This is a genomic window from Parasutterella secunda (assembly GCF_024733725.1).
GTDB lineage: Bacteria > Pseudomonadota > Gammaproteobacteria > Burkholderiales > Burkholderiaceae_F > Aphodousia > Aphodousia faecalis.
On sequence record NZ_JANRHP010000005.1, the window covers coordinates 1 to 115,343 of the forward strand.

Consider the following 115,343-nt stretch of genomic DNA (forward strand, 5'->3'; position numbering starts at 1 on the left):
TAAAAAAAGCCTCGAATCGTTTGATTCCGAGGCTTTTTTTTTAAACTCCGTTAGTTAATCTCTGTCTTTCCGTCTGCGAGGACGCCTTCTGCGGTCATCATCGTCGTCATCATCATCATCGTCGTCATCATCGTCGTCCCAGTCATCGTCATCATCGTCGTCGTCCCAATCATCGTCATCATCCCAGTCGTCATCGTCATCCCTCGCATACAACGGTGCAGAAATACCAGCCGCGGATAGAAACAATAATGCCATTAAAAGATTACGTCTTGAGGTCATAGTAGCTAATCTCCTGTCAAGCGTTGATCTTATTTTGAGTATCTCAAAATTTTTTCTGTTGTCAGAATCGAATTAACGATCTGTAACCTCTATGACAAAGTACACGGATTGAGCGGTTTCCTATTCATATTTGAGGCGATCCAATTTGATTTGATAAATTAAGGGGCGTTGATCACTTCGGCAATGGCCGACATTATCAACACCCCTTTTGTTTTTACCTTTCTCAGTCTCTGCGAAGAAAGCCTGCAATAGAAACTCTTTTCTTTAAAGTCGTTCGATGCTCTTCAATTGCGCAAACAATTGATTAGCACCTCTCACCATTGCCGTCCATGCACTGAAATACTCAAAGGATTCTTCTTTGGCTTTTGTCCATTTCTCAAAGGCTTCGACCAAAAGACTGCGGGCTTTTTGCCCTGCTCTGTCCTGTAAACCCAGAGCTGATGCACTATAAGCCATCGCCACAATATGTTTTAACGTTTGTACTTTTACTTGAGAATTAGCTTCGACAGCACGCTTTTGAATAACGATGTTCATTTCGCTTAATTTATCCAAGAGCTCTTGCCAAATAGGTTCATTCACAAATGCTTCGCTGATGCTGTCCGTGGACTGCTTTTCTTTAATCACGTTTAGTTTTTCACGAATGTTTGTACTGAATTCGTTCCATTCAGCCATCAAATCCAGTGCGTCAGGGCCTTCAATAACGGATTGAATCAAACCGTTTGTGAAAATCTCAGTGTCTCGCATGAGCGCTTGAGGATCGATTCCTTGCATCGTGTCGTCCGTGGTGTGCCAATAAGGACCGTATACACCGGATAAACCGGCCACTTTCATGCTGACGCTGCCACTAGGCGGAACTTCAGAAATATTGGAAAAGATTGAAGGGATGCCCATGCTCATAAACGATTGATCACAGGACCGATTAAAGCGGGTGAAAGCTTCAGTAAAACTTATGCCTTCATGCGCTTTTCTAGCTAGTGCGGCTGTGGAGGCCATGACAGGTGTCTTTCCCAAAATCGTTGAACCCACCGCGCCCAGACAATCACAGTTGAGATTTAGAAAAACTTTCTCATTGAGCCAATTGAAATGCTTATCGTGCCAAGCCGTGCTGCCGGCATAGCGCCCATGACTGTGCCCGGACCAAATGACATAACAGACATCATGTTTGCGGTTTTTGAGCGTGAGAATTTCCTTGGCACTAGCCACCATTGCGGCGATTCCCGAAGCATTATCCAATGCACCGTCTCCCCAACTGTCAATGTGACCGGTGACGATCGCCGTAAACGCTTCGGAATTTTGCTCATTATGACGGACATGGGCCATCAAAACGGGCGATGTCGTCCAACGGCTATTGATTGCCAATTCAAGAGTTATCCTCATTCCATCTTTTAATGTCAACGCGTCTGAATGCTTTATAGAAGCGTTGGGCATCGTGACATAACGACTTTCGCAGCCCGGTGTCGGACTGCCCCAGACGTCACTAACAATCATGCGATGGATGCGATCCCCAGTATCAAAAAGCACCGCTTTTAATCCCAGCGCTTGGGCTTTTCTCAAATCATTCAAATTGGCCAAACCGTTAAGAAGAACAATCTCGTCAGAATTGCCCTTTTCATAGCTTTGCCAATCCGAGGCAGAAAGAATACGCAAATGCCCTTGAACAGAAACCGTTCCTTGTCGGGGATTGTTTCCATCAAGAGGTAATGTCATAGCGTTGCCCAGAGCCTTAATGCGTTGACCATCCGCCGTCATGCGAACGTTGTCGACCGTCGAAACAAAAAGCGGAACGCGTTCTATGTTCACTTCTGCTCCGACATTTTTAAAGGCCTCAGCAATGACAATAAAGGCGTTTTCTTCCGATGGATTTGATAATCTCTCACCGGTATTAGCGATGTCTTGCAGTGTTTGCATTAAAAGCGTTTGGTCAAGCATTTAAAGACTCCTTATTTAAGGATTACTTATCAAGCGGCAAGCGACGAAATTCTTCGGTGAATGCCACAAAGTAATCGACAACCGCTTGCATCATGTCCTTGCCCCATTCGGCATTGGCTTTTTGACTGTCAATGCCACCGAAGCCACCCATGGGAATGCCTTTTTTGATGTCACGGACAAGCTTGATATGAGCGTCACCAAACTTCACAGAGCTTAAGTGTGTGAAGTGCAGCTTGTCGCTTAAATCATTCACTGTCGTTTCCGGGCAAGAAGCAATATCAATGAGTTCGGGTTTGATATGCATAACGGCCGATACTTCCTGAGCATCGCCGTGACCAGTTGTCCAAATTTTGTTTAATTCCGGAGCGATGCCCCACCAATCGAGCAATGTAATTAACGCGCCGGTTTCTCTGGCTAATTCAAGACCAGCCTTTTCAATGGCTGGGTCGTTGCCGCCGTGGCCATTGACGACAATAAAACGTCTGGCGCCGTGTTTGGCTAAATTTTGGAAAACACCTCGCATGATATTGATCATGGTTTCAAGTCCCATGTCAATGGTGCCCGCAAACGAGGTGTGGTGTGTGGCAACCCCAAAAGGAATCACAGGTGTGACCAAAATGTCGGTGCGCTTTTCCATTTCGGCGGTGATCCATTGCGGAATCAGCCAGTCGGTGCCGAGCGGGCCAATGGGGCCGTGCTGTTCTGTACTGCCGACGGGAATAACAACAACGGTGTTGGGATCCGCGAGTTTTTCCTGGGCTTGACGCCAATTCAAATGAGCTAATTGCATACTGTGCCTCATAACAAAAAGCCCGATGCGACGATCGGGCTTTTATCAAAATTAACCTTTAACGTGTTCCAAGTCAGCGAAGTGACGATCAAGCGTTTCTTGAGAAACAGGCTTGGTCACAAGGCTTACCAAGATGATCACGATCATGGCAAAGAGCCAAGCAACGATCAAGGGGTTAAAGCCAAAGGACCAGCTCGTAAACTTCAGGGTGATGAGCACGTAGAGGATTTCAGCCGAGATAACACCGACATAAACACCGGCGGTCGTCGTACGCTTCCAGTACATGCCGAGCAAAATAGGAGCCGCCCAAATACCCAAACCGCCGAAAGCAAACAAAACGATTTGGAAAATGGAACCCGGTTTCATCACACCGATGCCGATGGCGATGATACCCAGAACAACGGTGATGACCTTAGACAACTTCCAGGTTTCTTCGTCTGTTGCATTGCGGTTGAGAATCTTTTGATAGATATCACGCGAAGCGGCAGAGGTGGCCGTGAGCAACAAAGATGAAATGGTGGACATACCGGCAGAGAAAATACCGGCCACCATTAACGAAGAAATGATTGGAGGCAAACCGCCTTGCAAAATCAAAGGTACAACGAAGTCAGAGTTCTTGCCTTCCAAGCCGGGGAAGGAGATGATACTGGTGACGCCGCACCATTCAATGAAGGAAGCCGAGAACCACATGCCCAAGGTACCTAAAATGACGGCCTTAAACATCGTCTTGTGGTCCTTCATCGTGAAGAACTTCGTAAAGAGGTGAGGCTGACCGATGGCAAAGAAGGACCACATCACAATCATGGAAACATAGTTTTGCCACGGGTATGCATTGTTGTGCCCCGGGAAACTCACATAATTGGTGTCCATAGCGGCCAATTTTTCATTGATCACTTCAAGGCCGCCGCCCAATTTAAGGGAAACGAAGAAGGTCACTACGGCGGTAACAACCATCAAAATACCTTGGATCAAGTCCGTGAGCATCACGGAGCGGATGCCGCCAGCCATGCAGTACAGGATAACGGTAATACCCATCACCACGATACCGACCCATTCATCGCAGCCCGTGTAGGTGGAGAAAATCACACCGCCGCCAATGGTCTGAGCGCCCATCATGGAGACAAGGAAAATCAACATGAGCACAGCCAATAAGCCACGGATACCGGTCGAGTCAAAGCGGTCGGCTAGATAATCGGCCATTGTCAGCATCTTGTAGCGATGACCCAATGTGATTAAGCGACGGCCGACAAGCAAAGCCGGAATCAACATGGAAAAGGCAATGCCCGGGACTGACACGGACATGCCGGCATACCCCACGTGATAAATGGAACCCGGCACACCCATGAAGGTCGACATAGAGTACTGAGTAGAAAAATAGGCGACACCAGTGAGGATGGCGCCTGCTTTACCAGACATCGTAAAGAAGTCGGCAAGGTTTTTATTTTGTCTGGAACCATACCAGCCTAAACCGGTCAAAACGACGCAGTATGTAACGATCACGCACAGAAACGGAATCGTCATGCTGGTTGTATCAATAGAAAAATGCATGATGATTATTCCTCTTCATCGAATTCGTGATATTCGGGACGCTTCAGACATGAAGAGGCCCAAAGGGCAATACACACAATGGTCAGAAGACCGTATACCAACCAGCCCCAGATGAAGACGGGAACGCCGAAAAAGCCGGGATTGTATTCGGTATCGTAGAAACATGGCAGTGGCAACATGATAAATCCCCAAAGGGCCATGAAAAACCAGAACCATTTTTTCTCGAATTTGTTAGTAAAAGGATGCATAAAAACACTCCTTCAAGAAGAATAACAACCTCAGTTTACTTAAGAATTTTTCAAGGTTGATAGTTTTGTTTAGGTGTTAATCTCTATTAAATTCTCCATAGATCAAATGTTGAGATTTTTTTTTTTCATAAAAAACGCGTCCGAATTTTTGTAATCGGACGCGTTGGTTAAGGTGGTGATGGAAGTTATTCGTTTACAATCGCTTTAACTTCAACACCATAGCTGTCATGAGTTGTGGTCTTGATATTCAAGAGCACGGACCAACGACGCAGTGTACCGATGATCACAAAGAGCATCAGCAACATCACGATGACAGAAAGCGAAGCAAGTAGATACTGACCGGCAGGAATGTATTGGTTAATCACCAACCAGCAGCCAGCCCAGATCGTGATGATGGTCATCAAAATACCGGGGACACCCGTGATCGGGGCATATTTGGTCTTGTTCAAACGAAGAATAACCGTTGTGCCGATCAAAAGCGTCACCGAGGCGAGCAATTGGTTGCAAATACCAAAGAGCGGCCAGATGGAGCTGATATCGCCCGAGTAAACGAGGTAGCCCCAAGAACCCGTAAAGATCACCGAAGTGATGATAATGCCGGGCCACCATTGTTTGTCAGAGAACTTCGGCCAAACCTTGCCCATCATTTCCTGCAGGAAGAAACGACCAACACGGGTGCCGGCGTCCACAGCCGTCAAGATGAACACCGCTTCAAACATAATGGCGAAGTGGTACCAATAGGCCATCAGATTTTCCATGAAGGGAATCTGAGAGAAGATGTGAGCCATGCCGACAGCCAAAGAAACGGAGCCGCCCGGGCGAGCCATCAGGCTTTCTTGGACTTGAGCTTCCAAGTGCGGCAGTTCTTGCACGGCCATGCCGAGCGCGGCGAATTTATCGGCCGGCGCATTAATGGCGAAGTAGTCGGCAGGAACCAACACGCAGGCGGCAACCAAAGCCATTACAGCCACAAAGCCTTCCATCAACATGGCGCCGTAACCGACAAAGAGCACGTCACGTTCGTTGGAGATCATCTTCGGCGTGGTACCGGTACCGATCGTAGCGTGGAAACCGGACAAAGCGCCGCAGGCAATCGTGATGAAGATGAAAGGAATAACCGGACCGCCGACGATCGGGCCACCGCCTTTGACGAATTCCGTGAAAGCGGGCATTTGGAAATGCGGCATCACGAAAACGATACCGATTGCCAAAGCAGCGATGGTACCGATCTTCAAGAACGTGGACAGATAGTCACGCGGCAAGAGCAAAAGCCATACCGGAAGCACAGAAGCCAAGAAACCGTAAATCGGGATCAAAAGGCTCATAGTCGGTTTGTCGATATCCAGCCAGCCGAAATATTCCGGATGAGAGGCAACCCACGGACCGGACAGAATGCACAAAAAGAGCAAAACAACGCCGATTAACGTCGCACCCTTGACATCACCCTTGCGCCAAACCTGCATGTAAAGACCCATGATGATGGCGATAGGAATGGTTGCCGCGACCGTGTACGTGGACCAAAGCGAATTGTGCATGGCGTTGACCACGGCGATGGAAAGACCGGCTAAGGTCAAAATCAAAATGGCGAGCACAGCCCAAGCGGCCACCAATCCGGTGGTTTTATCAATTTCGGTGGTTGCGATGTGAGCTAAGGAGCGGCCACGGTGGCGCACCGAGCAAAAGAGCACAACCATATCGTGGACGCCGCCTGCGAGCACGCAGCCGATCAAAATCCACAACAGCCCCGGCATATAACCGAATTGCGCGGCAAGCACTGGTCCAAGCAGAGGACCGGCCGCAGCGATGGCGGCAAAGTGGTGCCCGAAGAGCACGTACTTATTTGTGGGGACATAGTCTTGTCCGTCAGAATAACGCATAGCAGGCGTTTGACGGGCTTCATTGACATTGAGAACTTTCTGAGCGATGAACAAACCATAGAAGCGGTATGCGATCGCAAAAACGCAGAGAGCGGCGAAAACAATCGTTACAGCGTTCACGCCGGTTGACGTATCCATAGGAGCCTCCGTAAAAATGAGTCCGATCTTAGTCTATCAAGATTGAAGGCTCTCACAAACTTTTTCTGTGTTGATTAAAAAGGAAAAATAACAATCTTTGCTTAAAGTCATAAACCTTTGTGACTAAAACAAAAGGCTCTCGGGATGGTCCCTAGAGCCTTCGGATTAGCCTGTAATTATTTAGGCTGTTTTTGTCTCTTCAGCAGAATCGGACTCAACGTTGATTGTTTCACCACTGCCCGGATCTTGATTCTTCGGTCGCTTCAGATAGAGCATGATCACCAAAAGAATCATGACAAAGCCGTGCGCCATCACCACAATGGAGTTGCTCCAGTAGGTGGCCATCAGACCGCCTAAAATTGGGCCGGCGACCGAGCCAATTTGCTGGGCAGCATAACTTAAACCATAAATTCGTCCGCGCTCACTCGGCAGGGTATTTTCGGCAAAAAGCGCGTTAATAGCCGGGAAGATACCCGCAAAGAAAATACCACCGACAAAACGCCAAATGACAAAGGGAGTGATTTCACCGGGGATTGCCTGTACGACACCGAAAATGCCGCCGCCCAACAGCGCCACATAAAGCGCCCAACGGTAACCGATATTGGTGCCCAATCGTCCCCACATCGGGGCGGCGAAAACGCCCGAGATGCCGACTACGGAGAAGACGATACCGGAAACCATCACGATGTTGTCCATCGAGCCTTGCAATTCAGCAATGTAAAGGGGCAAAACCGGCTGAACCAACATGACGGCAAGCTGAACGACCGCCGCGGCAAAAAGCATGCGCTGAATGACCGGAACCTTGAGAAGCTTCATGGAGCCGCCGCTCTTTTTCTTTTCCACCGTCTTGACCACTTTCTTTTGCTCGCCGCCCTTAATGAAGACGATCAAACCCAAAGCGATCAGACCCAAAGCGGCGCCGGCAAAATAAAACGATGCGCGCATACCGAACACTTCAGCCAGAACACCCCCGATCAACGGCCCAAAGACGCCGCCCGCGGTCGAGCCGCCTTGCATGAGCCCCAGGCACCACCCCATTTTTTCTCTCGGGGCCGTCGACGTCATGATGGCTAAGCAAGCTGGCCACAGTCCCGCGGAAAAGCCCTGGAAGCTTCGCATGGCAAAAAGCTCCCACGGGGTTTGCACAAAACCGCCCCAAACGTACGAGATGGCTAAACAGGCGGCCGCGCGTACGGCCATCGCTTTGTGGCTTTTCTTATCGGAAAGCGCCCCCCAGATTGGGGCCATGATGGCACTGATCAAAAACGAAATAGAAAAAATCAGACCCGACCAAATATTGACGTCGCTTTGCGCGACGCCCAATTCGTCAATCAAGTACATCGGCAGGAAAGGCACGAGCATCGTGTAGCTCGCCGACATAAAAACAGAAGTGATGGTCAAAAACCAGACCAGTGCTTTCCAATAGGGCATTTGATTCCCCAATCCAAAATCTAAAAGCGCATACAAAATAAATTCTCAGCATTTATCTTATGCTGAAAAAAATCAAAAAGTACGGCCTTGAATCAAAGTTAAAGCCCTTTTTAATCAAGCGTTTTCCCTAATTCCAAACAAAAACTCCGACGCTAGGGTCGGAGTTGAAAGGCTTGAAAAACCGCTATCAGGCTTGCGTAGTCTCTTGTTGAGAAGCTGCGCCATGGGCCCGAATAAATTCGGCGATATCGGCCACTTCATCAGGACAAATTTCATGGACCATAGGGTAGTCGAAAAATTCAACCGAAGCGCCTGCCTTATTGAGCACTTCCAGTCCCTTTTTTGCTTGGACAAGAGAGATGACCGGATCTAAAGTGCCGTGAGCCATAAAAACGGGTGTCTGTTTGGCCACATCGCTTAATTCATCGAAACGGGGATGTTTGGGAACATAACCCGATAAAGCAATGACACCGGCCAAGGGTGTAATTTGCGACAAACCCACCAGAATGGCCATCGCAGCCCCTTGTGAAAAGCCGCCTAACCAAATCGGCGAGTCGGGATACTTTTGACGTTCTTCTTCAATTAGGGCGGTAATTGTTTCGGCCGCTTGATTCATGCCATCGATGTCTTCCTTTGTCTCTTCTTCGAATGTCTCATCGAAAAGGTCGTACCAGCCGTTCATTTTCATGTTGTAGGCCGTAATATCGCGCAAAGGGGCAGAGGGCAGAACCATCCGAACGTTATTGAGTTCGCCGAATTGAGAAAGTTCCTTTTGAAAAGATTCAAAATCAGAGCCGTCCACACCCAAGCCGTGCAGCCAAATCAAAGTGATCGGCTTTTGAGTTTGGTCGAGCGGTTCCTGAAAAATGGTATCCATGCTTAAGGTCAAACAATTAGTGATGGGCCGCTATTGTATGAGAAATTCAAAAAAACTTCACAAAAATAGCCTGTTTGAAGTGTAAATTTAAATTCTGAAAAAGGGAAAAAAATTTAAAGGGAGCTAATGGATTATGCTTAAAGTTCTTTTTGTCTGCGCGGGCAACATTTGCCGATCCCCCACGGCGGAGGCTGTCTTTAGAAAGTTGGTGGATCGGGCGGGCCTGACTGAAAAATTTGAAATCGACTCGGCTGGCACTGAAAGTTTTCATGTGGGCGAAGGCGCCGATCGCCGAGCTATTGAATGCGCCACGGCCAGAGGCTATGACTTGTCCAAACACACTGCCCGTCAAATTTCTGCTTCTGACTTTGAGCGCTATGACCGGATATTGGCCATGGACTGGAACAATATCAATGAACTTAAACGAATGGCGCCTGCGGCCTATAGTCAAAAACCCGAACTTTTGATGCGCTACAGCACAAGCTATGACGTCTCCATTGTGCCTGATCCTTACTACGGGAATTCAGACGGATTTAAAAAAGTACTCCTTTATTGTGAGGATGCCTGTCACGGACTTTTGTCCACATTGGTTAATCAAAACGGACTTCATGCGAAAACCTTGTAATCAATACAATCTTTAGTCTGTAATGATTACAGACATTTTTCGCTTTGAAACAGTTTTTGAATTGACTCATTTATCCTTTTATTAACAATAGGATAAGTGAGTTTTTTTATGCTGATTTTTGAGAATTTTCTCATAATTTATCTTGCGTTTAAAAAGTGAAGTCAGTAATATCTACTTTCGTTTGAAAAAGCAGGGGTTATCCCTAGCTTGAAGAGGTCTGTTTTCAGACTTGTCTATATATAGATAGGCGTTGATTCGTTAAGGAGCTCAAATTGAGAAAACCTGTTTACTTGGACTACGGTGCCACGACTCCGGTTGATCCCCGTGTTGTAGAAAAGATGATTCCCTGGCTCTACGAGCGCTTCGGCAATGCGGCCAGCAACTCTCATCCGTACGGACTGGAAGCCCGCGAGGCTGTCGAAGAAGCCCGTTCACAGGTCGCTCAGATGATCAACGCCGATCCGCGCGAAATTGTTTGGACATCCGGGGCTACCGAATCGGACAACCTGGCGCTTAAAGGTATTGCCCATTTTTATAAAGACCGCGGCAAGCACCTCATTACAGTGAAGACTGAACATAAGGCCGTATTGGATAGCATGCGCCATTTGGAAACGGAAGGCTTTGACGTGACCTACATGGACGTTTTGCCCAATGGTCTTTTGGATTTGGATGCGTTGAAAGCGGCCATGCGTGATGACACCATTTTGGTTTCCGTCATGGCTGTCAACAATGAAATCGGTGTTATCCAAGATATCAATGCCATCGGTCAAATGTGCCGTGAACGTGGCATTTTCTTCCACGTTGATGCCACTCAGGCCATTGGTAAACTGCACTTTGATATGACCAAGGATCCGATTGATCTGATGAGTATGTCGGGTCACAAGGTCTATGGTCCTAAGGGAATCGGCGCGCTTTATGTCCGACGCAAACCTCGCGTTCGTCTTGAAGCACAAATTCACGGCGGCGGTCATGAACGCGGAATGCGTTCCGGTACCTTGGCCACGCACCAAATCGTGGGTATGGGTGAAGCTTATCGTTTGGCCCGCCTTGAAATGGATGAAGAAAACGCTCGCTTTAAGAAGTTGCGTGACAAGCTTTGGGCCGGTATTCAAGAAATTCCGGATGTATATTTGAATGGTGACTGGGAACATCGTGTCTCCACTAACCTCAATGTGAGTTTTGCCTTTATCGAAGGCGAAAGCCTCATGTTGGCACTCAAAGATGTGGCGGTGTCTTCGGGCTCGGCCTGCACGTCAGCCAGTCTTGAACCGTCTTTTGTTTTGCGTGCCTTGGGCCGCGATGATGAGCTCGCTCACAGCTCCATTCGCTTCACTTTGGGTCGCTTTACCACGGAAGAAGAAATCGACTTTGTGGTGGCGCAATTAAAGGAAAAAGTGGCCAAGCTTCGTGAAATGTCCCCGTTGTGGGAAATGCACCAAGAGGGTGTGGATCTCAACCAAGTGAAGTGGTCTGAACACTAAAAATCAGAAAGAGGATAGGACAGATGCAATACAGTGACAAAGTGATGGATCACTACGAGCATCCCCGCAATGTGGGCACGCTCGATAAGAACGAAAAGGATGTCGGCACCGGCATGGTGGGGGCTCCCGCCTGCGGCGATGTGATGCGCTTGCAGATCAAAGTCAATCCTGAAGGCATTATCGAAGACGCTAAATTTAAAACCTATGGCTGCGGTTCAGCCATCGCTTCGAGCTCTTTGGTGACCGAGTGGGTTAAGGGCAAGTCTCTTGATGAAGCCATGCAGTTATCCAACGAGCAGATTGCCGAAGAATTGGCTTTGCCGCCGGTAAAGATTCACTGCTCGATTTTGGCTGAAGATGCGATCAAGGCCGCGATTGCCGATTACCGTCAAAAACAAGGAAAGTAAGATGGCTGTGACATTGACAGAAAACGCCGCTCGCCACGTCAACGCTTATTTAACAAAGCGCGGCAAGGGCATCGGTTTGCGCCTTGGGGTGAAGACATCGGGCTGCTCCGGCATGGCCTATAAGCTCGAATTCGCAGACGCGATCGAAGAAGACGACCAAGTGTGGGAATCTTTCGGAGTGAAGGTTGTGGTCGATGCCAAGAGTTTGCCCTACATTGATGGCACCGAACTTGACTATACCCGCGAAGGCCTCAATGAAGGGTTCAAATTCCACAATCCCAACGAGAAAAGTCACTGTGGCTGCGGTGAGTCTTTTCAGGTGTGATTGAGCGCCTCATGAGTCAAAAAGATTATTTTTCCCTTTTAAATCAACCGCAGACTTTTGCGGTTGATTTGTCGTCTTTGGAGGCGGTGAAAAACGCTTTGCTTCAGCGCCTGCATCCTGATCGTTTTGTGACGGCCAGCGCGCTTGAAAAGCGCATCGCCCAACAGATGAGCGTACAGGTTAACGAAGCGTACCGCACACTTGCCGATGATCTTTTGCGCGCGCAGTATCTGTGTAAACTCAAGGGCTTTGATGTCAATGAGCATCGTCCGATGCCCGCTGATTTTCTGATGCTTCAGATGCAGTGGCACGAGGCGCTGGAAGCGTGTGAGCAAACGGGCGATGAGGGCGCGCGTCAAAGGCTTTTTGAAGAGGTTAAAGAGCACCAGCGTCTACTGATCGCTTCTCTGGCTAAGGCTTTTGATACCGATCATGACGATAAGGCCGCTTTTGAAGCGACGCGTGAGTTGATGTTTGTTAATAAACTCATCACACAAATTCAACACTAGGATTTTTTCATGGCTTTATTGCAAATTGCCGAGCCGGGCATGTCGGCTGATCCGCATCAGCATCGTTTGGCTGTCGGCATTGATTTGGGAACAACCAATTCGTTGGTGGCGACGGTGAAAAGCGCCGAGACAGTGGTGCTTGCCGATCATGAAGGCAGAAAGTTATTACCGTCTGTTGTCAGGTACTTATCAGACGGTACAACCGTCGTCGGACATGAGGCGCGTTTAGCGATCAGCGAAGATTCCCAAAATACGATAGCCAGCGTCAAGCGTTTTATGGGACGCTCGAGCGCAGAAATTAAGGAAGCTTCAAGCCTTCCGTACCGTTTTGCCGAGTCCGATGGCATGCTGCGTGTTCAGACCGTGGCAGGCGAGAAAAGTCCGGTGGAAATTTCCGCAGAAATTTTAAAAGTCTTAAAGGATCGCGCCGAAGAGGCGTTGGGTGGAGAATTGGTCGGCGCGGTGATCACGGTTCCTGCCTATTTTGATGATGCCCAGCGTCAGGCCACAAAGGATGCGGCAAGACTTGCCGGTCTTAATGTGTTGCGGCTTCTCAATGAACCGACTTCGGCGGCTTTGGCCTATGGGCTCGATGAAGGAGCCGAGGGTCTTTATGTCATCTATGACTTGGGCGGAGGCACCTTCGATGTGTCTGTGCTTCGTTTGACTAAAGGCGTTTTTGAGGTCCTTGCCACGGGCGGCGATTCCGCTTTAGGCGGCGATGATTTTGATCACAGAATTTTCTGCTGGGTGCTGCAAGAAGCCGAAGTCACCGAAATTCTTTCCCCGGAAGACAAAAGCTTGATTATGATGGCAGCCCGAGCAGCCAAGGAAGCTTTAAGTCGCAGTGATAAGGCTGCTGTCAACGTCACGCTTTCTTCTGGTAAAAAAATTGATCTCACGATCACGCGCGAGATTTTTAAAGGCCTAACCTGCCGCTTGGTTAAAAAGACAATTGATACGCTTGATGCGGTAATGCGTGATGCCAAGCTTGATCGAAAAGACATCCAGGGGCTCGTTTTGGTGGGCGGCTCCACCCGTATGCCGGTGATTCGTGAAGCGGTTAAGGATTATTTGGGTTTTGAGCCGCTCGATAACATCAATCCGGATGAAGTGGTCGCGGTGGGTGCGGCTAAACAGGCTAACCTTTTAGCCGGTAATACGGCCGGAGACGATTGGCTTTTACTCGATGTCACACCGCTGTCTTTGGGGTTGGAAACCATGGGTGGCTTGGTTGAAAAGATCATTCCGAGAAACACGCCTATTCCGGTTGCGATGGCTCAGGATTTCACCACCTTTAAAGATGGTCAGACAGCCATGGCCATCCACGTGGTGCAAGGTGAACGTGAAATTGTGGATGCATGCCGCAGCTTGGCTCGTTTTGAACTTCGAGGACTGCCGGCTTTGGTGGCGGGGGCCGCCAGAATTCGTGTGACCTTCAGCGTTGATGCCGATGGTCTTTTGTCGGTTTCTGCCCGAGAAACGCAAACGGGTGTTGAAGCCCATGTGACCGTCAAGCCCTCTTACGGTCTAAGCGATGAAGAAATCATGCGCATGCTCAAAGACGGCACGGGTAACGCCGAAGAGGATATGCGTGAAAGAGCGTTGCGCGAAGAGGAAGTGGAATCTCGCCGCTTGATTGAATCCACGGTGGGCGCTTTGGCATCGGACGCGGATCTTTTAACCAAGGAAGAAGAAAACCATATCCGAGATCTGATCACGCGTTTATTGAAAGCGGTTGAAGCTCACGAATTGGAAACCATTAAGACGCTTGAAAAGGAACTGACGCAGGCGACGGAAAGCTTTGCTGAACGCCGTATGGACCGAGCGATTGCTCAGGCGCTTTCCGGCAAGAGCGTTGAAGATATTGAAGGAAAATAGACTATGCCCAAGATTACCGTTTTGCCTCACGCAAGCGTTTGTCCCGAAGGAAAGACTTTTGAAGTCAAGTCCGGCGTTAAATTAGCGCGAGCTTTACTTGCCAATGGCGTGGGCATTGAGCATGCCTGTGAATTTTCCGGAGCCTGTTCAACGTGTCATGTTATTGTCCGAGAAGGCTTTGATTCCTTAAATGAACCCGAAGATGAAGAGTTGGACATGCTCGATCAAGCATGGGGCGTGACGGATTTATCCCGATTGTCTTGCCAGGCCGTGGTGGGTGATGAGGATCTTGTGATTGAAATTCCCAAGTACAGCCGCAATCACGCCAAGGAGCACTAATTATGCGCTGGACTGATACTCAACAGATTGCCGAAGCGCTCTATGATGAGCATCCCGATGTCAATCCGTTGAAGCTGCGGTTTACGGAGTTGCACGCTATGGTGCTTGAGCTGGATGGTTTTGACGATGATCCTGAGAAAAGCAACGAGGCAATTTTGGAAGCGATTTTGCAAGCTTGGCTCGATGAGCTCTAAAGAGATTGACCATGCGCTTTGACGTCATCACGCTGTTTGAACCGATGTTTGATGCTGTAACTCAAAATGGCATCACGTCTCGGGCTATGCAAAGAGGACTTTGGTCGCTCAACACTTGGAATCCACGAGAAGAGACCGAAGACAATCACCGAACGATTGATGATCGGCCTTTTGGCGGCGGACCGGGCATGGTGATGATGGCTGAGCCTTTGGCTAGAACGCTTAAACGAATCAGACGTTCAGGTAACCGCGGTCGGGTGATCAGTTTTGCTCCCAACGGTACGAGGCTTACCGATGAGACGGTGAGGCGTTGGGTGGCCGATAACGAAGACATGGTTTTGATCTGCGGTCGATATGAAGGCATCGATCAGCGCTTTTTGGATCATTATGTTGATGAAACGGTGAGTGTGGGCGATTTTGTTCTCTCAGGCGGAGAACTGGCTGCAATGATTTTGATTGATGCGGTGGTTCGTCAGTTGCCGGGGGCCATCAAAGAACTCTCGACTTTGGATGAATCCTTTTCAACCGGTCTTTTGGATGCGCCGCACTACACAAGACCCGAGGTTTGGGAAGGGGAGACGGTGCCGGAAGTGCTTTTAACAGGGCACCATGCCAATATTGCCAAATGGACTCGAGAAAAAGCGCTGGAAATCACCTTGAGGAGCCGCCCGGATTTAATTGAGAAAGCCAGGTCTTGCGGGAAACTTACCAAGGCCGATTTGCTTTGGCTCAAAAAGAACGCCTAGTTGGTTTGATACAGGGGCGGACAATCGCAGAGAATCTATCCCAATGATTGAATCAACTTCTTGATGCAAAAAGGAAAAGATTGCTATACAATAGCGATCTTTCTGTTCGGTTGAACAGGAAGTATTTTGTTTAATTAAAACCCATCCTATCGGTGACGACGATGCGCGGACATTGGATCCGATCGCAGGTCACATGATGATGGTTTTGGAGAAAAAAATGAATCTTATCCAAACGTTGGAACAAGAAGAAATCGCCCGCGTGACCGCTGGCAAGACCTATCCTGAATTCGCTGCCGGTGACACGGTTGTCGTGAACGTGAACGTTGTTGAAGGTTCCCGCAAGCGCGTCCAAGCTTACGAAGGTGTTGTGATCGCTCGCCGCAACCGCGGTTTGAACTCCTCCTTTATCGTTCGTAAGATCTCCAGCGGTGAAGGTGTTGAACGTACGTTCCAACTCTACGCTCCGACGATCGCCAGCATCGAAGTGAAGCGTCGCGGTGATGTTCGCCGTGCCAAGCTCTACTACTTGCGTGATCGCGCCGGTAAGGCTGCCCGTATTAAGGAAAAGCTCTCGAAGTAATTCGAGTCTGATCCGAAAATACAGCACCTGCTGTTTAGACTTCGCAAACGGTTGGCAAAAGCCAACCGTTTTTGTTTTAGCAAGAACAAAAAAAGGCACTCAATTTTGCGAGTGCCTTTTTGAAAATGACGTATTTTTTATTCTTGTCCCTGCAGTTTGCCTTTAACTTCAAGAGACTTTGCAGCGTAGCCATAAAGCCAAATACCGACAAAGGTGGCTAATGCACCCCACATCATGGCCTTGGGGCCGCAGGCATAAAGTGCGTAAAGCGAATAAGCTGAAGCGAAAGAAGCGATGATTGTGGTGCGCTTAACGATAGACGGATCAACCGGTTCTCGATGCAAGATTACGTTCACGGCAGCAAAGGCCAACAGGTACGGAACCAGATTGGTGACCACAGCTAAATCTTTAAGAATGTAGAACTGTTGTTCCAATCTCGGGTCAATGGTGAGCAAAGCAGCAAGAGACTGCAAAAGCAAAATAATCACAATCCCTGCAATCGGAACGTTCAAAGCGCTGACTTTGGCAAAAATTTTCGGGAAATAACCCTCTCTTGCCGAGACACGGAATACTTCAGCAATCGTAAATTGCCAACTGGTCAAACACCCGGCACAGGCCAGTGCCATCAAAGCCATGACAAATTTGCCGACTTCAGGCGAAAACATGGTTGCAAACACCAAACCGAACGGGGCGGTGGAGCGAGACAGCACAGCGTTGTCAACGATGCCGAAACTGATGTTATTGGCCAGAATATAAACAACACCGGCGCCGATCGTGGCAAGCACCATGGCACGGGGAACCGATTTTTCAGGATTTTCCACCGCTTCGGAATTCGCGCAGGCGGTCTCTAATCCCAAAAAACCCCATAGCGTCATGGAAATGGCCGCCGACAGTCCTTCAAAAGGTGTGAGGTTTTGCGGATTCCAGGCTTCAACATAGCGGTCAACCGAGAACCAATTCCAGCCGATGACGGTCAGCACCAAAATGGGAATCAAAATTCCATAGTTGGAAAAATGAGAAAGTCTTCCGATAAAACGGGCGCCACCAATGTTAGGCAGGCTGCAAAGCCAAATGACAAAAATACTGGCTAGGCCCATTTCCAAAGGAGTCAGTGCCCAATCGAAAAGCACCATGACGTAGCCAACGATGGAAATGGCAATCGTCAAATTGGCGATGATCAACGATACGCCGTAGCTGAAATTGGCGATGAAGCTGCCGGACTTGCCGAAGGCGTAAGACGCATAGCCGCCTAAGCCGCCGCTTTTTCTGCTGAACATGCCGCATTTGGCAAACGTGTAGGCGATGGCGGTGGCACCGCTGATGGTCACTAACCAGGCCAAAATGGACTGAGTTCCAACTTCGGCAAGTTTAGTGGGCATCAAAATGATGGATGATCCCAGCATGTTGAGCATGACGGCCATCGTCAATTGCAGGCACGTCATTTTCGGCTTTTCAATGGTGGCCATAGTTCTTTTGTCAGTTATCTTTCAGTAGGTTGAAAAAAGTCCTGGGATTGTACCGAAATTAACTAAAGAATCAAAGAGATAGAAAACAGAAAAATGAAGTCTTTACCACGTGTTGGATTTTTCCAATTGAGTGGCGATCGCGCAGTAAAAGTCATAGCGCTCTTGCGTAATGGCTCCTTCTTTGAGTGCTTCTTTAACTGAGCAACCCGGCTCTTTGAGATGTTTGCAGTTGGCAAAGCGGCAGCCGCCGGTGTGAGAGGCAATATCCGGCATCGCCCCGATGACATCATTGAGGGTAAGGTGAGCAAGTCCGAACTCTTGAAAGCCCGGCGAATCAATGACAAAGCCCTGAGCTCTGTCTAAATCGTAGAGCGTTGTGACCGTCGTGGTTTGGCGCCCTAAATTGAGTGCTTGAGAATACTCTTGGGTTTTAGCGTTGGCGTCTTTGACCAAAAGATTTAAGATCGTGGATTTCCCCATCCCGGATTGACCGACCAAAAGTGAGCGTCGTCCATTGAATATGTCATCCAATTCTTCAATGGTTTTTTCAGAGGCTATTTCAGCGCTGATGGCATGCGTTTCATAACCCAAGGTTGAAAGGGATGTCAGAAAATTTTCAGCCTCAGAAGAACCTTCGGTTAGGTCTGTTTTATTTCGTATGACGATAGGGTGTACGCCCGCAACGTGTGAAGCTAAAAGAGCCTTCCAGACAAACCAGGGATTAAAACGAGGATGGGAGGCGTAGACGATGACAAGCGTATCGATATTGGCGGCCAGTGTTTTGGTTCGCCATTCATCTTGTCTGAATAAAAGACTGAAGCGTTTGGCGACCGATTCAATAGCAACAGTATTGTCAACGGCAGCTGAGCAGAGAACCTCATCGCCTACAACCACATCGGCCTTTTTACCCCTTCGATGAGCTTCATAAAGATTGCCTTGATCGTCCCGCACAAAGTGGTGCCGCCCGTGGCAGGAGACCACTTGAGCATGAAAGCAATTTGTGCGGCGTTGATCTTTAGGCGGCATTGGAATGAGTTTTCTCAAAAAGTTCTCGCTGACGCTGAGTCATGATTCTCAGAGCAGTCGCTCGGCGTGAGGCTTTCCCGAAAAGGGGAACATCATTGGTTTGAGTTGGTTCAGCTTCACTTTCAATTGCAGGAGCAGTCGTTTCTTCGTTTGAAACACTCGATTGCGGCACTTCTGGCACAGCAATTTCAGCGCTTTCCTCTTGAATGGAATTCTCAGCGGTTTGCTCAAGAGGTTTTTCTTGGCTCTCGTCCAAAGTCTCTTCGGTCGGCTGTGAAGATTGGGGCTCTTCGCTCACAGGCGGTGTTTCCACCTGAACGGCTACCGAGGGGGCTTCCTGTTTTTTTACCTCTTCGAGAGGCAATGCAACCTTCTCGTCATTTGAAACGATTGGTGTTTGTAAAGCAGGCTCAGCGGGTTCTGAGGATTGCGTCGATTCTTCAACAATTTCAGAAGCCGGGGCAACAACCTTTTCATCGGGCTTTTCTGAAGCGTTTTTAGATTTTCTGGCTTCGCGTAATTTTTGGACAATATCACGCAGACCATCCAACAAGCTCTTGCCATACATCGGATGAGTGATGTTGGATGCGGCTAGATCTTGCATCGCCTCTTCATAGTGAGGATCTCGGTAGGCTTCAAGCGGCAAAGCCGGGCGTACACCCATTTCACCCTCGGCTTTTTGTTTGAGGGCTTTTTCAAATTGACGACTTAACTTGTGTAGTCTCTTTTCTCTGGCTTCCGCATCCAAGACTTTTTGTTCCTGTTTGGAAATAAGAGCCGAGGAGACATTTTCGAGTTGATGCAATACCGTCAGGTTGTCGTTGCGTAAAGCCTCTTCTTGACGACGAGCTTCGAGAATTTCAGATTTGCGCTGCACGTGGCAGATACGAGCCATCAGGCTCGGTTCATGGGAAAAGAGCAAATCGAAAAAGCCAAGCGTTACGCTGGAGTGGCGCATCGGCGTGGGGAAAAGCTCAATTAACGAATTAACCGTGACTTTCAGCCCCGTATGCTTCATGGCAAAAGTGTCGGAAGCAAAAATCAGATGGCGCAGGAACGCGTCCATCGGGAGTCTGAAAGGAAAGAGCAACACCGGCAGTGCCACAATGGCAAAAGTGAGCACAGAACCGTAGTAAGGGCCCGGGCCATAAACTCGGAAGCCGATTTCGTCTAAAAACCATGACTGCGGAGCAAACCAAGCGAGGAAAGCAAAGACGAAAAAGCCTGCGAGTGCGCACAAAAACCATGCCTGAAAATACATATGGCTGAGGTTGCGGGACAGGGCATGGGCGGCGACGGCTTGCAGGTCAGACAGTGTCATGCGGTTATAGATGTCGTGACGGAAAAAGAGTTTGACACCATGTCTGTGGCCGAAAGCAAATGCCGGCGGCAATTCCTCATTGTCTTTTGCTTTAGCCACACGAATTTCAGCCACACTTAATCCCGCTTTTTCACCCAAGGCATCAATGACGCGCTTGAGTTCATCGTTATGAGCCAGTTGGGCACGATCGGGCTTAAAAAGATAAACCAAACGTCTGGCGAGATTTAGGGAAAAGACCAGATAAACGGCAAAAATAGCCCAACCGAGAATCCACCACATGGGGCCGCTGTTTTGCCACAAAAATAAACCGATCCAAAGAAGAGGCAAAACGGTGAGCCATCCCAAAAGGGTGGTTAACCAGTAATTTTTAAACCAAGACGAGGGGTCTTGTTTTGTGTAGCCGAATGCTTCACGCAAATGAAATTCTTTGTACCAGCAAAACGGCAAGTCACAAAGAACGAAAATAAAACCGATGCTTGCCGGCAGCATCCAATGGAAGGCGAACTGGTCTCCGACCGTATTCATCAGCCAATCGGAAATCGTGTTGATGCCGTTGCCGGCCGTAAGATAAATAATCAAAAGGGTGGTCACCGTGACTTCAAGCCAATTGAGCTTAGTACGGGCAATATCGTAATGGGCAGCCTTTTTGTGTTGCGGTAGAGTGATCTTTTCGCGCAAGGGTTCAGGCACCTCATGGATCGTGCGCTTGAGGTGTATGATCTCGGCCAGACAAGTAACGCTGTGTACCAAAAAATAAAAGCACAGCGCGGCCAAGAAGACTTGAGCAAAAGTAAAAGTCATCGGTAAATTATGAGACAATATCGTTTCCAAACGGTTCATTTTAAAGGATTTAGGCTACAAAATGGCGACTGAGTTGCAAAAAGATCCCCTCTTTAGCGCGGACAATTTAATTTGGGTGGATATGGAAATGACCGGGCTGCAGCCTGAAGTCAATCGCGTGATTGAAGTGGCAGCCGTGATCACGGACGCGCAGCTAAATGTTATTCATGAGTGCCCCGTCATAGCGATTCATCAATCGGCTCGAACGATGGGGTCAATGGATGCATGGAATACGGAAACACACGGTCGTTCAGGTCTCATTGACCGAGTGCTTGCCTCCAATATCGATGAAGAACGCGCAAGCGACATTCTTTTGGCTGAATTTGCCCGCTTTGTGCCCTGCGGTAAAAGTCCGATGTGCGGCAATTCGATCGGTCAGGACCGTCGTTTTATGGCTCGTTGGATGCCGAGACTTGAAAGCTATTTCCATTACAGAAATATCGATGTCTCGACTTTTAAGGAATTGGCCAAGCGTTGGGCACCGTCTGTTCCCAACAGTTTTAAAAAGAGTACGCGCCATGAAGCGCTTTCCGATATTTTGGAAAGCATTGACGAGCTCAAACACTATCGCAAGCACTTGATGAATTGCTGAGTAAGCGTTTGGTTGGAAAAAGCTTGAAAATTTCGCAAGATAGCACTCGAAAAAGTTTTTATTTTCGGGTACAATTGCGGTCTTTCCACGACGTGGCCTAACTTCCACGTTCGCATGTTTAATTTTTTTAAAGGTTAGAAAATGTCTGTTCAAGATATCAAAAAGTCTGAAATCGTTGCCAAGTTCCAACGCAAGGAAGGTGACACGGGTTCTCCCGAAGTTCAAGTGGCTTTGTTGACGGCCCGCATTAACGAATTGACCCCGCACTTCAAGGAACACGCCAAGGACCATCACTCCCGCCGCGGTTTGTTGAAGATGGTGTCCCGTCGCCGCAAGATGTTGGACTACCTCAAGCGCACCGATTTGGACGCTTACCGCAAGTTGATCACGGATTTGAACTTGCGTAAGTAATTCGAGACGGCTTTCTCAAAAGCGACCTGCATTGACAGGTCGCTTTTGGTAAGTTTTGAAGGTTTTGGGAAAAGACGAGGTTTTTGTTTTCGGTTTGTGCGTTGCGATGTGAGGGTTTTTAAGTCAGAGCGTTCACACCGCAGCGTATCGAAAACACGTCTTTTTCCCTTTTTTAAGGAAGAAACGAAATGACGATGTTTAATAAAGTGAGCAAGTCTTTCCGCTTCGGTGACCACGACGTCACTTTCACCACCGGTGAAATTGCCCGTCAGGCTTCCGGTGCTGTGATTTGCCAAATGGACGATACGGTGGTTTTGGCTACGGTTGTGGCTAAGAAAGAAACCAAGCCCGGTCAAGACTTTTTCCCGTTGACGGTCGACTACATTGAAAAGACCTACGCAGCCGGCAAGATCCCCGGCGGCTTTTTCAAGCGTGAAGGTCGTCCGAGCGAAAAGGAAACGTTGACGAGCCGTTTGATCGACCGTCCGATCCGTCCGCTTTTCCCGGAAGGCTTCTTCAATGAAGTTCAAGTGATTATTCACGTGTTGTCCGTGGATCCGGAAGTGGATCCGGATATTCCTTCCATGTTGGGTGCTTCGGCTGCTTTGTCCATCTCCGGTATCCCGTTTAACGGCCCGATCGGCGCTTGCCGCGTGGGTTACATCAACGGTGAATTCGTCTGCAACCCGAAGTTGTCTCAGATGAAAGACAGCCGTTTGGATTTGGTCGTGAGCGGCACGGAACGCGCAGTGCTCATGGTTGAATCCGAAGCCGATTGCTTGCCTGAAGACGTGATGCTCAACGCCGTGATGTTTGGTCATGAACAGCAACAAGTGGCCATCAACGCGATTAACGAATTGGTTGAAGAAGCAGGCAAACCCGCTTGGGATTGGCAGCCCGCTCCGAAGAACGAAGCCTTGATCGCTCGCATCGCTGAATTGGCAACCGAAGAATTGAAGGTGGCCTATGGCATCCGCAGCAAGCAAGCCCGTACGGAAAAATTGCGTGAAATCTACGCCATGGTCGATGAAGAATTGGCCAAGGATGAACGCTTCTCTGGCGACAACGAAGTTGATCCCAACGAAGTGGCCGGCATCCTCTTTGAAATGGAAGCCAAGCTCGTTCGCTCCAACATTTTGAATGGCGAACCGCGTATCGACGGCCGTGACACCAAGACTGTCCGCCCGATCGAAATCCGCCAAGGCGTATTGCCCCGCACGCACGGTTCTGCCTTGTTCACCCGCGGTGAAACCCAAGCATTGGTTATCACCACGTTGGGTACCAAGCAGGATGAACAAATCGTTGACGGTCTTTTGGGTGAAACGCATGAACGTTTCATGCTTCACTACAACATGCCCCCGTTTGCCACGGGTGAAACCGGTCGTGTCGGCAGCCCCAAGCGCCGCGAAATCGGTCACGGCCGTTTGGCTAAGCGCGCATTGACCGCTGTGTTGCCCTCTGAAGAAGATTTCCAATACACAATCCGCGTGGTTTCCGAAATCTGTGAGTCCAATGGTTCTTCTTCCATGGCCAGCGTCTGCGGTGGATGCTTGTCCTTGATGGATGCCGGTGTGCCCCTGAAGGATTATGTGGCCGGCGTTGCTATGGGCTTAATCAAGGAAGGCAACAAGTTTGCCGTCTTGACCGACATTTTGGGTGATGAAGATCACTTGGGTGATATGGATTTCAAGGTGGCCGGTACTGAAAACGGTGTCACCGCCCTTCAAATGGATATCAAGATTGAAGGTATCAATAAAGAAATCATGCAGGTGGCTTTGGCTCAAGCCCATGAAGGCCGTCAGCACATTTTGAATGAAATGCGCACACAGGCTGCGGGCGGCGCCAAGGAATTGTCCCGCTTTGCTCCTCGCATGATCACGATGAAGATCAATCCTGAAAAGATCCGTGACGTGATCGGTAAGGGTGGTGCTGTGATTCGCGGTATCACTGAAGAAACCGGTGCCACGATCAATATCGAGGATGATGGCAGCGTGACGATCGCTTCTGTGGATCCGCAAGCCGGTCTTGCCGCCCAGAAGAAGATTCTTGAAATCACGGCTGAAATTGAAAAGGGCCAAATCTACGAAGGCACGGTAACGCGCTTGTTGGATTTCGGCGCTATCGTTCAGTTGTTGCCGGGCAAAGACGGCTTGTTGCACATCAGCCAAATCGCCAACCAACGCGTTAACGCTGTCTCCGACTACTTGAAGGAAGGTCAAGTGGTTCGCGTGAAGGTGATCGAGGCCGATGAAAAGGGTCGTGTCCGCTTGTCAATGAAGGCTCTCTTGGAAGAAAAGAAAGAAGAAGAGAAAAAGCCTGAAGAAGCTCCCGCGGCCGAACAACAACCGGCTCAAGACGCTCAATAAGCTTGATCGCTTAGTTTTGTAAAAAGACTCCCACTTCGGCAAAAGAGGTGGGAGTTTTTTATGGTATATAATTTAAATTGAAATTTAAATTTAAAAAAATTCTTATGCCTTTTCCTTCCTTATCTCAGAAAAAAGTGGCCATTGTGGCTCTTTTAGCCGCCGCTGCAGTCGGTGGTGTCGGTTATTGGCACTGGAGTCAGCCCCAGGCTCAACTGAAACTCTACGGCAGCATTGATATGCGCACAGTCGATTTGGCTTTTGAAGAGTCCGGTCGATTGCAGACGGTTTTATTTGAAGAAGGTGGCTCGGTAAAAGCGGGTGAAGTGATCGCCAAGCTCGATGACAGCCGATACAAAATTGCTCGCGATCAGGCCGCTTCGCAAGTGGGAGTGGCGCAGGCGCAGCTCGCGCTTTTACTGGCAGGGACTCGAGCCGAAGAAATTGATGTCGCTCGAGCGCGGCTTAAGGCAACGGAAGCAAATTTGGTGCTCTCTGAGCGGACCTGTAAGCGGCACAAGGATATGGGGAAGGCTTCCAGCGCTCTGGCTCGTGATCAGGCATGCTACAAAGCCAGTGCCGACAGGGCAGCAAGGGATGAAGCAAAACGGACCCTGGAAATGCTCTTAGCAGGTACGCGTGCCGAAGAAATTGAAGTTGCGCGTGCAACGCTTAAACAAACGCAAACGCAGCTTGCTGATGCCGAGCGGGCTCTGAATAACTGCCTGCTTTATGCGCCCGCAGACGGCGTGATTCGATCTCGTCTTAAAGAGCCAGGCGATATGGTCGGTGCAAGCACCCCCATTTATGAAATGGCGTTAATGAATCCGCTTTGGGCGCGGGTTTACATAGATGAACCCAATTTAGGCCGTATCACAATGGGGCAAAAGGTTGCCGTCAGTGTGGACAGTTTCCCCGATAAAACCTTTGATGCTACGGTCGGCTTTATTTCTTCAGTGGCCGAATTTACCCCCAAGACTGTTCAGACTGAAGCCATTCGCACCAATTTGGTTTATGAGGTGCGTTTAACGGTAGACGATCCTCAAGGATTGCTTCGTTTAGGGATGCCTGTGACAGCTCGACTGTTGAAGTAAGTCATCATGTCAGAACTTTCATCCATCACTTTGGAGTCAGTGTCACGCTTTGAAAAGGGTGTAACTTCGCCTCTTTTGAAATCCATTAAGGCGGATTTGAAAAAAGGACAATTGATTGCAGTGGTCGGTGCCGATGGTGCCGGTAAAACGACGTTGATGCGTGTGATGGCTGGCTTACTGAAACCCCAAGAGGGGGCTGTCAAACTATTTGGCGAGAAGCTTTATTCAAAAGAGTTGTCGCGCCTGCAAACGTTATGCGGCTACATGCCCCAGCAGTTTGGTCTTTATACTGATTTAAGCGTTAAAGAAAATCTCACGCTTTACGCTGAACTATTTGGCTTAAGTGAGGTGGAAAGAAAAAAACGATTCACTGAACTTTTGTCCATAACGGGACTGACAGACTTTACCGCTAGGCCTGCCGGTAAATTATCCGGAGGAATGAAGCAAAAGTTAGGTTTAGCCTGTGCACTCTTAAACCATCCGAAAATTCTCCTTTTGGATGAACCGAGCGTAGGCGTGGATCCGTTATCCAGACGTGAGCTTTGGTCAATTTTGAAGAAAAATGTTCACACTGAGGCGATGACCGTTGTCGTGGCGACGACCTATATGGACGAAGCCGCGCTTTGCGATGATGTGTTGATTCTTGAAAACGGTGAAATTATCCTGCACGATAGCCCTCAAGCCATTGCCGCTCTGGCAGACGGTTTAGCCTTTAATGTCAAAGTGCCTTCTGGCACAAGAGTAAGGGATCTGCAGGCACAATTGCTTGACGATACGGACTATATTTTGGACGCTGTGCCCCGATCGGGTTATGTGCGGGTGCTGCTTCGTGACTATGCAGACAGAGAGTCCCTCCAAGAAAAATATGGACTCCAATTTGAGCCTGTGGCAGGAGGTTTGGAAGAGGGCTATTTAGTCAACCGCGCCAAAACAGTGCCCCGTCATCCGTATTCAGTCATTGCACAAAGTTCTGCGCAACTTCCGAACACTTCAAACGAATCTGTTGTTATCGCCAAAGATCTGGTCAGGCGTTTTGGCTCTTTTACCGCGGTTGATCGAACATCTTTTGATGTCAAAGCCGGTGAAATATTTGGATTGTTGGGACCCAATGGCGCCGGTAAAACGACCACTTTTAAGATGCTGTGCGGTCTTTTAAAGGTGACCTCCGGAGAGCTTGAGGTGGCGGGCGTCAATGTTTTAGATAGCCGCGAAGAGGCCCGAGAGCAGCTCGGTTACATGTCTCAGAAATTTGCGCTTTACGGTGACTTGAGTGTGAGCGAAAATCTGGACTTTTTTGCGAGCGCCTATGGTTTAGCCGGGCAGGAGAAAGCGCAGCGGATAGACTTTTTGTTGAATGAATTTGAATTGATGTCATTTTCAGCTGCGCAGGCAAAAACCTTGCCTGGTGGCATCAAACAGCGCTTGGCCATGGCTGTCGCGTTGATTCACAATCCTAAACTTTTATTTTTAGACGAGCCGACAAGCGGAGCGGATGTGCCGACTCGCAGACAATTTTGGCGCTGGATGACAGCTCTGAGCCAAACAGGCACAACCATTATCGTGACGACCCATTTTATGGAGGAGGCTCTTTACTGTGACAGGCTTCTTATCCAAGATGGCGGATTGCCGCTTATTATGGGCTCTCCTGCCGAGGTGCGCGGGCAAAGTCTGAGTATGGACGAGGCGTTTATCAGGGTTGTCAAAGAGTTTCGTGCTCAAAGGAGTCAATCATGACGCAAAGGATGGATTTCTGGCGTCATGTTTACGCCTTAAGCTTAAAAGAGAGTCGCCAAATTATTCGGGATAAAAGCGCTATTTTGGTTGGCGTCGTCTTACCGCTCATTTTGCTGATTTTATTTGGTTACGGTATCTCTTTTGATGTGAAGGATATTCGTTTGGCTGTGGTCAGCGATCAAAACAGTTCTCAGACAACGCTCTACACGCAGGCTCTGGTCAATAATGATTCATTTGATGTCACGGTGGTTCCTACCCGCAAAGAGGCGCTCGAAGCTTTGGATCGCTTTGACGTGGAGGCTGTTATTGTTTTTGAAAAGCGTCCCGTAGCCCATGAAACGCAGTTGTTGATTGACGGCATTGATGCGCCGCGCGCCACCATGATTGCCAATGCGGTGATGTTCACTGTTCAGACGGCGGGCTCCGCAGCGACAGAGCCTTCCGGTATCACGGTCATTCCTCGTATCTGGTTTAACGAATCGGCCGAAAGCCACTGGTATTTAGTGCCCGGTCTCATAGTCATCATTTTGACCATGATCGGGACGATGTTAACCGGCTTGGTGATTGCTCGAGAGTGGGAGCGGGGAACAATGGAAGCCTTGCTTGCCACGCCGATTTCGCCCTGGGCATTGTTGCTGTCGAAAGTTATTCCCTATTTTGTTTTAGGGGCTTTCGGCTGGGCGCTTTGTATGTTGGCCGCGGTCTTTGTCTACCATATTCCGATTCGAGGTGGTTTGGGACTGATTACTCTTTCGTCTGCGATTTATCTTTTGGTGAGTCTTTGCATCGGATTGGTGATATCGGGAGCAACACGCTCGCAGTTTTTGTCTTCACAAATTGCGCTCTTGGCAAGTTTTTTGCCGGCTGTGATTTTGTCGGGTTTTATCTTTGATTTAAGAAGTGCTCCGGATTGGGCCAATGTCATCGCTTACGCCATGCCTCCGGTTTATTTTCTGGAACTTTTGAAAGTAGGTTTTCTTACGGGAGGCATGCACGCACTGGTGGTTAAAAATCTTTTAGTGCTCACCGCTTTTGCCGCGGTGCTCGTGTTGCTTGCACGTCATTTTTGTCAAAAGAGGGTGCGGGTATGAGTAAGCGGATGATACGTTTTCGGGCACTGGTTCGAAAAGAGCTTTTGGCGACACTAAAAGAGAAGACGAGCCGAATGATTTTGGTCGGTCCCTTGCTTTTGTACATCATTTTGTTTGGCTACATTGCTAGTTTCAATTTGAATCACATTCCGTACGCGCTGTGTGATTTGTCGGGCTCCGAGGCTTCCTCTCAGTTTGTTCGTGCAGTAGATAACAACAAAATTTTCGAACGTGTGGCCACTGTCCAGAGTGTCTCTCAAATCAAAGCGCTCATGGATGAAGGCGAGGCTCTTTTAACCGTGGTGATTGAGCCGCAATTTGCTCAGCATCTCAAAGAAGGCAAAAGCGCGCAAGTTCAGGTCGTCATCGATGGGCGCAATTCAACGACCGCTCAATTGGCCGCCGGTTATTTGACGCAGATCGCTCAGACGATGAACGCCACGCTCACGGGTGTGCCCGAACTGATAAAAACGCGATTTTTATTTAATCCCAATGTCATCACTCAATGGTTCATCATGCCGGGCTTGATTGTCATGCTCTCCATGTTGCAGGTGGTTGTGCTGTCAGCCTTGTCGGTGGCGCGGGAAAGGGAGCAGGGGACGTTTGAGCAGCTATTGGTTTCGCCTTACACAACGGCTGAACTGCTTGCCGCCAAATCCATTGTTCCCATATTAATCGGGCTTTTTCAAAGTACGTTGATCTTTTTGGTGGATCTATTTTGGTTTGAGATCCCCATGGGTGGCAGTGTGCTAGCCATGTATTTTGTTCTTTTGTTATTCATCCTCTCGGTCGTTGGATTGGGTTTGGCGGTTTCTGCCTACAGCCAAACGATGCAGCAGGGGTTATTGATTGTTTTTGTCTTTTTGGTGCCGATGGTGCTTTTATCGGGCTTGTTCGCTCCGGTGGCCAATATGCCGCAATGGATTCAGCTTCTCACTTACGCCGATCCGCTGCGCTTTACATTGTCAGCCGTCAGGCGAATTTATCTCGCGGGAGCGCCATTGTCTGCGGTGCTTGTGTCAATGTGGCCGGTCGTTGTGATGGCCGCGGTGACTTTGCCTGCAGCTTATTACTTTTTTAAGAAACGACTATGAGAAAACAAACAGCAAGAATTCGCGGTGACGGCGAAAAAACACGTGAAGCGCTCATTGAGGCTGCGGGCACTTTGGCAGCAGAGCGAGGCTGGGCCAATGTGGCGGCTAAGGACGTCTGCGACATGGCTGGCGTCAATTGCGCGAGTGTTAACTATTGGTTTGGCGGACGCGATGAACTGTATGAAGCGGTTTTATCAAGAATTCCTGATACGATTTTCAGTCAAGAGTTGGAAATTGAGATGGTTCAGTATGAAACGGCCCAGGAAGCCCTGCAGTACTTTTTCACCCACCATCTGGAACGCGTGGATGATAAACGCAGCTGGCCCATGCGCGTTTGGGCTCGCGAAGTAACTGGAACGCCCTCGGAAAATATTCTGAGTTTAGCTAGAAAAGTTGGCGTGATGCGCATTAAGGCGCTTCAGCAGTTTTTTGCTGATTACCTGGGAGTCGATGACTATCGGGATCCGAGAGTCGGGGCCGCTTTTATGACGGCCATGTCAGCGGTGCTGATTCATATGTTGGTTGCGCCCGAATTAAGAAACATTGTGGTGCCGGGATTTGTTCACGAACGCAGTCGGATGAATAATCTCATTGTTCGCCAGGTGATGGCGGGACTTGCGTTTATGAAAGACAATATCGCCAAAGAAAAGGCGCAAGACCGATAGGTCTTGCGCTATGGAAGAGTTCTTTAAATCACTCGATTGGGAGCGGTGCCGGTGGCAAGGAATGCCTGAATATTTCCAAGCGCTTGCAGCCCGGTACTCTCTCGAGCTTCAAAGGTGCCGCTTGCGATGTGCGGCGTGATAAGAAGATTATCGAATTGAGCTAAACGTTGATCAATGGCGGGTTCGCCCTCAAAAACGTCAAGCGCGGCACCGGCGATGTTTTTCTTCTCCAATGCCTCAATTAACTGGTCGGTATCCACCAACTCTCCTCTTCCGATATTGATGAGGAAACCTTGGGGCCCCAGGGCTTCGAACACTTCGCGGTTGGCAATATGGTGTGTCGAGGCACCCCCCGGCATAGCTAGGACCAGAAAGTCAGACCATGCAGCCAATTCTTTGAGATTTTCAAAGCGTTGATACGGCACATCGCAGGCACTTAAATTTGTGTAGCCGATCTGCATCTTAAAACCTTCGCCGCGGCGAGCGATTTCCCGGCCGATATGACCAAGACCTGCGACTCCCAAGCGTTTACCACTGATGCGAGTGGTGAGGGGAAAGCCCGAGAAAGTCAAAAGTTTTTCTCTGGCATGAGTGAGCGCCTGAGGAGTTTGGCGGGCAAGCGCTGTAAGAAGCGCCCAGGCAAAATCGGCCACATCATCGCTTGTTGCAGTCGGAGCATTGGTCAGAACAATTTTGCGTCGCTTCATTTCCTCAAGGTCAAATTTATCAAAGCCCACACCAAGGCTGGCGATCATTTTGAGATTAGGAAAAGATGATAGAAGCTCTTGCTGCATCGATACCGGAGGATTACTGATGACGATTTCGACATCATCGAGTTCAGAGCGTTCTTCCTCACTTAAGTCCTGCCAGTACTGAATCTCTGCGATATCTTTGAGCCCATTTAATAGGCTATCAGGGAGAGGTTTTTTAAAAAAGCTCACAATTCGCACGATGCCACTCCTTATTCGTTTTCCTGATTGTCTTCTTTTTCAAGCGTTACTTCAGGGCTGACCATCGGATGGATGAGTCGGTAAAGTTCACGGGCGCTCTTTGGGGGTTTATCCATTTGGGCTTCTTTGCGTGCCGAACGAATGAGTTGACGCAAACTTTGAACATTGACGTCCGGGAAATCTTTGATAAAGTCCGTGAGGGCGGCATCGTCAGCAATAAGCTTATCGCGCAGACGCTCGGCTCTGTGGTGCGCGGCCACAGCGGCACGGCTCTCACCCGTGGCCATATCAATAGCGGCCCGAACTTTTTCAGGATCCAACCCATTCATGCGTTTGCCGATTAGCTGCAGCTGTCTGCGCTGAGCCCCGAAGGACTTCATTTTGGCGTATTCATCGATCGCTTCACGCACATCGTCGGGAAGCGGAATGCGGTTTAAAGTGTCCGCGCCGAGCTTGGTCATTTCTTTGCCCAAATCCTGCAGGGCTTGTAATTCTCGTTTAATTTGAGATTTACTCGGACGGTCATAGCCGTCTTCTTCGTCTTCAAAATCGTCGCGGTTGTCTCGGTATTGAGCCATGATCAAGTTATTCCTAAAGATAATAGACGGATTGTAACGGGAAATTTTCTTTTTCAGCATTATTATTGATGGGTTAAGACTATCTCGAGAAAGTTTGTGAGCGATATCGTTAAAACATTTCCCCATTCGCCATTTGAACTGCATGCTCCCTATGAGCCCTCCGGTGATCAGCCTCAGGCCATTGAAGAATTAAACGAGGGGCTCGAGAGCGGTTTGGCGTTTCAAACACTGTTGGGGGTAACCGGGTCGGGTAAAACATTTACGATGGCTAACGTCATCGCCCGTCAGGGCGTGCCGGCCTTGATCATGGCTCCGAATAAAACGCTGGCCGCGCAGCTGTATTCGGAAATGCGGGAATTTTTTCCCAATAACGCGGTGGAATACTTCGTTTCGTATTACGACTACTATCAGCCGGAAGCCTATGTTCCCAGTCGGGATCTTTTCATAGAAAAAGATTCGGCAATCAATGAGCACATCGAGCAGATGCGCTTGGCTGCCACCAAAAGCATTCTTGAGCGCCGTGACACCATTATTGTGGCCACTGTCTCGGCAATCTACGGTATCGGTAAGCCGGAAAGTTACACGCAGATGCGTTTGATTATGCGAACAGGCGATGTCAAAAGTCGTTCGGATTTTATTTCCCAGCTCGTTCGCATGCAGTACAAGCGCAGTGAAATGGATTTCGCTCGTGGCACCTTCCGCGTCCGGGGAGACACTATTGATGTTTTCCCGGCCGAACACGCCGAGATGGCGGTTCGATTTGAGCTTTTTGATGATGAATTGGAATCTATCGCGCTCTTTGATCCGCTTACCGGAAAAATTGTTCAAAAAGTCACACGTTTTGTGATTTATCCGGCAAGCCACTACGTCACTCCTCGTGATGAAATTCTTCGGGCGATAGAAACTATTAAAGAAGAATTACGGGAGCGAAAGAAGTTTTTCTTGGATGAGGGCAAATTCGTCGAAGCCCAACGCCTTGAACAGCGCACGCTTTTTGACTTGGAAATGCTCGATCAGGTGGGCTTTTGCAAAGGAATTGAAAATTACTCACGCCATCTGACCGGTTTGGCTCCGGGGGTTGCGCCCCCGTGTTTAATTGATTACCTGCCCTCGGACTGCCTGATGTTTTTCGATGAATCCCATGTGATGATCGGTCAGTTAGGCGGAATGTACAGGGGAGACCGTTCCAGAAAAGAAACGCTTGTGCTCTATGGATTCAGATTGCCTTCTGCGTTGGATAACCGGCCGTTGCGCTTTGATGAATTCGAACGCAAGATGCGACGCAGCATCTTTGTTTCGGCAACGCCCGCGGACTATGAGTTGGAGCATTCCTCCCAAGTGGTTGAGCAAGTGGTCAGACCGACAGGGTTGGTTGATCCGGAAGTGATTGTACGGCCGGCCAGCACTCAGGTCGATGATGTTCTTTCAGAAATTAATGAGCGGGTGAAAAAGGGCGAACGGGTTTTAGTGACAACGCTCACAAAACGAATGGCCGAAGATTTAACGGACTTTTTAAGTGACAACGGTGTCAAAGTACGCTATCTGCATTCCGACATCGATACGGTTGAGCGTGTGGAGATCATTCGCGATCTTCGCGCAGGTGTTTTTGATGTGTTGGTTGGCATTAACCTGTTGCGTGAAGGGTTGGATATTCCGGAAGTCTCACTTGTGGCTATTTTGGATGCCGACAAAGAAGGCTTTTTGCGAAGCGAGCGTTCATTAATCCAAACGATTGGCCGCGCGGCCAGAAATGTGGCGGGTACCGCTATTTTGTATGCCGATAAAATGACCGACTCGATGAAGCGGGCAATCGGAGAAACGGAGCGCCGCCGGGCTAAGCAGAAGGCTTATAACGAAGCGCATGGCATTACGCCTAAGAGTGTTAAAAAGGAAGTTCGCGACATTATTGACGGTGTTTATAGGCCTGACGCGCCCAGTCGGGAAGATATCGCGGAAAATGTGGGTTCGATGACCGAAAAAGAACTCTCAGCCCGAATTAAAAAACTCGAAAAAGAAATGTTCGAATACGCTAAAAATCTTGATTTTGAAAAAGCGGCTGCTGTACGCGACAAGTTGGCTGAATTAAAGAGCCGAGTGCTGGGAGCGGGCGTGCCGACAGAAACCTGACAAGGTGGACCGATTGCGCGTACGTCTAAATCAGTCGGTTTTCTTGAATAGACTAAAATAACAAAACTGTCGAATGAGCAAAAAGGGGCTTAAAAATGTCGATTACCACAACGATTCATACTGAAATGCGCCGCCAAGATCGGGCGGTGGATGATCCCACCATCATCAAAGCGTTCTTGCATCGCTGCAAGATGGTGACGTTGGCTATTCACGATGAGCCTTTCCCGTACATTGTTCCGTTGAGCTATGGCTACGAAGTCAACAATGACGGCTTGATTTTTTATTTCCATGGGGCGGCGGAAGGCCACAAGATAGAGCTTTATAACAAAAATCCGCATGTCAGTTTCTGCGTGGCTGAGCCGGCAGCAACCATTATTGAAGATAACCCCGCGTGCCGATCCGGTCAGAATTATTTTTCCGTGGTGGGCCGTGGTGTCATGGAACGTTTAACGGGAGATGATCGCGTTAAGGCCATGGATGCCATCATGCATCACTACATGGGAGATAACGGAGAGTTTTCTTGGACCTATCCTCAGGAGATGCTTGACAATATGGCTTTCTGGGCTCTTCGTGTACACGAATTGTCCGCAAAGACTCGTCAGGAAATGGCTTTCAGAAAGTAGTCTGATATGCAAAATTTTCACGATTTAATAGGAGGCTTTCACCATTTTCGAGCCAACTATTTTCTCAAAGAAAAAGAATTCTTTGAGGCATTGGCTCATTCGCAAAGTCCCAAGACAATGGTGATTGCCTGCTGCGACTCCAGAACGGATCCGGCCATCGTTTTGGGATGCAAGCCCGGAGACTTGTTTGTTGTCAGAAGCGTGGCGGCGATTGTGCCGCCTCCGGAAAAAGCCGGCGAGTATGACGCGGTCATGGCCGCGGTGGAGTACGGCGTTAAACACCTCAACGTTGAAAATATCGTTGTTATGGGCCACTCAAATTGTGGAGGCATTGCCGGACTTTTTAATCCGCAAACCTTAAAAGATGAGCGATATATCAATCGTTGGGTCTCTTTGGCGTGTCCTGCTGTTCATAAAATCGATGAAGAAAATCCGGATGAGTCTAAGGCAGAAAAGGCGCGCCTGTGTGAAGAAGCCACGGTTTTGTTATCAATAGAAAATTTGCTCTCGTACCACTGGGTGGAGGAAGCTGTTCAAGCGGGAACGTTAACCTTGCACGCTCTTTATTACGATATGCACAAAGGCTTATTAAGCGTGTGGAATGGTGACTCGGAAAATTTTGAGCCTATTGCCAAGTAGATTGGATACTCTAACTCAGGCAGAGATTGCGCAGCGTTGCCTATGGAGTCAGAAGGTGATTTAAGCGTTTGAAAATGCAAAACCCAATGCTACGGTTAGTGCGCTTTTCCTTTATTAAAGGCAACGTAGCTCAACATCGATTGGGTGGAATGCAAACCCAACAATCTTGGAGATGAACGAAAACTGAAAAGTTCGTTTCCATTTTGATGTCTCAAAATAGAGTCGGAAGTCCGGTCACCCGACTCTATGAATTATCTAGCGCAAAAATTCGATCACACGTTTTCTCGGAAGGCGAGATTTGGGCCGACTGGCATTAGAGTCGTTTTCTGCACGGTAACCCAGGGCAATGCCGACAACGGAACGTTCATTTTTAGCTTTAAAGCCGAGGATCTCATCGAGCTTATCAAAATCAAACCCGCCCAATATCGTTGAGTCAACACCAATCGCTGCAGCCGCTACGGTCACGCATCCTAAAGCGATAAAGGCTTGGTTGCTGGCATACCGAAAGAGTCCTTCAGGATCATCATCGAATTTGTGCGAGTAAGTCAGGCGGATCACATCCGGTCGTTCAGGACTTTTCCATCCTTTATATCGACCATCAGCCTCTTCTTGGCGGTAGAGCTCATCGAAAAATTCTTCGCTAAAGCAAGTCGGAACTGTGAAGATAATCAGCTGAGGGGCTTGCATGCGTTCTATGTTGAAGTCCTTGACTGCCGGCATGATTCTTTCTTTCATTTCGGGCGTGTCGATGACGTAGAACTTCCACGGCTGAATATTTGTCGAAGAGGGTGACAGTCGCAGTACTTCCAGAAGCGTATCCATGTCCTGATCGCTTACTCGGCGATTCGGATCGTAGTGTTTAGTGGTGTGGCGAGTACGCATTAATTCAAGAATATCCATCGCGAACTCCTAAAACTTTTTAGCAATCAAAACACGCAGTGCACCGGATCCGCCTTCCTCAATCGGAGCTTGAACAAATGCCTGAACCTCGCGCATTTGTCGAAGCCATCGTCTGACAAGACCTTTGAGAACCGGTCCTTCTTCCCCGCTGTTGATGCCTTTACCTGTGACAATGCGAACACAGCGGATATGAGCTTCGCGAGCCTGAAGGATAAAGTCCACAAGGGCACGTCTGGCTTCTTCGGTGCGGTAGCCGTGCAAATCAAGGTGCGCACCAACGGGCCAAAGTCCTCGAGACAATTTTTGCGCAAGATCGATGCCGCAACCCACGGCAATGTACTCACGGTCTCCCCAATCGTCAGCACTGGCTCCATCATAGCTGTCCGAAAGACCCACTTCGGCTCGCAATTTCAAAGGGGTTTGTTGAACCTTAGGGCGGGGAGGCTTTTTTGTCGGCATCGCCCGCACATTTTTGTTTTCCAGCTTGGTGACGCCTAAGCGCTGCATTTCCTTTTCAAAAAGATCGATTTCGGAGGCATCCCGTTCGGTCGGTGTAACGCCGATGCGCTTCATTTCAGCGGCAAAAAGGGCGCGATCATCGTCTTCTTTTTCACGCCTTTGAAGTCGGGCGGCGGCTTCCTTTTCCCGGATGATCGATTCTTCCGAAAGTTTTGTTTTAATGCCTTTTAAAGCTTCAAAACCTTTTGCCCGCATGGCTTTTACTCCAGGCTTTCCAAGTAGCGTTGGGCGTCCAAGGCGGCCATGCAGCCGGTGGCGGCACTGGTTACTGCTTGACGGTAAACAGGGTCTTGGCAGTCACCTGCGGCAAATACGCCTTCAATGTTGGTGGCCGTAGCCGCGTGATGACCGGTTCCTTGGGTAACAATGTAGCCGCCCTCAAGAATCAACTCATCGGCGAAAATCTTCGTGTTGGGGGAGTGGCCGATGGCGACAAAAAGGCCATCTACAGAGATGCTTTCATCGGGCTTTCCGTCGGTGCTCTTTAACAGAACGCCGGTAACGCCCTGATCGTCACCGAGCACTTCTTTGACTTCGGCAAACAGATGCAGCACGATCTTGCCTTCCTTGACGGCATGCATCAGTTTGGTGACCATAATCGGCTCGGCTTTGAAAGTGTCGCGGCGGTGGATGAGGTGCACGATGCTTGCGATATTGGACAGATAAAGCGCTTCTTCAAGAGCGGCATTGCCTCCGCCCACCACCGCAACGGGTTTCTTACGATAGAAAAAGCCGTCGCAAGTGGCGCAAGCCGAAACGCCACGTCCCTTGTAGCGGGTTTCTGATTCCAAACCAAGGTATTTGGCACTTGCGCCGGTGGCGATGATGAGCGCGTCACACGTAAAAGTCTTGCCGGAATCGGCTTCCAAGCGAATCGGCTTTTCTTTTAAGTGCGCGGCTGTGATGACATCAAATTCAATTCGCGTGCCGAAACGTTCCGCATGATCCATGAAGCGTTGCATGAGATCGGGACCTTGAGCACCGTTGACGTCTGCCGGCCAGTTTTCTATTTCAGAGGTTGTCATCAGTTGTCCGCCCTGCTCCATGCCGGTGATTAAAAGGGGATTTAAATTGGCGCGGGCAGCGTAAATGGCTGCCGTGTAGCCTGCGGGACCGGAACCGATGATAATAAGCTTTTCATGTTGAATGTTTTCTGACATTTTTAAACCTCTTTACTCAGTAGATCAGTTCATTGTATCCGAGTGCCATTGTGAAAAGCACAGAAAAATTGAAAACAATAGTCAAGAAGCGTTCAAAATGAAAACAAACCCCGTAAAATGGTAGGGTTGATTTCAGACGATAGATTGATGAAAAAACCAGCTCTCATAAAAGAAAAAGCTAAGAAAAACATATTGCAACCGTCAGCCCGCAAATCTTCACGTACGAAGGCCGCAACCGCTCCTGTCACGGTGAGCGCCGTTGTTAACGATCCTGTTCCCGTTGAGGATAAACGCAGAAAAATCAGGCTCGGATCGGTGGCAGGCGTCTGCCTGCTTGTTTTCTCGGTTCTATACCTTTTAATGCTGATCTCCTATAACCAGGCAGATCCGTCTTTTACCCACGCGGCTCCCAATGTTGCTCCTAAAAATTGGATCGGTCTACTGGGAGCTTGGGTGTCCGATATTGCCTTGTTTGCATTAGGGTGGTCGGCTTACTGGCTTTTCCCCGTAGCCTTGATGAGCGCCTGGCGTTGTCTGAGTCCTCATTACAGAAAGCTTTCTTTCGGCAGAATTTGGCACCTTTTCGGTTTACTGATTCTGTTGTGCGCGAGCACGTCTCTTGAGGCGCTCAGGTTGTATTACTTGGCCGAGCCCTTGCCCGGACAGGCGGGCGGTGTTCTGGGCCAATCCGTCATGACCGCTTGCGTCCCGGTGGTCGGTGCTTTGGGCTTAACGCTTTTGATGGTGGTGCTTGCCATGAGCGGCGCGGCCATCTTTTTCGATTTTTCATGGCTGGATGTGACCGAAAAAATCGGCACGCGCCTGGACCGCATTTGGCATTTCTTTACTGATCGACATGAGGCTAAGGTTGATCAGCAGCAGAGAAAAACCGCTCAGGAAGAATTGGCTCAGCAGTTTAAGCAAGACATCCCGGCGTTGAAAAATTCCGATGATGTCATTGATGTGCAGCCCGAACCCGTGCTTCCAGCCGTGAGCCGCCCTGTGATTAATCCGCAGGCAAAAGTGAAAAAGTCGGAAGTGGCGCTAGAGGCTCAGCAAGATACTTTGTTTGAAGACGCTTCTCAGCCGATTCGTCCTTCGCTGCGTCTATTTGATCCGGCGGGCAATACGGAGCCTTCTATTGATAAGGCTTCGCTTGCTGTTATGAGCGGCTTGATTGAAAGTAAGTTGGCCAGTTACGGCGTGACGGTGAAGGTGAAGGCAGCCAACCCGGGTCCTGTTGTTACTCGTTACGAAATTGAATTGGCCGAAGGGGTGAAAAGCTCAAGCGTTAAGAGTCTTGAGTCTGATTTGGCTCGTGTTTTGTCTGTTCAGTCAGTGCGCGTGCTCGATACCGTGCCCAATACGCCCTACATGGGCATTGAAGTGCCTAATCCGCGCCGGCAACTCGTGCGTATTTCAGAACTTTTAGGCTCGCAGGACTTTGCTAAATCCAAGGCGCTTTTACCCTTGTGTTTAGGCAAACGCATTACCGGTGAGCCGTTTGTTGTTGACTTAGCCAAGATGCCCCACTTGCTTGTGGCCGGTACCACGGGTTCGGGTAAATCGGTTGGCGTCAACAGCATGATTTTGTCCCTTCTTTATAAGTTTGAACCTTCCAAACTGCGCCTGATTCTGATTGACCCGAAGAAGGTGGAATTTGCCTACTATGAAGACATCCCGCATCTCCTCTGTCCGGTTGTCGATCAAATGAATGAAGCCAAGCACGGCTTGCAGTGGTGCGTCAAGGAGATGGAACGCCGCTATAAATTGGCCCATAGCATCAAGGTGAGAAACCTTGAAAGCTATAACGCGAAGGTCAAAGAAGCGCGCGAAGCGGGGACGCCGCTTATGAATCCGCTTGCAAAGAATGTCGGTGAAGAGGTCGAACTTGAAGAGTTGCCCTACATCGTCGTGGTGGTTGATGAATTGGCTGACCTTTTGATGATTGATAAAAAGGGCGTGGAAGAGTCGCTTATTCGTCTGGCTCAAAAGGCTCGTGCGGCCGGCATTCATTTGATTTTGGCCACGCAACGCCCCAGTGCCGACGTCATCTCCGGGCTTTTGCGCACTAATATTCCGTCTCGCGCGGCGTTTCAGGTGGCCACGGGTTCCGACAGCCGCATCATTTTGGATCAGACCGGCGCTGAAAATCTTTTAGGTAACGGGGACTTTCTCTTTAAGATGCCGAGCCTTCAGGTGCTTGAACGCATTCAGGGGGCCTTTGTTACGGATGAAGAGTTGGAGCGCGTTACCCAAGCCCTGCGTCAGATGGCTAAACCCAACTATGTTGACGATGTTCTCGTCTCCGAAGAAGAGGAAGCGGCAGAATCCGACGAACCGCGCGGCACAAACGGCGGCAGAAAAGATCCGCTATTTGATAAAGCCGTTCAGATTGTGGTGGAAAGCAACAAGTGTTCGGTTACCTATTTGCAAAGACGTCTTGGAGTGGGTTATCCGAGAGCGGCCAACATTGTCGAAGACATGGAAGCCGAAGGGATTGTTAGTCCGGCTGACTCCAGCGGTCGCCGAACCATTAACGCCAGAAATAATGAGGGCTTGTGATGAAGTGCTTTGTGAGTGCGGCCGTTTTGACAGCGCTTGGTTGTTTCAGCGTGGCTTCTTTTGCCGCTGCGACCGATGATTTGAGTCGTTTTTTAAAGAATGTGACGAGTGCACAAGGCTCCTTTGAGCAAAAGGTTTTTACTCGTGAAGGCGAAAATAAAGACGCGGCCGGTACCGGTGACTTTGCATTTCTTCGCCCGGGTAAATTTAAGTGGCACTACAACGCGCCTTTTGAAGAGCTCATTGTGACCGATGGGAAAACGCTTTGGCTCTATGACACGGAACTTGCGCAGGTCACACAAAAACAATTGTCAGGAGCGATTCCTGCTTCTCCTGCTTCGCTTTTATTTGGAGCACAGGATTTTCGTAAAGATTTCAATGTCGAAAATTTAGCTTCAAAAGACGGGTTGGATTGGCTAAAAGCAACACCGAAAGACGACAGTAATGCCTTTTCTGAAGTGCGAATTGGCTTTAAAAACGGTTTGCCGCAGGAAATGACACTTAAAGATAATTTCGGGCAGGAAACACGCTTGTCTTTTGAAAATTTCAAAACCAACGTTAAATTGCAGGCTTCAGACTTTGTTTTCAAGATTCCCAAGGGTGTGGAAGTGCTTAAAGACAGTAGTTCTTTTTAGTAGTTCAGATTCTTCAACGTTAATAACCAGAGCTCTACACGAAATAGAAACTCCCGCTTAAACCATATTCTCAAAGCGGGAGTTTTTTGCGTGCTAAGACCTGAAGTTTTATCCAAGTCTACAGAAGCGCTTTAGACGAAGCGGCAAACGTGATCAACGGCGATATCGGAAAAACCGTAAGCTTCAGCCTTTGTCAGTTTGCCGTTGGCGATAGCGACGATCTCGTCAAAAAGTTCCGCTCCCATCGCTTGGTAGCTTTTTTCGCCGCGCACGATAGGCGAGAGATCGTAGTCCATGTTGTCTTCCATGCACCGATAAGTCCGCTCATTAGCAGTCACTTTCATCACCGGAGCAATGGCGTTACCCGTGGGAGTGCCTCGTCCTGTCGTGAAAATTACCACTTGACAGCCGGCCGCAACCATTGATGTGACCGATGAGATGTCATAGCCTGCGGTGTCCATGACAATGGCGCCTTGGCGAGTGGGGCGTTCGGCTTGCTGAAGCACTTCAACGATGGGACGCGTGCCGCCTTTTCGAATGCAGCCTAAGCTCTTTTCATCCAAAGTCGAGAGGCCTCCGGCTTTGTTGCCTGGAGTGGGCTGGCCGGCTCGGCAGTCTTGACCGACAGCTTTGAGATGGTCTTCGTAGTCGCGGCAGATTTTGATAACTTCGTTGTGCAATTTGGTGGTCGCGGCGCGTCGGGCAAGCACATGTTCACCCCCAATCCATTCAATGGATTCGCTTAAAAGCGTACTGGCTCCATGATCAACCAAAAGATCGCTTAATTCACCCACGGCCGGATTGCTGCCGATACCGGAAGTCGCATCCGATCCTCCGCATTCAATACCTAAAAAGAGTTCGCTCAGATCAAAAAGCTCTTTTTGTTGCATGCCGGCTTGGGCGGCCATTTCGCGTGCGGCTCGTACCGCTTTTTCAATCGTCTTGAGCGTGCCGCCTTCTTCCTGAATGCCAAAGGAGACAACCGGTTTTGAGGTCATGGCGCAGATCTTTTCGCGCAATTGTTTGTGTCCGACCGTCTCGCAACCAAGACCAATGATGACAACACCGTAGACATTGGGATTGCAGGCAAACCCAGTGAGAATTTTCTGAGACATGGCCGTATTGGCGGCCACGTCCGAGCACCCAGTGTTGAAAATGATGTTGACAGCGCCGCGTACTTGGCTGGCTACGATGCGAGCGGTTTCGCTGCCGCATGCGCAGCCCGGCAAAATAAGCACGTGGTTGCGGATGCCGGGACGGCCTTCTGCGCGACGATAGCCCCAGAATTTAACGCCGCTCTTTGTTGGTACAAACTGAGGAACTTCTTCGTCAGTTTCTTCAATGAGTTCGCTCTCGTAATCACGCGGAACGCTGTAAATATTATTGTGATCAACCAATTGACCGACTTCAATGGCGCAGGTGCTGCGGCCGATACGTTCACCGTACTTTAAAACATCCGCCCCTTTTTCAATCGGTTTGATAGCGACTTTATGACAGGCTGGAATGTTATCTTTGGCGATAAGAGTGCAGTGTTGACCGTCTTGCGAATAAATAACCTCAGAACCTAAAGCAACATCTTTAACACAAACGACGATGTTGTCGTTAGCGTTCATTAACAACGCGTTAATTTCCATGAAGCGATCTCCAAAAAGTTGAAAATTTTTCGCTCCATAGCATAACGCTGATTTTTACCGACGCATGGAAAAATTAGTTATCTTTAGACAAAACTCAAACTCCCGTTAGACGAATGCTAAACGGGAGGTTGAGTTTTTAGAGGAAAGGCAAAGAGCAATCAGCCGGCAATGGCTCGTGTTTGATTGCCTTGACTCTTTTGAGACAAATTGCCTTTTTTGACTTTTTGTGTGAGGTGGTAAATCACGTAGCACAGAACCGTGAAGGGCACGCCGCAGTAAAGGGCGATGCGTTGTGCCGGATCGATCCCCATACCCACCATGACAATGACGCACATGGCCCCGCCCACAATCGGCACCCACGGGAACCACGGGCTCTTGTACTTGAGTTCAGACAAGCTGTGGCCGGAGGCAATAAATTGCTTTCTGAAGCGGTAGTGGGCCACGCAGATACTGAGCCACACGGCCACGGTGGAAAAGCCCACAATCGAGGTGAGAATCACAAAGACCGTGTCAGCCGCCATGACGCTTGAAGCCAGAGCCAAGAGACCGCCCAGCATGCTAAAGGCAAGAGCGTTGACCGGCACGCCGCGCTTATTGAGCTTGGCAAGACCGGCGGGCATCATACCGTCGTGTCCCAAGGACCAAACCATACGGCCGGAAGCAAACAAGCCCGTGTTGGCCGAAGACAAAATCGCCGTGATAATCACGAAATTGAAGATGTCGGCGGCATAGGGGATGCCCATTTGTTCAAAGACCGTGATAAAGGGGCTCTTGGAGACTGTGGCCGCTTCTGAGGGCAGAAGCGTTGCGACAATCAAAACCGTACCCACGAAAAAGACCACCAGGCGCAAAAGCGAAGCGCGCACGGCCATCGGAATAACCTTTTCGGGGTTATTGGTTTCGCCGGCGGCCACGCCGATCAATTCCGTGCCGGAGTAGGCAAAGCAGACTGTCACCATGGTAAACAGAAGCGGTGTGATGCCATTAGGCAGCAAACCTCCTTCGCCCACCAAGTGCGTCAGACCCGGAGAGCCGGATTCACCGAAGGGAATCACGTCAAAGAACGCGCATGCGCCCAAGACGATGAAAACCTGAATCGTCACGACTTTGATAATGGAGAGGAAAAATTCGCTTTCAGCAAAAAAGCGCGTATCCACCACATTAAGTAAGAAAATAATCGTGCCGAAAATCAAGCACCAGGACCACACCGGCACCTGCGGGAACCAGTATTGCATGGCAAAGCCCACAGCGGTAAAAGCCGTGCCGAGGGTGACGGTCCAGTTGAGCCAATACAGCCATGCCACGGCATAACCCGAAGCAGGGGAGATGTATTTGCTTGCATAAAGATGGAAAGAACCGGGATCAGGGTGAGCGACGGAAAGTTCGCCTAAGCTCAACATGATCAGGTACACCATAAATGCACCGATCAAGTACGCAAGCACGGTACCGAAAGCACCGACGTTTGCGATGATATGACCCGTTCCAAAAAAGAGTCCGCTGCCGATCACGCCGCCAAGACTCAACATAATCAAATGGCGCAATTGCATCGAGCGTTGAAATTGGGACTCGTTGTTCGCCGTAATGTTTTGGGAGTTCATAATGCCTTTCCCCCAAAGTGCTGCTATTGCGTTCTAGCGCCGAGGGTACACAGGCTATTACCCAAGGACTCAGGATCTTGTCTTCGACGAGTAGATTCTCGCTTCGAAGCTAGTCCGACAATAACAACTTGTTTTAAAAAGATGTCCGTCGTCCAAACGTTCATCTCGCGTTTTCTCGGAGGTTGTCTCCCCCGATACGGTGGTCAACACATTTAACAGTTTTTGGTTGTTTGACACCGCGATATTAGGGATAAATGACCGCGATATCAAGAGCAGGACGAAATATTTTTTCTAACTGTCAAACTACACACAATATATACCATGAATAGCGATCAAAAGGGCATATTTTCCAATCTATGGTGTGTGTTTTTAGGGACAGAAATAAGACGCTTGTAGGCAAAATCGACTACAAAGTTCGGATTTAAGGCGATTAAAATAGTGGATGTTTTTGTGTTAAGCGGAGAGAGAAATGTCCGATGCTATGTGGGGCGGGCGATTTGACCTGCCGATGGATCATTTGGTTCAGGAATTCAATGCGACGATTTTGATTGAAAAGCGCGTGACGCCTTTTTCTATCATAGGCAGCACGGCGCATGTGCATATGCTTGCTGCGCAAAACATTCTGACGCAGTCAGAAGCCGATACGATTCTTCAGGGTTTACAAGCCGTCCGTCAAGAAGTTGAGGACGGCAAATTTGTATTTGATGTGGCTGATGAAGATATTCAGATGGCTATCGAACGACGGGTGACCGAACTCGTCGGCGCGGTGGGAGGCAAGATGCACACGGCGCGTTCCCGCAACGATCAGGCGCAATTGGATGTCAGACTTTACACGAGACACGCAATCGAAGAAATTATTAAAGCGATCCGTGATTTGCAGCGAACGATTATCGCCAAAGCTGAGCAATACATGGGGGTGATGTTTCCGGGCTATACCCATTTTCAAACCGGGCAACCCATTTTGTTTTCCCATTGGATGATGGCTTATTTTTGGATGCTTGAGCGCGATATCGGGCGTTTTGAAGACGCCTACAAGCGCTTGAATGTCTGCCCATTGGGGGCGGCTGCCATGGCGGGAACCACTTTCCCGATTGATCGTGAAATGACCGCTAAAGAAATGGGCTTTGAGGGACCGAGTGAAAATTCAGTCGATACGATCGGCGATCGTGATCATTTGATTGAAACAGACTCCGCTGCCGCTATTTGTATGATGCATTTAAGTCGTTTGTGCGAAGAAATTGTGCTCTTTACCAGTCAAGACATTCACTTTTTTGAATTGTCTGATGATTTCTGCACGGGTTCTTCCATCATGCCTAATAAGAAAAATCCGGATATCGCCGAAAAGATTCGCGGCAAAGCCGGCCGAGTGTTCGGCAACCTTCAGGCGATGCTTGCGATGATGAAAGGGTTGCCCCTGGCCTTCAATACCGATATGAGTGAGGATAAAGAGCCGACGTTTGATTCTGTGGATACGCTTCACATGAGTCTTCGTATATTGAAACCCATGCTTGAGAAGATGACGGTTAACGCAGAGCAGGCTAGAGTGGGAGCGGGCAGGGGATACTCCAATGCCACGGACTTGGCGGACTACCTCGCCCGCAAAGGCATTCCTTTCCGTCAGGCTCACCACATCGTCGGTCACATCGTCAATTACTGCATTAAGCACAATACGGATCTTGAACGCATGACGCTGCAAGAGTACAAACAGTTTTCCGATGCGATTGAAGACGATATTCATCAATTCATCACGCTTGAAGCCTGTGTGGCCGCTCGCCGTTCATTCGGTGGTACTGCACCGGAACGGGTCAAAGAACAAATTGAGCGCGCTCGCGCCCGCCTAGCTCTTACTCATTGCGGAGTTTAAAAAATGTCAGTTTTAACGTTGACGCAAGATGATGTTCTCGGTGTTTTACCAAAAGTGGATGTTTTTTCAACGGTTGAATCCATGTTTGCCGCCTTGGGGCGGGGAGAGGCTGTTCAGCCTAAACAGGTTCAAACGCTTTTCCCTCAAGGTAAAGGTGACTTCATCAACTACAGTGGCGTTTGGATGAGTGCCGGCGTGTACGGTTTAAAAACATCACCCTTTATTGTTCAGGAGAAGGGCTATACAGTCACCGCCTGGACTCTTTTAATGTCCACGCAAACGGGCAATCCTTTGCTTTTAGTTGATAGCTCCAGACTTACGCTCGAGAGAACCGCGGCAACGACAGCCGTTGCCGTGAAATATTTGGCTTGCGCTAAAGCTCGCCGTCTGGCCGTAATCGGTACAGGCCCTCAAGCGTTGGCGCATATTCGCTACGTACAGGGTCTTCGCGATTGGGACAGTATTCGAGTGTGGTCCCTGAACAGTCATGAGTTATCCGAAGACAAGCGGGAAGAATTCTTTAAAGCCGGTCAAGGCAAGTTGCAATTTGTGCAGACGAAAGCTCAGGCGATAGAAAAGGCCGATGTGATCATGCTTTGCACTAGCGCGGCCGCCTCCGTTCTTGAAGCCAAAGATATTGACGGCGCTCCCTTAATTACGTCAATCTCCACCAATGCGCCGGGCGCCCATGAAATTGATCCTGCCCTGTTGCCCGTGATGGACGTTTATTGCGACTGCTCGGCTACGACCGCTACGGTGGCCGGCGAAATGAAACAGGCTATTGAAGCCGGAATATGGAGCGCAGAGCAAGTTAAAGGCGATTTAGGAGCCCTTGTAAATCACACCTGTGATTGTCCCGTCTATGACAAACCGGTCTTTTTCCGCTCAATCGGTCAAGGTCTGGAAGATATTGCCGTGGCTTTGGCAGTGTTCAAAGAAGTTCAAAAGAAGGATAAATAAAAATGAAAATTGAAGCGTTCGGTGTAGAACAATGGATGAATGAGTGGGAAACGAAGTGCGCCTACAACGTTGCGGAAACCTGCGTGGAGTCCATTACGGTTAAAGAACTTCTTGAATTAGCAGGAGTCAGCGAGCAAAAGATGACTGCTGACCTTCTGGATAAAAAATTAACCTACGGTTGGATCGAAGGCAGCACGAAAGTCCGTGAGTTAATTGCTGGGCTGTATCAAAAGCAAACGCCAGAAAACATTCTCACAACGCATGGCTGCATCGGTGCGAACATGTTGGTGCATGAAACGTTGGTGGAACCCGGTGATCATGTGATTTCCGTGATTCCAACCTATCAGCAGCACTATTCCATTCCGGAAAGTTTCGGCGCACATATTGAAACCTTGAGGTTAAAACCGGAAAACGGTTTTTTGCCGGACTTAAATGAATTGCGTGCCATGGTCAAGCCGCACACCAAACTCATTTGTATCAACAATCCGAATAATCCCACGGGCGCTTTGATGGATGAAAAACTGCTTCGTGATATTTGCGAGATTGCCCGCTCGGTTGGTGCTTGGGTTCTTTGTGATGAGGTCTATCGTGGTTTAACCCAAGACGATGTATATAGCCCCTCTGTGGCTGATCTCTACGAAAAGGGAATCAGCACAGGCAGTATGTCCAAGGTGTTTAGTTTGGCCGGTTTGCGTTTCGGTTGGATCGCAGCGCCCAGAACACTCATTGAGGCGGTTTTGCATCATCGTGACTACAACACCATCAGTGTTGGCATGCTCGATGAATACTTTACGGAAATCGCCCTTGGCGCTAAAGACAAAATTTTGGCCCGCAATCGTCAAATCATTCGTGAGAACCTTCAGATTTTGGACGAATGGGTTAAAAGTGAGCCTCGAGCCTCTTATGTCAAACCCAAAGCCGGTACAACCGCGTTCGTCAAAATCGATACGGTCTTGTCTTCACATGAATTCTGCGAGCGTTTAGTCAAGGAAAAAGGCGTGATGTTTACGCCGGGTTCTGCCTTGCATACCGAAGGTTATGTCAGAATCGGCTACGCTAATAACAAAGAGGTCTTGAAGAAGGGACTTGCTTTGACGAGTGAATTCTTGAAAGAAATCCCGTAGTACGGTACCAGAGATGCCGAATTCTGAATAAAGTGTTGGAATTCGGCATAGCTCTTTGAATAGGTGCTGAAAAAACAAAACCTGCACTTCGCGAAAAAGTGCAGGTTTTTCAATATGGCTCCCCGAGTTGGGTTCGAACCAACGACCTGCGGATTAACAGTCCGTCGCTCTACCGACTGAGCTATCGGGGAATGAAGAAGTCCGAAAATCGAACTCAATCATATGAATTGTTTGGCTCCCCGAGTTGGGTTCGAACCAACGACCTGCGGATTAACAGTCCGTCGCTCTACCGACTGAGCTATCGGGGAATCGAGACTGACAATTCTACGCATTCTTTTAAAAAAAGCAAGGTTCTTTCTGAAAAATTTTGGATCTGTAAATGCAACTCGTAGAATTTAGAACAGTAAATCTTCTGATTCATCCGATTCAAGCTTTGCTTATCTAGTCGGTTTTTAGTCAATTTCATCAAGGCTAGTTTTTTGTTGTTCATCAATTCTTCGAAGCTTATTCATCCGTTCGACTATGTGACGTGTTGAGGTTTGGGAAACCGCTGGACGTGGGGTAAATTTTTCGTTGTTGTTTGCATTGGAGTTTCAAAAGGCATCTCAGGCTTCTTGTTGAGGTGAGTATTTATTGACTCGGTAGTGAAACTGATTATGCCAAATCAGATAATTAGGAAAGTGTTTACTGCCTCTTACAAAAAAGGGGATAAGAAAGCTCATCAGAGAACTGTACATCTGATTGACGTTTTGAATATGATAGATCCCTTTTTATTTGCCCTCAGTAACTGAACACCTTGTAAATAATGTTTTTTTGATTAAATAGCAAGAAATATTGGGAAACACCTCCACATACGTGGAGAAAATTTCCCAGTCCCGGGATGCCGCTCCCATGACCCGGAAACACCCCCACATACGTGGAGAAAATGAAATCATCCGGGTATTTGGATACCATACCGGGGAAACACCTCCACATACGTGGAGAAAATACTTTTCAACCATCAACGAAACTCCTTGGCATAGAAACACCTCCACATACGTGGAGAAAATTCTTCTAGGGGCTTCTTGTCTAACCCATAGCAAGAAACACCTCCACATACGTGGAGAAAATCATGTAGAGCATTTTCAAAATTTCATGAAGCGAGAAACACCTCCACATACGTGGAGAAAATCAGATCGATAAGTTTCTGAATCGCCTCGTCAAGGAAACACCTCCACATACGTGGAGAAAATCTAGTCGAAAAACGGGAGTCCCTATAACATCTAGAAACACCTCCACATACGTGGAGAAAATCCCGAAAATCTCGTAGTGCTGGCAGTAGTACCAGAAACACCTCCACATACGTGGAGAAAATCTACAAGACCGTTTAGCTGTGCTAAATAACTGGGAAACACCTCCACATACGTGGAGAAAATAAATCATATCGATCAGAACGAGACCACATACGAGAAACACCTCCACATACGTGGAGAAAATGACCAGAATAACGGGTACGAATTTCCATCAAGAGAAACACCTCCACATACGTGGAGAAAATCTTATTCAAAGACTTTCCGGGTGGCAAATGTTCGGAAACACCTCCACATACGTGGAGAAAATAGATGACTGCGATATTCATACGATTATTGATCGGAAACACCTCCACATACGTGGAGAAAATTTAAATTCTGCGTCGGCATTGGGATCATCACGAGAAACACCTCCACATACGTGGAGAAAATTATATGCTTGGCTTGTTCGGTGAAGCAGGTGAAGGAAACACCTCCACATACGTGGAGAAAATTAAAGTACATTATTACCTAATGCAATATATGTAGAAACACCTCCACATACGTGGAGAAAATCCAGCAAAAATGTTTTCGGCATGCCCAGAAATGGAAACACCTCCACATACGTGGAGAAAATAGCAATATATTGAAATTCTCGTTTCGGTTAACGCATATATTGTTATAAATCTAATTTAAGTATTTTATTGTTCGCCACAATGAGTTGTAAATTGGTTACTCTGATCAATTGTTTGTCCGATTGACCGAATGTGTGGATTTTATATCCTGGAGATGAAGTTGAGGATTCAATTAGAAGGCTACCAGCTCCCAATTTTTGCTTTAATAAAAAATGAGTGATCTTTTTGGAAAGGTATCCACTTACTCCTGTGACAAATACCCCTGGTTTTATTTCGACAAACCATAGTTTCATTCTGCCGCGTACTGCAGGATGCAAGTCATTCGTGATTAGAACTATCATTTTTGAGCTCTAATATACTGGAGATGTCTTTAGGGATTCTTTCTAAAAGTCTTTTATCGATAATTCGCTGTACAAAAGCAGTTCGAAGTCTTTCGGCCAGATATACCCCAGCCATTTCTTTTGTAATCGAAAATGCCAGATCAAAGGAAAATTCTGCTTTGTATAAATCAGCAATGTCATATACGAATGGCAGTGGGCTGCCAGAATGAATAAAGCCGATTTTAGGAGATAGTCCCATAGAGTTAACGCAAGCGGTGATTAGGCTATAAAGCGCAGTATTGCAGACAGTGATACATTTATTGGTCAAATCGCTGACTTGAAACTCACCTGGCTTATAGTTTCTTCCTCTCCATAAGACATCGTATTTGGCGGCCAACTCATAGTAAAGATTTTTTACTCTGATCCCTTCCAAGCCCATTAATTCTTTTATTGTCTTATTGTTGACAACGTCACTCGGAAAACGGAAAGAAAACATTTTTTGCGCAATCTTTTGTCTTTTTTTTAGGGTCTGAATATAGTGATAGTTGTTTGATCAAATTGCGAGTGTTTTGTGTCGGAGTTTGACCAACCGCGTAATAAAGAAGACTATCCTCTCCAACCCACGAAACCATACAGTTAACCATAGCTAACACTTTGATGGCCTCGTGAGTTATAGAAGTGCCGGGGCCCAACAGTATTGATTCAATGGTAGCTATTGGCAAGGGGATAACTCTACCATCGGAGTCAATCCACTTGACACTACTATCATCAACTTCTAACCGGCCTCTTTCCAGATAAAGAAATGGGTATCTGTCTTTAATTTGAGGCAAAAATTCTTTATCTACTTTAATCAGTAATCGATTGGTCCTCATTGTCATTGTCGATAATGGTAACAAAACGATCGGAGTACTCTTTAAATTCGCCAAATCTTTTTGCAATATCATGCAAAACAAGAATTTCTCCTTGTTCTGGGAAGCGACCTTCAATGATCATTTTTGAGCATTGCCGCTGTTTATTTTGAGCGATGCTTTTAGCCGCAGAAAAAGCCTCATTTTCAGTATTAAATGTTCCCTGATAAATCCATTCTGACGGTACACAGTTCTTTCTACCCAAACTAACAAAATAAACAGGATTGATTAGGCTTTGAGCAATCTTTTGGCACAATTCTGTATCCAATTCCCAAATTACTGCATAAGTGGCATCCTGTAAATAGTAACGATGAGTGATTTTTGATCCTGGACCGTTCGGCGCCTTGCCAGCAGAAGTTTTAGGAATTAATAGTGATTCAAAAGGATCTTTATTATCGTAACCATTTCCAACTGTTTGAAAATCACGAAGCAGAGAGTGCTCAATGTTCTTTTTCGTAAAAGTCAGGACGCTTACTTTCGTCTGAGAAAGCTCACAGAGAAGCTCCTTTTGTTCTCCACGGGCCCCCATGGAAGCGCAGACCATTCCGCATAGAGCAGATTTAGTCGGGAATTTGAGTGACTCCCGTCTTCCAAAGCGGGAGTCATCACCCCATGACTGAAAAGGCCCTTCCAACCATAGTAGTAAATATGTCTTACTCATAGCAGATAGCTTTTTGAAGAACTTGGATTAATTCATCTATAGTGCCTTGTTGGGCTGATAACTCATATTCACAGAGTTTGCCAAATAGGCTTCCGCTCATTCTTTCTTTGCAGGAGAGGAATTCATTCAACGCAGCAATACTTGGTTGCAAATATCCACCGCCTTTCCTGGAGTCATACCGAACAGGTTCATCACAAGAGTACTGTAACGGTTGACCTTTTCTAATATAAACTTTTGCGTAATCCCAACCACACTCTCCAGCTAATGTGTGTTGACGAGCCTGAGGAACTGCGAGATAAAGTGCTTTAACGAAAGCTTCAATCGCTTTTTGTATTTCAGTTGATTGTCGATTTTCAATTCCCAATGTCTCTGCAAGTTGTCCTAGATCCAAACAGACATAGCGGTAATAAGTAGCGGAATTGAATTCTAGAGATCCCATATGAGCAGACCCCTCTTGTCCCTCTATGGTAAAGTCGTCCAGAGCTGTAAAAAAGTCAACATCAGTATTAACTTTATGAGTTGATATTGAGTGAGAGAAAGTACTAGCAGCTTCGATATTGAGTTCGGGAGCTTTGGCGACCATCCTCCCAAAAAGAGCAAGATCCAATCCATCAAGAGCAGAAATATGAGTCTTTTTCGAAATTTTAATAATGTCTTTTAACAAGTCTTTGTCTTGAGGTAGATCAAAAGAATGTTCTTGGGCATATTGAGCATATGCTTCGACTTCTCGTTCAGATATGAAATACAAAGTATCTTTTGCTAGAGCATCACCGATTTTAGTTGCACAGGTTTTTGCTTTTTCTGCGTCTGCCTGTCGTTGTAAGCAAGCACGCTCAATCATGTCGGCGATATGTTTGGTCCGAACAGCAAGTTTTACGTTTAAATCTCGAAGAGTCAGTCGAACCTGTCTTTTCCAACATTGAGAACTGACACGAGCGCGAGTAATTCCACCGACAATGGCTGTTTTAGGCGAGCCTAAATCATCCCGGTTTAGGCAGGTGACTGGAAAACTCTGAAGAATATGGAATTCAATTCTTGTTTTTGCAAAAGGATTTGTCATGTTATGTCTCACAAAAGTTATTGTTGAAATGGAACAAGTTGCAGTAAACCGCAACCAAATGCGTGTGCTCTGCCGATGCCGTGACGGAACGAATCAGAAAATCGACCGAAATCAGTGACTACAAGGCAGCCGCTGATTTCTGCCCTGGCAATAGTCAGTGATCTTCCATTTTTTCCTTTAAACTGAGAGACCTCAACAGAATCTACACTTAGATTGACAACAGAAAAGCCCCAGGATCGTAAGGATTTTTCTGAAAACCATTGTGCGATATTAGTTTTTCCGATGATGGGACGTAATTTTCCGCTGAATTTATCTCGAACGGTTGGATTTACAATAACTCGAAAACGGTATTGTGGAAATGTCAGAAAACTATCAGGGACATTTTTGGTGATAATGTGACCATCTTTAAAAGTTAAATTGGTAGGTGCTCTGTCTGAAAGAATCAGGAATTGTCTTCCAACAGTGTTTCTTTTCTGTTCAGCAAATAAAAATCCGCTTCCGACTGAGGCAGTTTTCTCATCTGAACTTCTATAATCTTTAAACAAGGAATAGATAACCCTATGAACACTGTATTCATCTGAGATTTTGAGGAATTGTAGATCCTTAAATCCGAGGGTTAATTGTGATAAGAAAAACACTTACAGCTCCTCTGAAGAATAAAATTCTTTCATCCATTTAATACGTAAATTGTCCCTTTGATTTTCATATCGAAATAGCATTAAGTCTTTTAAAAGTGATACGTAATCTACATTGATATTTTTACTTGAAATCAATGCTATTAATCGTCTCAAACTCGATGCTAATTCTTGAACATTTTCACAAGAACAGATTTTTTTGATTCTCAAGACTGCAGCATCACTGTTGCTTTTGTCTGTATAGCAAAGAGCTAAAGCACTGGCAAAGTTAATTGAACCGTTCTTGTTGACGTTGGAGCGTGCAATTAAAGCCATGATGGTGAGTGCCGCTGTACGCTCAAAAACATCGTCTGCTCTAACACCGTGTTTAAGTAAAAATTCAATACAGCGGAAATTTAATCGAGAGGAGTCGGCTCTACGAAAGGCAGCTCTAAGCCCTTTATCTTCTATCGAAGAGAAGATAGTTGAGACGAATTTTTCTTCATTCATAACTTTCTTTTCCCGGCAGGTGAAAAATTGGGGTGAAACTTAGTCCAACTCATCAGTTGTCTGCTGGTGTTGTACGGACATAAGTCAGAATAAATATTGGCTAATATTTCAGAAACTTTTAAGTGTATTTTCTTTATCGCTCGCTGCTGCTCAAAATGATTTTTTTCTGCACAGGCGTCAATAATATTTTGACAAAGTGTTTCAACTTTGGTCCAAAATAAGTTTTCACCTAATTTCGTAATGGCTGTATCAAGTTTCATGTCTTCGCAATATGAATGAATACACCTTTCGAGTTTCTTAGCCTTGACATTCAACCAATGTATTTCTTCACAAAAAAGACTATACCAAGCACTCTCGCAGAGTTCTTGCAATGATAGTTTGAAAGAGGACGCAACATAATCATCCGAACCGGATACAAACTGTTCTCCAGCTTTGTTACTGACTCGAATTCCTCCAGACCAAAAGCGTACGTCCTTAAATAAATGTTGATGGTTTGAGTTCAATAAGGTCCGACAGTGATGGTTGAAGATAGAAAGCTGCGCACAATATAAAGTTGGTTGTGTTTGGACGGTGCTGAGAATTGCGGTTAACTCTCTCCACGGCCTTTTCATAGGGTTAACAATTAAAACTTTGGGCTTATCTCCTAATGTGATAGAAACTGTTGTATCGAAAACATGATCTTTGGAACTCGGATATTGAATGCCCTCAGTTAAATGAATATCTTGATTTTCAATCAAACAAAAGCGACAAAGCGGTACGAGTCGTCCTAGTAGACTACTGCGTAATAATTTTGCGGTAGAGCAATCTTCACCCGTCGGCATTTTTTCCCAGGCGGCACGACCTTTCCCTGAAGGGAAAAGAGCTCGTGCTTTTTCTGTTTGAAGCTGATTTTCAGTCCAAAGATTAAGCCAAAGTGTTTCCCAAATATCTTGACCTTGCACATAGGTGTGTAGTAGACCGGACTGTTCAAGTGAGCAAGCCGGTTTCCCCGATTTTGATTTTCCGTTATATCCCTTTGTCAGAATTAATGAGTTATCTGTCTTCTTACCACCAAAGGCGAAATTTTGCATTGTTACTAAATACAATGCCAATTCCGCATCAGTGTAATTTCTAATTGTTTGCGTCTGTGTAAGGACTGTCGTATTTCCAGACGCTATTTCTGAGATGACAACAGCAAAAGGCTTAGGTGGAATAGATGCCACTTGTGGCATCTGTAAAAAGGGGGTAGTGCCGTACAAGTCGAAGTTATTTTCATGATCGTGAAGGTACTCCAAAGTCTTTGCAGCAAGACCTTCAGCAGTCAAAGACAACCAGTCTTTTTCATCTTTCGGAGTTATCGCACTTTGAGCGATCGCCAAAAGTAACTTAAAAATGGAGATTTGCTCAATTGGATTGCCGCCGATTGATGGAAAGGGTGTAGAAAAAATTTCACGTAAACTCTTTTTATCAAATCCGGTTACGGGTATCCAAGGTTGTGAAATTAAAGAAAATGACTTTGTCATCAATATGTCCTTTTTAAATATTCAAGTCCTAAATTGCCAACTGACATACCGAAACGATAAGAATATTCGGATGGGTAGTCTTCCCCTAGCGATTTAAGTGTTCCCTCATTGTCGGCAATGGCAATCCAAAGTGGAGTTCCCTCTAAATAGAGGTATTGATCCAAATGGAACTTTTCTTTTAAAAGGTTGATATCAGTTGTAGGGGTGAAGTGATTTTTCCGAATGGACATAAGTAATAGATCCATTGTTTGACACAATTTTCTGCGTAAATGGAGATCAGTACATTTCCACGGTAATGTGATAACTTCACCGTCAAATGTTCGGATTATAGTTTCTTTATTTCTATCATCAGACACAATAGATCGAACAATAAGAACATCAACATTTGGGTCTGACAACCTAGTTTGTTGACAATTTTCAGTAACCTCTGCATGTCTTGCTAAATTTTGCATTTGCAAAATGCCTTTTCGTTTGCCATCGCCATGTAACATAGTATGTAAAGGGACGGAAAAATAAGGATCCGACTCTTCTCTTTCTTTGTACACACTTTCGATTAAAGTTCGTATTTCAGTAGGAATACAGAATTTTGAATATTTGCGAAGAACTTCAATTGTTCTTCTTAAAATATAAGGGTAGTACACTTTGTAAGTAGCCCAGAAGTCTTCGTTTAAGGCTTCATCCTCATTCGCATTTGGGACAATAATCCATGCTTGTCTTTTAGCTGTTCGAGGTCTCTGAATAAAATCGTGTCGCCATAAACGACCAATTCTCTGTAGCAAAAGGTCAATAGGAGCGAGACGAGTAACAAGACAATCCGCGTCAATATCTAAAGATTGTTCAAGCACCTGGGTGCCTACTAAGATGCGTCCTTGTTTATTGCGGATAGAGCTACCGTTCTTCCCAAAACAAGAAACCCAATAATCTTCCAATTGTCGTCGATGTGTAGGTAAAAACTTGGAATGAATAAGTCCTAACTCTATGTCGGAAGTATCATATTTAGCTAAAATTTCACGATAAATTTTCTGTGCGTCAGAGACGGAATTTTCGATCCAGAGAATTTGTTCGCCTGACCTGGCTTGCTTTAAGATTGTTTCTAGAACTGTTGTTGTGTCGTTTTCTAAATGAAGACTAACCATTCGTTGGGAGTTAATGGGTAGAGGACGCTGAATAATTGTTTCCTTGCCTGTACACGAGGTGGTAAGAGGATATGACTCATTGAATTTAATAGGCTGAGTTCGTGGGTAAAATCTCAGCAACGATTCTTTGACAATGCTCGATAGGGTGGCACTTAAAATTAAAACGGTTGATCCTAAAGAGTAAAGTTTCTTAACCAAAGTTTCCAGAAATACGCGAGTAAAGAAGTCATAAGAGTGCACTTCATCAAGAATGACCACTTTCCCTGCTAAACCAGCTAGTGTCACAAAACTTCTTTTATTTATCATTGAAGCGAAAAGAGCCTGATCTAAAGTGCCAACCCCAAAGGTATCTAAAATTCTTCGATTTTTTTGTGAGAACCAGGATTTTGCAGGTGCAAATTCCCCCGAGTTGAATCGTGAGCCAACAATAATTTGAGAATTTAAAGTTGAATCTGGTTGAATTTTTGAAATAAATTCATCAACACGTTCTTTAATCTTTAAAGAGGTTAAACAAGTGGGTAGGGCGAAATAAATTCCTCTAGCTTGTTTTTGATTCAAAACTTTGTAAGCGGCATACAAAGCAGCTTCTGTTTTACCAGAACCCATAGGAGCTTCTAAAATAAAAACACCGGGACCATTAACTGAATCAATAAATTTTTGCTGTGTTTTTTTGGGAGTGAAGCCGAAAATCTGCTCAAACGATAAGTTTTTTTTGATTTTTGGAACAAAAAATCCATTCTCTTTCAACACTTCTGTTTTAAATTGTTCCCATTGAACGTTAGGATTCTCAAACAATGCAGACGAGCCAAGCCAGTCTGCCTGTTGAGTGATACCAGCGATAGTTTCGATTTGAGGACTATTAAAATTAGGGATCTGTTTAACCTGAAAGTAATCTTTTAATTCATTGAAAAGATTCCTTCGTTCTTTTTCCCATGAACTTCCACCCAAGAGTGCATTATTTGAGGTGAAAAGAGCTAAATTATCTTTGATCAGAATTTGATGATGCGATCCTAAGGCCCAAGCTAGTTTGTCTGTTATTCCAAAATCTCTTAATGCGATATAAGAGACTCCGCCATGGAACTGATATCTCTCTTCTATTGCCCGATCACGTATGTCAGGCTGCTCTTGTTTTATGGTTTTTTCTAGTTTGCTTTGGAACTTCGGTGAAATTTTACCTAGATCATGTAAGGAAGCTAAGAAGCCGATAGTATTTTTATCAGTAAGTTTAAAAGAGTCCTTTGGTAAAAACTCGGCCAATTGTTGAGCAATGCTTCCAACTATCTGACAGTGTTCTAAGACACTTCGACCAGGTGATACGACACCTTCAGCATTAACCCATGTTTTTGCTAAACAATCTCGGAACGAAGGAGCCGTATAAGTTGTATTACTTTCTACTTTAGGTCGTCTCATATTTACGCGAGAAGCTCAGTGCTCAATTTGAGCTCTTAGTCTTTAAATTATTACTGATTTCTATACACTAACTTAACAAACTTCAGATTAAGATGCAATGAGTTTTAATTTGTACAAGCTCATCATTTGTTAGTGAAATCATTTAAAATTAGCCGATTCTAAGATGTGTGACCCCGTGGTGAAACAGGATATCACGATAGCCTCCTAAGCTGTAATTCTGGGTTCGAGTCCCGGCGGGGCCACCATTGTCGACATTAGAAAAATTTAAAGCACATCTCCATGCGCCTGAGATTAAGCTGTCTCAGGCGATCTCGGTTTTGGTATACGGATTATTTTTCAATGGCTACTAGCAAACGTTCTGATTACGGCGAATCCAGTATTAAGGTCTTAAAAGGGTTGGAACCGGTTAAACAACGCCCCGGCATGTATACCCTTACGGACAATCCTTTGCACATCATTCAAGAAGTCATCGATAACTCCAGTGACGAAGTGTTGGCAGGGGGAGCTTCGCGCATTGAAGTGACGCTTCACACTGACGGCTCCGTCACGGTAACCGATGATGGCCGTGGTATTCCGGTTGGATTGCATAAAGAAGAGGGAGTGCCGGCGGTTCAGCTTGTGTTTACTCAACTTCACGCAGGCGGCAAATTTGAAAAAGAATCAGGCGGGGCCTATTCCTTTGCCGGTGGCTTGCACGGCGTTGGTGTTTCCGTGACCAATGCCTTATCGACAAGATTGGAAGTGACTGTTTGGCGCGAAGGCAAAGAACACCGTATTGTGTTTGCCGATGGCAACGTTATCGAACCGTTGACTAGCCAAAAAAGTCCTCGTCCAAAATCGGCTACCGGCACGCAAGTTCGTGTGTGGCCTGATCCTAAATATTTTGACAGCCCCAATATCCCTGTGGAGCAACTTACGCGCTTATTGCGCTCTAAAGCCGTGCTCATGCCCGGCTGTGAAGTGGTCTTGAATAACGAGAAAAACGGCACCACACAGACCTGGAAGTTTGAAGGCGGACTTCGTGAGTATTTGCTCTCTGAGATGACGGCTGAACCCTTGATCGCTCCTTTTGAATCGAGCGGCTATGCGACCGATGAGTCCATGGGCTTTGCCGTTGGCGAAGGCGCAAGCTGGGTGGTGGCCTGGCAAGAAGAAGGGGTGCCGGTTCGTGAAAGTTACGTCAACCTCATTCCGACCCCCGCGGGCGGCACGCATGAATCCGGTTTGCGTGAAGGTCTTTACCTTGCAATGAAGGCTTTCATTGAGGCGCATGGACTGATGCAAAAGAACGTGAAGCTTTTAACCGAAGACGTTTTTGCCCGTGCGAGCGCCATTTTAAGTGCCAAGGTACTCGATCCTCAATTCCAAGGTCAAACGAAAGAGCGTTTGAATAACCGTGATGCGTTGCGTTTGGTGAGTAATTTTGTGCGTGCTCAATTTGAGTTCTGGCTCAATGGTCACGTGGAAGAGGGTAAAAAATTAGCCGAACTCGTCATTAAGCAAGCTCAGGCCCGACAAAATTCAGCCAAAAAGGTCACAAAACGCAAAGGCTCAAGCGTAGCCGTTTTGCCCGGTAAGCTCACTGATTGCGAAAGTGAAGATATCAGTAAAAATGAACTTTTCTTAGTCGAAGGTGACTCCGCCGGTGGTTCTGCTAAAAAAGGCCGCAACAAAGACTTTCAAGCGATTTTGCCGCTACGAGGCAAGGTTTTAAATACTTGGGAAGTGGATCGTGACCGTATTTTTGCCAATAATGAAATTCACGATATTTCGGTGGCGATCGGCGTCGACCCGCATGGCCCTGATGAAGAGCCTGATTTGTCCGAACTTCGTTACGGCAAGATCTGCATTATGGCCGATGCCGATGTGGACGGCTCTCACATTCAAGTGTTGCTTTTGACGCTCTTTTTCCGTCACTTCCCGGCGTTGATCAAAAAAGGTCTCATTTTTGTGGCCAGACCGCCGCTATTCCGTATGGATGTTCCGAAAACGGGAAGAAAGCCCGCCAGAACCATTTACTGTCTGGACGAAAGAGAACTTGCCGTTGAGCGTAAAAAACTCGAAAAAGAGAAAGTCAACATGGAAAAAGTGTCCGTGTCACGCTTTAAGGGTTTGGGGGAAATGAGCGATAAACAGCTCTGGGAAACGACCTTAAATCCCGAAACCCGCCGATTAATGCCGGTGACGTTTGGAGACATGACATTGTCGGAAAGCCGGGAAATGTTTGATATGTTGATGGGCCGTTCGGAAGCCGCGATGCGCCGAGCATGGATGGAAAACAACGGTGATCAGGTTGAAGTGGATATTTAAGGAGATCGGACGTGAGCAATAAGCATACCGATGATTTGTTTTCGGCTGATCTTTTCGGCGAAGAAAACGTTGAGCAAAACGAAGAACAAAAAGCGCAGGAGTCAGTCACAGAGGAACCCGCCGAAGACGTTGTTGTGACTGAGGAAAAGGACGAGGGTGTGAGCGGCGAAGAATTGTCTTCGGAAAAATCTTCAGTTGAATCTCTTCAAGCAGAAAAAGCCGAGGATCTCGAAGACAAAGAGCAAGAAAACGAGCCCGAGGAAACGCCAGTACCCCTTGAAGCCCGCCCGGTGCTCTCAGGTGACGATGGTGAGCAGTTGACGCTTGCCCACTTTGCAAGCCACGCCTATCTCGAGTACGCCATGTCGGTGGTGAAGGGCCGTGCGTTGCCTGCCATCGGTGACGGTCAAAAGCCCGTGCAGCGCCGCATTCTTTATGCCATGCATGAGATGGGGTTGGGGCGTGCGGAAGCCAAAACGGTAAAGAGCGCCCGTGTGGTGGGTGATGTGTTAGGTAAATTCCACCCGCACGGCGATACCGCTGCTTATGACGCCATGGTTCGCATGGCGCAGGACTTTAATATGCGCTATCCCTTGGTGTTGGGCCAGGGTAATTTCGGCAGCCGAGATGGAGACGGCGCGGCGGCTATGCGTTACACCGAAGCTCGTCTGACCAAGATTTCCCGTCTGCTTCTCGACGAAATTGACGAGGGCACGGTGGACTTTATGCCCAACTACGATGGTGCCTTCCAAGAGCCGCAAATGCTGCCTGCGCGCTTGCCTTTTGTGCTTTTGAATGGATCAAGCGGTATTGCCGTCGGTATGGCCACGGAAATTCCGCCGCACAATATCAAGGAAGTGGCCGCAGCCTGTCTGATGCTTTTGGATAAGCCCGAGGCAACGCTCGATGATGTCATGACGGTATTGCCCGCACCAGACTTTCCGATGGGCGGACAAATTATCAGCAAAAAGGACGATATTCGAGATGCGTACCGGACCGGACGCGGCACACTGAAGGTTCGCGCACGTTACACGTTTGAAGAAATGCAACGCGGTCACTGGCGTTTAATTGTGACGGAGTTGCCGCCCAATACATCTGCTCAACGCGTGTTAAATGAAGTGGGCGAAATCACCAATCCGAAGGTCAGGCCCGGTAAAAAGACTTTGTCTGCCGAACAGCAGCAGGCTAAAGCCGCCATGTTGGCGCTTTTGGATACTGTTCGTGATGAAAGTGACAAGGAAACCCCCACGCGACTTGTGTTTGAACCGAAAACCAAGAACGTGGACCGCGATGAGTTTGTGAACGCCCTTTTGGCTCAGACAAGTCTTGAGAGCAACGTTTCCATCAATCTTGTCATGGTGGGCTCAGACGGTAAGCCGCGTCAGAAGGCTCTTATTGACATTCTTAACGAATGGTTGGCTTTCCGCGTGCAAACGGTCCGTCGGCGCACGCAGTTTAGACTCACGAAGACCGTTGAACGCATCCATATTTTAGAAGGCCGTCATTTGGTGTACCTGAATTTGGATGAAGTGATTGCAATTATTCGTGAAGCCGATGATCCCAAAGAAGCCTTGATGGCGCGTTTCCCGTTAAGCGAAATTCAAGTCGAAGACATTTTGGAAATTCGCCTGCGCCAATTGGCTCGGTTGGTGGGTATCAAGATTGAAGCCGAATTGGCAGAACTCAATAAGACTAAGAGTTCACTTGAAAGACTGCTTGGTTCCGAAAAACTCATGAATAACCTCATTGCCAAGGAAATCGCTCAGGATGCCGCTGAATATGGCGATGAGCGTCGTACCTTGGTCGAAGAGGCCGCTCGTGCGGAAATGGGCCAGACGGTGTTGGATGAACCTGTGACAGTGGTCATCAGTCAAAAGGGCTTTGTCCGCTCGCGCACCGGTCATGGCCATGACGCGACGGTGATGACTTATAAGATGGGTGACGCTTTTGGAGTGGCGTTCGAGTGCCGCACAACCGATCAAATGGTGGCGGTGGCCGACAACGGCCGCGTTTACACCATAGCGGTTTCAGATTTGCCGAGCGCCAGGGGTGACGGTCTGCCGGTTAACAGTTTCATTGATCTTGAAAAAGGAACAAACATCATCGGTTACTGCGTGGCTAAACCTGACGATCGTGTGGTGATGGCTACCAGTGAAGGGATGGGCTTTATTTGTCAGTTTAAAGACCTCTTTGCTCGAGTTCGTGCCGGTAAGAACTTCATCAAGGCACCCGAAAAAGGCGTGAAGATCCTGCCGCCTCAGGTGGTTGCCAACGGTCAAACACTCCTGGCTTGCTTGTCTGAAGAAGGCCGACTGCTCATTTATGACATGAATGAAGTAAGAACGCTTCCGGGCGGCGGCAAGGGCGTTGTTCTCATGGATCTTAATCTGACAGAAACGCTTCTTTTGGCTAAACCCATTGATGCAGAGGGTGTGCTCGTCACCGGAATCGGCCGCGGGGGCAAGGAAAGAGAATACGCGGTGAAAAAGGTCGTGCTTGAGTACCACATGGGTCACCGAGCCAGAAAGGGTAAACAGTTGGATATCCGCTGGAAAGCCACGGATTTGAAACCTTTACCAAAGAAAGAAGTTCAGACTGAGGATAGTCAGGATACTCCGCAAGAGCCATCCGAAACACTCTTTTAACGAAACTATAGGGGGCTTCGGCCCCCTGAATTGTCTCTAGAACAGGTAACTGCCGTTAATTCCGATTTCGTACTTTGGTTTGACTACCTTTGAAGCAAACGCTAAAGCCTGTGCGCCGATGGCGAACTGTCGGTCTATTTGCCATTGACCGGAAAGTTTCAGATACCCCCAGGACTCCTGCAGATTCTCCGTCTTGAAGGTTTCAGCATTTCCATTTTCTTGTCCTTTAAGGGTCATGGATTGACCGAAGCGGTGAACCCAAGCAGCTTGGGCGTAAAGCGAAAGGGGAGCGCTGCCTGTTATCCGGTGGCCGGCCGTGACACCAATCTTCGTGATGGATTGATGCTCCTTTTCTGTTTGAAAAGAGACACCTTCAAATGTGTTGGTGGGGTCTCGTTTTATCCAATAGGTGTAGCCGCTTACAAACGGCTCGAAAAACCATTCACTGGAGAGTTCCGGATGAACGAATCCGAAATAAAGTCCAACGCCATAGGTTTGGGCATCCTCTTTAAAGTGGGAGCGTTTTCGGATTAGATCCGTGCCAAAAACACCGTCGGACGTGATCGAATGATCACCAACCCCATAATGCCCCAGAAGGATTAATCGGTAATTGTCCTCTGTAATACCGTGAAGATAAAAACCGAAAGCGGTTTCATTGATTTCTCCACTTGCCGCCTCTAAATCGGAATCGGTTTGGCTGTGTGAGAGCCAAAGACCGGCGATTCCATCGTTCATAACCGGCAGTTTGACATTTCGGTCATAGCCAAGGGTTAAGGCCTTTGTGTCAATGCGATGAGAGCGAGAGCGGTGGTCAAGATTAAGTTCGGTCTCCTGAATTCTGACATCTGTCCAGAGACCTCGATTTTGGCTTTGTGAGAGACGATCGCTGACGGCGGAGAAAACCCGATCGGCGTTTTGCTCATGGGTAACGGTTGCGCCTGAGGTGAAATCCAGAATATTTTTTACGAGGCCGGATGCGCCAATGCGGTCTGTCACCATGGAGGTGATCACAAAACCGTCACGACCGTCTGTGCCGATCGCTCCTTGAGTTTTAAAGGAGCCGAGCGCCGTTTCGTAATAAGAAGGCAAAGCTTCGGCAAAAAACTTACTGTGACTGTCATCGACATTTTCAACTGAAATCAGCCCCACATTGATTTCATCGGTCGTTTTATCGGTTCGTGAATCAATGATTTCGACGAAAACGCGAGAACCGTCCGAAGTGATGGGGGAGACTTCGCCTAACTCGAGTTTATAGTGATTGGAGCCAATGTCGGAATCTCGGATATTCACACGCAAAATAGCACCGTTCTCAATCCGAGTGGTTGAGGTGCAGTCGCTATTGAGGTTATGGTTATTGATCCGAACAGTATCTTGCGCATGGGTTAAGTCAAGAATGCCGTCTTTTTTCCAGTCAAACCGGTTAAGAGCGTTATCACCATGCGTGATCCATTTAGCCGATGAAGAAAGCACAATATGAGACTGAGCACTTTCGTAAGCGGAGTTGACGATGCGTCCTTCAAAAAGATCGCTCGCATGAGATAGGTTAAGGTAAAGTTTTGAGTTTTGGTTTAGTCGTACATCGCCTTTGATGACAGAGTTTCCCAGACTTTCAAAATGAAATTGGCTGCCATAAAGTCTTAACGCATAGACACGGTCATTTTGATCGAGATCTTGGGCGGATAATCGCAACGTTCCTTTGTAGTTTACGGTTGACTCTGACACTTGCAGGGCATTGGCGATCGCATCATCAGCCAGTCCCTGAGTTTGCAGTTTGATGTCAATGACTTCAGGCAATTGCTCATTTGTCAAAACACTGTCGTTGATAGCCCAAGTCACGGCATTTTCCAGTGTTTGTGTTGTCGAGGAAGCGTTAAGGGAGAGGTTTAAATGGTGGGAATTTTGGGCAATAAAGCCGTCAATAAAATTACTTTCCATGCCAACGGCTGATTGAACATTTTGAGCTTTAAGCTCAATGGATAATGGATTCGCCGCATTGAGTCTTCCACCGCTTTGACGAAAAAAGACGGTTTCAAGCCATTCATCTTCCTGAACATCGTTTATCGCCGAATAGTTTTCAAATTCAAGCCTGACGATTCCATCGGTTGCAAGGGTTGCATCGCCTTCAATGTCTTTATAGACAAAAACGCCGTCGTAGTCGGTGAAGTCGTGGATTGTCAGTTGTTTGGAAGAAAGATTGAAGTGCGTGTGAGCAAGACTCGCCGGTAGGTGAGCATTGAGAAGAGCCAGCACGCTAAAAGAGAGGAGGTGGTTTTGAACAGCGGCCACTTCTTATCCTTTCATTTAGTGGGAGGTTAAACAAAAGGCATTGATTTTATCGGGGCAAGTCGGTGAGAATTGATGAGAAAAATCAAAATTATTTTTTTATCGTTCTGCTATGAACTGCCTGTAAATTAGGCGTTTGGAGCTAAAATAATGCAAAAATTTTTATCCGATTTATCATGAAAAAACACCGCCACGACACCGATCCCTGTCCCAACCTGTTTTTCTCCGAAGAGGATGGTTTTCGTTACCTGCATTTCGGATCGCCTTGGATTCAGGGTGCGATGAAAGTCGGCCGGCCGTTTGAATTAGTGTTGGAATATCCGAGACAAATGATGGCCTGTGGGCTTTTCTATCCCGATCCCTGTCAGATTGTTCAGCTGGGATTGGGGGCGGCGTCGCTGACTAAATTTTGTTGGAAATACACGAAGGCTCGGATTGATGTGGCTGAGATTTCACCCAATGTCGTGATGAGCGCTCAGCAATGGTTTAAATGTCCGACGCCCGATGAGCGTTTTGATATTCATTTGGCCGATGCGAAAGAATTCATCGCGGCCCGCAAGGACTTCAATCCTTGTGACTGGCTGCAGGTGGACATTTATGATGAACAAGCGCGTGGCCCGGTTTACGATGATGTGGACTTTTATCGCTTGTGCCGCCGTGCAATGAACAAAAAGGGATCGGTTGCCAGTTTTAATCTTTTTGGTAGTCGTTTTGATAAAAGTTATCAAGCCATTAACGAAGCTTTCCCCGCTCGTACACTCGTTATGCCCGAAATTGATGAGGGCAATCGTGTGGTATTGGCTTTCGCAGGCGAAAAGCTTGAGATGACAGTTGATGAACTCTACGAGCGCGCTCAAATGCTTCGATCCCGTTGGAAGCTTGGGTGCATTCGTTGGGTTAATGGGCTCAAAGCGCTTAATCCTACGTTCAAAGAACCTGTAATTTCTTTATAATCAAACATTTCAACACTTTTATTTCTTCAAGGGAAATATGGACGCTGAGCGTATAAACCAAATTGAGGCCAAGATCTCTGACCTCACAGCTCGATTGGTTGAGCTGAGGGGGTATCTTTGACATCGACCGACAGGAACGCCGGTTAGAAGAAGTCAATCGCGAAATGGAAAATCCCGCGCTTTGGGACAATCCGGAAAACGCGCAAAAAGTCAGTAAAGAAAAAAAACGTCTCGATGACACGGTGGGCGCTTTCAAAACGCTTACAGCCGGTGTCAATGACGCGGCCGAACTCTTCGAGTTATCCATGGCCGAAGAAGATTATCCGACCGTTGAAGCGGTGGGCGGAGACGTTTTCGAGTTAGAAAAATCTGTTGAAAAATTGGAATTCCAGCGGATGTTTAATCAGCCGATGGATTCTGCCAACTGCTATTTGGAAATTCAGGCGGGCGCCGGCGGCACCGAAGCTCAAGATTGGGCGAGCATGCTCGAGCGCATGTACCTGCACTACGGTGAGCGAAAAGGCTTTACGGTTGAATTGCAGGAAGAAACCGAAGGTGAAGTGGCTGGTATCAAGGGCTGCACGATTTATATTCAGGGTGATTACGCTTACGGGATGCTTCGCACGGAAACGGGCGTGCACCGTTTGGTGAGAAAAAGCCCCTTCGATGCCAATGCTCGTCGTCATACCTCTTTTGCGAGCGTCTACGTTTATCCTGAAATCGACGATAGTTTTGAAGTGGAAATCAATCCGGCCGATTTGCGCGTGGACGTTTTCCGCGCCTCCGGCGCCGGCGGTCAGCATATTCAAAAGACCGAATCGGCTGTTCGCATCACGCATATACCGACAGGCATTGTGACGGTGTGTCAAAATGACCGAAGCCAACACCGCAACAAAGAGCAGGCCATGAGTCAATTGAAGGCAAAGCTCTATGAAGCGGAAATGCGCAAGCGTCGTGAGGTGCAGCAGCAGACCGAAGATGCCAAGAGCGATATCGCCTGGGGACACCAGATTCGCTCCTATGTGCTCGATCAGTCACGAGTGAAAGATTTAAGAACCAATGTGGAAACCGGCAACACGCAGGCTGTGTTGGACGGCGATCTTGATCAATTTATTGAGGCTAGCCTCAAGCAAGGCGTCTAAGCTAGGCGCGAAAGTAAAAAGGACAAAAAAATGGCAGAAAACAAGGTTCAGGAAGCCGCTGTTGCGGCCGAAGATGAAAACCATATCATCGCAGAGCGCCGCGCTAAGGTCGCCAAGTGGCGTGAAACGGGGCACGCTTATCCCAATGACTTTGTCAGAAAGGATTTGTTCGGTGATATCCGTGCGGCTTACGGCGAAAAGAGCGCCGAAGAACTCGAAGCCGAAGCCCATCAAGTGGCGGTTTCCGGCCGTATGATGCTCAAGCGTGTGATGGGTAAGGCCGCCTTTGCTACGGTTCGTGATTGCACGGGTACGATGCAGTACTTCCTTTCGCCCTCTGAAGTAGGCCAAGAAGCCTATGACGAATTCAAGACCATGGATATCGGTGATATCGTGGCTGCTGAAGGCACGGTCTTTAAGACTAAGCGCGGTGAACTCTCCGTTCGAGTCCATAAGGTTCGTTTGATGAGCAAAGCCGTTCGTCCGCTAGCTGAAAAGTTCCGTGGTTTGTCTGACCAGGAAATCTGCTACCGTCAGCGCTATCTTGATCTCATCATGAATGAAGATAGCCGCGCTCGCTTTATCAAGCGCAGCAAGATCATTGCCTGCATCCGCAACTATATGTTGGCTAACCGCTTCATGGAAGTGGAAACGCCGATGTTGCACCCGATTCCGGGCGGCGCCAATGCCAAGCCTTTCATCACGCACCACAACGCGCTCGATATGGACATGTACTTGCGTATTGCGCCGGAACTTTATTTGAAGCGTCTCGTGGTCGGCGGCTTTGAACGCGTCTTTGAATTAAACCGCAACTTCCGCAACGAAGGTTTGTCCATTCGTCACAATCCTGAATTCACGATGATGGAATTCTATGCGACGTATTGGACGTACAAGGATCAGATGGATTTCACGGAATCGATCTTGCGTCATGTCGCTCAGGAAGTCAATGGTTCGACGATGGTTCACTATCAAGGCCACGATATTGATTTGGGCAAGCCCTTTGACCGCTTGACCCCGCGTCAGGCAATTCAAAAGTATGCTCCCCAATACACCGATGACAAGATTGACGATGAAGCATTCCTGCGCAGTGAATTGAAGCGTTTGGGCGAACCGCAACCCGATTACGTGGGCCGCGGAGCCCTGGAAATGGCTTTGTTTGAAGCCGTGGCTGAATCCAAGCTCATCGATCCGACCTTTATCGTTGACTACCCGGTCGAAATTTCGCCCTTGGCTCGTGCATCGGATACCAATCCTGAACTCACGGAACGCTTTGAGCTTTATATCGCCGGTCGTGAAACCGCTAACGGCTTCTCTGAATTGAATGACCCGGAAGACCAAGCCGCCCGCTTTAAGGCTCAGGCCGATGCTAAGGCTCACGGCGATGATGAAGCCATGTATTACGACGCCGACTACATCCGCGCGTTGGAATTCGGTCTTCCCCCGACTGGCGGCTGCGGTATCGGTATTGACCGCTTTGTGATGCTTTTGACGGATGCTGCCAGTATCCGTGACGTGTTGCTCTTCCCGCATATGCGTCCTGAAGCCTAAGAGTGAGCAAAAATAGGAGGCTTGAAAATGAGTGAAGTCACAGCCCAATCGGTTTATGCGACCTATGAGGTATTGAAGGCGAGGGTAACGCAGCCTGTTCCGTCGGACTATGTGCGTTTCCGTGCCGGTAAGGAAATTATCGGTTGCGTGAAAAAAACGCTTGCGATGAAGCTAGCCGGAGCAACAAGTGACTTTCGTTTGATGGATAGCCTCTATTTGACCGATGAAAATTGCTCATCGGTTACGGCACGCACGGCGGCCATGCAAAAAGCGGCCAGAATTTTGGCTGAATTGGGTGAGCTGCCTGAAGATGTCGGTGAACTCGTCGATGTTCGCGCAACGGTTTACGACGGCGTGTTTTGCCAAGCGCCTCGCCTTCTTTGTAGAAAGTTGGGGTTGATGACAACGTCTATCCGCCTTACGGCCTACGATAAAGAGGGTCGTACGGTATTGGCTCGCCGCCGTCCGGGCAAAGTGATCGGCGGTGGTCTTTGGGACAGTTTGGCTGCGGGCCTCGTTAAGGCAAGCGAAGAACCCGAACATGCCCTTTACCGTGAGCTTTTTGAGGAAGCGGGATTAAGCGCCGATGATCTTACGGTTGTTGAATCGGCCCGCTTTGTGCAGGAAATGCCGGTACCGGAAGGTTACTTAAGAGAAGTGGTTCGAAATTACGAGGGCCGTCTTAAAGAAGGTGTGAGATTCGAAAACCGTGACGGAGAAGTGTCGGAATTTGCCGCTTTTGACTGTCAGGAAGCCCTGCGTATGGCTGAACAAGAAAAGGTGATGTACGCAGCAGGTATCGGTATTGCGGAGACCACCATGACGCACATGGGGCAGCGTATCGAAGAAAAATGGCTGCACTATAAAGGTCAAGTCATCATCTGATTGAAGGATTAGCCAAAAAAATCGCTCAAGGAGTTGCATTCCGAGAGCGATTTTTTTGTATCTAAAGAAAAGGGGCAGCGAACTGCCCCTTAATCAACCGTAGTTTGGTTATGAACTAGACGATGATCATAGCCAAGATGATGACGCCGATAAAGCACGGAACGATCGTGCGCTTGGCGACTTCAATCGGGTTAGCCATAGCGATGCCGGCCACAACCATCATGGCACCGGCGATCGGAGAAGACGTACGACCCAAGGTGCCGGACAAGAAGGCCAAGGAACCCAAATGCGGGATATCCATGCCGAAAGAGGCGGCATGTGGCGTAACGGCTTCGTTGAAGGCGAACGTGGCGGCGTCACCGGAACCGGTAATCGTGCCCAAGAACCACGGACCCAAGGAACCACCCCAACGGGCGATGTCATTGGATTCACGCAACAAGGCAATGAACGTGTCGATCAAACCGGCAGCGCGCAAACCGGCTGCGAACACACCGGCGGCGATGATGATACCCAAGATGTTGCCGTAGCCCTTACCCAAGCCGTTAAAGAACGTCTTGGAGAAATCTTGCGGATTGGCGCGGGTGATGAGCAAGCAGAAGATGGCGCCCAAGACCATGGCCTGAGCCACGCCCATCTTGATTTGCGGAACAACCGTGTTACCCAAGACCAAAATGACGATCGGGAGCAACGGAACCAAAGCGAAGATGACGTTCGGGCGAACGATTTCTTCTTGCTTGTGCTCAATGTTCACTTGGATGTTGTCAGTGGCTTCGCCCTTATCTTTAAAGATAATAGCCATCACAAAGATACCGACAATACCGACAACCCAGAGCACGAGGCTATACGGGGTGTGTAACGCGATCAAGTCCATGATTTCCATATTGGAGATCTTGGCAATGTAGGCGTTGTGGGCAGAACCCGGAGAGAACACACCACCGGCTGTTCCCATCATCACAGAGGCGGCAGCCATGGCGGGACGGATACCGGCGCGAAGCATCACAGGGATTAACGTGGAACCCACGGCGGCGGCGCAACCGGAAGCCGACGGAATGGCGATGTTAATAACCATCGTCACGAATGTGCAGATCGGAACCAAGAAAATGCCCAATCCACGAATCGGCTTGGAGAGCAAGTGCACCAAGTGTTGGTCGCAACGAGTGTAGGACGACACATAGGCAAAGCCCATCGAGGCGCAAATAGCCATGATCAAACCGCCGTTGGTCATGGATTTTGCGAACGCATTGAAAGCGGTCATCGGCTGCAAGGATACGCAGCAAAGAATCAAGCCGGCTGTAAAGAGGACCAAGCGCGTTTCATAACGCTTGATCAGGGCGGCGATTGTCAAAATCACGACAATAACCGCAACCCAGTTCAACAAAGTCATTGTTTATCTCCTGAGGATTGTTTTTATTCGCGCGCAATTTTATAGAAAGCTCACATTACTTGCCCTCAGGCTTTCCCTGAGAATTTCCATTGCTTTGATTTGCGTTATGAAATGTTATCTATCTGAACAAATCTCAAAAAAGTAATTCTTCTGTGACATCAGAATGAATAAACAGGCTTGAAGAGCAGAAAAATTCATAGTTTTGAGAAATCGTTGTCATCGAACGCTCACAGAGCCTTCCTATACTGGGGGCAATTCATCAAACCACTCACTACAGTGAGATTTTTCTAAAGGGACTTAACGATGAAATCCAAAAAGATTGTTGCCTCTGTGGCTTGCGCTCTGGCAGGTATGTGTGCCATGAACGCACAAGCCATCGAAATCTACCCGGTTGATCACGCGCGTTTTATGACAAACGCGCGTTTTGATTTTAAGGTTGAACTAGATGACGTGACAGCCCGCGATAAAGTCACCGTTGAAATCAATGGCAAGAACTTCAATCAAACGCTTTCCGGAAAAGAAGTTTGGATGGAAAAAGAGGAGGGGGTTGAAGCCTCAGCTTTGATTGTGCGTGGCGTGGAAATTAAAAATCCTGGTCAGTATACCGTGACAGTTAAGACTCCCAACAGCTCCAAAACTGTGAATTGGGATGTGTACACAACAGGCGACAAGCCTAAGGCTAAAAATGTGATTTTGCTGTTGGCCGATGGTTTGTCCGTGGGCCATCGCACGGCTGCCCGCATCCTTTCTAAAGGGGTGACAAACGGTATGTATAACGCTCCGCTAGCCATGGACAATATGCCGCATATGGCCCTACTTGGCACGAGCTCGGTTGACACCATCGCCGCCGATAGTGCGAATACGGCTTCCGCTTACATGACTGGCCACAAGTCAAGCGTCAACGCTTTGGGTGTTTATGCCGACCGCACCAAGGCAAGTCAAGACGATCCGAAACAAGAAACAATCGCCGAATTGATTCGCCGCAAGACGAAGATGGCCGTCGGTGTTGTGAGCGACGCTGAAATTGAAGACGCAACGCCCGCCTCTGTTGTTGCTCATACCCGCAAACGTTCCGATAAGGCTGATATTGTCGGTATGTTCTATAACGTTAAACCTGAAGTGATCTTGGGTGGCGGCTCGGCCTATTTCCTGCCTAAATCGACGGCGGGTTCCAAGCGCAAAGATGATATCAACTATATTGAAAAATTCACGCAGGCAGGCTACACACTTGTTACTGACCGTACAGCCTTGGTTGAAAAAGCTGGAGCCAGCGATAAGCTCCTCGGCCTTTTCCATACCGGCAATATGGACGGTTGGGTGGATCGTCATCAATGGAAGGGTAACACGGTGAAGAAGTTCCCCAATCAACCGGATTTGACCGATTCCTTCCACGCCGCGGTTAAAGTGCTCGAAAAGAACAAGGACGGTTTCTTCCTCATGCTCGAAGCTGGTCTCGTTGACAAATATTCACATCCCTTGGATTGGGCTCGCTCTGTCGGTGACACAATCGCTTTCGACAAGGTCGTTGAAGCCGCTCAAAAGTATTGCGATGAGCATCCCGACACCCTTTTGATCGTCACCGGTGATCATACCCACTCCATTTCCGTGGCCGGTACGGTTGATGACAATAAGCCCGGCAATGATTGGCGCGAAAAGGTTGGCGTCTACGCCAATGCTGGTTATCCCAACTACGAGGATAAGGATAAGGACGGTTTCCCGGATGACTTCAATCCTAGTAAGCGTTTAGCCGTCTTCTTCGGCGCTCATCCCGATTACTATGAAACGTACCGCTCTTTCCCGGATGCAACCTTTAACCCGGCCGTTCAAAACGAAAAGGGACAGTATGTGGCTGACGCACGATACAAGGACGTTCCCAGCGCTCACTTTGTTGAAGGCAACCTGCCGCGCAGCGAAAGCCAAGGTGTTCACACGGTTGATGATTTGGTTGTTACCGCCCGAGGTCCTAACGCCGATCAAATCCGTGGTTTCATGAATTCAACGGAAATTTTCCGTGTGATGGCCGAGGCACTTGCATTGGGCCGTTAATGATCCCAAGGTTGTGATTGAAAAAGTGCGCCGGCGGTTTCGGGGGAAATCGGCGGCGTCTTTTCAATAAAGGAGAATTCATGAAACGACGCTGTTTTCTGACGGCATGTCTGTTTGCGCTAACTTCTATGCCGACATTGGCTTTAGCCGACGCGACCGCTTCAATCGGATTTGAGGAGATGTACGAGGGTAATCCGATTTTGGGCCTGCAATTTAGCTCGAAATTGAAATCTTTGGCGAACAAAACGGTGTCTGTTCAAGGTTTTATGGCTCCGCCGTTAAAACCCGAGGCGGATTTTTTAGTCATGACGCGTGAACCGGTGAGCCTCTGCCCGTTCTGTAACAGTGACCAAGATTGGCCCGACAACATCATTGTGGTGTATTTAAGTGCCAAGCAAGAATTTGTCCAACCAAATCGACCGATTGTGGTGACCGGTAAGTTGGAACTGGGATCCAAAACTGATCAGGAAACGGGATTCGTGAGTTTGGTTCGATTGGTGGACGCGACCTTTGAGGTTATGAAATGAGCAACGTAAGGCCTTTTGATCTCCGAGTTAAAGGGCTTAAGTATCACGTAAAAGACGGCGTATCGATCAGAACGATTTTAGATATTGAGCATTTGGAAATCGCCAGCGGTGAAGTTTTGGGCATAAGGGGCACTTCCGGCAGCGGTAAATCCACATTTTTAAAACTCATCAGCGGCATTGTGACGCCTCAACGGGGGACTGTTTCTTGGGGTAATGAGTTGCTGAGTCACTGTTCAGAAGCCCGTCGCGATGACTGGAGAGGCAGAAATTGCGGATTTCTTTTTCAGGATTTTCGCCTGTTCGGTGGTTTAAGTGCCTTGGATAACGCGCTGTTGCCGCTTACTTTCAGAGGAAAAATAACGGAAGCCGACCGTGATAGGGCCGAAAAACTTTTGCGTCAGTATGGAGTGCCCGCTGAAACGCAAGCCTCTCTTCTTTCGCGGGGTGAAATGCAGCGCACGGCATTGGTTCGTGTTTTAATCAGTTCGCCCAAAGTAATATTGGCCGATGAGCCCACAGCGAGTTTGGACTACAGCAATGCTTTTCGTGTGATGGAGGCATTGATTAACGCCGCCTTTGATTTAAAAGCAACGTTACTCGTTGTAACGCATGACTCACAGATGCTTAAGCGTTTTAATCGAGTGTTGACCATTGAAAACGGAACCATTCGGGGGCCCGGACTATGAGAGTATTGCTCTTTTTGAAAAACGAGTGCCGTCAGTCCTTCAAAATCCTGTGTTCACTCGCTTTTATATTGGCCTTGGCGTTAGCCATCGCAACGGCCATCGGTCAAACAGAACGGATGATTAAATCATCAAGTGCGAAAGCAGCCGAACAGTTTGATATCTTGGTGGGAGCTAAAGGAAGCAGGACCTCCTTGCTACTGTCAACGGTCTATTTAAGGGATGAAATGGTGTCCTTGACGCCGGCTTCTGCACTGACGCTGCTAAACGGTTATAAGGGTGTGAAGTGGAGTGCGCCTTTGGCTTTCGGTGACCGTGTGGACGATAGCCCTTTGGTGGGAACGACTCGCTCTTTTATCACTTTGGGAGAAAGCCGACAACTTAAGCAAGGGCGTGTATTTGCGACGCGGCATGAAGCCGTGGCGGGGGTGCATAGCGGTTTGGAAATCGGTCAGACGGTTTTCCCTCACCATGGGCGAATTGCCAGTGTTGGTCACAAACACGATAGCGGTTTTAAAGTAGTTGGCCTTTTACCGGAAACGGGGACCCCTTGGGATCGGGCGGTTTTAGTGCCGATTGAAGCCATCTGGGCAATGCATGAAAAGGATGGCGGTCTTCAAGAGCCAAAACTTGAGTCCTGGCTCACTCAGGGACAATTCGAAAAACTTCCGGGTTTTTCAGCCATTGCTGTCAAGCCGGTTTCGATTTCGGATGCCTATAAAATCCGACAGCTTTTATCGTCAGCCTCCGCTCAAGATGCACGGGGTCAGTCCGTTAATTTAATGGCGATATTCACCGGAGAGGTGTTAGTAGAACTTTATGCCACGCTGGATTCCGCGATGGTAGCTTTTGAGTGGTTTGCCGCCAGTTCGGTCATGATCTCCCTTCTGGCGGTCCTCATCACCGGTTTTATTCTCGGTGAGTTAAGAAAACCTCAATTTTTGCAATTAAGAACAATGGGGGCGCCCAGAAGCTATGTCATGCAGGTTGTTTGGCTTTTGATCATGTCCGTGGTGGCTTCTGGTGTCATCATCGGCATGGTGGGTGGTTATGGGTTGGCTCAGATAGCGGCTATTGTGATCGGGCAAGACACCGGAATCGCCATGACGCCGTCTGTTGGTTTGGATGAAGTAAAAGTGGGAATGGTGACGTTGGGATTAGGGGCGGTTTTTGCACTTTTCCCGGCTATCAAAATCGGTCGTTCACAATTGAGGTGATCTGTCACTTCAAATTCATTGAATTGATACGCCTAAGTCATTCTGGCTTTGCACAATAAGGTTGCCATCCAAGGCAACCTTGTTACTTTAAAGAGCAGAGGACATTATGAACACCTTGTCTCGTCGAAATTTTCTTCACGGCAGCGCATTGATTGGCGTTTCCGTTGCGGCTGCTGCTATGACGCCTATGGCAGCGGTTGCAGCCGGCCCCAAAAACTGTCGTAGTGTTAAAGAAGTGTTTTCCATGTCAGATGTAGACATGGCAAAAAATAGCGAAGTGGTTCAGTCAGCGTATGACACGATTGTGAGTGTAGCAAAAAAGATTAACAATTCTTCTTTGCGTTCTTCTATTTTGAGTATTCTTGAGAACCCGGCGCCGAGTATTGCAGAAGGTAATGAAGCAGGCATTTTGTCTTCTTTGAAAAAAGAAAAATTAATTGCCTCCGACGCCAAAGCCATTTTCCCTCGCATTCAAAATAAAAAACAGTCGCCTCAGCCTTTTTGGAGCGCTCCGGGTTCTGGTTATGGTTCCCATCATGCCTATCCGGGAGGATTAGCCACTCATACTGCTTTAAATGTGGTCTCCGCTCAGGCACTTTATGAAAATTATCGCCATATCAACAATCTCGATTTGGACTGGGACGATGCGGTTGGCGGCGAAATTTTGCATGATCTGCACAAACCTTGGGTCTTCCAATGGGAAAAAAATCATGCTTGTCGGGTTGAACAAACATTGGCAGGCACCGGTGAACATCACGTACTGAGCGTGGCTGAGTCCATCAAGCGCGGTATTAAACCAAGCCTGGTCGTGGCCCAAGCTTGCGCTCATGAGCATCCTTCTTCTAAACAAGGCGAAGCTTTGGTGGTTGGCTGGCTTAAGGCCGCAAGTATTATCGCAGGAGTGGATCCTGTAAAGAGCGGATTGCTGGCTGCCGATCAGAAGACTCTTCCGCTGCCGCGCCGCATGGAAGGCTATGTGGTGCACTTGGCCGATCACGATTGGGTCATTTCTTCATCTGCTTGCCAATGGTCTGTTCAAGCGCTCAAAGACTTGGCTAAAGAGCAGTACGGGATCACGGATGAAACACAGTTCAATGCTTTTAGAAACTACGTTTTGGCGAATTTGACAGCCATGCGCTTGTATGGAATTTTGAGTTCTCAAGGTCGCAAGGCTTTTGCAGCTGACGTTGCTCGAGTTATTAAGCTCTAATTACTCGTAATCAAAGCCCGGAATATGAAAAATCCGGGCTTTGTTGTCTAAAAATCTTCTTTTTTCCAATCAAATTTCTCGATTGTTTTCTTTTTGTTCTTAAACGTTCTGGTCTTAAAGCGTGTATCAGTACAAAGAACACGAGCAATCGGATTTCTGGGTTTAGGCGTGATGCCTTTGATTAACATTTTTTTCTTTTTTCTCATAATGACTAGTGGTTCAAAATTTTTATTAAAAACAAAATAACCCATCATTCATCATTTTATGAAGTATGGGAAAATCATGAAAACCTTGTCTTACGTGTATCGTTAACTGAAGCACTGAACTGTATTTTTTCAGTACTGTAACGAAATTAAGGATAGGAAAATGCCGATTGCCCAGACGCTAACGGAAAATTCTTCAGTGCCTGTGAAAATTTGGACCCGCGACATTGATCTGAAGTCCATCGATCAATTGAAAAATGTTGCCAGGCTTCCCTTTGTTTTCCATCATGTGGCTGCGATGCCTGACGTACACGCCGGGATGGGAGCGACAATTGGCAGCGTTATTGCGACAAAAGGAGCGGTGATTCCAGCCGCTGTGGGCGTTGACATTGGTTGTGGGATGTTGGCTGTGCGCACGAATCTCACGAAACATACGTTCAATGAACGTAAGCTTCAGCATTTGATGCAAGAAATTCTCTCCAGAGTCCCTGTCGGTTTTGCGCAGCGGTCAAAAGAAAACACTCGATGGGAAGCTTGTGAGCCTTTTGAAGAACCTCTAAAAGAAATTCTGTCTCATGAACCCACGATGCTTGATCCGATGGTTAAATCAGAGTGGCATGCGCAGCTTGGAACATTGGGTGGTGGCAACCACTTTATTGAACTGACGGCTGACGAAGAAGAGCGTTTGTGGATTATGCTGCACTTGGGCTCACGAGGCATCGGCAATATCATGGCGTCGTTTTTTATTGCGCGTGCAAAGACATTGGCTAAAGAAAACGGGGAGGAACTGCCGGATATCAATTTGGCTTCTTTAAAAGAAGGCACGGAGGATTTCGATTGGTACATGAAAGCTGCGCATTGGGCCCAGGACTATGCGATGGCTAATCGCCAGATCATTCTTGAAGATGTTCTAGAGGCTTTGCGTGTGTTAAAACCTAGTACAGAATTAGAGGGTGAAATTGTCAATTGCCACCATAACTATGTTGCAAAAGAAGAACATTTTGGCGAGACGATTTGGGTGACGCGAAAAGGCGCGATTCGCGCGGGGCTTGGCGAAAGAGGGATTATCCCAGGCAGCATGGGAGCGTGTAGCTATATTGTGGAAGGTTTGGGCAATGAAGAGTCATTTTGTAGCTCTTCGCACGGTGCCGGCCGTAAGATGAGTCGAACTGAAGCTAAAAAACGATTTTCGGTTAATGATTTGAAAGCCCAGACAAAAGGTGTGGTGTGTCGAAAAGATGCCGGCGTTTTGGATGAGATTCCGAAAGCGTACAAATCTATTGAAGCCGTGATGGCTCAGCAATCGGATTTGACAAAAACGATTCACGAGCTCAAACAAATACTGTGCATTAAAGGCTAAAAACAACAAGAGGAAGTAAATCACTTCCCCAACTTTTGAGCTTATGGTATCTCCAACGAGATTTGAACTCGTATTTTGACCTTGAGAGGGTCACGTCCTAACCGTTAGACGATGGAGATAACGGCACTACTTCTCTTGACGAGAGGCCTCCATTCTACGACTTTTTAGAGAAAAAAACTTAGCTTCAAGACACGAACTGACAAAAAATTAATGATAGATTCGTTGGATGCGACAAGCTCATATTCTTTTATATAACTGAAAAAGAATGTGTTAGTTGAATCCAATCGGACGCTTATGATGATGCCCCTCTTTTGTTTCGCATTCTTTCTCAAGTCCCTTCAGTAACGCCTCAGGCGTTCTAAGGGGATTAAACCGAGACTGGTGCATAAGCGTTGCAAAATCACCGGGCGTCAAAGAACGCAAATTGCCCACCGCTTCTAAAATACGGTCGTCAATAAAGCTTTCTGGGCAAATCTTTTCACAGTACCGTTTAAAAAGAATTTTGGATTTCTTTGCATCCAGATAATCAAACTTCACCTTTAAATCAAAGCGACGCAAGCAGGCGTCATCCATGGCATCCAAGGCATTGGTGGTTGCCACGAAAATACCTTCAAAGTTTTCAATTTGCGTGAGCATTTCATTGACTTGAGTGATTTCCCAGCTATAGTTTGCTCCGGAGCGTTTTTGCAAAAAACTGTCAGCTTCGTCCATGACCAGAATGGCATTTTCTGTTTTAGCTTCTTCAAAAGCAGCGGCAATTTTCTTCTCGGTCATACCCACAAAACAATCCAAAAGATCGCTGCAGCGCTTCACGATCACTCGCTTGCCAAGAACACGTCCGAGATAGTGTGCCCAAGCCGTTTTTCCAGTACCGGGAACGCCGTAAAGGCAAAGACGGGCACTGAGTGACTCCGAAATCCCCTGAGCCACTTGTGCTAAGTCATAGTCCGCTGTACTCAGTGCGGGATCATACAGCTCCTCGTCATCCGGTCGGCTACTCAATTGCACGGGGCGAATACCCATGGAGATAAGACTGGCATTTAAGTGTGTGAAGAAATGCTTTTGCATTTCCTCTTTTGAAGTCGAGATAGTCGAGATTACCTTGGCCGTGCGGTCAATCACGGCCGGAGCAATGTCGTTTCTTTGAGCAATGCAATGAATTCCAGCAGGTAACAGGAAGGCGCCTGCTTTGTTTTCAATGATTTTTTGACGTTGCTTTTCAGGTGGCACCGGGACTTCAAGGCAAAAATCAAAACGGCGAATATAGGCCGGATCCATCGCCTGGATGGAATTGGTAATCCAGATAACGGGCGTTTGATTGTTTTCCAAGACTTTATTGGTCAAGCCCTTATTTTGTTTTTCATTACCTTTGGCCGATAAGGTGGCCAAGAAGGGGGTGGCTCCGAAGTTTTTAAATAAATCCTGCGCCTCGTCAAAAACCAAAATCGCCGAGGGGTTGTTTTTGAGTTGAGAAAGATTGAACATTAAGCAACTCATGCGGTCGTTAACGGCGTCTCCCTCCTCATCAACGACAGGCACTTCAAAAAGGTCAGCACCAATGTCTTGAGCGATGGCCCGACTCAGTTCACTTTTTCCGGTTCCCGGCGGACCGTAAAGAAGGATATTGATTCCGCTTTTTTGAGTCTCTCGAGCCTTGCGCAAATATTGCACTAAAAGCGGCAGATTGGGCGAGAGGTACGAAAAGTCTTCGAGCGTGAGTTGACTTTCTTTTCCCTTGACCAGTGACATCGCCAGCAGATCATGCAATTTTTGATGAGGGTAGACCAGTTTGGCGGCCAAATCCGGATCAAGGATGAGGTAGTACTCAAAATCGCGGGGATCCTCATCGATGCGAACCAGACGATTTTGCATGAGAGCGCCGCTCTTAGATAAGGCTTTATAGAGTGTTTCGTAACCGCAATCGCAGATGGTAGATAAAAAGTCGCTGATGAGTTCTCGATAGGTAATAAGGTCAGCTTTCTTGTTTTTTAAGATATTGAATAGATCGAGACAGTTGAATTGATTGAGTTTAATGACCGCAAGAAAAATCAAAATACTTTTTTCGGCCTCATTTAAGCCAAACGTTTTTGCCAAAAGCTCGACATTGGCTTTTAGATTGTCAGGGACAAGGGGAGGGTTTTCTTCAAACGCTTGGTATTTTTTCATTAAAAGCGAATAAATCTTGGCCTGATTGTCCGCTACTTTTTTCGTCTTTTTGATTTCATCCGGTGTTAATTGTTCAAGTTCAGGCAACCCCAGGATTTTGCTCCACTTCACTTGTTCAAAGTTGTATTCAACTTTATCGTTGTAGCCGCAGGTGACATTTTTCCAAAGGTCACGATACAGAAGAATAGACAGGAAAAAGAACTGGTAGAGACGAAACACGGTTTCGTCAAACGTTTGATGGCTGGCGTTGAGATTGCACTTAAACATATTCTTCCTCTTTTTCTTGAAAGGAAGTGTATGGACTTAAACATCATTTAATGATGTATACAAAAAGGTTTGCTGCAAAAAAAGCCGCCCGAAAAATCGGGCGGAAAAGCCTTGCTTGAAAGGAAACTTCGGTTGGATCAGACCAAGGTGCAAGACATGATGTAAATAACCACAAAAGCGGTCAGCATTGGAAGGGCCGAGCGGCGAACAATTTCAAACGGAGAAATGTCCGCAAGACCCGCGGCGGCAATAACACAGCCGGCGATGGGGCTCATGGAGCGGATGCAGCCGGAAGACAATTGCATACCGGTGAGCATCCACTGAGCGTTGCCGCCCACTGTTTGACAAATGCCGGGGATCATCGGCGCAAAACTAAAGAACGCGGCGTTACCGGAACCCATCACAAAAGTGCATAGGCCAACGATCAAGAACATGATCGTATAGACGATGAGGTAGCCGCTGCCTAAGTTACTGGCCGCTTCAATTAACGTCTGGATACCACCTGAGCGTGTTAAACCGGCCGCAAATGTTTCGGCGCAGACAATCAAAACGACGGTTGAGGAAAAGATCTTTCCCATGCCTTCGAAGAAGGTTTTAATGTAGGCAAAAGACGTTTTGATATCCTGGCGAACGGCGCAGTCAATGACAAAAGTGATAACCATTGAAGCCATGACGGCATTGATGATGTCAAGCTTGATGCCTTTGTAGACCAGCGGAGAAAAAATAAACAGAAAAACCAATGGCACCAATGGGAAAATTGCGTAAAAGCCTGGAGCTTTTTCACTTTTATCTGCATCGGACAAATCTTTGGCAATGAAGTCAGCTTGTGTAATACGGCCGCTCGCTAAATCTTTCTTATCCAGATACTGCTGCACAAAGTAGTGCACGATACAGACAATAATCAAAGTAACCGGTGCGATGACAAGTTGGTAATCCACGAAAATGTTCATTACGTGAATGCCGGTCAATTTACTGGCTACTAAGTTGTTGGCACCAAGAGGACTGATGCCGAAACCACCGGTCATCACAACGGAAGCACAGGCGGCTTGGCGGCTGACACCGGCGCTTAGCATAAGCGGGTAGACCGTGACCATCATTAAAATGGCCAAACCCACGGCTGATCCCAGCACCACATTTAAGCATTGACCGACAACGTAGCCCAACACCATGATGATATAGGGGGAATTGATGAGAGACATGGGGCGAGTGCAAACATGAACCAGTGCGCTCGTGGCTCCGATCTTATTCATGTAGTAGCCGAAGCCGCCAATGATCATGATGTTCATGCCAAGGCCGCCGGCGCGGGATTGCAAAAGGCCTCCGAAAATTCCCAGAATGTCGAAACCGATAAAGCCGGTGACTTTTTTACCGGTTGCCACCGGATCTCCGGAGATCGCCGCCACGATGGCGATCGTCACGATGCCCACCACGAACAAAGACCATGCTGGATAGAATTTTTTGACGATCAACCAGCAGATGACCGCGACCGAAATGAGTACGATAAAAACACCAGTCATGGTTGTCTCCGAAAGCATTAATGGTGGTGCTTCACTCCTTACGATTATTCCCGCTTAGGCAAAAGGGGTTTAAATCCCTCGCAACCGACAAGTCCCAAGGCTGTCAGGATAAGTAGTTGGGGCCCCAAATGAATATCCACTTTGTCGAAGTATTCGTGGATCGTGTGGCATTTGTGTTGTATGCCGCCCGATGAGAGACAGGTAGCCGGAATGCCCATGCTGACCGGAGCGTTGGCATCGGTTGAAGAGACGCCGTAGTTTGTCAGTTCTTGTCCTAAAGCTTTCAAAGAAGAACGGGCCACTTGCAATACGGGGCAGTCATCGGGGCGCATGCCGGCTGGACGATTACCAACATTTTCTTTTTTCCAATGAACCTGTTTAGCAGGATCTGTGATAGACCAAAGGGCATTTTCTTCGGCGACCGCTTTATCAAAACAGGCCAAAATTTCAGACTCGACCTGAAGGAGTGCTTCATTGTTGACACTTCTCATGTCGATTTCCACAGAGCAGGAAGGGGCGATGGAGTTGACACTGGTGCCGCCTTGAATTGTGCCGATCGTGAAAGTTGTTTTCGGATTGGTGGGTGTTTTGATATGAGCGATCATGTTGCCGGCAATGCACATGGCGTGAATGGCACTGGCGACCTCACCGAAGTTGGCGTAGGAATGACCGCCGGGACCTTCGATGGTGATACGGTAGCGGTGAGAACCAACGGCACCCTTCAATATGCGCCCAATTTCGGTGTTATCAATAGCGATAAAGCCGTCAATTTTGTGAGTGGCAACAAAGTATTTCGAGCCCCGAATATCGCCTAAGCCTTCTTCTCCAACGGTGGCGACGAAATAAATATCCCCTTCGGTGTGTTTATCCGCTTCATTCAAAGAGCGGATGATTTGCAAAAGTGCTCGAAGTCCTGAGCAATTGTCACCGATTCCGGGCGCGAAGTAGCGGTTTCCTTCTTGTCTGACGGTCACGTCCGTGGTGGCCGGGAAAACGGTATCCATGTGTGCGCCGATGGCAAGAACCGGTCCATTGCCTTTCCCGGGACGAAAGCCGATAACGTTGCCGATGTCATCGGTTGTGACGTCTGATAGTCCGTAAGCCTTCATTCGGCGGACAATCTCTTCGGCGCGCAGCGCTTCTTGAAAAGTCGGCGCGGGGATTCCACATAACTCAACCTGCTCCTTCATTCCGAGCTCGGCTTCGTCAAACGCGATCTGAAGAGCCCGTGTCACTTTGGCTGAGTCTTTGAGAGTTTTAACTGATAAGTAAGTCTCTTGGTCTAGTTGTGGAATCCCCGTTTGCACGACAGCTCCCCTTAGGATTTTGTTGTGTGGCATCAGTCTAGTTTCCACCAATAGCGCAAGGCAATACAAAAGATCTATCATTAATCATATATATGAATTTAACGAGGATCGTTATGCAAACCCTCTCTCGCGTTAACCGTCAGCCGCTTTACCAACAAGTTCGACAAATTTTGTTAAAAACCATTCAATCCGGGGAATGGAAGCCCGGTGAAAAAATTCCGATTGAGCCCGTTTTGGCGCAACAGGTGGGTGTGTCCATTGGAACATTGAGACGAGCGGTTGAGACACTTGTCAATGATGGAATTTTGCTCAGACGTGAAGGGGCCGGAACATTTGTAAGGACTTATCGCGATCAAGGTTATTGGAATGCTTTTCAAATTTTTAGAAATTTAGATGGACAAAAAAGGGGAAGTCGTGGTCGCTTGGTGACATTTGAAGTCACGAGCGACGTTGATGAGAAAATTCTTTCAGCCCTGCATTTGTCAAAAGGACAAGAAGTTATTCATATTGTTCGGCACTGGATCAGCATGAAAACGGGGACCGAGGAGATCGTATCCATTGATGAAAGTTTTTTAGTTAAAGAAAAATTCAGCAAATTCACCTTGGACTACTTTTTAACGCATTTCCGAACCGGTGAATCTTTCTACGAGTTTTTTGATAGGGAATTTAATGTGGTTATTCTCAGTCAGAAATGCGCCGTGCATTATGAATGTTTGGACCAGGAAAGGGCGGCAAAGTTACAAGTTCCGGAGCATTTTGAAGCCTTATGTACGGAAAGACTGTCATTGACCTTCGGTCATGAGCCGGTTGAGTATCGAATTAACCGTGGTCGAGTGGATGTGACAAAGGTATTTTTCGATCTCAGTTAATGGCAAAAAATTTCCGTTCAAAAAGGCTTGACGGTATTAAGCTTAATAACAGGATAGGAAAATCCAGAATAAGGAGCACAACATGCCGCAAATGAGAAGTTTAGTTTTTAAAAATGGTGCGCTCTATGACGGTATTGTTTCTTCAAGCCGCATGCTTTGCCACATCGATGGCGACAAACTCTACGAGGGAACTATTACCTCATCGTCCAAAGCGTTATGCACCATTAGGAATGGAAAAATCTATCAAGGAACGATTGTTTCATCTTCAAGGCAGCTGGGATTAATTGATGATGGGAAAGCTTATAAAGGAACCATCAAATCTTCTTCAAGAGTGGTGCTGAGCTTTAAGAACGGGACGGTATACAGAGGCGGAATTGTTTCTTCAAGCAAAGCCATGGGCAGCATCAAAGGGGCTGAATACCTGGATGAGGCTTACTTGGCCGCCATGATCCACTTTTTCGTTGAGCCGATTTTTGCGTAGCTTTCCCATCTTAAACTGAAACATATCCTGCTAGTTTCTCAGAAAAAGAGTAGGAGTAAGTCTTGTGCTTGGAGCCATCGTCGGTGATGTGGTGGGCTCTCGCTTAGAATTAGCGAGTCTTCAATCGAAAGAGTTTTCGTTTTTTACGCCGGATTGTCATATTTCTGACGACACGATTTTAACGTTGGCTATTTGTCAGGCTTTTCTTGACTGTCGTGGAGACTACAGCCGGTTGTCTTTGCATGCGGCTGCTCAACTTAAAGCTTTTGCTCTTAGATACCCAAGAGCGGGCTATGGCTCCAAATTTTTAGTCTGGATGTTAGCTGATGTCAGTGAGCCTTATGGCAGTTTGGGAAACGGCTCGGCTATGCGGGTGAGCTCCTGTGCGATGGTTGCCAGAAGTTTGGAAGAAGTTAAAAAGTTTTCCTATGCGGTAACCGCCGTGACGCATAATCATCCCGAAGGCTTAAAGGGAGCCGAAGCCGTCGCGGTTGCAGCCTTCTTGGCAAAAGAAAAATGGTCTAAAGCGGAAATTCGACAATATGTCCAAGATCATTATTATCCGATGGATTTTTTGATCGATGAAATTCGCCCTCACTATCATTTCGGCAATACCTGCCCTCGGACGGTTCCATTTGCCATAAAAGCCTTTTTGGAGTCGTCTTCTTTTGAAGACACTATCCGCACGGCGATTAGCTTAGGAGGCGATACCGATACGCTTGCGGCCATGGCTGGCAGTATTGCCGGTCTTTACTATGGTATTCCAGACGCCATCGCTCAGAAAACGCAAACGTATCTAGATCCTTATTTGTCAGGCGTTCTCAGACAGTTCGAAGAAACGTATACGGTCATTTAAAACATGCATAAAATGAAGCATGGTCGGTCATAATTTTCTCATCGAAAAGGAGATCGCCATGCGCAGAAAATTAGTGGATCAACGCTACAAGTTGCCTTATTTTGTTGCTAATCCGATCAGTCGGATTGGCGAACCGCAAGCCAACGAAGATGATGTGGATACGGCCGCTGAAATCATCACGAATTATCTTCAAACGGATCACGATGGTTATGTCCGTCCGCTCCATATCCTGGTGTGCGGTGCGAATCCGCGAGCGGTCAAGGCGGTTGTTGAAAGAATGACCTATTGGCAAGACGACTTAATTTACCGCGCAGATGCCTCTTGTGTTGACGACGACTTGGGCGATGTGTTGCAGCAGCACAAAATTATTGTGTTGGATCTGATGGACAATGCCTTCGGTTGCGAGTGTCCGTACATGTTGGGTAAACGCGGTGTTCTTATTTGGATGATGCCGCCGGGGGAAGAGGCTGATAAATTGGAGGCGGACTATCGGATTGATGTTAAAGATTTGTCCGCAGGGGAAAAACGTCAATGTCTTAAAGTTGCAACCGGTTTGCCGTTTTTTGTCATCGATCAACTTCTCGACAGCGACAAAGACGTTTGGCAAATAGAAGAAATGCTGCAATTAATCAAGACAGGTCCTTATGAACCTAAAGATTTGGACTTTATCGGACGTCTTTTCCGGGTCTCTTTATCCGCCTATGATTGGCTCGAAGACCATGAAGATGAAGAGTTCGATGATGAAGATGATTTGGATGATGAAGATGATTTAGACGGTGAGATGAAAGAGAGGGTAGATCAAAACGAAAAAGAAACGTCAGAAGTTAAGCCAGAGTGATACTCCAATTTGTTAATAAAGGAATCGTTAGGGGCAAAAATCTGCCCCTAACATTATTTTTAGCAAAATAATTTTTCAAAATTCTTCAAAAGTTGCTTTTGGTACGGATCCAGATATTCTTCGGCTTTTTTAGCGATCCAATCATCAATTCCATAAAAAATACCCGCGACACCGCCGGTAATTGCCGCGATCGTGTCGCTGTCGCCTCCGATACTGACCGCATTTCGAATGGCGTCCTCGAAAGACACCGATTCAAAGAAAGCTTTAAGAGCAACGGGAACGGTGCCCTGGCAGCTGACTTCGTATTGGTATTGAGGACGGATGTTGCCCAAGGAAAAATCCATCGGATAATAGTGTTCGTTGATGTATTGTTCGATGGCTTTTTTAGTAAGACCATTTTTGGCTAAAAAGCCTGCGACAGCGGCTGCTTCGGCGCCTTTGAGTCCTTCCGGATGGTTGTGAGTGACAGAGGTCACCGAGTAACTCATCGCTTTTGATTCTTCGAGTGTTTTTGCGGCTATTGAGCATGGACTGACACGCATAGCGGCACCATTACCAAAGCTATTGTAGGGGGTTGGATTTTCCTGCTGCATCCAACGACGAAAACCTCCGCCGTAATCTTTGTCAGCGTATCGCCAGGCGATCTCCATCAAGGATTTCTCGGCGGCCTTTTGAAGGTTTGTGCTTTGCTGACATAACGCATGGCAGACGGCAAGCGTTAAAACGGAATCATCGGTGACGAAACCATTTGGGCTAAAAAATTCGAAATCCTTTCTTTTGAGGTTGTTGTATTCATAAGGTGAACCAACAATGTCGCCGACAATGGCTCCCAACATGTTATTTCTCCATTAAATTTTCAGATACGGGCACTCTAACGAGTCATCTATCAGTTTTTGAAGTGCTCAGCAAAATCGGATGTTGCATAAAGTGAAGTCCTAAAAGTCATACTTATCCTGTCAGAAAAATAGAGAGAACAGACATGCGAACGGAAAATAAAACGTTTAAGACCGCTTTTAATCCTGATGACTTTCTTCAAGGTAAGGCGTACCGAGCCGTTTTAAGTGACAGCTATTTTGTCCTTTTGGAAGAAATCAGAAGCCGAGTTTGCCATGATGATTTTATGTTTGCTCAGGCGGTTGGCACTTATTTATACAGAGCGATCGCGTCCGAAAGTGAAATCATGAGTGCCATGATCGCTGCAAGCCGCATGGGCGAATCTCAAACTGTGGATACCTTTGTCAATGACAACGCCAAAGAAGCTTTGAATCTTCTAAACGGCATCGACGGTCTAAGGCAGTTGTCGGCTTCTGTCAAAGATATTGCCTGCGCAATTGCGGTGGTCTACTTTCAAATGCTTTTTGACTACCAATTTCGAACCGACAGTGATTTTCATCAGTGGGACTATCGGAAAATAGACTGCTACGGCACCGGTTGGCATGAATTTTATGAACGAGTCAAAACCTCACGCTTTGCTCAGCAACTGGAAAGTCTTTTAAATCAGCTCTACACATCGATGGGGTTTGAGAAGCCGTGGCGAGACAATGATCGGGACTTCTATGAGTTATCCATTCCTAAACGGGCCGATGTCGAGGAGATTTATCAAATTATTCGATTAGCCGGCTTTTTTACGGGCACAAAAGAAAAGTGGCACTACCCGGACTATCCAAGCACTTTTCGTGTAAAGAGCTTTACCTGGAAAAAATGGGCACTTTTACGGATGATGCAACTCATCGCTTCACATTATCCCGAGGTGAAAATTTGTGCAGTCTCGCCTGATGCCGATGACATGAAGGATTTTGAGTGGAGCCGTTATGAACTCTCATTTGATGTTCGACGGGATATGTACGCTCGCAGTGCCATGCATCAACTTTTGAGTCGAAAAAATCTGACCGATCCGTGGCCTGAATTTCAACGCATGGTCAGTTGGAAGTTGCATAAATAATGGGGGTCTTTGTATGTTGTCGACAATGATTAAAAAGTGGCGCGGAGAGCGTCCAAGTATTTTTATTCTCTCGGGTGCCGGCCTATCAGTAGAAAGCGGAATCCCGACCTACCGTGGAGAAGGCAGTGATCCTAAAAACGACAGCGCCAGTCTTTCAAGAGGTTATATGAGGTCGTTGCCTGAAAGAGTCTATGAAGCATCCAATCAGCGAATCCGTGATTTTGACGCTTGTGAACCAAACGCTGCTCACAAAGCCATTGCTCAGTTTATAAAGAAGTATCGTTTACAGGCCGACATTGTGCATGTCACGCAAAACATCGACTCTCTTTGCGAGGAAGCGGGAGATACAGCTGTTTTTCATTTGCATGGGTCCTTAAATCGCAGTCTCTGCCAGAAATGCGGTACGGTTTTCCCGAGAAAAGGCTTCTACAAAATGGGAAATATCTGCCCTAAATGCCGCGCTCAATTTTCAGCCGTCAGACCCGATGTCGTTCTTTTTGGAGAAACGCCGCATGGTTTGGATTGGATCATGCCGTACTTAAAAGAAGTGGATATTTTCATCGCCATCGGCACCTCAGGAACGGTTTATCCGGCTGCGGATTTTGTCACGATTGCGGCCTCAGCCGGCGCCTCTATTCGTATGCTCTTAAATAAGGAAGCCCCGCGGGAGATGCAATTTAATTGCTCGATGATGGACGAAGGCTATGGTCCTTTCAATTACATCAGGTTGGGCAAGGCGACAGGAATTGTTCCGATGGTTTTGAAAGAGGTGGGACAATTAATTGAAAATATTTAGTCGGATGTTATAAGGTTTTGAGAAAAATAAAGTTTGGCTAAAATTAATGCTCTCATCAAGAGTCCGATTTTCAGGATAGAAAAATTATGTTAGAGACCAAATTTGATTGTTTAAATGGTATGCATTGGTCAATGGGTACGGTCGACTTTGAAATTCCCTATATTGGAGACACTGAGAAAGCAACATACATATTTAATCAGAATTTGGTTGACATAACCTGGAACTGCATGAGAACTCTTGAGCAAAATCCTTCCACATTGCCACAAACGAGGACCATCTTGAATGGTAAATCGGTGGATGGATTAGATGTGACTGATTTGCTACAGGTTAAAAATTATGGGGACGGCGCGCGTGAAATGGTTCGTCTTTTGCGCAGTGGAGAGTTCAAGGTCAATATTGAAACTGCCAGCAGCCTTCACCGTTTCGTCGGTTATAAAGATGCCCTGGAATGGGGAACTTTGAGAAATCTTAATACGGCTATCCATGATGTGGAGTACATTCCCCCTACCTATGAAAAATTACCGATATTAGCTGAACGCGGATTTGACTTTCTTAATACTGAAGTTAAGGACCCTAAAGAACGAGCGATAGCAGTTTTTTTATTCATGTCCAGAACTCAGTTTTTCTTTGATGCTAATAAAAGGACTGCGTCTTTGATGATGAATGGATGCTTGATGCTCAACGGTTATTGGCCCATAACTGTTTTAAATCGGGAAAGTGTTGAGTTTCATGAAAAATTGGGGCGCTTCTACGAGACCGGCGATGCTGATGAAATGATGAGATTTTTCGCTCATATCATTAAAAAACAATACCCGACAAAAGGTTTCTAGGTTATATCAAACAGGCTAACACCGGATCGGTTAGCCTGTTTGCATTTGGACTACTCCATTTCAAAGTGAACGCGATTGATATGTTCGGGGATGGCGGCATTCTTTGAGGTAATCACCCAAAGTGTGGGAACACTTTCTTCATCGGCTTGAGGGTAAGGTGTATAGCCGTCAGTAAAGATGACGCATGCATCAGCCTCAGGGGTGTTTTTATTCACCCAGTTGACAATCTCACACATATTGGTGCCTCCGCGTCCCGGAGCGGACAATTTAAAAGGCACATCCTCCCATTGATGCTGTTCTATTTTCTGTATTTTGTAATCGCACCACAAGACAAAAATCTCTTCGGGTTTGCACTCTTCAATAACGTCAAAAAGGTGTTTGCCAAAAGCAGCCAGCATTTCATCTGAAATGGATCCTGATGTGTCAATGCCTACAACCATTGAGCCCATTTGCGCTTCTTTGTCGACAGAAGGTAGATAGACGTCGGAGAAACGTTTATTAGGGCGGCGCCATGTTTCGTTTTGTGAAACAAATTTGGTCATAAAGCGTCCCAACAGCTCGTACCAGGGAAGCTTTTCAACCAACACGTATTCCTCTAAAAGGGTGATGAGATGACCCATCGCGGAGCCCATACGAGTCTGCATCATTTTCTGTTTGGTGATTGCTTCCGCAATGGCCATTTTTACGCAATTTTCAATGTCCCGTAACTCAGCGTCTTCCACCGATTCACCAAAGATTTTTCTTGCTTCGGCAAGGGGATCATTTTTGAGCTCGCCAGCGCTTTGGTCACCTGAATAAATGATGTCGCAAAGTAGCTTGGCCGCCGGAATCTTTTCGTAGATTTCGTCATAAATATCTTCGGCGGTTCTGGATTGAGCGCCCCTCAGTCGTACCCCGCTATCAATAAATTTCCCGATTTCCAGTTCAATGAGCGTTTCGTTAATGACGGCATCGCTTGCGATATTAAAAAGGAAATGATCACGCTCGCCTCGTCTAAGACTGTGAGAAAACGCTATATGCAGCACTTCATGGCAGAGTAAGAAAACGACCTCTTCCACCGAAAGTTTCTCAATTGTTTCAGGGTTATAAAGAATTCTCCCACGAGGGGTTACGGCAGCATAAGGCACCGTGTCAGTTGCTTCCATGGGAAAGCGAAAGAGAATACTGCTGAAAAAGGGTTCTCGCAGTGACAGGCGAGTTTTAGCCTGAAGAAGTTTGTTAATGGTTTCACTCATCCGATCACCTTAGTGAGTCTTGAAGCTAATTTCTTAAAAACGGGGCTTGCGATTAAACGCTTTTTGGATTCGCCTTTATATAGTTCCCGAACAGCCATGGCCTGCATATCGGGTGGCACCCGACTGATAAAAGTCAGTGCGGCGTTGGCCGTATCCTGTTTGCAATTCTCGGACGCAATGAGGTCAACGAGCTTCATGACGGTTGCCCAGCGGATGCTTAAATCTTCCGGAACCGAATATTGTTCGGGGCGGGCTAAAAGTTCTGAAAAGTCCGGCAGGTTTAGGTACATCTTCCGGAAAGCGCAGTAAGCGGCCGCGGCTCCTTCACCGACGTCACCCGCGACCAAGGCATGAAAAAACTTTTCACCGTCTCGTCCGGTGAATGATGGAACAAGGCTCACAGCTTCCCACGCTCTGGGAGTCGGATTAGTTTTCCGAGTGGGGTCAAAATCAGAAAGCATCTTAGGCTGAAATTGCAAAAATTTAATCAGCACGTCGCAAATGTTGTGAGCTTTGGCCCATGTGATCCAATCGTCAAGATTTTCATCAAAAGACAAACAACGCAGGCGGTTGCCTAGTTTTGTACTCATGCGATTGGCTCCGGACTTATCTTCAACGCGATTGCCGGTTGCAATGATGAAAAGCTGATCACTAAGTTTTACCGATCCGGCCCACCGATCCAAAATGATGCGGCACATCGGGTTTTGCATGGACATGGGAGCATCGGTCAGCTCCTCAATGATTAAAGCGCAGGGACCGACCCCTTGACGCAAGTTATAAAACTCTTCGGGCGGCAGCCACACATTGTGTGTGCCTGATTCATGCTTAAACGGCACTCCTAGGACATCCACCGGGTCTCGAAGCGAGGGATTGAATTCCACGATTTGTTCATCGGCGATGTGATATTTTTTCTTCAATTCATTGACAATTTCTCGTGCACAAGCTGATTTTCCACCACCGGGCTTGCCCTCGATAAAAGGGACGATGCGGTTGCCACCCGCCACTTCAAATTGAGCCAGAATGCTTTTCTTTAAATCCGAGAATTTCATTTTTTAAACCTTTTGATAAAACGTTTTTAGTGCATTGACATCGGGCATAGGACAGTATTGAATGCCACCCTCAGAGGATTCCCCTTGAAATTCCCTCGCTTTTAAGGCGCAGGCTGCCGCAAAGACAACGGGATCAACCTCAAAAGCCGAGTGTTTACCCTGGGTGGTGGATTCAATCGCTTGAAGTACCTCCGCAAGGTCTTTGTTCTCAAGAAAGAGTTGGAAAAGAGGCGAGTTCACGACCAAAGGTTTCTCGTCCGGGTGATCGATTTCCAAAAGCAGCATGCAAACATCTTCAAGTTCTTTGTTCGTTAATCCGGGATCTTGTGACCAGGCTAAAGTGTTTAATGTATCGTCCAACATTTCGGTACAAAGATTGGATGAAGAAGTCGCCGGAAGAAGTTTTTCCATCTCTTTGGCTGTCAAAAATTGCTTTTGTTCCGGTTCATACATGAACCATTTCCAAAGCCGTTTAGGCAAAAACCATACTTTTTTGATTTCACCATCACTCTCAACTTTGCGCACACACAAGCCCATCAGATTTTCACGATGTTGATCATCGACCTTGACTTTGACTAAAAGATCCGCGTTTGTGATAACCGGGACATAACCGTTATCGATCGGGACCAAACGTCGAGCTTCGCGAGTAGGAAGATAGGGGGCTTTCGGTGATCGAATGTGGTTTGACCAAAGACCGCTCATGATATAAATCGGGTAGTGGCTTTTTTGAAAACTATCGAGCACATCCGCTTCGGTAGCAGACAGCTTATCGGCTAGTGGATAGTCGTGTGTCGGATCATCGGGATTGGAAAGAGCAGAAGCTAAATCCGATTTACCGTGATGCCAGCCGTAGAGCCGTTGGAGAGCTTTTTTGACATAGTCTGAACGCTTGGGATCCGTTGATAGTCCAAAGTAGCGGCTTGCCCACTCGGCGATGAGAGCCAAGGTGAAACGGGGACAGAGTCTGCTTATTGAGTAATGCAATTCAATAAAACCGTTAAAAGTTGCCGAGTAGTATGGACGGCGACTCAGTTCTTCAAAGGGTAAAAGTAGCAGCACCGAAAGGTTGCTTTTCACAAAAGCAACGGGAAATCCATTGAATCGAATAAAGCCTTCATGCGTGAGGAGGCTTTCCTCGGAAAGCATGTGTGAGATCGAAGGTTGTTTTCCGTTCATCATTGTCAGCTTTGGGATTGGGTTAAGTTATGGGGCTCATGAACAAATATTGTTCGATAGAGTCCTTTTGATGATGAAAGAATACAAACCGATGCATCAAATTATGATGTATTAATGTATCGGGAAAATAGCATTTATGCATTGGGTCTTAGGGCGAAAAATGGGCTCAATGGCAAGTTGTTATTGGTCCCGTTTAGTTCAACGGCTCGGGCAGTGCAAGCCTCTGAAAAAAGCTTTGGATTGATGTTTTTAGAATAGGGAGAGTCGCCGGAGGCTTCCATTTTGTCAAGAATTTCCGTTAAAGGCTTTGTATCGACAAGAAGATCATAGAGAACGTGTCGTTTGTACTGCAGGCTTTGGTTAGGTGTTTCTATTGAAGTCATGACCATGGCGATTTTTTCTAACTCTTCAAAATTAAGTGTCGGATCTTTACTCCAAGCGATTTCATCGAGTTTTTGATCAACTTCTCGGGCCTTGACTTGACCCTCTTCACGATTAGACAGTTTCTGACTCATTTCGCAGTCCACCTGGTAATGAGTGGCTTGGCTTGTGAAAGAGTCGTATCCGAGTTTGTAGGGGGCGATAAACCAGTAGTCCAAAATTTCACCCGATAAGCTGAGTTTTCTAACGCAAAAACCTAAAAGCGTGGAGGGAGCGGCGCACTCAACGAGCCCTTCACTTAAAACCAAATCGAGACTGGTTTGAACAGGGATCAGTTTTTTAGGTTTGTAAAGAACCTTTAAATTTGCTGAACGTTTCTTTTCTTCATTTTTGATCGGGGTGACATGGTTGGACCACAAGGGGATCAACTCATAGAGGCAAGGAAAAAGTCCTTTAGTTGAAAGCGCTATTTCTCTGAAAGAATCAAGAAGCGGTTGTCGGGCCGGTTGGATTTTTTCTTGTGATGTTGCTGCGTTATGAATCTTTTTGTGCAGATCCGGGTATCCTGTATGAAAAGCAAAAAGTGTTCGTAGACTTTGTTGAACTTTTTCAAAAGCGCTTTGCTCAAACGGCGCGCCAAAGAATCTATACCCCCAAGCCCGAACGATTTCCGCAACAAATTTAGGGGCAAACCAAACAAAGCCGGCGGGTATTTCAATAAAGCCGTTGTAAGAGGCGGAATAGTGGGGATATTGACGCAAAAGTTCAGCGGGAAGTAGCAACTGAACCGTATAGTGTTCTTTGACGAAAGCGACTGCTTCGTCTCTGTACCAAATAAAACCCGGTTTGAAGAACTCTTGGTATTTGAATGAAAATGCCTTGCTCGATAGATCTTTTGAACTCATAAATAGTCTCCTATGAATGAGAAAAGGGTATCGGCAGGCGTTTCAATTTATGAGGTATTGATAATTAAAACTAGCCGGATACCTGATTTATCAGATATCCGGCGCAATGATGAACTAAAGTTAGGTTGGATTATTTTTAAATTTTTTGAACTCTTGAGATTAAAGTTCAAGACAACTGCGACTAGGGAGCCCGAACGGATTGTTTCGTTCAATAAACTCATCCCACCAATTGGCTTGAGCGATAGTAATCAGCATTTTGGCTAAACCAACGAGAGTTTCATCGTCTCCACCTTCTTCAATGGAAAGCAATTCGATTTCTTCGATAATTTTATCGACCGCGTCCTGCCGGGACCAAGCGATGTCACAGTAATTGTCTTCAACCAGTTCCGTGATTCGATCTTCATCACTTTTGTAGTCTTCGGGATCAAGCGCCTCCGCTTCATAGGCGGCAATAAACTCCTCTTCGTCGTAGAGATCTACTTTAAAGTTCTCAATATCGATAGCGATGAAGTTCATCATGTTTTTCTGCTCCTTATGAGGGCGTTTGTTAACTTTTTATCTATTGAAAGAATACTCACAATAGCTTCACTTTATGAAGCATTTATTGTCTCAATAGCCTCTGATCTTTGATTGCTTAATGAGAAATTCTTTGTTGGATTCTTCTTTACCAAAAAGGTCAACAACATAATCACCAACAACCCTACGCATGGTTGACTCCTAGTTGAGTTTCTATCTTTATTCTGAAATTAGGATAATGCTTAAGGCTTCATTTTATGAAGGTTTAATATCCAAAAAAATGATGTTCCCAATCATGAATATCTGTCTTTATTTTTAAAAACTCGCTAGGAAAATGTTAGATATCCCGAAAAACTCGCTGGGAAAATGTAAAACTTTTGGAAAAAGTCGCTAGGAAAACGTAATTTTTCGTGTTAAAGTGACTAAAAAATGTAATTAGAGCGACGAAATCTATGCTTAAGCGAAAAATTGAAAAAACACTCTTGAATTGGCTCAATACGGAAAATCGGAATCCGTTGATTTTGAAAGGCTGTAGGCAATGCGGAAAAACATTTTCTGTGTTGCGATTCGCTCAACAACACTACAAACAGGTTGTGTATTTGAATTTCTTCGAAAATCCGGATTACAGAACGATTTTTGAAGGATCGCTTAAAGTTGACGATGTCGTCTTAATGATGAGTGCGTTTGTCGGTGCAAACGTTCGCTTTATCCCTCACGAGACAGTCATTGTCTTAGATGAAATTCAAGAATGCCCCAGAGCTCGTGCGGCTTTGAAATTTTTCAAGCTGGATGGTCGTTTTGACGTTTTAGCAACGGGTTCGTTATTGGGTATCAGTGGCTATCGTTCGGAAGACTATTCTGTACCGGTAGGTTATGAAACAATCATTGATATGTTTCCGTTGGATTTTGAGGAATTCCTTTGGGCCAATGGGATTGAGGATGCTTTGATAGCTCTTCTAAAGCAGTGTCTGGAAGAGGAAAGGCCCGTTCCTGAAGCGTTGCACCAACGGATGAGAGACTTATTGCTGCAATATGTTGTTGTGGGCGGAATGCCTCATATTGTTGATCAGTTCATTAAAGAAAAGAATGTCGCCTTCGTTCGTGAAGAGCAAAAGCTTTTGATCCGCTCCTTTGAGGACGATATGGTCAAATATGCACAAGGTGCAGATAAATCACGAATTCGTGAGTGTTTTGAATCGATTCCGAAGCAGCTTGCTCGAGACAACAAGAAATTCCAATTTTCTTTGATTAAAAAGACAGCGCGTTCTAACCAGTATGTTGGAAGTCTTCAATGGCTGGAAGATACCGGGTTAATCCGCCGCTGCTACAACCTGACGCTGCCGGAATTGCCGCTTGAAGGCAATGCTTGTCAGGATAAGTTCAAAGTCTATATGTCTGACACCGGTCTTTTTGTCGGGATGTTGGAAGACGGTACGGAGCGTGATATTTTGCAAGGCGATCTTTTTGGGTATAAAGGAGCGATTTTTGAAAATTTAGTGGCGGATTTCTTCATCAAAATGAAAAGGCCTTTGTATTATTTTCGAAAGGATTCGGGATTAGAGATTGATTTTATTATGTGCTACAAAGGTGAGGCGGTTTTGCTGGAAGTGAAGGCCAAATCCGGTAATGCGAAAAACACGCGCACCATTTTGAAGCATCCGGAGAAGTATCACGTGCATTCGGCCATAAAACTCGGGGACTACAACGTTGGTCGTCGTGAACAGCTTTTGACTTTGCCTTTATATATGGGATTTTTGCTTACTGAGCGGTGAGGTCAAGAGGATCGAAACAATCTCTTTAAGACAAAGAGCGTCTGAATTAATGGCACATAGAGGTATTCATATGGAAGAACAAAAGGCCAGACAGGGTGAGTTTGCTGAATTAATTGTGAAGAAAAAATTGGAAGATTTACCATCGGGATATTCTGTAATCGCTAACGTGGATATTGCGGCAGAAGGTAAAAGTTCTGAACTGGATACCGTTGTGGTTACACCGACCGGCGTTATTGTTGTCTTAGAGGTTAAAGCGGGTGATCTAATAGCGGATGAATCCGGACACGTGGTGCGTGATTATGGCGCCGGAGGTCAAAAGGATATTGTTAAACAGTTAAATAGGCAGGGAGGAATTGCCAGAAATCGTTTGGCAGCTCTTGCGAAGAATCTAACTATTCGCTCGTTTCTCGTTTTACCAACCGGGAAACTGGATGGATACGGAATAGGGATTGATTCGACCAGAGTCATTGATGCGGATCGAATGGATGAACTCTGCAATATCATTTTGGACTGCGACCGATTGCCGCATAGTCACGACATCTCTAAAGATACGATCGTTGAGTTTTTAGAAAATCACTGTGTTGTCAAACAAAGTTTAAGCTCCATTTCTGAAACGCTGGATATCCGGTGTCGGGAATTGTCTTCCGGATTGGCTACTTGGATTCCCAGAATTGACTCGCCCCTGGCTGTTGTAGAGGTTAATGCACCGGCCGGTGCCGGTAAAACGCAGCTTGCGTTGTCGCTTTTACAAAAAGCCCATCAAGAAAAAAGAAGTGCCTGGTACATCAACACGACCCGCAATATTGCTCAGAAACTTCAAGATCATCCCATTAATCAGCATGTTGAATTCATTGGTACATGGCATGAATTGGCGATTGAGAAAACCCGAGCTGAAGATCCTGCAGATATTGATTCATTGAAATTAAGCCAGTATTTCAATGACGTGTCAGAGACGTTTGTTCAGAAATTAGAAGAAGGTAACTATTCCATTGATTTCATCGTGTTGGATGGTGCTCAAGATTTGAAATCCGATTGGGTGGTGGCGTTAACGCAGGCTCTATCATCCGATGGAACACTCTACGTCTTATCAGATCCCAATTTCAAAACTGGTGAAACCGTTGAATTTACCGAATCTGTCCGAGTGAATTCCGCAGAAACCGCTCGCATACCGCAGAGGGTAACGCAGGTTATCAATGAACTGGCGCTTACTTCTAGCCCTTTGGTCTCTACGAGTCCCTATCAAGGGGATGTTCCTGCTTTTTTCACCTATAGTGGTCCCGCGCAACTTTTAAGAGAAACAAGACGGGCAGTTGATGAAGCTCGAAAAGAGGGCTTTTCTGATGATCAAATCGCCATCTTGACGATGAAGGGACGTCATTCGTCAGAGATTTTATGTTCACCAACACTGGGATCAGACAAATATTCGCTTAAACAACCGTTGGATGAGTTTAAAAACGGTCGTCAGCTCTTTAGTGACGGAACGCTTTTTAACGATACGGTGAGACGTTTTAAAGGACTTCAGGCGCCGTGCATTATCTTGACAGAAGTGGATTTTGATCAATTAGACGACCAAACCAAGTCTTTGCTTTATTTGGGCATGACTCGGGCTTCCATGAGTTTGAAAATCGTTTTAACGGACCCTTTTGCTCAAAAATTAGCCACTTGTCTCTGAGTGATCCAAGCGGCGATAGTCCATAATGTTTCGGACTCTTAGAGTTTGAGCTTCTCTACTCGAACGATTTGTGCTTCTTGTTCCCACATCTTGATCCAACCGTCTAGCAAAATGCTGTCAACCAGATCGGCTTCCAAGCGGTATAAACCCTTCTCCGGTTCTGTGATCTTTTGGGAGCGGTTAAAAGGAGACTCTTCCAAATAGGTTTTCGTTTGAGGATTTTTAAAGTCCAAAATCAGGTGGATTAGTCTGGTCTTATCACCTGTGTAATTAAAGTGACGACTCTTAATGTAATCCTTAACTTTAAAGCCTGAGACGCCCTGAGCGTTGTCTTTTAGTTGCTTGACAGAATCAATGCGGTGAAGGGCTAAATGACGGTAGTTATCGTAGCCGTCAAATTGGCAAACCAAATACAAACGACCGTCCTGCTGAACTAAGCCCAATGGACTCAAAATGGCTTCTTTCTTTTCGCCTTCTGCGTTGCGATATTTCACCTGAATTTTCTTTTCTTCGTAAAGAGCATTGGTGACATCATCGAAAATTCTGGGTAGCACCTGAGGCGGAATGCGGGGAAGTGTGTCCGATACAACCGCGATCTTATCTAACCAATGACGCTCTTTTGTGACGTGGCCAAGTGGTGTGTCGAGTTTATCCATCGCAGCGTTAAAGAACGGGTCAAGAGTTTTAGCAAGCTTTCCGGGTAATTGATATTTCAAATATTCTTGAATCAGTTTCAACAATAAGGATTCTTGCGGCGATGGAGACAAGAAAGAAAAGGTATTGCTGAAAGAGGCGAGACGATAACCGTATGGACGAGAGCGAGTATCACGCTCAACCGGAATTTCATCGGATTCTGCCAGTTCTTTTAGATAACGCTGTAGAGTTAGAGTCTCAATCTCAATGCCGGCAGATTTCAAGCTTTGCATGATTTCTGTCGAAGTTACCCAGTGGCGTGGTAAGCGCTTGATGATTTCAAGGTAGATTAAAGCTTGTGAAAAACCGGATGAGGTACGAGCCATGATTACTACTTCTCGAAATGAATTTCATAATTAGAATCAGAATTATCTAAACGATCAAAATTAGATCGTAATATGAGTCGTTTTTTTAGCTCATTTTCTATCATTTGAAGCCGTTTGTTAATAAAAAGCTCGTAATTATCACTTTGTATTCCAAACTCTGTTACGTCTCCAATTAAATGGGTTTCAAGAGCTTCCCTAAGTTTCTCGTTATGTTTGGCAAATTCGCTGACATAAGTGCTGGGAGCTTGTGCACGAATGACTCGCTTGTTGAGATAATCATCAACCAATGTAATATTGGCAACGTGGTTAATTGGCCAATCATTAAATCCTTGTTTTTTCAGAAAGGCCTGTGGAAAGAAATGGTGATAATTAACGCTATTTCTTTTTGCAAGCCAGTCATTTCTTAAATTAACGTCAGAGTTATTTGCGAAAGATAAAGGATTTTGTGCTGCATATATGCACAGAATACCCTTAATAAAAGCGTTTCCAGCATTGAACCAGGAGTTATTGTTGAGAAATTCTTTCGTAATATCAACAGGTTCCTTGTACGAAATGTTGTTAGTATCGTTAACAATAGGGAGAATAACGTCTTTAAGATCTGAATTTATTTTTGTTTCCTGGGCACTAGAAAAACGTCTTGTTAGAATGACTCTCCAAAAATAGTCTTGTAACTGACGCTCTTGAAAATGACTAGGACGATCAGGGTGTAAGTAAAAGAAATAAGTAAACGGGATCAGTAATCCAGGATAAGGTAAAAGTCTAGAAGCTTTTATCCTGAAGTAATCCCTAAAATAATCAATTGAAAACTCAAAAGACCTTTTAAATTTCTCCCAAAATTCTAAAAATACTTCGCGCGGTATATTTAAGATGCTTTTACTCCGAATATCTTTGATAACGCATGCAGCAAAAGCTTGCACTACTGTGTAATTGCTAATAGTGGTGTACCCCACCTTTTCTAAATTGCTTTGTATTTCGGCAGTTTTTTCTTCTAAATCAAATTGTCCCTCAATAAAAGTCTTTGCTACTAGGATATCAAATGGGTCTAATGGAACTCCTCCAGTATTGATTCTGGTAAAAATCTCAGTGGCAACATCTATAGATGCATCTTTCAGCTTGATTACGGGAAAAGAGTAAGAATGTAACTGGACCGTTACATCTTCTATTTGATCTGATGGACAAGATGGATACTTTTTAATGAGTTCTGTAATTCTGTTTGAGATTAATTCATAAAAGGGGATAAGTAACGAAGAATCCAGTCCCTCAGTCGATGCAACAATTATTGGTTCATCATCTTTGGCGGCAAAGTTATAATAAATTGCGGTGAAATCATGATCTTGATCTAACTTTGCACCAATCAGACTGGCGTAAATAGAAGTTAATCGTTGTTGCCCATCCAGAATGTAACTTACTTTCCGATCAGATGGAGCATCGGGGAGTTTGATATTTCCTATATTACGAACCGAACGCAAACGCTCGTTTGTTTCCCAAAAGACGAAACTTCCAATGGGATAACGCCTCAAAATACTATCAAGAAGCCTTGCTGTTTTATCAATTTCCCATACAAAACCTCTCTGAAATTTAGGGATTTTAATTTCTCCTCGCTCTATATCAACTTTTAATTCATTAAAAGTGAGAACCTCAGGCTTAACATTAACTTCAGATCGGACTGTTGACATGTTGTTTCCTTAAACATAAACCTTATGTCTTGAAATTTGAGAGAAAAGCAAAATATCCTCTACAGTATACTAAAACTAGGACTGCTCGAAATTATCCACGGAGGTTACGAATGTATTAAAGATTATCAGGGGCAACAGAATGAATTTGCCAAAGCTTCCTCCCTTTTTTTTGTGTCGAGATAACTCTACCGGTTTCGTATTGAATTATTTTTAGGCTTGATGCAATACCTTGAGCACTAATTTTTCCCTTCCGGTTCATATTTAATTTGTTAGCAAGAGATTGAGCCGAGTATTCTCCACCATCACCTAATATTTTTAGAATTTCAGATGTAAGACAATTTTGCTTGTTAGCCTTTTCTTGTTTTAATAAATCCATTCCCCAAAACCAGAAATATAAGTCAATGGTTCGCATCAATGGATAGAGAAAGTCTTTTTTAGAAGTTTTGAAAGTAGGTCTTAATTTGTCAAAAAAATTAATGACACCTTCTTCACGTGCAAAATGACTCCATGTAGGAGGCCCTTTTTTTAAATCCGTATTTAAAAGTTCAATTAAAGAATATTGGGGCTCATTTTTCTTAAACTGAACCAGCGCTTTTGATAAAAGACTATCAAATGCTGGCAAACAAGCAAAAACACCCATTAAAATTTTGGTTGTAAGAATTTTGGTTGGCTTTATGTATTTCTCTTCAATTTTTACATTTTTAAATCCATTAGAAATAGCGTCTACTAACTCTATAATGGCATCTGGCTCTATGTTTGATTGATACGCTTGAAGTTTCTTATTTTTGGCTACCTTGAAAAGTTCTTGAATAACTGGTTTATAGATAGTACGATTGAAATCCATTAGATCGCCAGAGCCTCTGTACATACCATATGTTGCGAGATATGACCCTAGCTCTAGCTCTGCTCTGATCCAATCTTCTTCTGTCGCTTTATTATTTTTGAATAAGTCGAATTTCTCTTGAAAAAATAGATAGCAAAATTCCCAAGTACAAACACGCCCATTTGGTGTTAAATAATCATCACTGTATTTTCTAAATTGTTCACTAGTGAATGTAAAATTTCTGTAAAACATTTTGCTTCACTTCTCCAAAAAAATTTTCGAATACACGGATTAATTTGTTATCTTAGTTGTAAGGATTCTAAAACATTACAAATCGAATCAATAGATAAAAAACATACAAGGTTTTGTCGTGATTTGTGAAGTAAAAAGATTGGAGCTACACCGTATTTATTAATAAATTTTATTGCGAAGACAATTAAATATCGCAAGATGTTGCGAAATAATCGTATAATTGTGCAATTCAAGTACGATGGAGGTTGTGGTGGCCATTTCTTATAGCAGGCTTTGGAAGTTATTGATAGATAGAAAAATTAGTAGACCCGAGTTCAGAAGATTAGTGGGTCTTGCTCCTAATACAATGACAAAATTATATCGTGATGATGAGGTCGCGTTATCAGTGTTGTGTAGAATTTGCCACCAGCTTGGTGTTGACATTGGTGATATCGTTGAATACCTTCCTCCAAACAAGACGAAGAATTACGCTATCAAAAAATAAAATGATTGAGTCGGTAGAAATGAAGTTAGATTTTATAGAAAACACAGATTGTATTACTGGTATGAAAACTTTGCCTGATAATTGCGTAGATCTTATTATCGCAGATCCTCCTTATAACCTTTCCAAGAGTGGTAACTGGAAATGGGACAACAGTATTTCATTAGCAGGGATGGGTGGAAACTGGAATATTACAAATGAAAATTGGGACAACATGTCTCTGGAAGATTATTTTAACTTTACATTTGCATGGTTATCTCAAGCTAAAAGAATTCTAAAGCCCACAGGGTCTATGTGGATTTTTGGCACTTATCACAATATAGGCGTGATCAATCTTTTGTGTCAAATACTTGAAATTGAGATTATCAATGAAGTTATTTGGTATAAAAAAAATGCGTTCCCTAACCTTTCTGGAAGGCGTCTTACCGCGAGTCATGAAACAATACTATGGGTTCATTCGGGCGGAGCAAAACGACAGTACTATTTCAACTACGACTATTCTAAAAGTGGAAATTTTGCTGACGATTTTTTAAAAGTACCGGGTAAGCAAATGAGAACAGTATGGAGTCTTTCAAATAATAAAAGTCCCGACGAGCTGAAATATGGGAAACATCCTACTCAGAAGCCTTTAAAGGTACTTACGCGCTTGATTAATTTATCTTCTAAACCTGGAGATATTGTTTTAACTCCCTTTGCGGGAGCTGGAAGTGAGTGTGTTGCAGCAAAAATGAATGGGCGTCGTTATATTGGATTCGAAATAGAAAAGAAATATTGCGAAATAACAGAAAAAAGGCTTGCTAACGTGCAACAATATGAACAATACGATCTTTTCAAGGAAAATGACTAATGATCCAACCGGTTATTAAATGGAGCGGTAGTAAGCGTACCCAATCAGAGAAAATTAAGTCACTATTTCCAGAATCTTTTGAAACTTACTTTGAGCCTTTTATTGGTGGAGGGGCTATGCTGTACGCAATAAATCCACCAAAAAGTATTTGTGGTGATATTTGTATACCTTTAATTAGATTATGGAGGGAAATTCGTGATAATCCTACCAACCTAGCAGAAGCTTATCGGGTTCGGTGGAATAAATTACAACAAGAAGGTTATGTTGCATACTATGAGATAAGGAATAGTTTTAATCGAGATAAATCCCCATATGATTTGATGTTTTTGTCTCGAACTTGTGTAAACGGGCTTATTCGGTTTAATGAAAAAGGAGAATTCAACAATTCCTTCCATCATTCTCGACAAGGAATAAATCCTGATAGGTTAGCAAAAATAATAAATGATTGGTCTCTACGAGTTAAAAACACGGAGTTTATGGCAAAGGATTATATGATTACAACAGAATCTGCAAAGTCTGGTGATGTCGTTTATTTGGATCCTCCCTATTTTCATACAAAAGGAAGATATTTTGGAACTATTGACTTCGATAGGTTTCTTGGATATTTAGAGGACTTAAATTACCGAGGAGTTAAGTATTTATTGTCTTTCGATGGAAAAAGGGGGAATGAAAATCTTACTGTTAAACTTCCCCGCGAATTATACAAGAGACATTTACTCATCCCATCGGGGAATTCTACTTTTAAAAAAGTAATAGATAAAAAGAATGAGAAAGTTCTCGAGTCTCTTTATCTAAATTATTGATTCAATGAATATATAGTTGTTTATCTCCAGAGGCAGCATACATATCCAATATGAACTTTTTGACAATTTTTGCTCGTTTAGACGATGGAATGATTTCGATATCCCACACCATGTTGGGATTGTCTAGAACGGGATCCATTACGAATAGTAATTCACAATTTTTCTTGAAAATCTCTGTGGGGGATTCTGCGTGCTTTCTCATGTATGCGGCAGCTGACATTACTTCAAAATTATTGAAATCAATCTTTTGGTACCCCCACATCCAGCTACCTAATGTTGGTTTTACTTGACAAATGGCACTCGGAACATAATCCATCAATCTTTTTATATAAGTAACCAATTTCGTTCCTACATCTATTTCAAGATCAGAAGATTTTTCTTTGGACTCAATTGACAAAAGTAGTGGCTTTTTAAAAATTCCAAAAATTTCTACAACATGGTCTGGGCGTTTACCATTAATTACATCACTAACACGTGGTAAAGACAACCATCTGTTCTCATAATCTTTATCTATGACCGAAAAACCACTCCAGTCTCCACCCGGAGGGTTACACATCCCTTCAAAACAATGTTTTTTTAGAATATAAGAAAATAAGTAGTGTATTCCTGTGTCAACATCATCCTCACCGTAGTTAAGCGGAGTACTAGAAAACCTTTCTTTTCCTAATAGCGTGTTATTCTTTCCAATACTTCCGTAGTATTTCTTAATATTTTTGGTGTCATATAGGCGTACGGCGCTATATTTCTTTTTTGAAAGAACAGGAACGTCAAGAATAACGTAGTTACTAAGGGCAAAAATTGATCTCCATAAACCGTTTTTTTCTGTAAGTGTTAATGGGTTTGTGTCAAGAAGCTTTAGATTATTCTCAATCAATGGACCATAAATATAAGTCAGGATATCTGTGTCAGTAGATGTAAGCATAGTGGCAAAGGGAAGTAAACCTCTATCAGGTCGATTATCATCACCTTTCGGCTTAAAACCTTTGAATATAGCGACAATTAAATGCTTTTGACTATCACCTATTCGCTGCATTACATTTAAATTTAATTTTGGATAAAGTTTAGACAGATCTTTCGTAAAAGCTTTTCTTTTGTCCGAAGGAATAACCCCAAAGGGGATATCTTGTGATGTTAGACCTATACCATACTTATCCATAATTTTAAGAACACTAGCTGAAGCTCCATGGTGACTTTTTGATGCAATTGTCTTATGAAAACTAAAGCGGTTTTTCTTGACTGCGTAATCTACAATACTTCCTTTTTTTAATAAATAAATCTCCTTCCATTCTTTGGAAGTAAAATTGGTACGCTTATTGAAATGATTCGCTAGGAATTGCACAACGTTCATGTTCTTTTTCAGAATGACCTTTTCTTCCTCTTGAGTGTTTAAACCAAGCATAAGTTTTATTAGGTATGTTGATAGCTCCTTATTACCGAAATCGGATTCATTAAATTTTGAAATATTGGGGTCACGGTTTTTATCGAACTCTTCAGATTTAGTATAAAGTTGCGATATGAAATTGCCCGTGACTTTTGAATAATTTACGTAACTATAAGGTACTGCAGCATTAGGGAATCTGAGATTTTTTCTTTTTCTGCTAGCGCTATCCAATTCGTATTTCACAAAATCAACAATGTATAAATATGGGCAACCAGTACGACCTGTCGAAAAAGCTCGTGCACTTCTCTGCCAGGCTTGGTTGCCGGCTTGCAACGCAGAGCAGAATTCAATACTGAGTAGAATTTTCTCTGTCTTACCAATTATTTCTGTAACGATAGCGTCGGGTGTTTCGTCAAAAATACTTCCAGCATCATGTAAAGCATCAAATATGTTCCCTTCCCAATGTTTTTTTGAATTTTTATTAAATCCGGGGAGAAGTTCAATATGCCAATGTATAGGAGTACCATCAAAGTTAGCTTTCAGTTCTATCGCTATAGTTGATGGAGAAATTAAAAAGAAATTTAAAAAATTAGGACTTAGTGAGTTTAGAATCAATTTTGCAATTCGCTCACACTCAACAATGTTGTCACCATGAATCCTAAATAAACGCATGACAAGTACCTTTGGTTAAGCTAAAAAAGTTTAACGATGCATTTACTGTTCCTACTCCCAGTTTATACCGTATGACAATATTATGATTTTCGCAACCTAGTATTTGACTCTAGACGGAATTTATTATTGAAAATTGCTGTTGTTTCAGAGATCCCCGTCAGATATTTGCAAACATATCACGGAGTTTGATACAGCTAAAATGTTTTACAGGGTTTATTCATATATCTGATAAATTTTTATTAATTTGGCGTAACTATGAGAATCCTCCACACCTCTGACTGGCATATCGGTTCAGCCCTCTACGGTCGCAAGCGTTACGATGAAAGTGAGCAATTCCTTCACTGGCTCGTTGAAACAATCAAAAATTGTTCCATAGAGGCTCTCCTTGTCGCAGGCGACATTTTTGATACCTCAACACCAAGCAACACCGCTCAGGAGCTTTATTATCGTTTCTTAAATGAAGTCTCCAGAACAACCTGTCGTCATGTCATTGTCACGGGCGGTAATCACGATTCGCCGTCCTTTTTGGATGCCCCTAAAGCGTTATTAAAGGCATTCAATGTCTATGTTGTCGGAAGTGCGGCGGAAAGAGAGGAAGACGAAGTCCTTGTATTAAAGGATGCTGACAATAATTCGGAAGCGATTGTCTGTGCCGTTCCTTTTTTGCGAGATCGGGATGTTCGTCAAAGTAGCGAAGGGGAGTCCTATCGAGACAAAGAAAATCGCTTGGTAGAAGGCATCATTTCACACTATCAAACGGTCTATGAAGAAGCCTGCAAAGAGCGAAACGAATTAGGTAAATCCTTGCCAATCATTGGGATGGGGCACCTTTTCATTGCCGGTTCTTCAATCTATAAACGTTCAGGTGAAACGAACGGTGAGCGGGATCTTTATGTCGGAAGCCTCGGTCAGGTGCCGGCGGATCGACTTCCGCCTTTTGATTATTTTGCCTTAGGCCACTTGCACATTCCTCAGAATGTGGCAGGCTGTAAAAATATCCGTTACAGCGGCTCGCCTATGGCGATGAATTTTGATGAAATTCATCAACAAAAATCTGTTGTGATTGTTGATATCCATGATCAACACGTGCACATTCGCACCGTGCCGGTTCCGGCATTCAGGCACTTTGAACAGATTAAAGGTGATTGGGACAGCATTGAGGCAAGTCTTAGGCGATTAAAAGAGGAGTCCTTTGCCGGTTGGGTTGAGGTGATTTATGAAGGACAGGAAGTGATCGGAAACCTTCGTGAGCGAGTCTATAAACTTGTGGAGAACACCTCTATTGAAGTGCTTAAGATTCAAAACGCCATGCTTTTTAATGCCGTGATGAAGCAGTATGAAAAGGAAGTTGAACTTCAGGATTTAAATCCCGCAGATGTTTTTGACCAATGTCTGACCGACTACGGTTTACCGGACGATCAAAAAGTTGTATTAAAGGGGCTCTTTTCAGAAGTTTGTCGTCAGATTAGTGAAGCGGATAATCAGAAAGAATAAGGGTAGAAAACATCATGCGCATTGAAAAAGTCACCTTTAAAAATCTCAATTCACTGGCCGGTACCTGGAGTATTGATTTCACAAACGAGCGTTATCGGGAAGACGGTATTTTTGCGATCACTGGTCCCACGGGAGCTGGGAAAAGCACGGTGTTGGATGCCATATGTCTCGCGCTTTACGGCCAAACACCGAGACTAGCCACCATCTCTAAATCCACCAACGAAATCATGACTCGTCAGACAGGGGATTGCTTTGCAGAAGTGGTGTTTTCAACAGGCAAGGGGCGTTACATAAGTCACTGGAGTCAAAGACGCGCCAGAAATAAGCCCGAGGGGGCGTTGCAGCCGGCTAAGCAAGAGCTTGTGAACTTGAATACCAATGAGATGGTGAATCTCAAAAAGGGGATCGCCGACAAGATTAATGAGCTCACGGGGCTTGATTTCAAGCGTTTTACGCGTTCCATGCTCTTGGCTCAAGGTGATTTTGCAGCGTTTTTAAAAGCTTCATCTGATGACCGGGCAGTGATTTTGGAAAAAATCACCGGTATGGAAATTTATTCTGAAATTTCTGAAAAGGTGTATCGCCGAATGGATGAGGAAAGTAAGGCGCTGAAGGCTTTAGAGAGCCAGTTGGGTGGTATTGAGGTGCTTGCCGATGATGCCCGTAAAGAAAAAGAAAACCAAAGGGATGTCCTTACTCAAAAAGAAACGGAATTAAAGCAGTCACAAAACGCCATTCAAGAAGCTTTAACCTGGAAGAAAACAGTCAAAGGATTGGAAGAGACAGCTCAAGCCCTTGCAGAAAAAGATAAAGCTTTACAAAACGAAAACGATGCGTTTAAGTTAGAGGCTCAAAAACTTCAAGTGGCTCTTCGAGCACAAAAAGTAGATCCAAGTTACGAGGCGCTTAAAACGATTCGTGAGACTTTAAAGCAAACCACTCAATTAAGAGATAAAGCGGCAAAGGATAAACCGGTCGCAGAAGAAGTGCTCAAAGCGGTGCAAGCCGCTAGTGACTCATCGAAAACACGATGGGATGCGGCAGAAAATGCTCGTCAGAGTGCAATGCCCATCATCTCCGATATTCGTCTTAGAGATGCCGCTATTAAAAAGCAAACTCTTGATTTGGAAGAACTGAAAAAAGAAGTCGGGTCGCTTCAAGAGTCGATTAATCAGAGGCAAAAGGAACTTCTTGATAAAGAAAGCGCTCTTTCAGGTTTAAAAGAAGAAACCAGATTGTTGGAACAATATTTAAAAAGTCATGTGGGCGAAAAGGTGCTCGTTTCGGCCTACTCGGGGCTTGAGGCCAGCAACGACCACTTAAAAGAAACAGAAGGTGAGATCAAACGGCTTCAAAAGGATGATCAAAAAAGTAAAAACAAGGAAAAAGAGCTTCGTGCACAGCTTGAAAAAGAAACTCAAGACCTTAACGCGTTACGCTCAACGGCAGAGCGCCTAAAGAATCAACAAGAAAAGGTGACCGAGGAGCTTAAGGGGGTTCTTCAGGGAGAAACCGAACAGTCACTTGTCACGCAACTTGACGCATTGAAAGAAAAGCGGCATTACCGTCAATTGGTCCAATCATTGGAAGAGCATCGAAGGGGGCTCGTAGATGGCGCTCCTTGTCCGCTTTGTGGCGCAACGCACCATCCCTATGCCGCGGGAAATCTTCCGGCAGTTGACGAAATCCAGACTCAAATAAACGCAGTGCAAAAAACGTTAAATGAGGCAATTCGCCTGAAAAACCAATTGCAAGAGCTAGTGACCAAGGCAACGCTTCAAAAAGAAGCGATTACAGGGGCGGAAGCCAACCTACGTCTGGTTCAAGAACGGTTGGATGGGGTGATTGAGCAAAGACGGGAAGCTTTGAATTTAATCGATGAAAAGAAAGAAAAGTTGGCCTTGGATTCAAACGCTTTTTACGAAAGTGTGTCCGGGTTTGGTCTTGCTTTACCGATGTCACCAACCGAAGTGATCAATGAGCTTTTGACTAAGAAAACGTTATGGGTAAAAAATGAAGAAGCATTTAATGAGAAGCAAAAAGACTTGGAACGCGTAGCGAGCAAAATTCGGGAAATAAAGAGTCTGAAAGCAGAGAAAGAAAAAACTCGGCAAGTTAAACATTCTCAGCTTATGCAGAGTGAAGAAAAACTTAATGAAGAAAAAAGAATCCGAACGGAGCTTTTTGGAGACAAGGATCCGGATCGAGTAGAAAAGAGCCTCAATGATACGGTCACACAAACAAAAAGCTCGTATGAACAAATGAGAAAAGCGGCGGATGAAAAGACAGGTCAACTGCGCACGCTCATCTCTGCGATTGAAACATACGATCGGCAGATTAAAGAGACTCAAGGTCGGGAAGGGCAGGTGTTATCGCTTTTTGAAGCCTCACTTAAAAAATTTGGCTTTGATGACCAAGAACATTATTTTCAAAGTCATCTGGAAAGCTCGGAATTGGAATCCTTGCAAGATAAGTCACAGTCGCTCACAGAACGAATCAATCGTCTGCAAGGAGAAATGGAACAAAACAACCAAACGTTAGCCCAAGAAAAAGCCAAGAACCTTACTGATAAAACGATTGAAGAACTTGAGGCAGAACAAAAAGCCAATGAAATCGAACAAACTGATGTTCGGGAAACGTTGGGCAACATTCTTTATGAACTTCGAGGCGATGATGAAGCAAGAGAAAAGAGCAAAGATTATTTGAGGACGATTGCTGCAAAACAGCTCATCGTGGACCAATGGAGCGCTCTTTCTGGATTAATTGGGTCCGCTGATGGGAGGAAATTCAGAAATTACGCTCAAGGCATCACCTTTGACATCATGATTGCGTATGCCAATCAGGCTTTGATGAAGATGAACGATCGTTACCTCCTAAAACGCAAAGACAAAGATGGACTCGAATTAGAGGTTCAGGACAATTATCAAGCGGGAGTCATTCGATCAACGAAAAACCTCTCCGGTGGCGAAAGCTTTATTGTGAGTCTGGCGCTTGCTCTGGGATTATCCAAGATGGCTAGCCAAAATGTTCAGGTGGAGTCGCTATTTTTGGACGAGGGTTTCGGAACCTTGGATGAGGATGCCTTGGAGAATGCCCTTAAAACTTTATCGGGTCTTCACCAGCAAGGGAAATTAATAGGCGTGATCAGTCACGTCCAAGAGCTCAAGGATCGAATCAGTACGCAGATTATTGTGACTCCAAAGGCGTTGGGAAGAAGTGTTTTGTCGGGGCCTGGTGTTGAACATCTAGTTCGTTAATCTGCATGATATCTTTCATAATTTGATGCACCCCATGTTGAAATATCCATCGTAGACATGGGGTACGCTTTTATGGATAAATACGGCTGCTATGAAGCTATTCATGAAATTGAAAAGGAAATTTTCAGCCTAGTAAAAAAACACAGATCGCAATTGACTTTTCAGGAAAGTGTGCATCTGCACCAATTGTTTTCCGATAGAAGACATCATTTAAATCGATGTTGCCCGCTGACAGAAGAAAACTTTCTGGCTTTTAAACAAATTAATCAAGAATTGGATAATTTAGTTTGGCTCAACAGAAAGCGCGCTCTTGAAATGGCCCGCTTTGTTTCTTTTGCCGGGGTATCACGAGAAAGTTCTAATTGGTTGATTAAGGCTTATTTGATTGTTGACGGAGACATGGGAGGAGTAGAGCTTTCTGACGATTTAGCCTATGGCTCTGACTTTAAACGGATGCGTCCTATTCTGGCCTCTACTCAAAATTACATTTCAGCAAGTCCCGTTAATGAAGAAGATAAACACTTTGCGGAAGAAGAAATTTACGATGAAGGTTTGATTGCAGATCCGCATCTCTCTCACTGGAACGAGCCTGATTATGATCGTGAGTATCTTCGCACTTGGTTTTTGGTTAATGTCAAAGGGTGCACCTGGGTTGAAAAATATCAAGGTGAGATTTCTCTCGTCTTTCAGAACTTGCTTAGATATCGTTTTTGGTCGATACCGGATTTGCTTCGTTTGCGATATAGCACAGAGGCTGACATTGAATTAATCGCTGATTATTCGCTTGGAGACAAAAAATAAAATGATGGTTGAAAACCGATACGCTTGTTTTGAAGAAATCCGAGCGCTTGAAAAAGCAATCTTTGGGAAAAAACCGTTTGATAACGTCAGCAGTTTGAAAGATCGAGAAGAGCATGAAAGAGAGTTTATTAAGCAGTCTCTTATTAAACGACAACAGCGTTTAAATGCCTCTTGTCCGGATACTAAAGAAAATCGAAAATTGTTTTGGGAGGTGACCCGTCAACTCGTGGACCTGGTTGAATTAAATCACTCGCGATCCATTGAGATTGTCAGCCGCTTGATTCAATCTCCAACTTACTCCAATGAGACGGATTGGTGCATTCAGTCGGGAATCCAAGTTGAATCAACGGGTGCTAAAAATGTCTTGGAAGATGAGATGAGCTATGGAAGCAACTTCTTTAAGATGAGAGCGCTTTTGTCAGAACTAAGTCGTTATCTGAACCGATATTACGGGCAGAAAGATTTGTGTTTTGGTCTAAGAGAGTATTGGCGAAGCGATTGCGTTAATAATCCGATGCTTAGTGATTGGAATCAATTTACAGACGACGCGAACATTAAAAATTGGTTGACCTACACGGCTGATGATTGTCAATGGTTGAATGACCAGACACTTGAAATTCCTCATATTGTTCATGAAATGTTGGACAATAACTATTGGTCAGTACCTGACTATTTGCACCTAAGCGGTCAATTGAGGAGCAATGTTCGTTTGCTCGTACAACATTACGTGGATGACCACGGCGGTAAAATCATTGAAGTGTGACTCGAAAGCTATCGTATCATTCACCTCTCCACAAATTCAGAAGCCAATGCTGCCCCCAAAATTAGTACAGCGCCAATAACGCCCGCGGTTGTCATTGGTTCCATTAACACAAAAACAGAAAGCAAAATAGCGATTGCCGGATCGATGTAGGAGAAAATGGCAATGCGGGCGGCTTCGAGTTTGGGAAGAGCCGAGAAATAAAGCCAGTAAGCCACACCAGTGTGCAAAATACCGACCGCTAATGTGAGACCAATCGTTGTGGTATCGGGCTTTAAAACAGAAAAATCAACCGTAAAGAGGACATAAGGTAAAAGTACAATGGCTGCAACGGCTAGCTGTACGATCGACGAGTCATAAGGATCGAGCCCCTTTAAGAACTTGTTGTTAATGACAACGCCGGCGTAAAAACAGGCGGCGATAAGTCCCATCGTAATGCCGTCTAAGGCAACGTTCTCCGAACCTTCCCAAACACCGGAGATGAGCGACATGCCGAAAAGAGCGCAAATGACGCAAATCCATTTGCCCAACGGGATGCGTTCGTGAAGCAGAATCGGGGAGAGGAGAATAAGAATAATGGGGGCCATGTAATAGGCAAGCGTAGCCGTGGCAACGCTTGTTAATCGATAAGCCTCAAAAAGAAAAATCCAATTGAGTCCCAGAGCGACACCGGCTATGACTAAATGTTTGAAGTTGCTTTTTACGCTCGCCGTATTGATTCGTCTTTTTAAAAGCTTCAATACCAATAGCAGGAAAAGCGTTCCTAATGCTCCACGCGACAGAGCAATGACCGTTGAGGGCAATTCGATAAATTTTACGAACAGCCCTATTGTTCCGAAGATGGTCATGGCAAGAAGGTATTGAGGCATGACTTTTTCTCAAAAGACTAACTCAGCAAAGATTAATCATTAGAGAAACTAAAAAGCAAAAACAAATTAGGTGGTTTTATTTAACCAGAGTGGATTGAATGGCTGTGAGGTAGGGATTAATAACGAAAAACCCGAACTGAAATTTAATCAGTTCGGGTTGGAAACTTGGTGCGGCCGATGAGAGTCGAACTCATATGGATTGCTCCGCCACCCCCTCAAGATGGTGCGTCTACCAATTTCGCCACGGCCGCAAATTTTACTAATCCGAGAGAAAAATCCCTCAAATCAGAGTTCGCTATTTTAGCGTGGAATCTGTTGAGATTGCGAGGCCGGAGCAGCAGGTTGCGTCGTATTTGTTTGATCTGCGTCAACAGATTGCGATTGTTCGACGGATCCCAAGACTCCGGAGGCGGGTGCGGCGGTTTGTTTGAACGCACCGGAACCCAAAGTCAAAGCGATGGTAGCCAAGAAAAAGAGCGTGGCAGCCACAGCCGTGGAGCGAGACAGGAAGTTCGCAGAGCCCGAAGCGCCGAAAATGGAACCGCTCGCGCCACTGCCGAAGGCAGCACCGAGGTCGGCGCCTTTACCGTGTTGCAACAAGACCAAAATGATCACGGCGACCGCGGAGATAATTTGCACCACGATTGCGATGGAGACCAACATGGAGGACATCTTTACTATTTTCCTTTAACTCAAAAATGGTTTTAAATTTTTTTCAATTACAGGTTATCCGCGCAGTGGCAGATAGCCAAGAAATCTTCAGCTTTTAATGACGCGCCGCCAACCAATGCGCCGTCAATATCGGGTTGTGCAAAAAGTTCCGGGGCGTTTTTTGCCTTGACACTACCGCCATAAAGAATACGTGTGCGTTGAGCGGCTTCTTGATCAACTTCTGCCAAAACAGCACGTAAAGCTTCATGAACGGCTTGAGCGTCTTCTGCGCTGGCACTCTTTCCAGTGCCAATGGCCCAAACAGGTTCGTAGGCCACCGCACCGGCCACCAGCGGCATGATGCCGACTTTATCCAAAACGGCACGCAACTGACGGCTGACCACTTCAATGGTCTTGCCGGCTTCGCGCTCTTGCAACGTTTCACCAACGCAGACAATCGGCATAACACCGTTATCAAATGCGACTTGGACCTTTTCAGCAACCGTCTCATCGGTTTCACCGAAAAGCGTGCGGCGTTCGGAGTGGCCGAGAATAACCAGATCGCAACCGACATCGGCAAGCATCGCGGCGGACACTTCGCCGGTGTAGGCGCCCTGAGCGTATTGGGCACAGTTTTGCGCGCCCACTAACGTGGCGCTATGCTCAAAGCCAATCACCAATTGGGGAATATAAACAAAGGGGGCGCAAACCGCGACATCGCAATTTAAGCGCGTACCGCTCATTTGCGGCATTGCAGCGCAAAGCCATTCATCATTGGCTTTGAG

General features: G+C 46.2%; 99 protein-coding genes, 5 tRNA genes and 1 CRISPR repeat array (1 of these 105 running past the window's edge). Of the genes, 55 read left to right on the plus strand and 49 right to left on the minus strand.

Annotation, left to right across the window (positions count from 1 at the left end; translation table 11 throughout):
• Window positions 1-54: 54 nt before the first annotated feature.
• The 8 genes from NW199_RS05975 to NW199_RS06010 form a co-directional block, all read right to left on the minus strand.
• The gene (locus tag NW199_RS05975) at window positions 55-279 is read right to left on the minus strand and encodes a hypothetical protein (RefSeq protein ID WP_258333943.1); all 225 of its coding nucleotides are present in this window, start codon (window positions 277-279) and stop codon (window positions 55-57) included.
• Window positions 280-543: 264 nt separating this feature from the next.
• Entirely contained in the window at window positions 544-2,208 is a 1,665-nt protein-coding gene (locus NW199_RS05980; RefSeq protein ID WP_258333944.1) for a M28 family metallopeptidase, read from the minus strand.
• A gap of 22 nt (window positions 2,209-2,230) precedes the next feature.
• Window positions 2,231-2,998, minus strand: coding sequence for a creatininase family protein (locus tag NW199_RS05985; RefSeq protein WP_258333945.1), 768 nt, complete (start codon window positions 2,996-2,998; stop codon window positions 2,231-2,233).
• A gap of 51 nt (window positions 2,999-3,049) precedes the next feature.
• On the minus strand, window positions 3,050-4,546 hold the full coding sequence (locus NW199_RS05990; protein ID WP_258333946.1) for a sodium:solute symporter family protein: 1,497 nt from the start codon (window positions 4,544-4,546) through the stop codon (window positions 3,050-3,052).
• Window positions 4,547-4,551: 5 nt separating this feature from the next.
• Window positions 4,552-4,794, minus strand: a complete 243-nt coding sequence (locus NW199_RS05995) for a hypothetical protein (RefSeq protein WP_022473428.1) — start codon at window positions 4,792-4,794, stop codon at window positions 4,552-4,554.
• A 185-nt stretch (window positions 4,795-4,979) separates the two neighbouring features.
• The gene (locus NW199_RS06000; protein ID WP_258333947.1) at window positions 4,980-6,809 is read right to left on the minus strand and encodes a carbon starvation CstA family protein; all 1,830 of its coding nucleotides are present in this window, start codon (window positions 6,807-6,809) and stop codon (window positions 4,980-4,982) included.
• Window positions 6,810-6,989: 180 nt separating this feature from the next.
• Complete coding sequence (locus NW199_RS06005; protein WP_249092012.1) at window positions 6,990-8,240, minus strand: MFS transporter; 1,251 nt, start codon at window positions 8,238-8,240, stop codon at window positions 6,990-6,992.
• A 187-nt stretch (window positions 8,241-8,427) separates the two neighbouring features.
• Window positions 8,428-9,117: an alpha/beta hydrolase gene (locus NW199_RS06010; RefSeq protein WP_258333948.1), complete on the minus strand. Its 690-nt coding sequence runs from the start codon at window positions 9,115-9,117 to the stop codon at window positions 8,428-8,430.
• 130 nt (window positions 9,118-9,247) lie between these two features.
• Between NW199_RS06010 and NW199_RS06015 the strand changes: the two genes are divergently transcribed.
• From NW199_RS06015 to rplS, 10 genes are all read left to right on the plus strand, one after another.
• Complete coding sequence (locus NW199_RS06015; RefSeq protein ID WP_258334033.1) at window positions 9,248-9,742, plus strand: low molecular weight protein-tyrosine-phosphatase; 495 nt, start codon at window positions 9,248-9,250, stop codon at window positions 9,740-9,742.
• A 272-nt stretch (window positions 9,743-10,014) separates the two neighbouring features.
• On the plus strand, window positions 10,015-11,223 hold the full coding sequence (locus NW199_RS06020; protein ID WP_249092014.1) for an IscS subfamily cysteine desulfurase: 1,209 nt from the start codon (window positions 10,015-10,017) through the stop codon (window positions 11,221-11,223).
• A gap of 23 nt (window positions 11,224-11,246) precedes the next feature.
• On the plus strand, window positions 11,247-11,630 hold the full coding sequence (gene iscU / locus NW199_RS06025; RefSeq protein ID WP_022473434.1) for a Fe-S cluster assembly scaffold IscU: 384 nt from the start codon (window positions 11,247-11,249) through the stop codon (window positions 11,628-11,630).
• A 1-nt stretch (window position 11,631) separates the two neighbouring features.
• Window positions 11,632-11,955 (plus strand): iron-sulfur cluster assembly protein IscA, encoded by a 324-nt coding sequence (gene iscA, locus NW199_RS06030; RefSeq protein WP_022473435.1) that lies wholly within the window; start codon window positions 11,632-11,634, stop codon window positions 11,953-11,955.
• Window positions 11,956-11,966: 11 nt separating this feature from the next.
• The gene (gene hscB, locus NW199_RS06035) at window positions 11,967-12,464 is read left to right on the plus strand and encodes a Fe-S protein assembly co-chaperone HscB (RefSeq protein ID WP_258333949.1); all 498 of its coding nucleotides are present in this window, start codon (window positions 11,967-11,969) and stop codon (window positions 12,462-12,464) included.
• 9 nt (window positions 12,465-12,473) lie between these two features.
• Window positions 12,474-14,345 carry a Fe-S protein assembly chaperone HscA gene (hscA, locus tag NW199_RS06040; protein WP_258333950.1) on the plus strand — a complete coding sequence of 624 codons (1,872 nt, stop codon included), beginning with the start codon at window positions 12,474-12,476 and terminating at the stop codon, window positions 14,343-14,345.
• Window positions 14,346-14,348: 3 nt separating this feature from the next.
• Complete coding sequence (fdx, locus tag NW199_RS06045) at window positions 14,349-14,684, plus strand: ISC system 2Fe-2S type ferredoxin (protein ID WP_022472164.1); 336 nt, start codon at window positions 14,349-14,351, stop codon at window positions 14,682-14,684.
• A 2-nt stretch (window positions 14,685-14,686) separates the two neighbouring features.
• Window positions 14,687-14,878, plus strand: coding sequence for a Fe-S cluster assembly protein IscX (iscX, locus tag NW199_RS06050; RefSeq protein WP_022472163.1), 192 nt, complete (start codon window positions 14,687-14,689; stop codon window positions 14,876-14,878).
• 11 nt (window positions 14,879-14,889) lie between these two features.
• Window positions 14,890-15,624, plus strand: coding sequence for a tRNA (guanosine(37)-N1)-methyltransferase TrmD (gene trmD, locus NW199_RS06055; RefSeq protein ID WP_022472162.1), 735 nt, complete (start codon window positions 14,890-14,892; stop codon window positions 15,622-15,624).
• Between the two features lie 217 nt (window positions 15,625-15,841).
• Window positions 15,842-16,204, plus strand: a complete 363-nt coding sequence (gene rplS, locus NW199_RS06060) for a 50S ribosomal protein L19 (protein ID WP_249092018.1) — start codon at window positions 15,842-15,844, stop codon at window positions 16,202-16,204.
• 137 nt (window positions 16,205-16,341) lie between these two features.
• On the opposite strand, the gene potE is transcribed toward rplS, so the two are convergent.
• From potE to NW199_RS06075, 3 genes are all read right to left on the minus strand, one after another.
• Window positions 16,342-17,670, minus strand: coding sequence for a putrescine-ornithine antiporter (potE, locus tag NW199_RS06065; RefSeq protein WP_258333951.1), 1,329 nt, complete (start codon window positions 17,668-17,670; stop codon window positions 16,342-16,344).
• Between the two features lie 102 nt (window positions 17,671-17,772).
• Window positions 17,773-18,714, minus strand: coding sequence for a ribosome small subunit-dependent GTPase A (gene rsgA, locus NW199_RS06070; RefSeq protein WP_258333952.1), 942 nt, complete (start codon window positions 18,712-18,714; stop codon window positions 17,773-17,775).
• Window positions 18,686-20,836, minus strand: coding sequence for a M48 family metalloprotease (locus NW199_RS06075; protein WP_258333953.1), 2,151 nt, complete (start codon window positions 20,834-20,836; stop codon window positions 18,686-18,688). The genes rsgA and NW199_RS06075 overlap by 29 nt, the downstream gene beginning before the upstream one ends.
• Before the next feature lie 43 nt (window positions 20,837-20,879).
• Between NW199_RS06075 and orn the strand changes: the two genes are divergently transcribed.
• From orn to NW199_RS06115, 8 genes are all read left to right on the plus strand, one after another.
• Window positions 20,880-21,449, plus strand: a complete 570-nt coding sequence (orn, locus tag NW199_RS06080; RefSeq protein ID WP_022472864.1) for an oligoribonuclease — start codon at window positions 20,880-20,882, stop codon at window positions 21,447-21,449.
• 141 nt (window positions 21,450-21,590) lie between these two features.
• Window positions 21,591-21,860 carry a 30S ribosomal protein S15 gene (gene rpsO, locus NW199_RS06085; RefSeq protein WP_022472865.1) on the plus strand — a complete coding sequence of 90 codons (270 nt, stop codon included), beginning with the start codon at window positions 21,591-21,593 and terminating at the stop codon, window positions 21,858-21,860.
• A gap of 188 nt (window positions 21,861-22,048) precedes the next feature.
• Window positions 22,049-24,226 (plus strand): polyribonucleotide nucleotidyltransferase, encoded by a 2,178-nt coding sequence (pnp, locus tag NW199_RS06090; protein ID WP_022472866.1) that lies wholly within the window; start codon window positions 22,049-22,051, stop codon window positions 24,224-24,226.
• Between the two features lie 104 nt (window positions 24,227-24,330).
• Entirely contained in the window at window positions 24,331-25,317 is a 987-nt protein-coding gene (locus tag NW199_RS06095) for an HlyD family secretion protein (RefSeq protein WP_258333954.1), read from the plus strand.
• Between the two features lie 6 nt (window positions 25,318-25,323).
• Entirely contained in the window at window positions 25,324-27,051 is a 1,728-nt protein-coding gene (locus NW199_RS06100) for an ATP-binding cassette domain-containing protein (RefSeq protein ID WP_258333955.1), read from the plus strand.
• Window positions 27,048-28,142 (plus strand): ABC transporter permease, encoded by a 1,095-nt coding sequence (locus NW199_RS06105; protein WP_258333956.1) that lies wholly within the window; start codon window positions 27,048-27,050, stop codon window positions 28,140-28,142. The genes NW199_RS06100 and NW199_RS06105 overlap by 4 nt, the downstream gene beginning before the upstream one ends.
• Window positions 28,139-29,236 carry an ABC transporter permease gene (locus NW199_RS06110; protein ID WP_258333957.1) on the plus strand — a complete coding sequence of 366 codons (1,098 nt, stop codon included), beginning with the start codon at window positions 28,139-28,141 and terminating at the stop codon, window positions 29,234-29,236. The genes NW199_RS06105 and NW199_RS06110 overlap by 4 nt, the downstream gene beginning before the upstream one ends.
• The gene (locus NW199_RS06115; RefSeq protein WP_022472871.1) at window positions 29,233-29,901 is read left to right on the plus strand and encodes a TetR/AcrR family transcriptional regulator; all 669 of its coding nucleotides are present in this window, start codon (window positions 29,233-29,235) and stop codon (window positions 29,899-29,901) included. Before NW199_RS06110 ends, NW199_RS06115 begins: the two co-directional genes overlap by 4 nt.
• Before the next feature lie 23 nt (window positions 29,902-29,924).
• Here NW199_RS06115 and NW199_RS06120 read toward each other — a convergent pair whose 3' ends face one another.
• Both NW199_RS06120 and yjgA read right to left on the minus strand, forming a co-directional pair.
• Window positions 29,925-30,851 carry a 2-hydroxyacid dehydrogenase gene (locus NW199_RS06120; protein WP_258333958.1) on the minus strand — a complete coding sequence of 309 codons (927 nt, stop codon included), beginning with the start codon at window positions 30,849-30,851 and terminating at the stop codon, window positions 29,925-29,927.
• An 11-nt stretch (window positions 30,852-30,862) separates the two neighbouring features.
• Entirely contained in the window at window positions 30,863-31,429 is a 567-nt protein-coding gene (gene yjgA, locus NW199_RS06125; RefSeq protein ID WP_022472873.1) for a ribosome biogenesis factor YjgA, read from the minus strand.
• Between the two features lie 96 nt (window positions 31,430-31,525).
• On the opposite strand from yjgA, the gene uvrB reads away from it, so the two are divergent.
• The 3 genes from uvrB (at window position 31,526) to NW199_RS06140 (ending at window position 34,818) form a co-directional block, all read left to right on the plus strand.
• Window positions 31,526-33,556 carry an excinuclease ABC subunit UvrB gene (uvrB, locus tag NW199_RS06130; RefSeq protein ID WP_258333959.1) on the plus strand — a complete coding sequence of 677 codons (2,031 nt, stop codon included), beginning with the start codon at window positions 31,526-31,528 and terminating at the stop codon, window positions 33,554-33,556.
• A gap of 95 nt (window positions 33,557-33,651) precedes the next feature.
• Entirely contained in the window at window positions 33,652-34,179 is a 528-nt protein-coding gene (locus NW199_RS06135; protein WP_022472875.1) for a pyridoxamine 5'-phosphate oxidase family protein, read from the plus strand.
• 6 nt (window positions 34,180-34,185) lie between these two features.
• A complete protein-coding gene (locus NW199_RS06140; RefSeq protein ID WP_258333960.1) occupies window positions 34,186-34,818 on the plus strand; it encodes a carbonic anhydrase in 633 nt (210 codons plus the stop codon).
• Window positions 34,819-35,073: 255 nt separating this feature from the next.
• Here NW199_RS06140 and NW199_RS06145 read toward each other — a convergent pair whose 3' ends face one another.
• Genes NW199_RS06145 through trxB form a run of 3 tightly spaced genes read right to left on the minus strand, consistent with a single transcriptional unit; the run spans window position 35,074 to window position 37,397 of the window.
• A complete protein-coding gene (locus tag NW199_RS06145) occupies window positions 35,074-35,718 on the minus strand; it encodes a nitroreductase family protein (RefSeq protein ID WP_258333961.1) in 645 nt (214 codons plus the stop codon).
• 9 nt (window positions 35,719-35,727) lie between these two features.
• On the minus strand, window positions 35,728-36,432 hold the full coding sequence (locus NW199_RS06150) for a Smr/MutS family protein (protein WP_258333962.1): 705 nt from the start codon (window positions 36,430-36,432) through the stop codon (window positions 35,728-35,730).
• A gap of 5 nt (window positions 36,433-36,437) precedes the next feature.
• Window positions 36,438-37,397: a thioredoxin-disulfide reductase gene (gene trxB / locus NW199_RS06155; protein WP_258333963.1), complete on the minus strand. Its 960-nt coding sequence runs from the start codon at window positions 37,395-37,397 to the stop codon at window positions 36,438-36,440.
• A gap of 147 nt (window positions 37,398-37,544) precedes the next feature.
• Here trxB and NW199_RS06160 point away from each other — a divergent pair, with 147 nt between their 5' ends.
• Entirely contained in the window at window positions 37,545-39,962 is a 2,418-nt protein-coding gene (locus tag NW199_RS06160) for a DNA translocase FtsK (RefSeq protein ID WP_258333964.1), read from the plus strand.
• Window positions 39,962-40,597 (plus strand): outer membrane lipoprotein periplasmic chaperone LolA, encoded by a 636-nt coding sequence (gene lolA / locus NW199_RS06165; RefSeq protein ID WP_258333965.1) that lies wholly within the window; start codon window positions 39,962-39,964, stop codon window positions 40,595-40,597. Before NW199_RS06160 ends, lolA begins: the two co-directional genes overlap by 1 nt.
• A 131-nt stretch (window positions 40,598-40,728) precedes the next feature.
• On the opposite strand, the gene NW199_RS06170 is transcribed toward lolA, so the two are convergent.
• Together NW199_RS06170 and NW199_RS06175 are read right to left on the minus strand one after the other, a co-directional pair.
• Window positions 40,729-42,231, minus strand: a complete 1,503-nt coding sequence (locus NW199_RS06170; RefSeq protein ID WP_258333966.1) for a UxaA family hydrolase — start codon at window positions 42,229-42,231, stop codon at window positions 40,729-40,731.
• A 158-nt stretch (window positions 42,232-42,389) separates the two neighbouring features.
• Complete coding sequence (locus NW199_RS06175; RefSeq protein WP_249092035.1) at window positions 42,390-43,829, minus strand: amino acid permease; 1,440 nt, start codon at window positions 43,827-43,829, stop codon at window positions 42,390-42,392.
• Between the two features lie 469 nt (window positions 43,830-44,298).
• Here NW199_RS06175 and argH point away from each other — a divergent pair, with 469 nt between their 5' ends.
• Genes argH through NW199_RS06190 form a run of 3 tightly spaced genes read left to right on the plus strand, consistent with a single transcriptional unit; the run spans window position 44,299 to window position 47,777 of the window.
• Window positions 44,299-45,693: an argininosuccinate lyase gene (argH, locus tag NW199_RS06180; RefSeq protein ID WP_258333967.1), complete on the plus strand. Its 1,395-nt coding sequence runs from the start codon at window positions 44,299-44,301 to the stop codon at window positions 45,691-45,693.
• A 3-nt stretch (window positions 45,694-45,696) separates the two neighbouring features.
• Window positions 45,697-46,653, plus strand: a complete 957-nt coding sequence (locus NW199_RS06185) for an ornithine cyclodeaminase family protein (RefSeq protein WP_249092037.1) — start codon at window positions 45,697-45,699, stop codon at window positions 46,651-46,653.
• Window positions 46,654-46,655: 2 nt separating this feature from the next.
• Complete coding sequence (locus NW199_RS06190) at window positions 46,656-47,777, plus strand: aminotransferase (RefSeq protein ID WP_258333968.1); 1,122 nt, start codon at window positions 46,656-46,658, stop codon at window positions 47,775-47,777.
• A 115-nt stretch (window positions 47,778-47,892) separates the two neighbouring features.
• Here the strand turns inward: NW199_RS06190 and NW199_RS06195 are convergent.
• From NW199_RS06195 to cas3, 11 genes are all read right to left on the minus strand, one after another.
• Window positions 47,893-47,968, minus strand: a tRNA-Asn gene (locus NW199_RS06195).
• A gap of 41 nt (window positions 47,969-48,009) precedes the next feature.
• A tRNA-Asn gene (locus tag NW199_RS06200) sits at window positions 48,010-48,085 on the minus strand.
• Window positions 48,086-48,615: 530 nt separating this feature from the next.
• Window positions 48,616-49,682: direct repeats of the CRISPR family, unit length 28 nt; unit sequence GAAACACCTCCACATACGTGGAGAAAAT.
• A 42-nt stretch (window positions 49,683-49,724) separates the two neighbouring features.
• Window positions 49,725-50,021, minus strand: coding sequence for a type I-E CRISPR-associated endoribonuclease Cas2e (gene cas2e, locus NW199_RS08800; protein WP_373691802.1), 297 nt, complete (start codon window positions 50,019-50,021; stop codon window positions 49,725-49,727).
• Entirely contained in the window at window positions 49,999-50,496 is a 498-nt protein-coding gene (cas1, locus tag NW199_RS06205; protein ID WP_258333969.1) for a CRISPR-associated endonuclease Cas1, read from the minus strand. The genes cas2e and cas1 overlap by 23 nt, the downstream gene beginning before the upstream one ends.
• A complete protein-coding gene (locus NW199_RS08805) occupies window positions 50,471-50,944 on the minus strand; it encodes a CRISPR-associated endonuclease Cas1 (protein ID WP_373691810.1) in 474 nt (157 codons plus the stop codon). Before NW199_RS08805 ends, cas1 begins: the two co-directional genes overlap by 26 nt.
• The gene (gene cas5e, locus NW199_RS06210) at window positions 50,847-51,569 is read right to left on the minus strand and encodes a type I-E CRISPR-associated protein Cas5/CasD (protein ID WP_258333970.1); all 723 of its coding nucleotides are present in this window, start codon (window positions 51,567-51,569) and stop codon (window positions 50,847-50,849) included. Before cas5e ends, NW199_RS08805 begins: the two co-directional genes overlap by 98 nt.
• Entirely contained in the window at window positions 51,562-52,629 is a 1,068-nt protein-coding gene (gene cas7e / locus NW199_RS06215; RefSeq protein WP_258333971.1) for a type I-E CRISPR-associated protein Cas7/Cse4/CasC, read from the minus strand. The genes cas5e and cas7e overlap by 8 nt, the downstream gene beginning before the upstream one ends.
• A gap of 17 nt (window positions 52,630-52,646) precedes the next feature.
• Window positions 52,647-53,267 (minus strand): type I-E CRISPR-associated protein Cas6/Cse3/CasE, encoded by a 621-nt coding sequence (cas6e, locus tag NW199_RS06220; protein ID WP_258333972.1) that lies wholly within the window; start codon window positions 53,265-53,267, stop codon window positions 52,647-52,649.
• Window positions 53,268-53,753 carry a type I-E CRISPR-associated protein Cse2/CasB gene (gene casB, locus NW199_RS06225; protein ID WP_258333973.1) on the minus strand — a complete coding sequence of 162 codons (486 nt, stop codon included), beginning with the start codon at window positions 53,751-53,753 and terminating at the stop codon, window positions 53,268-53,270.
• Window positions 53,750-55,255 (minus strand): type I-E CRISPR-associated protein Cse1/CasA, encoded by a 1,506-nt coding sequence (casA, locus tag NW199_RS06230; protein ID WP_258333974.1) that lies wholly within the window; start codon window positions 55,253-55,255, stop codon window positions 53,750-53,752. The genes casB and casA overlap by 4 nt, the downstream gene beginning before the upstream one ends.
• Window positions 55,255-57,801 carry a CRISPR-associated helicase Cas3' gene (gene cas3 / locus NW199_RS06235; RefSeq protein WP_258333975.1) on the minus strand — a complete coding sequence of 849 codons (2,547 nt, stop codon included), beginning with the start codon at window positions 57,799-57,801 and terminating at the stop codon, window positions 55,255-55,257. Before cas3 ends, casA begins: the two co-directional genes overlap by 1 nt.
• A gap of 169 nt (window positions 57,802-57,970) precedes the next feature.
• Here cas3 and NW199_RS06240 point away from each other — a divergent pair.
• The 3 genes from NW199_RS06240 (at window position 57,971) to parC (ending at window position 62,756) form a co-directional block, all read left to right on the plus strand.
• Window positions 57,971-58,046 (plus strand) — tRNA-Arg (locus tag NW199_RS06240).
• Between the two features lie 94 nt (window positions 58,047-58,140).
• Window positions 58,141-60,111, plus strand: a complete 1,971-nt coding sequence (locus NW199_RS06245; RefSeq protein ID WP_258333976.1) for a DNA topoisomerase IV subunit B — start codon at window positions 58,141-58,143, stop codon at window positions 60,109-60,111.
• 290 nt (window positions 60,112-60,401) lie between these two features.
• Window positions 60,402-62,756: a DNA topoisomerase IV subunit A gene (parC, locus tag NW199_RS06250; protein ID WP_258334034.1), complete on the plus strand. Its 2,355-nt coding sequence runs from the start codon at window positions 60,402-60,404 to the stop codon at window positions 62,754-62,756.
• A 36-nt stretch (window positions 62,757-62,792) separates the two neighbouring features.
• Here the strand turns inward: parC and NW199_RS06255 are convergent, their stop codons facing one another.
• Window positions 62,793-65,042 carry an autotransporter outer membrane beta-barrel domain-containing protein gene (locus tag NW199_RS06255; RefSeq protein WP_258333977.1) on the minus strand — a complete coding sequence of 750 codons (2,250 nt, stop codon included), beginning with the start codon at window positions 65,040-65,042 and terminating at the stop codon, window positions 62,793-62,795.
• A gap of 173 nt (window positions 65,043-65,215) precedes the next feature.
• On the opposite strand from NW199_RS06255, the gene NW199_RS06260 reads away from it, so the two are divergent.
• The 4 genes from NW199_RS06260 (at window position 65,216) to NW199_RS06275 (ending at window position 69,567) form a co-directional block, all read left to right on the plus strand.
• Complete coding sequence (locus NW199_RS06260; RefSeq protein ID WP_258333978.1) at window positions 65,216-65,992, plus strand: class I SAM-dependent methyltransferase; 777 nt, start codon at window positions 65,216-65,218, stop codon at window positions 65,990-65,992.
• Window positions 65,993-66,029: 37 nt separating this feature from the next.
• Window positions 66,030-67,134, plus strand: a protein-coding gene (gene prfB, locus NW199_RS06265; protein ID WP_249092043.1) for a peptide chain release factor 2 whose coding sequence is annotated in 2 segments (ribosomal slippage) — window positions 66,030-66,110 and window positions 66,112-67,134 — 1,104 coding nt in all. Because the reading frame shifts where the segments join, the coding sequence is not laid out codon by codon here.
• Between the two features lie 30 nt (window positions 67,135-67,164).
• Entirely contained in the window at window positions 67,165-68,682 is a 1,518-nt protein-coding gene (lysS, locus tag NW199_RS06270) for a lysine--tRNA ligase (RefSeq protein ID WP_022473099.1), read from the plus strand.
• Between the two features lie 27 nt (window positions 68,683-68,709).
• Window positions 68,710-69,567 (plus strand): NUDIX domain-containing protein, encoded by an 858-nt coding sequence (locus tag NW199_RS06275; RefSeq protein WP_022473098.1) that lies wholly within the window; start codon window positions 68,710-68,712, stop codon window positions 69,565-69,567.
• A 115-nt stretch (window positions 69,568-69,682) separates the two neighbouring features.
• On the opposite strand, the gene dcuC (NW199_RS06280) is transcribed toward NW199_RS06275, so the two are convergent.
• The gene (dcuC, locus tag NW199_RS06280) at window positions 69,683-70,951 is read right to left on the minus strand and encodes a C4-dicarboxylate transporter DcuC (RefSeq protein WP_249092044.1); all 1,269 of its coding nucleotides are present in this window, start codon (window positions 70,949-70,951) and stop codon (window positions 69,683-69,685) included.
• A gap of 303 nt (window positions 70,952-71,254) precedes the next feature.
• Between dcuC (NW199_RS06280) and NW199_RS06285 the strand changes: the two genes are divergently transcribed.
• The 6 genes from NW199_RS06285 (at window position 71,255) to NW199_RS06310 (ending at window position 78,197) form a co-directional block, all read left to right on the plus strand.
• Complete coding sequence (locus tag NW199_RS06285) at window positions 71,255-72,997, plus strand: alkaline phosphatase (RefSeq protein ID WP_249092045.1); 1,743 nt, start codon at window positions 71,255-71,257, stop codon at window positions 72,995-72,997.
• Between the two features lie 80 nt (window positions 72,998-73,077).
• Window positions 73,078-73,524 carry a hypothetical protein gene (locus NW199_RS06290; RefSeq protein WP_258333979.1) on the plus strand — a complete coding sequence of 149 codons (447 nt, stop codon included), beginning with the start codon at window positions 73,078-73,080 and terminating at the stop codon, window positions 73,522-73,524.
• Window positions 73,521-74,210: an ABC transporter ATP-binding protein gene (locus NW199_RS06295; RefSeq protein ID WP_258333980.1), complete on the plus strand. Its 690-nt coding sequence runs from the start codon at window positions 73,521-73,523 to the stop codon at window positions 74,208-74,210. Before NW199_RS06290 ends, NW199_RS06295 begins: the two co-directional genes overlap by 4 nt.
• A complete protein-coding gene (locus NW199_RS06300) occupies window positions 74,207-75,424 on the plus strand; it encodes an ABC transporter permease family protein (protein ID WP_258333981.1) in 1,218 nt (405 codons plus the stop codon). The genes NW199_RS06295 and NW199_RS06300 overlap by 4 nt, the downstream gene beginning before the upstream one ends.
• 106 nt (window positions 75,425-75,530) lie before the next feature.
• Complete coding sequence (locus tag NW199_RS06305) at window positions 75,531-76,634, plus strand: metal-dependent phosphohydrolase (protein ID WP_249092049.1); 1,104 nt, start codon at window positions 75,531-75,533, stop codon at window positions 76,632-76,634.
• Between the two features lie 366 nt (window positions 76,635-77,000).
• Window positions 77,001-78,197: an RtcB family protein gene (locus NW199_RS06310; protein ID WP_258333982.1), complete on the plus strand. Its 1,197-nt coding sequence runs from the start codon at window positions 77,001-77,003 to the stop codon at window positions 78,195-78,197.
• 44 nt (window positions 78,198-78,241) lie between these two features.
• On the opposite strand, the gene NW199_RS06315 is transcribed toward NW199_RS06310, so the two are convergent.
• From NW199_RS06315 to NW199_RS06330, 4 genes are all read right to left on the minus strand, one after another.
• Window positions 78,242-78,316, minus strand: a tRNA-Glu gene (locus NW199_RS06315).
• A gap of 151 nt (window positions 78,317-78,467) precedes the next feature.
• Window positions 78,468-80,630: an AAA family ATPase gene (locus NW199_RS06320; protein WP_258333983.1), complete on the minus strand. Its 2,163-nt coding sequence runs from the start codon at window positions 80,628-80,630 to the stop codon at window positions 78,468-78,470.
• A 137-nt stretch (window positions 80,631-80,767) separates the two neighbouring features.
• Window positions 80,768-82,147: a C4-dicarboxylate transporter DcuC gene (gene dcuC / locus NW199_RS06325; RefSeq protein WP_249092052.1), complete on the minus strand. Its 1,380-nt coding sequence runs from the start codon at window positions 82,145-82,147 to the stop codon at window positions 80,768-80,770.
• A 44-nt stretch (window positions 82,148-82,191) separates the two neighbouring features.
• A complete protein-coding gene (locus NW199_RS06330; RefSeq protein ID WP_258333984.1) occupies window positions 82,192-83,487 on the minus strand; it encodes a M20/M25/M40 family metallo-hydrolase in 1,296 nt (431 codons plus the stop codon).
• Between the two features lie 80 nt (window positions 83,488-83,567).
• Between NW199_RS06330 and NW199_RS06335 the strand changes: the two genes are divergently transcribed.
• From NW199_RS06335 to NW199_RS06350, 4 genes are all read left to right on the plus strand, one after another.
• Window positions 83,568-84,323: a GntR family transcriptional regulator gene (locus NW199_RS06335; protein ID WP_258333985.1), complete on the plus strand. Its 756-nt coding sequence runs from the start codon at window positions 83,568-83,570 to the stop codon at window positions 84,321-84,323.
• Window positions 84,324-84,405: 82 nt separating this feature from the next.
• Window positions 84,406-84,804, plus strand: coding sequence for a 6-fold beta flower protein (locus tag NW199_RS06340; RefSeq protein WP_258333986.1), 399 nt, complete (start codon window positions 84,406-84,408; stop codon window positions 84,802-84,804).
• A 64-nt stretch (window positions 84,805-84,868) separates the two neighbouring features.
• Window positions 84,869-85,660 (plus strand): ADP-ribosylglycohydrolase family protein, encoded by a 792-nt coding sequence (locus NW199_RS06345; protein WP_258333987.1) that lies wholly within the window; start codon window positions 84,869-84,871, stop codon window positions 85,658-85,660.
• 58 nt (window positions 85,661-85,718) lie between these two features.
• The gene (locus tag NW199_RS06350) at window positions 85,719-86,498 is read left to right on the plus strand and encodes a hypothetical protein (RefSeq protein ID WP_258333988.1); all 780 of its coding nucleotides are present in this window, start codon (window positions 85,719-85,721) and stop codon (window positions 86,496-86,498) included.
• Between the two features lie 59 nt (window positions 86,499-86,557).
• On the opposite strand, the gene NW199_RS06355 is transcribed toward NW199_RS06350, so the two are convergent.
• A complete protein-coding gene (locus NW199_RS06355; protein ID WP_258333989.1) occupies window positions 86,558-87,334 on the minus strand; it encodes an ADP-ribosylglycohydrolase family protein in 777 nt (258 codons plus the stop codon).
• A gap of 143 nt (window positions 87,335-87,477) precedes the next feature.
• Between NW199_RS06355 and NW199_RS06360 the strand changes: the two genes are divergently transcribed.
• From NW199_RS06360 to NW199_RS06370, 3 genes are all read left to right on the plus strand, one after another.
• Entirely contained in the window at window positions 87,478-88,440 is a 963-nt protein-coding gene (locus NW199_RS06360; RefSeq protein ID WP_258333990.1) for a hypothetical protein, read from the plus strand.
• 13 nt (window positions 88,441-88,453) lie between these two features.
• Window positions 88,454-89,236: a Sir2 family NAD-dependent protein deacetylase gene (locus tag NW199_RS06365; protein ID WP_258333991.1), complete on the plus strand. Its 783-nt coding sequence runs from the start codon at window positions 88,454-88,456 to the stop codon at window positions 89,234-89,236.
• An 86-nt stretch (window positions 89,237-89,322) separates the two neighbouring features.
• On the plus strand, window positions 89,323-90,066 hold the full coding sequence (locus tag NW199_RS06370) for a Fic family protein (RefSeq protein ID WP_258333992.1): 744 nt from the start codon (window positions 89,323-89,325) through the stop codon (window positions 90,064-90,066).
• A gap of 50 nt (window positions 90,067-90,116) precedes the next feature.
• On the opposite strand, the gene NW199_RS06375 is transcribed toward NW199_RS06370, so the two are convergent.
• The 5 genes from NW199_RS06375 to NW199_RS06395 all read right to left on the minus strand — a co-directional run bounded on the left by NW199_RS06375 (window position 90,117) and on the right by NW199_RS06395 (window position 95,331).
• A complete protein-coding gene (locus tag NW199_RS06375) occupies window positions 90,117-91,301 on the minus strand; it encodes a vWA domain-containing protein (RefSeq protein WP_258333993.1) in 1,185 nt (394 codons plus the stop codon).
• Window positions 91,298-92,350 carry a hypothetical protein gene (locus NW199_RS06380; protein WP_258333994.1) on the minus strand — a complete coding sequence of 351 codons (1,053 nt, stop codon included), beginning with the start codon at window positions 92,348-92,350 and terminating at the stop codon, window positions 91,298-91,300. Before NW199_RS06380 ends, NW199_RS06375 begins: the two co-directional genes overlap by 4 nt.
• Window positions 92,351-92,353: 3 nt before the next feature.
• Complete coding sequence (locus NW199_RS06385) at window positions 92,354-93,496, minus strand: molybdopterin-binding domain-containing protein (RefSeq protein WP_258333995.1); 1,143 nt, start codon at window positions 93,494-93,496, stop codon at window positions 92,354-92,356.
• 164 nt (window positions 93,497-93,660) lie between these two features.
• Complete coding sequence (locus tag NW199_RS06390; RefSeq protein WP_258333996.1) at window positions 93,661-94,812, minus strand: hypothetical protein; 1,152 nt, start codon at window positions 94,810-94,812, stop codon at window positions 93,661-93,663.
• Window positions 94,813-94,971: 159 nt separating this feature from the next.
• Entirely contained in the window at window positions 94,972-95,331 is a 360-nt protein-coding gene (locus NW199_RS06395) for a hypothetical protein (protein WP_022473073.1), read from the minus strand.
• A 449-nt stretch (window positions 95,332-95,780) separates the two neighbouring features.
• Between NW199_RS06395 and NW199_RS06400 the strand changes: the two genes are divergently transcribed.
• Both NW199_RS06400 and NW199_RS06405 read left to right on the plus strand, forming a co-directional pair.
• Window positions 95,781-97,100 (plus strand): ATP-binding protein, encoded by a 1,320-nt coding sequence (locus NW199_RS06400; RefSeq protein ID WP_258333997.1) that lies wholly within the window; start codon window positions 95,781-95,783, stop codon window positions 97,098-97,100.
• 70 nt (window positions 97,101-97,170) lie between these two features.
• On the plus strand, window positions 97,171-98,772 hold the full coding sequence (locus tag NW199_RS06405) for an NERD domain-containing protein (protein WP_258333998.1): 1,602 nt from the start codon (window positions 97,171-97,173) through the stop codon (window positions 98,770-98,772).
• A gap of 38 nt (window positions 98,773-98,810) precedes the next feature.
• On the opposite strand, the gene NW199_RS06410 is transcribed toward NW199_RS06405, so the two are convergent.
• The 3 genes from NW199_RS06410 to NW199_RS06420 form a co-directional block, all read right to left on the minus strand.
• On the minus strand, window positions 98,811-99,791 hold the full coding sequence (locus NW199_RS06410; RefSeq protein WP_258333999.1) for a helix-turn-helix transcriptional regulator: 981 nt from the start codon (window positions 99,789-99,791) through the stop codon (window positions 98,811-98,813).
• Window positions 99,792-99,796: 5 nt separating this feature from the next.
• Window positions 99,797-101,467 carry a DUF262 domain-containing protein gene (locus NW199_RS06415; protein ID WP_258334001.1) on the minus strand — a complete coding sequence of 557 codons (1,671 nt, stop codon included), beginning with the start codon at window positions 101,465-101,467 and terminating at the stop codon, window positions 99,797-99,799.
• A gap of 115 nt (window positions 101,468-101,582) precedes the next feature.
• Window positions 101,583-102,542: a hypothetical protein gene (locus tag NW199_RS06420; RefSeq protein ID WP_258334002.1), complete on the minus strand. Its 960-nt coding sequence runs from the start codon at window positions 102,540-102,542 to the stop codon at window positions 101,583-101,585.
• Window positions 102,543-102,780: 238 nt separating this feature from the next.
• Between NW199_RS06420 and NW199_RS08810 the strand changes: the two genes are divergently transcribed.
• From NW199_RS08810 to NW199_RS06430, 3 genes are read left to right on the plus strand one after another with little or no spacing between them, the layout of a single operon-like run.
• Window positions 102,781-103,026 (plus strand): helix-turn-helix domain-containing protein, encoded by a 246-nt coding sequence (locus NW199_RS08810; RefSeq protein WP_373691805.1) that lies wholly within the window; start codon window positions 102,781-102,783, stop codon window positions 103,024-103,026.
• A 19-nt stretch (window positions 103,027-103,045) separates the two neighbouring features.
• On the plus strand, window positions 103,046-103,870 hold the full coding sequence (locus NW199_RS06425; RefSeq protein ID WP_258334003.1) for a DNA-methyltransferase: 825 nt from the start codon (window positions 103,046-103,048) through the stop codon (window positions 103,868-103,870).
• Window positions 103,870-104,673: a DNA adenine methylase gene (locus tag NW199_RS06430; protein ID WP_258334004.1), complete on the plus strand. Its 804-nt coding sequence runs from the start codon at window positions 103,870-103,872 to the stop codon at window positions 104,671-104,673. Before NW199_RS06425 ends, NW199_RS06430 begins: the two co-directional genes overlap by 1 nt.
• A 1-nt stretch (window position 104,674) precedes the next feature.
• Here the strand turns inward: NW199_RS06430 and NW199_RS06435 are convergent, their stop codons facing one another.
• The gene (locus NW199_RS06435) at window positions 104,675-106,726 is read right to left on the minus strand and encodes a hypothetical protein (protein ID WP_258334005.1); all 2,052 of its coding nucleotides are present in this window, start codon (window positions 106,724-106,726) and stop codon (window positions 104,675-104,677) included.
• Between the two features lie 255 nt (window positions 106,727-106,981).
• Here NW199_RS06435 and NW199_RS06440 point away from each other — a divergent pair, with 255 nt between their 5' ends.
• From NW199_RS06440 to NW199_RS06455, 4 genes are all read left to right on the plus strand, one after another.
• Window positions 106,982-108,220, plus strand: a complete 1,239-nt coding sequence (locus NW199_RS06440; protein ID WP_258334006.1) for an exonuclease SbcCD subunit D C-terminal domain-containing protein — start codon at window positions 106,982-106,984, stop codon at window positions 108,218-108,220.
• Between the two features lie 14 nt (window positions 108,221-108,234).
• A complete protein-coding gene (locus NW199_RS06445; RefSeq protein WP_258334007.1) occupies window positions 108,235-111,477 on the plus strand; it encodes an AAA family ATPase in 3,243 nt (1,080 codons plus the stop codon).
• A gap of 72 nt (window positions 111,478-111,549) precedes the next feature.
• Complete coding sequence (locus tag NW199_RS06450; protein ID WP_258334008.1) at window positions 111,550-112,278, plus strand: hypothetical protein; 729 nt, start codon at window positions 111,550-111,552, stop codon at window positions 112,276-112,278.
• Between the two features lies 1 nt (window position 112,279).
• Window positions 112,280-113,041, plus strand: a complete 762-nt coding sequence (locus NW199_RS06455) for a hypothetical protein (RefSeq protein WP_258334009.1) — start codon at window positions 112,280-112,282, stop codon at window positions 113,039-113,041.
• A 20-nt stretch (window positions 113,042-113,061) separates the two neighbouring features.
• Here NW199_RS06455 and NW199_RS06460 read toward each other — a convergent pair whose 3' ends face one another.
• From NW199_RS06460 to tpiA, 4 genes are all read right to left on the minus strand, one after another.
• Window positions 113,062-113,907: a DMT family transporter gene (locus NW199_RS06460; protein ID WP_258334010.1), complete on the minus strand. Its 846-nt coding sequence runs from the start codon at window positions 113,905-113,907 to the stop codon at window positions 113,062-113,064.
• Window positions 113,908-114,073: 166 nt separating this feature from the next.
• Window positions 114,074-114,158 (minus strand) — tRNA-Leu (locus NW199_RS06465).
• 49 nt (window positions 114,159-114,207) lie between these two features.
• Window positions 114,208-114,579 (minus strand): preprotein translocase subunit SecG, encoded by a 372-nt coding sequence (secG, locus tag NW199_RS06470; protein WP_373691807.1) that lies wholly within the window; start codon window positions 114,577-114,579, stop codon window positions 114,208-114,210.
• A 47-nt stretch (window positions 114,580-114,626) separates the two neighbouring features.
• Window positions 114,627-115,343, minus strand: partial view of a triose-phosphate isomerase gene (tpiA, locus tag NW199_RS06475; RefSeq protein WP_022473049.1) — the 3' portion only. It continues 48 nt past the right edge of the window; the window shows 717 of its 765 coding nt (coding positions 49-765); its start codon lies beyond the right edge, outside the window; its stop codon occupies window positions 114,627-114,629.

Bases quoted from the DNA above. Each gene is read 5' to 3' on its own strand.
- NW199_RS06350 (WP_258333988.1), top strand. From the start codon at position 85,719: ATGCGCAGAAAATTAGTGGATCAACGCTACAAGTTGCCTTATTTTGTT.
- NW199_RS06410 (WP_258333999.1), bottom strand. From the start codon at position 99,791: ATGGCTCGTACCTCATCCGGTTTTTCACAAGCTTTAATCTACCTTGAA.
- NW199_RS06185 (WP_249092037.1), top strand. From the start codon at position 45,697: ATGTCAGTTTTAACGTTGACGCAAGATGATGTTCTCGGTGTTTTACCA.
- NW199_RS05985 (WP_258333945.1), bottom strand. From the start codon at position 2,998: ATGCAATTAGCTCATTTGAATTGGCGTCAAGCCCAGGAAAAACTCGCG.
- NW199_RS08805 (WP_373691810.1), bottom strand. From the start codon at position 50,944: ATGATATTGCAAAAAGATTTGGCGAATTTAAAGAGTACTCCGATCGTT.
- NW199_RS06105 (WP_258333956.1), top strand. From the start codon at position 27,048: ATGACGCAAAGGATGGATTTCTGGCGTCATGTTTACGCCTTAAGCTTA.
- iscU (WP_022473434.1), top strand. From the start codon at position 11,247: ATGCAATACAGTGACAAAGTGATGGATCACTACGAGCATCCCCGCAAT.
- NW199_RS06005 (WP_249092012.1), bottom strand. From the start codon at position 8,240: ATGCCCTATTGGAAAGCACTGGTCTGGTTTTTGACCATCACTTCTGTT.
- cas1 (WP_258333969.1), bottom strand. From the start codon at position 50,496: ATGTTTTCTTTCCGTTTTCCGAGTGACGTTGTCAACAATAAGACAATA.
- NW199_RS06160 (WP_258333964.1), top strand. From the start codon at position 37,545: ATGAAAAAACCAGCTCTCATAAAAGAAAAAGCTAAGAAAAACATATTG.
- cas7e (WP_258333971.1), bottom strand. From the start codon at position 52,629: ATGACAAATCCTTTTGCAAAAACAAGAATTGAATTCCATATTCTTCAG.
- NW199_RS06305 (WP_249092049.1), top strand. From the start codon at position 75,531: ATGAACACCTTGTCTCGTCGAAATTTTCTTCACGGCAGCGCATTGATT.
- NW199_RS06135 (WP_022472875.1), top strand. From the start codon at position 33,652: ATGTCGATTACCACAACGATTCATACTGAAATGCGCCGCCAAGATCGG.
- NW199_RS06445 (WP_258334007.1), top strand. From the start codon at position 108,235: ATGCGCATTGAAAAAGTCACCTTTAAAAATCTCAATTCACTGGCCGGT.
- NW199_RS06330 (WP_258333984.1), bottom strand. From the start codon at position 83,487: ATGCCACACAACAAAATCCTAAGGGGAGCTGTCGTGCAAACGGGGATT.
- secG (WP_373691807.1), bottom strand. From the start codon at position 114,579: ATGTCCTCCATGTTGGTCTCCATCGCAATCGTGGTGCAAATTATCTCC.
- NW199_RS06145 (WP_258333961.1), bottom strand. From the start codon at position 35,718: ATGGATATTCTTGAATTAATGCGTACTCGCCACACCACTAAACACTAC.
- pnp (WP_022472866.1), top strand. From the start codon at position 22,049: ATGACGATGTTTAATAAAGTGAGCAAGTCTTTCCGCTTCGGTGACCAC.
- hscA (WP_258333950.1), top strand. From the start codon at position 12,474: ATGGCTTTATTGCAAATTGCCGAGCCGGGCATGTCGGCTGATCCGCAT.
- fdx (WP_022472164.1), top strand. From the start codon at position 14,349: ATGCCCAAGATTACCGTTTTGCCTCACGCAAGCGTTTGTCCCGAAGGA.
- NW199_RS06000 (WP_258333947.1), bottom strand. From the start codon at position 6,809: ATGGATACGTCAACCGGCGTGAACGCTGTAACGATTGTTTTCGCCGCT.
- casB (WP_258333973.1), bottom strand. From the start codon at position 53,753: ATGAATGAAGAAAAATTCGTCTCAACTATCTTCTCTTCGATAGAAGAT.
- dcuC (WP_249092052.1), bottom strand. From the start codon at position 82,147: ATGACTGGTGTTTTTATCGTACTCATTTCGGTCGCGGTCATCTGCTGG.
- NW199_RS06430 (WP_258334004.1), top strand. From the start codon at position 103,870: ATGATCCAACCGGTTATTAAATGGAGCGGTAGTAAGCGTACCCAATCA.
- NW199_RS06310 (WP_258333982.1), top strand. From the start codon at position 77,001: ATGCCGATTGCCCAGACGCTAACGGAAAATTCTTCAGTGCCTGTGAAA.
- NW199_RS06390 (WP_258333996.1), bottom strand. From the start codon at position 94,812: ATGAGTTCAAAAGATCTATCGAGCAAGGCATTTTCATTCAAATACCAA.
- hscB (WP_258333949.1), top strand. From the start codon at position 11,967: ATGAGTCAAAAAGATTATTTTTCCCTTTTAAATCAACCGCAGACTTTT.
- casA (WP_258333974.1), bottom strand. From the start codon at position 55,255: ATGACAAAGTCATTTTCTTTAATTTCACAACCTTGGATACCCGTAACC.
- NW199_RS06385 (WP_258333995.1), bottom strand. From the start codon at position 93,496: ATGCTTTCCGAGGAAAGCCTCCTCACGCATGAAGGCTTTATTCGATTC.
- rplS (WP_249092018.1), top strand. From the start codon at position 15,842: ATGAATCTTATCCAAACGTTGGAACAAGAAGAAATCGCCCGCGTGACC.
- NW199_RS06290 (WP_258333979.1), top strand. From the start codon at position 73,078: ATGAAACGACGCTGTTTTCTGACGGCATGTCTGTTTGCGCTAACTTCT.
- dcuC (WP_249092044.1), bottom strand. From the start codon at position 70,951: ATGACTTTGTTGAACTGGGTTGCGGTTATTGTCGTGATTTTGACAATC.
- NW199_RS06190 (WP_258333968.1), top strand. From the start codon at position 46,656: ATGAAAATTGAAGCGTTCGGTGTAGAACAATGGATGAATGAGTGGGAA.
- NW199_RS06150 (WP_258333962.1), bottom strand. From the start codon at position 36,432: ATGCGGGCAAAAGGTTTTGAAGCTTTAAAAGGCATTAAAACAAAACTT.
- NW199_RS06415 (WP_258334001.1), bottom strand. From the start codon at position 101,467: ATGTCAACAGTCCGATCTGAAGTTAATGTTAAGCCTGAGGTTCTCACT.
- NW199_RS06275 (WP_022473098.1), top strand. From the start codon at position 68,710: ATGAGTGAAGTCACAGCCCAATCGGTTTATGCGACCTATGAGGTATTG.
- lolA (WP_258333965.1), top strand. From the start codon at position 39,962: ATGAAGTGCTTTGTGAGTGCGGCCGTTTTGACAGCGCTTGGTTGTTTC.
- NW199_RS06450 (WP_258334008.1), top strand. From the start codon at position 111,550: ATGGATAAATACGGCTGCTATGAAGCTATTCATGAAATTGAAAAGGAA.
- NW199_RS06420 (WP_258334002.1), bottom strand. From the start codon at position 102,542: ATGTTTTACAGAAATTTTACATTCACTAGTGAACAATTTAGAAAATAC.
- NW199_RS06300 (WP_258333981.1), top strand. From the start codon at position 74,207: ATGAGAGTATTGCTCTTTTTGAAAAACGAGTGCCGTCAGTCCTTCAAA.
- cas2e (WP_373691802.1), bottom strand. From the start codon at position 50,021: ATGATAGTTCTAATCACGAATGACTTGCATCCTGCAGTACGCGGCAGA.
- NW199_RS06435 (WP_258334005.1), bottom strand. From the start codon at position 106,726: ATGCGTTTATTTAGGATTCATGGTGACAACATTGTTGAGTGTGAGCGA.
- NW199_RS06355 (WP_258333989.1), bottom strand. From the start codon at position 87,334: ATGTTGGGAGCCATTGTCGGCGACATTGTTGGTTCACCTTATGAATAC.
- NW199_RS06140 (WP_258333960.1), top strand. From the start codon at position 34,186: ATGCAAAATTTTCACGATTTAATAGGAGGCTTTCACCATTTTCGAGCC.
- NW199_RS06175 (WP_249092035.1), bottom strand. From the start codon at position 43,829: ATGAACTCCCAAAACATTACGGCGAACAACGAGTCCCAATTTCAACGC.
- NW199_RS06440 (WP_258334006.1), top strand. From the start codon at position 106,982: ATGAGAATCCTCCACACCTCTGACTGGCATATCGGTTCAGCCCTCTAC.
- iscA (WP_022473435.1), top strand. From the start codon at position 11,632: ATGGCTGTGACATTGACAGAAAACGCCGCTCGCCACGTCAACGCTTAT.
- NW199_RS06115 (WP_022472871.1), top strand. From the start codon at position 29,233: ATGAGAAAACAAACAGCAAGAATTCGCGGTGACGGCGAAAAAACACGT.
- NW199_RS06100 (WP_258333955.1), top strand. From the start codon at position 25,324: ATGTCAGAACTTTCATCCATCACTTTGGAGTCAGTGTCACGCTTTGAA.
- NW199_RS06245 (WP_258333976.1), top strand. From the start codon at position 58,141: ATGGCTACTAGCAAACGTTCTGATTACGGCGAATCCAGTATTAAGGTC.
- NW199_RS05990 (WP_258333946.1), bottom strand. From the start codon at position 4,546: ATGCATTTTTCTATTGATACAACCAGCATGACGATTCCGTTTCTGTGC.
- trxB (WP_258333963.1), bottom strand. From the start codon at position 37,397: ATGTCAGAAAACATTCAACATGAAAAGCTTATTATCATCGGTTCCGGT.
- lysS (WP_022473099.1), top strand. From the start codon at position 67,165: ATGGCAGAAAACAAGGTTCAGGAAGCCGCTGTTGCGGCCGAAGATGAA.
- NW199_RS06395 (WP_022473073.1), bottom strand. From the start codon at position 95,331: ATGATGAACTTCATCGCTATCGATATTGAGAACTTTAAAGTAGATCTC.
- argH (WP_258333967.1), top strand. From the start codon at position 44,299: ATGTCCGATGCTATGTGGGGCGGGCGATTTGACCTGCCGATGGATCAT.
- NW199_RS06170 (WP_258333966.1), bottom strand. From the start codon at position 42,231: ATGGAAATTAACGCGTTGTTAATGAACGCTAACGACAACATCGTCGTT.
- NW199_RS06360 (WP_258333990.1), top strand. From the start codon at position 87,478: ATGCGAACGGAAAATAAAACGTTTAAGACCGCTTTTAATCCTGATGAC.
- orn (WP_022472864.1), top strand. From the start codon at position 20,880: ATGGCGACTGAGTTGCAAAAAGATCCCCTCTTTAGCGCGGACAATTTA.
- NW199_RS06320 (WP_258333983.1), bottom strand. From the start codon at position 80,630: ATGTTTAAGTGCAATCTCAACGCCAGCCATCAAACGTTTGACGAAACC.
- yjgA (WP_022472873.1), bottom strand. From the start codon at position 31,429: ATGGCTCAATACCGAGACAACCGCGACGATTTTGAAGACGAAGAAGAC.
- NW199_RS06335 (WP_258333985.1), top strand. From the start codon at position 83,568: ATGCAAACCCTCTCTCGCGTTAACCGTCAGCCGCTTTACCAACAAGTT.
- cas3 (WP_258333975.1), bottom strand. From the start codon at position 57,801: ATGAGACGACCTAAAGTAGAAAGTAATACAACTTATACGGCTCCTTCG.
- NW199_RS06010 (WP_258333948.1), bottom strand. From the start codon at position 9,117: ATGGATACCATTTTTCAGGAACCGCTCGACCAAACTCAAAAGCCGATC.
- NW199_RS06260 (WP_258333978.1), top strand. From the start codon at position 65,216: ATGAAAAAACACCGCCACGACACCGATCCCTGTCCCAACCTGTTTTTC.
- NW199_RS08810 (WP_373691805.1), top strand. From the start codon at position 102,781: ATGGAGGTTGTGGTGGCCATTTCTTATAGCAGGCTTTGGAAGTTATTG.
- NW199_RS06380 (WP_258333994.1), bottom strand. From the start codon at position 92,350: ATGAAATTCTCGGATTTAAAGAAAAGCATTCTGGCTCAATTTGAAGTG.
- trmD (WP_022472162.1), top strand. From the start codon at position 14,890: ATGCGCTTTGACGTCATCACGCTGTTTGAACCGATGTTTGATGCTGTA.
- cas5e (WP_258333970.1), bottom strand. From the start codon at position 51,569: ATGAGTAAGACATATTTACTACTATGGTTGGAAGGGCCTTTTCAGTCA.
- rpsO (WP_022472865.1), top strand. From the start codon at position 21,591: ATGTCTGTTCAAGATATCAAAAAGTCTGAAATCGTTGCCAAGTTCCAA.
- NW199_RS06405 (WP_258333998.1), top strand. From the start codon at position 97,171: ATGGAAGAACAAAAGGCCAGACAGGGTGAGTTTGCTGAATTAATTGTG.
- NW199_RS06425 (WP_258334003.1), top strand. From the start codon at position 103,046: ATGAAGTTAGATTTTATAGAAAACACAGATTGTATTACTGGTATGAAA.
- NW199_RS05975 (WP_258333943.1), bottom strand. From the start codon at position 279: ATGACCTCAAGACGTAATCTTTTAATGGCATTATTGTTTCTATCCGCG.
- potE (WP_258333951.1), bottom strand. From the start codon at position 17,670: ATGGCCACCATTGAAAAGCCGAAAATGACGTGCCTGCAATTGACGATG.
- NW199_RS06340 (WP_258333986.1), top strand. From the start codon at position 84,406: ATGCCGCAAATGAGAAGTTTAGTTTTTAAAAATGGTGCGCTCTATGAC.
- NW199_RS06365 (WP_258333991.1), top strand. From the start codon at position 88,454: ATGTTGTCGACAATGATTAAAAAGTGGCGCGGAGAGCGTCCAAGTATT.
- NW199_RS06400 (WP_258333997.1), top strand. From the start codon at position 95,781: ATGCTTAAGCGAAAAATTGAAAAAACACTCTTGAATTGGCTCAATACG.
- NW199_RS06455 (WP_258334009.1), top strand. From the start codon at position 112,280: ATGATGGTTGAAAACCGATACGCTTGTTTTGAAGAAATCCGAGCGCTT.
- iscX (WP_022472163.1), top strand. From the start codon at position 14,687: ATGCGCTGGACTGATACTCAACAGATTGCCGAAGCGCTCTATGATGAG.
- NW199_RS05995 (WP_022473428.1), bottom strand. From the start codon at position 4,794: ATGCATCCTTTTACTAACAAATTCGAGAAAAAATGGTTCTGGTTTTTC.
- NW199_RS06095 (WP_258333954.1), top strand. From the start codon at position 24,331: ATGCCTTTTCCTTCCTTATCTCAGAAAAAAGTGGCCATTGTGGCTCTT.
- NW199_RS06375 (WP_258333993.1), bottom strand. From the start codon at position 91,301: ATGAGTGAAACCATTAACAAACTTCTTCAGGCTAAAACTCGCCTGTCA.
- NW199_RS06460 (WP_258334010.1), bottom strand. From the start codon at position 113,907: ATGCCTCAATACCTTCTTGCCATGACCATCTTCGGAACAATAGGGCTG.
- NW199_RS06370 (WP_258333992.1), top strand. From the start codon at position 89,323: ATGTTAGAGACCAAATTTGATTGTTTAAATGGTATGCATTGGTCAATG.
- NW199_RS06295 (WP_258333980.1), top strand. From the start codon at position 73,521: ATGAGCAACGTAAGGCCTTTTGATCTCCGAGTTAAAGGGCTTAAGTAT.
- NW199_RS06285 (WP_249092045.1), top strand. From the start codon at position 71,255: ATGAAATCCAAAAAGATTGTTGCCTCTGTGGCTTGCGCTCTGGCAGGT.
- NW199_RS05980 (WP_258333944.1), bottom strand. From the start codon at position 2,208: ATGCTTGACCAAACGCTTTTAATGCAAACACTGCAAGACATCGCTAAT.
- NW199_RS06110 (WP_258333957.1), top strand. From the start codon at position 28,139: ATGAGTAAGCGGATGATACGTTTTCGGGCACTGGTTCGAAAAGAGCTT.